At 74.4% G+C, this 115,343-nt stretch carries 104 protein-coding genes and 1 pseudogene (1 of these 105 running past the window's edge); 71 read left to right on the top strand and 34 right to left on the bottom strand.

The features are described 5' to 3' along the window. Window positions 1-593, top strand: the 3' portion of a protein-coding gene (locus tag AB0637_RS00525; RefSeq protein ID WP_366169173.1) for a tyrosine recombinase XerC. 373 nt of this gene lie to the left of the window's left edge; only the last 593 of its 966 coding nucleotides appear in the window; the start codon falls outside the window, past its left edge; the stop codon is at window positions 591-593. Between the two features lie 21 nt (window positions 594-614). Beyond that, a complete protein-coding gene (gene whiG, locus AB0637_RS00520) occupies window positions 615-1,661 on the top strand; it encodes an RNA polymerase sigma factor WhiG (RefSeq protein WP_366169172.1) in 1,047 nt (348 codons plus the stop codon). A gap of 32 nt (window positions 1,662-1,693) precedes the next feature. On the opposite strand, the gene AB0637_RS00515 is transcribed toward whiG, so the two are convergent. The 3 genes from AB0637_RS00515 to AB0637_RS00505 all read right to left on the bottom strand — a co-directional run bounded on the left by AB0637_RS00515 (window position 1,694) and on the right by AB0637_RS00505 (window position 4,023). Then, window positions 1,694-2,227, bottom strand: coding sequence for a M23 family metallopeptidase (locus tag AB0637_RS00515; protein ID WP_366169474.1), 534 nt, complete (start codon window positions 2,225-2,227; stop codon window positions 1,694-1,696). 279 nt (window positions 2,228-2,506) lie between these two features. Next, on the bottom strand, window positions 2,507-2,872 hold the full coding sequence (locus AB0637_RS00510) for a TraR/DksA C4-type zinc finger protein (RefSeq protein WP_366169171.1): 366 nt from the start codon (window positions 2,870-2,872) through the stop codon (window positions 2,507-2,509). Continuing rightward, the gene (locus AB0637_RS00505) at window positions 2,869-4,023 is read right to left on the bottom strand and encodes a pyridoxal phosphate-dependent aminotransferase (RefSeq protein ID WP_366169473.1); all 1,155 of its coding nucleotides are present in this window, start codon (window positions 4,021-4,023) and stop codon (window positions 2,869-2,871) included. Before AB0637_RS00505 ends, AB0637_RS00510 begins: the two co-directional genes overlap by 4 nt. A 318-nt stretch (window positions 4,024-4,341) precedes the next feature. Here AB0637_RS00505 and rpsB point away from each other — a divergent pair, with 318 nt between their 5' ends. The 7 genes from rpsB to AB0637_RS00470 all read left to right on the top strand — a co-directional run bounded on the left by rpsB (window position 4,342) and on the right by AB0637_RS00470 (window position 10,489). After that, window positions 4,342-5,292 carry a 30S ribosomal protein S2 gene (rpsB, locus tag AB0637_RS00500; protein ID WP_366169170.1) on the top strand — a complete coding sequence of 317 codons (951 nt, stop codon included), beginning with the start codon at window positions 4,342-4,344 and terminating at the stop codon, window positions 5,290-5,292. Window positions 5,293-5,405: 113 nt separating this feature from the next. Further along, window positions 5,406-6,233, top strand: a complete 828-nt coding sequence (tsf, locus tag AB0637_RS00495; protein ID WP_366169169.1) for a translation elongation factor Ts — start codon at window positions 5,406-5,408, stop codon at window positions 6,231-6,233. A 186-nt stretch (window positions 6,234-6,419) separates the two neighbouring features. Continuing rightward, complete coding sequence (gene pyrH, locus AB0637_RS00490) at window positions 6,420-7,166, top strand: UMP kinase (protein ID WP_366169472.1); 747 nt, start codon at window positions 6,420-6,422, stop codon at window positions 7,164-7,166. A 76-nt stretch (window positions 7,167-7,242) separates the two neighbouring features. Further along, complete coding sequence (gene frr / locus AB0637_RS00485) at window positions 7,243-7,800, top strand: ribosome recycling factor (protein ID WP_366169168.1); 558 nt, start codon at window positions 7,243-7,245, stop codon at window positions 7,798-7,800. Between the two features lie 9 nt (window positions 7,801-7,809). Beyond that, entirely contained in the window at window positions 7,810-8,676 is an 867-nt protein-coding gene (locus AB0637_RS00480) for a phosphatidate cytidylyltransferase (RefSeq protein ID WP_366169167.1), read from the top strand. Between the two features lie 126 nt (window positions 8,677-8,802). Beyond that, window positions 8,803-9,906, top strand: coding sequence for a 23S rRNA (adenine(2503)-C(2))-methyltransferase RlmN (gene rlmN, locus AB0637_RS00475; protein ID WP_366169471.1), 1,104 nt, complete (start codon window positions 8,803-8,805; stop codon window positions 9,904-9,906). 7 nt (window positions 9,907-9,913) lie between these two features. Then, window positions 9,914-10,489 (top strand): DivIVA domain-containing protein, encoded by a 576-nt coding sequence (locus tag AB0637_RS00470; protein ID WP_366169166.1) that lies wholly within the window; start codon window positions 9,914-9,916, stop codon window positions 10,487-10,489. 66 nt (window positions 10,490-10,555) lie between these two features. On the opposite strand, the gene AB0637_RS00465 is transcribed toward AB0637_RS00470, so the two are convergent. Next, a complete protein-coding gene (locus AB0637_RS00465; protein WP_366169165.1) occupies window positions 10,556-10,957 on the bottom strand; it encodes a PPOX class F420-dependent oxidoreductase in 402 nt (133 codons plus the stop codon). A gap of 12 nt (window positions 10,958-10,969) precedes the next feature. Continuing rightward, on the bottom strand, window positions 10,970-12,370 hold the full coding sequence (locus AB0637_RS00460; protein ID WP_366169164.1) for a helix-turn-helix domain-containing protein: 1,401 nt from the start codon (window positions 12,368-12,370) through the stop codon (window positions 10,970-10,972). 105 nt (window positions 12,371-12,475) lie between these two features. On the opposite strand from AB0637_RS00460, the gene gabT reads away from it, so the two are divergent. Continuing rightward, window positions 12,476-13,858, top strand: coding sequence for a 4-aminobutyrate--2-oxoglutarate transaminase (gene gabT, locus AB0637_RS00455; RefSeq protein WP_366169163.1), 1,383 nt, complete (start codon window positions 12,476-12,478; stop codon window positions 13,856-13,858). 43 nt (window positions 13,859-13,901) lie between these two features. After that, entirely contained in the window at window positions 13,902-15,401 is a 1,500-nt protein-coding gene (locus AB0637_RS00450; protein WP_366169162.1) for an NAD-dependent succinate-semialdehyde dehydrogenase, read from the top strand. An 84-nt stretch (window positions 15,402-15,485) separates the two neighbouring features. On the opposite strand, the gene AB0637_RS00445 is transcribed toward AB0637_RS00450, so the two are convergent. After that, entirely contained in the window at window positions 15,486-16,583 is a 1,098-nt protein-coding gene (locus tag AB0637_RS00445) for a hypothetical protein (protein ID WP_366169161.1), read from the bottom strand. Between the two features lie 190 nt (window positions 16,584-16,773). Between AB0637_RS00445 and dxr the strand changes: the two genes are divergently transcribed. The 5 genes from dxr to AB0637_RS00420 all read left to right on the top strand — a co-directional run bounded on the left by dxr (window position 16,774) and on the right by AB0637_RS00420 (window position 23,278). Beyond that, window positions 16,774-17,958, top strand: a complete 1,185-nt coding sequence (gene dxr / locus AB0637_RS00440; protein WP_366169470.1) for a 1-deoxy-D-xylulose-5-phosphate reductoisomerase — start codon at window positions 16,774-16,776, stop codon at window positions 17,956-17,958. Continuing rightward, on the top strand, window positions 17,955-19,277 hold the full coding sequence (locus AB0637_RS00435) for a site-2 protease family protein (RefSeq protein WP_366169160.1): 1,323 nt from the start codon (window positions 17,955-17,957) through the stop codon (window positions 19,275-19,277). The genes dxr and AB0637_RS00435 overlap by 4 nt, the downstream gene beginning before the upstream one ends. A 64-nt stretch (window positions 19,278-19,341) precedes the next feature. Then, window positions 19,342-20,502, top strand: coding sequence for a flavodoxin-dependent (E)-4-hydroxy-3-methylbut-2-enyl-diphosphate synthase (gene ispG / locus AB0637_RS00430; protein WP_366169159.1), 1,161 nt, complete (start codon window positions 19,342-19,344; stop codon window positions 20,500-20,502). Window positions 20,503-20,569: 67 nt separating this feature from the next. Continuing rightward, window positions 20,570-21,448 (top strand): GNAT family N-acetyltransferase, encoded by an 879-nt coding sequence (locus AB0637_RS00425; protein ID WP_366169469.1) that lies wholly within the window; start codon window positions 20,570-20,572, stop codon window positions 21,446-21,448. Between the two features lie 69 nt (window positions 21,449-21,517). Continuing rightward, window positions 21,518-23,278: a proline--tRNA ligase gene (locus tag AB0637_RS00420; protein WP_366169158.1), complete on the top strand. Its 1,761-nt coding sequence runs from the start codon at window positions 21,518-21,520 to the stop codon at window positions 23,276-23,278. On the opposite strand, the gene AB0637_RS00415 is transcribed toward AB0637_RS00420, so the two are convergent. Both AB0637_RS00415 and AB0637_RS00410 read right to left on the bottom strand, forming a co-directional pair. Further along, window positions 23,247-24,086 carry a tryptophan-rich sensory protein gene (locus AB0637_RS00415; RefSeq protein WP_366169157.1) on the bottom strand — a complete coding sequence of 280 codons (840 nt, stop codon included), beginning with the start codon at window positions 24,084-24,086 and terminating at the stop codon, window positions 23,247-23,249. The two genes, AB0637_RS00420 and AB0637_RS00415, sit on opposite strands and share 32 nt — an antisense overlap. After that, window positions 24,083-24,868, bottom strand: coding sequence for an FCD domain-containing protein (locus AB0637_RS00410; protein ID WP_366169156.1), 786 nt, complete (start codon window positions 24,866-24,868; stop codon window positions 24,083-24,085). Before AB0637_RS00410 ends, AB0637_RS00415 begins: the two co-directional genes overlap by 4 nt. A gap of 84 nt (window positions 24,869-24,952) precedes the next feature. Between AB0637_RS00410 and AB0637_RS00405 the strand changes: the two genes are divergently transcribed. The 8 genes from AB0637_RS00405 (at window position 24,953) to AB0637_RS00370 (ending at window position 35,339) form a co-directional block, all read left to right on the top strand. Then, window positions 24,953-25,888: a proline iminopeptidase-family hydrolase gene (locus AB0637_RS00405; protein ID WP_366169155.1), complete on the top strand. Its 936-nt coding sequence runs from the start codon at window positions 24,953-24,955 to the stop codon at window positions 25,886-25,888. Continuing rightward, complete coding sequence (locus AB0637_RS00400) at window positions 25,885-27,279, top strand: APC family permease (RefSeq protein ID WP_366169154.1); 1,395 nt, start codon at window positions 25,885-25,887, stop codon at window positions 27,277-27,279. Before AB0637_RS00405 ends, AB0637_RS00400 begins: the two co-directional genes overlap by 4 nt. Window positions 27,280-27,420: 141 nt before the next feature. Further along, window positions 27,421-28,782 carry a cytosine permease gene (locus AB0637_RS00395; RefSeq protein WP_366169153.1) on the top strand — a complete coding sequence of 454 codons (1,362 nt, stop codon included), beginning with the start codon at window positions 27,421-27,423 and terminating at the stop codon, window positions 28,780-28,782. A 44-nt stretch (window positions 28,783-28,826) separates the two neighbouring features. Beyond that, the gene (locus AB0637_RS00390) at window positions 28,827-30,404 is read left to right on the top strand and encodes a hydantoinase/oxoprolinase family protein (protein ID WP_366169152.1); all 1,578 of its coding nucleotides are present in this window, start codon (window positions 28,827-28,829) and stop codon (window positions 30,402-30,404) included. Continuing rightward, window positions 30,397-31,542 (top strand): DUF917 domain-containing protein, encoded by a 1,146-nt coding sequence (locus AB0637_RS00385; protein ID WP_366169151.1) that lies wholly within the window; start codon window positions 30,397-30,399, stop codon window positions 31,540-31,542. The genes AB0637_RS00390 and AB0637_RS00385 overlap by 8 nt, the downstream gene beginning before the upstream one ends. Beyond that, window positions 31,539-32,663, top strand: coding sequence for a DUF917 domain-containing protein (locus AB0637_RS00380; protein ID WP_366169150.1), 1,125 nt, complete (start codon window positions 31,539-31,541; stop codon window positions 32,661-32,663). Before AB0637_RS00385 ends, AB0637_RS00380 begins: the two co-directional genes overlap by 4 nt. Before the next feature lie 25 nt (window positions 32,664-32,688). Continuing rightward, a complete protein-coding gene (locus AB0637_RS00375; protein ID WP_366169149.1) occupies window positions 32,689-33,798 on the top strand; it encodes a DUF917 family protein in 1,110 nt (369 codons plus the stop codon). Continuing rightward, window positions 33,795-35,339: a helix-turn-helix domain-containing protein gene (locus tag AB0637_RS00370; protein WP_366169148.1), complete on the top strand. Its 1,545-nt coding sequence runs from the start codon at window positions 33,795-33,797 to the stop codon at window positions 35,337-35,339. The genes AB0637_RS00375 and AB0637_RS00370 overlap by 4 nt, the downstream gene beginning before the upstream one ends. An 11-nt stretch (window positions 35,340-35,350) precedes the next feature. Here the strand turns inward: AB0637_RS00370 and AB0637_RS00365 are convergent, their stop codons facing one another. Together AB0637_RS00365 and AB0637_RS00360 are read right to left on the bottom strand one after the other, a co-directional pair. Then, on the bottom strand, window positions 35,351-36,244 hold the full coding sequence (locus AB0637_RS00365; RefSeq protein WP_366169147.1) for an endonuclease/exonuclease/phosphatase family protein: 894 nt from the start codon (window positions 36,242-36,244) through the stop codon (window positions 35,351-35,353). A 37-nt stretch (window positions 36,245-36,281) separates the two neighbouring features. Next, window positions 36,282-37,460: a DUF4439 domain-containing protein gene (locus AB0637_RS00360; RefSeq protein ID WP_366169146.1), complete on the bottom strand. Its 1,179-nt coding sequence runs from the start codon at window positions 37,458-37,460 to the stop codon at window positions 36,282-36,284. 138 nt (window positions 37,461-37,598) lie between these two features. Between AB0637_RS00360 and AB0637_RS00355 the strand changes: the two genes are divergently transcribed. The 8 genes from AB0637_RS00355 (at window position 37,599) to truB (ending at window position 45,475) form a co-directional block, all read left to right on the top strand. After that, window positions 37,599-38,210 (top strand): ribosome maturation factor RimP, encoded by a 612-nt coding sequence (locus AB0637_RS00355; protein WP_366169145.1) that lies wholly within the window; start codon window positions 37,599-37,601, stop codon window positions 38,208-38,210. Next, window positions 38,207-39,229 (top strand): transcription termination factor NusA, encoded by a 1,023-nt coding sequence (nusA, locus tag AB0637_RS00350; RefSeq protein ID WP_366169144.1) that lies wholly within the window; start codon window positions 38,207-38,209, stop codon window positions 39,227-39,229. Before AB0637_RS00355 ends, nusA begins: the two co-directional genes overlap by 4 nt. A 170-nt stretch (window positions 39,230-39,399) precedes the next feature. After that, on the top strand, window positions 39,400-39,699 hold the full coding sequence (locus AB0637_RS00345; RefSeq protein ID WP_366169143.1) for a YlxR family protein: 300 nt from the start codon (window positions 39,400-39,402) through the stop codon (window positions 39,697-39,699). Between the two features lie 91 nt (window positions 39,700-39,790). After that, entirely contained in the window at window positions 39,791-42,919 is a 3,129-nt protein-coding gene (gene infB / locus AB0637_RS00340; protein WP_366169142.1) for a translation initiation factor IF-2, read from the top strand. Window positions 42,920-42,990: 71 nt separating this feature from the next. Then, complete coding sequence (locus tag AB0637_RS00335) at window positions 42,991-43,287, top strand: DUF503 domain-containing protein (RefSeq protein ID WP_366169141.1); 297 nt, start codon at window positions 42,991-42,993, stop codon at window positions 43,285-43,287. A 49-nt stretch (window positions 43,288-43,336) separates the two neighbouring features. Next, entirely contained in the window at window positions 43,337-43,834 is a 498-nt protein-coding gene (gene rbfA / locus AB0637_RS00330) for a 30S ribosome-binding factor RbfA (RefSeq protein ID WP_366169140.1), read from the top strand. A 23-nt stretch (window positions 43,835-43,857) separates the two neighbouring features. After that, the gene (locus tag AB0637_RS00325) at window positions 43,858-44,391 is read left to right on the top strand and encodes a DUF3592 domain-containing protein (RefSeq protein WP_366169139.1); all 534 of its coding nucleotides are present in this window, start codon (window positions 43,858-43,860) and stop codon (window positions 44,389-44,391) included. A 208-nt stretch (window positions 44,392-44,599) separates the two neighbouring features. Continuing rightward, on the top strand, window positions 44,600-45,475 hold the full coding sequence (gene truB / locus AB0637_RS00320) for a tRNA pseudouridine(55) synthase TruB (RefSeq protein WP_366169468.1): 876 nt from the start codon (window positions 44,600-44,602) through the stop codon (window positions 45,473-45,475). A gap of 57 nt (window positions 45,476-45,532) precedes the next feature. Here the strand turns inward: truB and AB0637_RS00315 are convergent, their stop codons facing one another. The 4 genes from AB0637_RS00315 to AB0637_RS00300 form a co-directional block, all read right to left on the bottom strand. Next, the gene (locus AB0637_RS00315) at window positions 45,533-46,837 is read right to left on the bottom strand and encodes a dicarboxylate/amino acid:cation symporter (RefSeq protein WP_366169138.1); all 1,305 of its coding nucleotides are present in this window, start codon (window positions 46,835-46,837) and stop codon (window positions 45,533-45,535) included. A 256-nt stretch (window positions 46,838-47,093) separates the two neighbouring features. Next, on the bottom strand, window positions 47,094-47,864 hold the full coding sequence (locus tag AB0637_RS00310; protein WP_366169137.1) for a glucose 1-dehydrogenase: 771 nt from the start codon (window positions 47,862-47,864) through the stop codon (window positions 47,094-47,096). 3 nt (window positions 47,865-47,867) lie between these two features. Next, window positions 47,868-48,911, bottom strand: coding sequence for an NAD(P)-dependent alcohol dehydrogenase (locus AB0637_RS00305; protein ID WP_366169136.1), 1,044 nt, complete (start codon window positions 48,909-48,911; stop codon window positions 47,868-47,870). Between the two features lie 64 nt (window positions 48,912-48,975). Next, window positions 48,976-49,719 (bottom strand): GolD/DthD family dehydrogenase, encoded by a 744-nt coding sequence (locus AB0637_RS00300; RefSeq protein WP_366169135.1) that lies wholly within the window; start codon window positions 49,717-49,719, stop codon window positions 48,976-48,978. Window positions 49,720-49,817: 98 nt separating this feature from the next. On the opposite strand from AB0637_RS00300, the gene AB0637_RS00295 reads away from it, so the two are divergent. Both AB0637_RS00295 and AB0637_RS00290 read left to right on the top strand, forming a co-directional pair. Then, the gene (locus tag AB0637_RS00295) at window positions 49,818-50,741 is read left to right on the top strand and encodes a sugar-binding domain-containing protein (protein WP_366169134.1); all 924 of its coding nucleotides are present in this window, start codon (window positions 49,818-49,820) and stop codon (window positions 50,739-50,741) included. A 3-nt stretch (window positions 50,742-50,744) separates the two neighbouring features. Then, window positions 50,745-51,572 carry a phosphotransferase gene (locus AB0637_RS00290; RefSeq protein ID WP_366169133.1) on the top strand — a complete coding sequence of 276 codons (828 nt, stop codon included), beginning with the start codon at window positions 50,745-50,747 and terminating at the stop codon, window positions 51,570-51,572. A gap of 16 nt (window positions 51,573-51,588) precedes the next feature. Here AB0637_RS00290 and AB0637_RS00285 read toward each other — a convergent pair whose 3' ends face one another. Continuing rightward, window positions 51,589-52,404, bottom strand: coding sequence for a nuclear transport factor 2 family protein (locus AB0637_RS00285; RefSeq protein WP_366169132.1), 816 nt, complete (start codon window positions 52,402-52,404; stop codon window positions 51,589-51,591). A gap of 136 nt (window positions 52,405-52,540) precedes the next feature. On the opposite strand from AB0637_RS00285, the gene AB0637_RS00280 reads away from it, so the two are divergent. The 3 genes from AB0637_RS00280 (at window position 52,541) to AB0637_RS00270 (ending at window position 55,796) form a co-directional block, all read left to right on the top strand. Then, window positions 52,541-52,744 carry a hypothetical protein gene (locus AB0637_RS00280; protein WP_366169131.1) on the top strand — a complete coding sequence of 68 codons (204 nt, stop codon included), beginning with the start codon at window positions 52,541-52,543 and terminating at the stop codon, window positions 52,742-52,744. 4 nt (window positions 52,745-52,748) lie between these two features. Next, window positions 52,749-54,662, top strand: a complete 1,914-nt coding sequence (locus tag AB0637_RS00275) for a thioredoxin-like domain-containing protein (protein ID WP_366169130.1) — start codon at window positions 52,749-52,751, stop codon at window positions 54,660-54,662. A gap of 81 nt (window positions 54,663-54,743) precedes the next feature. Beyond that, window positions 54,744-55,796, top strand: coding sequence for an arabinan endo-1,5-alpha-L-arabinosidase (locus AB0637_RS00270; RefSeq protein ID WP_366169129.1), 1,053 nt, complete (start codon window positions 54,744-54,746; stop codon window positions 55,794-55,796). Between the two features lie 58 nt (window positions 55,797-55,854). Here the strand turns inward: AB0637_RS00270 and pgi are convergent, their stop codons facing one another. Beyond that, window positions 55,855-57,549, bottom strand: a complete 1,695-nt coding sequence (gene pgi, locus AB0637_RS00265) for a glucose-6-phosphate isomerase (protein WP_366169128.1) — start codon at window positions 57,547-57,549, stop codon at window positions 55,855-55,857. A 163-nt stretch (window positions 57,550-57,712) separates the two neighbouring features. Here pgi and AB0637_RS00260 point away from each other — a divergent pair, with 163 nt between their 5' ends. The 7 genes from AB0637_RS00260 to AB0637_RS00230 all read left to right on the top strand — a co-directional run bounded on the left by AB0637_RS00260 (window position 57,713) and on the right by AB0637_RS00230 (window position 64,784). Beyond that, a complete protein-coding gene (locus tag AB0637_RS00260) occupies window positions 57,713-58,678 on the top strand; it encodes a bifunctional riboflavin kinase/FAD synthetase (protein ID WP_366169127.1) in 966 nt (321 codons plus the stop codon). 141 nt (window positions 58,679-58,819) lie between these two features. After that, window positions 58,820-59,089, top strand: coding sequence for a 30S ribosomal protein S15 (gene rpsO, locus AB0637_RS00255; RefSeq protein WP_366169126.1), 270 nt, complete (start codon window positions 58,820-58,822; stop codon window positions 59,087-59,089). A 252-nt stretch (window positions 59,090-59,341) separates the two neighbouring features. Continuing rightward, window positions 59,342-61,588: a polyribonucleotide nucleotidyltransferase gene (locus tag AB0637_RS00250; protein WP_366169125.1), complete on the top strand. Its 2,247-nt coding sequence runs from the start codon at window positions 59,342-59,344 to the stop codon at window positions 61,586-61,588. Between the two features lie 34 nt (window positions 61,589-61,622). Beyond that, the gene (locus tag AB0637_RS00245) at window positions 61,623-62,963 is read left to right on the top strand and encodes a pitrilysin family protein (RefSeq protein WP_366169467.1); all 1,341 of its coding nucleotides are present in this window, start codon (window positions 61,623-61,625) and stop codon (window positions 62,961-62,963) included. Further along, the gene (gene dapB, locus AB0637_RS00240) at window positions 62,960-63,718 is read left to right on the top strand and encodes a 4-hydroxy-tetrahydrodipicolinate reductase (protein ID WP_366169124.1); all 759 of its coding nucleotides are present in this window, start codon (window positions 62,960-62,962) and stop codon (window positions 63,716-63,718) included. The genes AB0637_RS00245 and dapB overlap by 4 nt, the downstream gene beginning before the upstream one ends. Window positions 63,719-63,736: 18 nt before the next feature. After that, on the top strand, window positions 63,737-64,177 hold the full coding sequence (locus AB0637_RS00235) for a hypothetical protein (RefSeq protein WP_366169123.1): 441 nt from the start codon (window positions 63,737-63,739) through the stop codon (window positions 64,175-64,177). 139 nt (window positions 64,178-64,316) lie between these two features. After that, window positions 64,317-64,784 carry a hypothetical protein gene (locus tag AB0637_RS00230; protein WP_366169122.1) on the top strand — a complete coding sequence of 156 codons (468 nt, stop codon included), beginning with the start codon at window positions 64,317-64,319 and terminating at the stop codon, window positions 64,782-64,784. Window positions 64,785-64,943: 159 nt separating this feature from the next. On the opposite strand, the gene AB0637_RS00225 is transcribed toward AB0637_RS00230, so the two are convergent. Continuing rightward, the gene (locus AB0637_RS00225) at window positions 64,944-67,298 is read right to left on the bottom strand and encodes a glycoside hydrolase family 65 protein (protein ID WP_366169120.1); all 2,355 of its coding nucleotides are present in this window, start codon (window positions 67,296-67,298) and stop codon (window positions 64,944-64,946) included. Further along, a complete protein-coding gene (locus AB0637_RS00220; RefSeq protein ID WP_366169119.1) occupies window positions 67,295-68,083 on the bottom strand; it encodes a beta-phosphoglucomutase family hydrolase in 789 nt (262 codons plus the stop codon). The genes AB0637_RS00225 and AB0637_RS00220 overlap by 4 nt, the downstream gene beginning before the upstream one ends. Before the next feature lie 92 nt (window positions 68,084-68,175). On the opposite strand from AB0637_RS00220, the gene AB0637_RS00215 reads away from it, so the two are divergent. Together AB0637_RS00215 and AB0637_RS00210 are read left to right on the top strand one after the other, a co-directional pair. Further along, window positions 68,176-69,735: a cation:proton antiporter gene (locus AB0637_RS00215; protein WP_366169118.1), complete on the top strand. Its 1,560-nt coding sequence runs from the start codon at window positions 68,176-68,178 to the stop codon at window positions 69,733-69,735. 176 nt (window positions 69,736-69,911) lie between these two features. After that, entirely contained in the window at window positions 69,912-70,820 is a 909-nt protein-coding gene (locus AB0637_RS00210; protein WP_366169117.1) for an NADP-dependent oxidoreductase, read from the top strand. A 25-nt stretch (window positions 70,821-70,845) separates the two neighbouring features. Here AB0637_RS00210 and AB0637_RS00205 read toward each other — a convergent pair whose 3' ends face one another. After that, window positions 70,846-72,645 carry a TIM barrel protein gene (locus AB0637_RS00205; RefSeq protein WP_366169116.1) on the bottom strand — a complete coding sequence of 600 codons (1,800 nt, stop codon included), beginning with the start codon at window positions 72,643-72,645 and terminating at the stop codon, window positions 70,846-70,848. Between the two features lie 110 nt (window positions 72,646-72,755). Between AB0637_RS00205 and AB0637_RS00200 the strand changes: the two genes are divergently transcribed. The 3 genes from AB0637_RS00200 to AB0637_RS00190 all read left to right on the top strand — a co-directional run bounded on the left by AB0637_RS00200 (window position 72,756) and on the right by AB0637_RS00190 (window position 76,428). Further along, complete coding sequence (locus tag AB0637_RS00200) at window positions 72,756-73,475, top strand: HAD-IA family hydrolase (protein ID WP_366169115.1); 720 nt, start codon at window positions 72,756-72,758, stop codon at window positions 73,473-73,475. Between the two features lie 273 nt (window positions 73,476-73,748). Then, window positions 73,749-74,675, top strand: a complete 927-nt coding sequence (gene dapA, locus AB0637_RS00195; protein ID WP_366169114.1) for a 4-hydroxy-tetrahydrodipicolinate synthase — start codon at window positions 73,749-73,751, stop codon at window positions 74,673-74,675. Between the two features lie 67 nt (window positions 74,676-74,742). Beyond that, entirely contained in the window at window positions 74,743-76,428 is a 1,686-nt protein-coding gene (locus tag AB0637_RS00190; RefSeq protein ID WP_366169113.1) for a ribonuclease J, read from the top strand. Window positions 76,429-76,455: 27 nt separating this feature from the next. Here AB0637_RS00190 and AB0637_RS00185 read toward each other — a convergent pair whose 3' ends face one another. Then, window positions 76,456-77,553 (bottom strand): tetratricopeptide repeat protein, encoded by a 1,098-nt coding sequence (locus AB0637_RS00185; RefSeq protein WP_366169112.1) that lies wholly within the window; start codon window positions 77,551-77,553, stop codon window positions 76,456-76,458. 60 nt (window positions 77,554-77,613) lie between these two features. On the opposite strand from AB0637_RS00185, the gene AB0637_RS00180 reads away from it, so the two are divergent. Continuing rightward, window positions 77,614-78,465, top strand: coding sequence for a hypothetical protein (locus tag AB0637_RS00180; RefSeq protein WP_366169111.1), 852 nt, complete (start codon window positions 77,614-77,616; stop codon window positions 78,463-78,465). Window positions 78,466-78,479: 14 nt separating this feature from the next. Here the strand turns inward: AB0637_RS00180 and AB0637_RS00175 are convergent, their stop codons facing one another. Together AB0637_RS00175 and AB0637_RS00170 are read right to left on the bottom strand one after the other, a co-directional pair. Further along, window positions 78,480-79,766, bottom strand: coding sequence for an ATP-binding protein (locus AB0637_RS00175; RefSeq protein ID WP_366169110.1), 1,287 nt, complete (start codon window positions 79,764-79,766; stop codon window positions 78,480-78,482). Next, window positions 79,763-80,926: a heparan-alpha-glucosaminide N-acetyltransferase domain-containing protein gene (locus AB0637_RS00170; RefSeq protein WP_366169109.1), complete on the bottom strand. Its 1,164-nt coding sequence runs from the start codon at window positions 80,924-80,926 to the stop codon at window positions 79,763-79,765. The genes AB0637_RS00175 and AB0637_RS00170 overlap by 4 nt, the downstream gene beginning before the upstream one ends. Before the next feature lie 439 nt (window positions 80,927-81,365). Between AB0637_RS00170 and AB0637_RS00165 the strand changes: the two genes are divergently transcribed. The 6 genes and pseudogenes from AB0637_RS00165 to AB0637_RS00140 all read left to right on the top strand — a co-directional run. Continuing rightward, window positions 81,366-83,945, top strand: a complete 2,580-nt coding sequence (locus AB0637_RS00165; RefSeq protein WP_366169466.1) for a DNA translocase FtsK — start codon at window positions 81,366-81,368, stop codon at window positions 83,943-83,945. 188 nt (window positions 83,946-84,133) lie between these two features. Further along, on the top strand, window positions 84,134-84,994 hold the full coding sequence (locus AB0637_RS00160; protein ID WP_366169108.1) for an NYN domain-containing protein: 861 nt from the start codon (window positions 84,134-84,136) through the stop codon (window positions 84,992-84,994). Window positions 84,995-85,082: 88 nt separating this feature from the next. Next, complete coding sequence (gene rimO / locus AB0637_RS00155) at window positions 85,083-86,561, top strand: 30S ribosomal protein S12 methylthiotransferase RimO (protein ID WP_366169107.1); 1,479 nt, start codon at window positions 85,083-85,085, stop codon at window positions 86,559-86,561. Continuing rightward, window positions 86,558-87,130 (top strand): CDP-diacylglycerol--glycerol-3-phosphate 3-phosphatidyltransferase, encoded by a 573-nt coding sequence (gene pgsA, locus AB0637_RS00150; RefSeq protein ID WP_366169106.1) that lies wholly within the window; start codon window positions 86,558-86,560, stop codon window positions 87,128-87,130. The genes rimO and pgsA overlap by 4 nt, the downstream gene beginning before the upstream one ends. Next, entirely contained in the window at window positions 87,127-87,675 is a 549-nt protein-coding gene (locus tag AB0637_RS00145; RefSeq protein ID WP_366169105.1) for a CinA family protein, read from the top strand. Before pgsA ends, AB0637_RS00145 begins: the two co-directional genes overlap by 4 nt. Window positions 87,676-87,826: 151 nt before the next feature. Next, window positions 87,827-88,057 (top strand): annotated as a pseudogene (locus AB0637_RS00140) (helix-turn-helix transcriptional regulator); the annotation flags it as partial. A gap of 355 nt (window positions 88,058-88,412) precedes the next feature. Here the strand turns inward: AB0637_RS00140 and AB0637_RS00135 are convergent. Both AB0637_RS00135 and AB0637_RS00130 read right to left on the bottom strand, forming a co-directional pair. Then, complete coding sequence (locus tag AB0637_RS00135; RefSeq protein WP_366169104.1) at window positions 88,413-89,315, bottom strand: DNA-formamidopyrimidine glycosylase family protein; 903 nt, start codon at window positions 89,313-89,315, stop codon at window positions 88,413-88,415. A gap of 4 nt (window positions 89,316-89,319) precedes the next feature. Then, the gene (locus tag AB0637_RS00130) at window positions 89,320-94,041 is read right to left on the bottom strand and encodes an ATP-dependent helicase (protein WP_366169103.1); all 4,722 of its coding nucleotides are present in this window, start codon (window positions 94,039-94,041) and stop codon (window positions 89,320-89,322) included. A gap of 98 nt (window positions 94,042-94,139) precedes the next feature. Between AB0637_RS00130 and AB0637_RS00125 the strand changes: the two genes are divergently transcribed. Continuing rightward, complete coding sequence (locus tag AB0637_RS00125; RefSeq protein ID WP_366169102.1) at window positions 94,140-94,364, top strand: DUF3046 domain-containing protein; 225 nt, start codon at window positions 94,140-94,142, stop codon at window positions 94,362-94,364. A gap of 16 nt (window positions 94,365-94,380) precedes the next feature. On the opposite strand, the gene AB0637_RS00120 is transcribed toward AB0637_RS00125, so the two are convergent. Further along, window positions 94,381-94,908, bottom strand: a complete 528-nt coding sequence (locus AB0637_RS00120; RefSeq protein ID WP_366169101.1) for a DinB family protein — start codon at window positions 94,906-94,908, stop codon at window positions 94,381-94,383. Beyond that, window positions 94,899-95,798, bottom strand: coding sequence for an SMP-30/gluconolactonase/LRE family protein (locus AB0637_RS00115; protein ID WP_366169465.1), 900 nt, complete (start codon window positions 95,796-95,798; stop codon window positions 94,899-94,901). The genes AB0637_RS00120 and AB0637_RS00115 overlap by 10 nt, the downstream gene beginning before the upstream one ends. A 295-nt stretch (window positions 95,799-96,093) precedes the next feature. Between AB0637_RS00115 and recA the strand changes: the two genes are divergently transcribed. The 3 genes from recA to AB0637_RS00100 all read left to right on the top strand — a co-directional run bounded on the left by recA (window position 96,094) and on the right by AB0637_RS00100 (window position 97,950). After that, entirely contained in the window at window positions 96,094-97,134 is a 1,041-nt protein-coding gene (recA, locus tag AB0637_RS00110; protein WP_366169100.1) for a recombinase RecA, read from the top strand. 98 nt (window positions 97,135-97,232) lie between these two features. Next, the gene (locus AB0637_RS00105) at window positions 97,233-97,646 is read left to right on the top strand and encodes a regulatory protein RecX (RefSeq protein ID WP_366169099.1); all 414 of its coding nucleotides are present in this window, start codon (window positions 97,233-97,235) and stop codon (window positions 97,644-97,646) included. A 10-nt stretch (window positions 97,647-97,656) separates the two neighbouring features. Continuing rightward, window positions 97,657-97,950: an antibiotic biosynthesis monooxygenase gene (locus AB0637_RS00100; RefSeq protein WP_366169098.1), complete on the top strand. Its 294-nt coding sequence runs from the start codon at window positions 97,657-97,659 to the stop codon at window positions 97,948-97,950. A gap of 25 nt (window positions 97,951-97,975) precedes the next feature. Here AB0637_RS00100 and AB0637_RS00095 read toward each other — a convergent pair whose 3' ends face one another. The 4 genes from AB0637_RS00095 to AB0637_RS00080 all read right to left on the bottom strand — a co-directional run bounded on the left by AB0637_RS00095 (window position 97,976) and on the right by AB0637_RS00080 (window position 101,356). After that, window positions 97,976-98,863, bottom strand: coding sequence for an amino acid ABC transporter permease (locus tag AB0637_RS00095; protein WP_366169097.1), 888 nt, complete (start codon window positions 98,861-98,863; stop codon window positions 97,976-97,978). Continuing rightward, the gene (locus AB0637_RS00090) at window positions 98,860-99,504 is read right to left on the bottom strand and encodes an amino acid ABC transporter permease (RefSeq protein WP_366169096.1); all 645 of its coding nucleotides are present in this window, start codon (window positions 99,502-99,504) and stop codon (window positions 98,860-98,862) included. Before AB0637_RS00090 ends, AB0637_RS00095 begins: the two co-directional genes overlap by 4 nt. 80 nt (window positions 99,505-99,584) lie before the next feature. Next, the gene (locus tag AB0637_RS00085) at window positions 99,585-100,490 is read right to left on the bottom strand and encodes a glutamate ABC transporter substrate-binding protein (RefSeq protein ID WP_366169095.1); all 906 of its coding nucleotides are present in this window, start codon (window positions 100,488-100,490) and stop codon (window positions 99,585-99,587) included. Window positions 100,491-100,555: 65 nt separating this feature from the next. Continuing rightward, on the bottom strand, window positions 100,556-101,356 hold the full coding sequence (locus AB0637_RS00080; RefSeq protein ID WP_366169094.1) for an amino acid ABC transporter ATP-binding protein: 801 nt from the start codon (window positions 101,354-101,356) through the stop codon (window positions 100,556-100,558). 118 nt (window positions 101,357-101,474) lie between these two features. On the opposite strand from AB0637_RS00080, the gene miaB reads away from it, so the two are divergent. Beyond that, on the top strand, window positions 101,475-102,986 hold the full coding sequence (gene miaB, locus AB0637_RS00075) for a tRNA (N6-isopentenyl adenosine(37)-C2)-methylthiotransferase MiaB (protein WP_366169093.1): 1,512 nt from the start codon (window positions 101,475-101,477) through the stop codon (window positions 102,984-102,986). A gap of 158 nt (window positions 102,987-103,144) precedes the next feature. Here the strand turns inward: miaB and AB0637_RS00070 are convergent, their stop codons facing one another. Further along, a complete protein-coding gene (locus AB0637_RS00070) occupies window positions 103,145-103,489 on the bottom strand; it encodes an antitoxin (RefSeq protein WP_366169092.1) in 345 nt (114 codons plus the stop codon). 110 nt (window positions 103,490-103,599) lie between these two features. On the opposite strand from AB0637_RS00070, the gene miaA reads away from it, so the two are divergent. Both miaA and dapF read left to right on the top strand, forming a co-directional pair. Continuing rightward, on the top strand, window positions 103,600-104,541 hold the full coding sequence (miaA, locus tag AB0637_RS00065) for a tRNA (adenosine(37)-N6)-dimethylallyltransferase MiaA (RefSeq protein WP_366169464.1): 942 nt from the start codon (window positions 103,600-103,602) through the stop codon (window positions 104,539-104,541). Then, complete coding sequence (gene dapF, locus AB0637_RS00060; RefSeq protein ID WP_366169091.1) at window positions 104,538-105,470, top strand: diaminopimelate epimerase; 933 nt, start codon at window positions 104,538-104,540, stop codon at window positions 105,468-105,470. The genes miaA and dapF overlap by 4 nt, the downstream gene beginning before the upstream one ends. Here the strand turns inward: dapF and AB0637_RS00055 are convergent. Continuing rightward, the gene (locus tag AB0637_RS00055) at window positions 105,454-106,107 is read right to left on the bottom strand and encodes a methyltransferase (RefSeq protein ID WP_366169090.1); all 654 of its coding nucleotides are present in this window, start codon (window positions 106,105-106,107) and stop codon (window positions 105,454-105,456) included. The genes dapF and AB0637_RS00055 overlap by 17 nt on opposite strands. Before the next feature lie 151 nt (window positions 106,108-106,258). On the opposite strand from AB0637_RS00055, the gene hflX reads away from it, so the two are divergent. From hflX to AB0637_RS00040, 3 genes are all read left to right on the top strand, one after another. Further along, window positions 106,259-107,878, top strand: coding sequence for a GTPase HflX (gene hflX / locus AB0637_RS00050; RefSeq protein WP_366169089.1), 1,620 nt, complete (start codon window positions 106,259-106,261; stop codon window positions 107,876-107,878). Between the two features lie 253 nt (window positions 107,879-108,131). After that, entirely contained in the window at window positions 108,132-110,087 is a 1,956-nt protein-coding gene (locus AB0637_RS00045) for an ATP-dependent DNA helicase (RefSeq protein WP_366169463.1), read from the top strand. A 53-nt stretch (window positions 110,088-110,140) separates the two neighbouring features. Continuing rightward, window positions 110,141-110,806 carry an aspartate/glutamate racemase family protein gene (locus tag AB0637_RS00040; protein ID WP_366169088.1) on the top strand — a complete coding sequence of 222 codons (666 nt, stop codon included), beginning with the start codon at window positions 110,141-110,143 and terminating at the stop codon, window positions 110,804-110,806. Between the two features lie 51 nt (window positions 110,807-110,857). Here AB0637_RS00040 and lexA read toward each other — a convergent pair whose 3' ends face one another. Continuing rightward, a complete protein-coding gene (gene lexA / locus AB0637_RS00035) occupies window positions 110,858-111,514 on the bottom strand; it encodes a transcriptional repressor LexA (protein ID WP_366169462.1) in 657 nt (218 codons plus the stop codon). 280 nt (window positions 111,515-111,794) lie between these two features. Between lexA and AB0637_RS00030 the strand changes: the two genes are divergently transcribed. The 4 genes from AB0637_RS00030 to AB0637_RS00015 all read left to right on the top strand — a co-directional run bounded on the left by AB0637_RS00030 (window position 111,795) and on the right by AB0637_RS00015 (window position 114,315). After that, window positions 111,795-112,064, top strand: a complete 270-nt coding sequence (locus AB0637_RS00030; RefSeq protein WP_366169086.1) for a DUF2277 domain-containing protein — start codon at window positions 111,795-111,797, stop codon at window positions 112,062-112,064. A gap of 198 nt (window positions 112,065-112,262) precedes the next feature. Further along, on the top strand, window positions 112,263-112,712 hold the full coding sequence (locus AB0637_RS00025) for a LysM peptidoglycan-binding domain-containing protein (protein WP_366169084.1): 450 nt from the start codon (window positions 112,263-112,265) through the stop codon (window positions 112,710-112,712). A 127-nt stretch (window positions 112,713-112,839) separates the two neighbouring features. Next, window positions 112,840-113,343, top strand: coding sequence for a transcriptional regulator NrdR (nrdR, locus tag AB0637_RS00020; protein ID WP_366169083.1), 504 nt, complete (start codon window positions 112,840-112,842; stop codon window positions 113,341-113,343). A gap of 66 nt (window positions 113,344-113,409) precedes the next feature. Continuing rightward, window positions 113,410-114,315, top strand: coding sequence for a PAC2 family protein (locus AB0637_RS00015; protein ID WP_366169081.1), 906 nt, complete (start codon window positions 113,410-113,412; stop codon window positions 114,313-114,315). Window positions 114,316-114,351: 36 nt separating this feature from the next. Here the strand turns inward: AB0637_RS00015 and AB0637_RS00010 are convergent, their stop codons facing one another. Further along, window positions 114,352-114,807, bottom strand: coding sequence for a pilus assembly protein CpaE (locus AB0637_RS00010; protein WP_366169079.1), 456 nt, complete (start codon window positions 114,805-114,807; stop codon window positions 114,352-114,354). A gap of 71 nt (window positions 114,808-114,878) precedes the next feature. Between AB0637_RS00010 and AB0637_RS00005 the strand changes: the two genes are divergently transcribed. Beyond that, window positions 114,879-115,229 (top strand): hypothetical protein, encoded by a 351-nt coding sequence (locus tag AB0637_RS00005; protein WP_366169077.1) that lies wholly within the window; start codon window positions 114,879-114,881, stop codon window positions 115,227-115,229. The last annotated feature ends 114 nt before the right edge of the window (window positions 115,230-115,343 follow it).

Here is a 115,343-nt window from a genome sequence, read left to right as displayed (position 1 = left end):
GGGACCTGCCCCGCGTCCTGGCGCAGAGCCAGGTCCGGGCCGCCCTCGAACCCGCGGTCGCCGCGCGCACGGACGCCTCGTCGGACCCCGTCGCGTTGCGCGACGGCGCGTTGCTCGAGCTGCTCTACGCGACGGGCTGCCGTGTCGGGGAGGTCGTGGGTCTGGACGTCGGTGACGTCGACCTGGGGCACCGGCAGGCCCGGGTGCTGGGCAAGGGGGACCGCGAGCGGGTCGTGCCGTTCGGCGAACCCGCCCAGCGGGCCCTGGAGGCCTGGCTGGAGCGGGGACGGCCGGCTCTGGCCGTGCCCACGTCCGGTGACGCGCTGTTCTTGGGCTCGCGAGGAGGTCGCATCGACCAGCGTCGCGTGCGGACCGTCGTCAACCGGGCCGTCGCCGCGGTTCCCGGTGCGCCGCACACGTCCCCGCACGGCCTGCGGCACGCGGCCGCGACGCACATGTTGGACGGACGAGCTGACCTTCGTAGCGTACAGGAGTTGCTCGGTCACGCTACGCTGTCAACGACTCAGATCTACACACACGTCTCCGTGGAGCGCTTGCGGAGTTCTCATCGTCAGGCCCATCCCCGGGCCTGACGGTCCGGGGGGAGGACCACGGTGGAAGCAGGAGCGGCGCGGGAACGGGCCACCACCGCGCAGTCGGAGCAGGGCTCCGGACTGCGAGTGGTCGACGACGGGATGGAGCGCGGCATCGACACCACGAGCACGGACCAGGCGAGCACGGACCAGGCGAACCCGGTCCAGACGGGCACCGACCAGGCGACCGACGGCGGCGCCGCCGTCGACACCGTCGAGGAGGTGCAGCCCGCGGGACGTCCGCAGGCGAACGCGCGCTTCACGAGCCGCAAGGGCAAGGGTCCGCTCACACCGGAGCAGGAAGCCGCCGAGGCCGCCCTGCGGGCGATGTGGGAGGACTTCAAGGCGAGCGCGGACCCCTACGTCCGCGAGAAGCTGATCATGCACTACTCGCCGCTGGTCAAGTACGTCGCCGGCCGGGTCGGTGTCGGTCTGCCGCCGAACATCGAGCAGGCGGACCTCGTCTCGTACGGCATCTTCGGACTCATCGACGCGATCGAGAAGTTCGACATCGAGCGCGCCATCAAGTTCGAGACCTACGCCATCTCCCGCATCCGCGGCGCCATCATCGACGAGCTGCGCGCCATCGACTGGATCCCGCGTTCGGTGCGCAGCAAGGCGCGCGAGGTGGAGCGGACCTACGCCAGCCTCGAGGGCGAGCTGCACCGGACCCCGACCGAGACCGAGGTCGCCGACCGCATGGGCATCGCCCTGTCGGACCTGCACCACATCTTCAGCCAGGTGTCCTACGTCAACGTCGTGGCGCTCGACGAGCTGCTCAGCGTGTCGGGGGAGAAGGGCGACAAGCTCTCCCTCGTCGACACCCTCGAGGACACCAAGGCCGAGGACCCCGTCGCGGCGTTCGAGAGCGAGGAGACGAAGTTCCTGCTCTCCCGCGCGATCAACCAGCTGCCCGAGCGGGAGAAGATCGTCGTCACCCTCTACTACTACGAGGGCCTCACCCTCGCCGAGATCGGCCGCGTCCTCGGGGTCACCGAGTCGCGCATCTGCCAGATGCACACCAAGGCCGTCCTCCAGCTGCGGGGCAAGCTCTCCGACGCCAGCTGACCCCATCGCCGACGCCGACGTCACGGCCGGCGTCACGGTCGCCCCAGCGGCAGCAGCACCGGTGGGGCGCCGCGCAGCCGGCTGAGCGGGTCGAGGTAGGTCTCACCCGCTCGCAGGCCGAGGTGCAGGCACGACGAGGCGCAGTGCACCGGCTGCGTCGCGACGGTTCCCAGCGGGGCCCCGACCACCACGGGCTGACCCGGGCGCACGGACGCGTCGAGGGGTTCGTACGTCGTGCGCAGCCCGTCCGGGTGGGCGACGACGACCACCCCGCGCCCGGCGACGGGCCCCGCGAACGTGACCTCGCCGTCCGCCACCGCGACGACCGTCGTGCCCGGAGCGGCCGCGAGGTCCACCCCGCGGTGGCCGGCTGCGTACCGGCCGACGTCGTCGAACGTCCGGACGACGCGGTGCGGGTCGACCGGCCATGTCCACGCGCCCACCGCAGTCGTCGCCCCGGCGGGAGGCGTCGGCGGCGGGGACGCGGGGGAGGGTGCGACGACGACGGCCGCCGCGAGGCCCGCGACCGCGACGGACGCCAGCGCGGCGGCGACTCCTGAACCCATCACGACGGCAGCCTGTCCCGGCGTGGTGCCGATGCCGGAACGTCCGCGGTCCGGGTGTGGACGACCTGAGGTCCACCGGGGTTGTGGAGCCCCGGACGACACCGGCCGCCGTCGTCCCCAGGGCCGCGTCGACCGGGACGTGTCACGTGGGTGTCCCGCGGGGGTGTCCCGACGGGACCGGGTGTGGGACCGGGCGTGGGAACGGGACGGCCGTCGCTCTGACGACGTCGGCGCCGTCCCCACACCCGCACCCACGGGGGGCCGGGTGTGGGGCCGGGGCTACCGCCGCACCTGCCCGGCGCACTCGACGCACGTCGTCGCCCACGGCCTCGCGGCGAGGCGACCTGCGGCGATGGCGCGGCCGCACTGCTCGCACAGGCCGAACCCCGGCTCCCCGAGACGCGCCAGGGCTCCGTCCAGCGCGGTCAGCCGCTCGCGCACCTGGTCCAGCACCGCGGCGACCTGCTGCCGTTCGAAGGCCGTCGTCGATCCCTCCGGGTCGTGCTCGTCGTCGGCGGTGCCCTCCGCGGCCGCCTCGAGGGCGCTCGCGAGCTCGCGCTCGAGGGCCGCGACCCGGTCGACGGCGTCCGCCTGCTCGGCCTCCAGCACCCGCCGCAGGTCGCCGTCGTCCGCGGGACCGCTCACCCGCGCAGCGCCTGCAGGCGGTCGCAGGCCTCGTGCAGGACGGCGTCGGACTTGCAGAACGTGAAGCGCACGAGGGCGGTCGTCACCTCCGCGGCCGCGCCGCCCGGGGTGCAGAAGGCGCTGATGGGCACCCCGACGACCCCCGCGAGCTCGGGCAGCCGGCGGCACAGCTCGGTCCCGTCGCCGAAGCCCAGCGGCACCGGGTCGGCGACGACGAAGTAGGTCCCCGCGGGGATGCGGACGCCGAACCCGGCCGAGCGCAGGCCCTCGACCAGCAGGTCCCGCCGGCGCTCGAGGTCGGCGGCCTGCTCGGCGAAGAACGCCTCGGGCAGGTCCAGGGCCTTGGCGACGGCGGGCTGGAACGGCGCGCCGTTGACGTAGGTGAGGAACTGCTTCACGGCGCGCACGGCCGCCACGAGGGGCGCCGGGCCGCTCACCCAGCCGACCTTCCAGCCCGTCACGGAGAACGTCTTGCCCGCCGAGGAGACCGTCAGCGTCCGCTCGGCCATCCCCGGCAGCGTGGCGATCGGCACGTGCCGGTGCTCGTCGAAGACGAGGTGCTCGTAGACCTCGTCGGTGACGACGACGGCGTCGTGCTCCACGGCCAGGCGGGCGACGAGGGCGAGCTCCTCGTCGGTCAGGACCGTCCCCGTCGGGTTGTGCGGGGTGTTGAGCAGGACGAGCCGGGTCCGTTCGGAGAAGGCGGCCGCGAGGGCCGCGCGGTCGAGGGCGAAGCCGTCGGCCGTGGGCAGCAGCGGGACGGAGCGCTGCACGGCGCCGGCGAGGGCGATGAGCGCGGGGTAGGCGTCGTAGGCCGGTTCCAGGACCACGACCTCGTCCCCCGCCTCGCACAGGCCGAGCAGCGCGGCCGCCGTCGCCTCGCTGGCGCCGGCCGTCACGAGCACCTCGGTGTCGGGGTCCGGCCGCAGCCCGTAGAAGCGCTCCTGGTGCCGGCTCACGGCCTGGCGCAGCTCCGGCACGCCGAGGCCGGGCGGGTACTGGTTGGCGCCCGAGCGCAGCGCCGCCACGGCGTCGTCGAGGAGGGAGGGCGGGCCGTCGCTGTCGGGGAAGCCCTGCCCGAGGTTGACCGCCCCCGTCCGCTGGGCCAGCGCCGACATCTCGGCGAAGACCGTCGGCCCGAAGCGGCGCATGCGGGCGACGCCGACGGGCGCCCCCGGGCTCCGGGAGGCGGTGCCGGAAGGGGTGGACGCGCCGCGGTCGAGACCAGTGCTCACGCGTCGTAGACTACGAGGGCACCCGATGCGTCCTGCCCGCTCTCCCGCGGCCGGTGACGTCCAGGTGACATCGCGTTCCCGCTCTCCGCAGCACGCGGAGGGGAGCACCCTCTCGGTCCACCGGGGTCCACCCGGTGGTCGGGTGCGCACGGGGACCAGGCGCGGCAGGCCGACCGGCCCGCTGCGGGACAACCGATCGGCCCCAGCAGGGGGCCGGCACGAGGAGGACCACCCATGGCCGTCGTGACGATGCGCCAGCTGCTCGAGTCCGGTGTGCACTTCGGACACCAGACGCGTCGCTGGAACCCGAAGATGAAGCGCTTCCTGTTCACGGAGCGCAACGGCATCTACATCATCGACCTGCAGCAGTCGCTGTCCTTCATCGACCGCGCGTACGACTTCGTCAAGGAGACCGTCGCCCACGGCGGCACCATCCTGTTCATCGGGACGAAGAAGCAGGCGCAGGAGTCCATCGCCGAGCAGGCCGCTCGCGTGGGCATGCCCTTCGTCAACCAGCGCTGGCTCGGCGGCATGCTGACGAACTTCCAGACCGTCTCCAAGCGCATCTCCCGCATGCGTGAGCTCGAGGAGGTCGACTTCGACGACGTCGCCGCCTCCGGCCTCACCAAGAAGGAGCTGCTCGTCCTCCGTCGCGAGTACGACAAGCTGACGAAGACGCTGGGCGGCATCCGCGACATGACCAAGGTGCCCTCCGCGGTGTGGATCGTCGACACCAACAAGGAGCACCTCGCGGTCGACGAGGCCAAGAAGCTCAACATCCCGGTCGTCGCGATCCTCGACTCCAACTGCGACCCTGACGACGTCGACTACCGGATCCCCGGCAACGACGACGCCATCCGTTCCGTCACGCTGCTGACGCGGGTCATCGCCGACGCTGTCGCCGCGGGCCTGCAGGTGCGTCACGGCGGCAAGTCCGACGCCGACGCCGAGCCGCTGGCCGACTGGGAGCAGGACCTGCTGGCCGGCAACGAGGGCGAGCAGGCCGGCGGCTCCGAGTCGACCGCGACCGCGGAGGGCTCCACCGCCCCCGAGGCCGCCGAGGCGACCGCCGCCGAGGGTCAGCCGGCCGAGGCCGCTGCCGAGGCTTCGACCGAGGCCGAGACCTCCACCGAGGCCGAGACCGCCGTCGAGGCCGAGCCGGCCGAGGCCACCGCGCAGGCCTGACCTCCGTCAGGTACGACACAGGACGCCTGTGGTGACGCCCCGGGCCCATGGCCCGGGGCGTCCGCGCGTCCGCCCCCAGACCAGAAGTTCACGGAACGACGAGAGGACAGACCGTGGCTGCGTACACCGCCGCTGACGTCAAGGCCCTGCGCGAGAAGACCGGCGCCGGCATGCTCGACTGCAAGAACGCGCTCGTGGAGACCGACGGCGACGTCGAGAAGGCCATCGAGCTGCTGCGCATCAAGGGGCAGAAGGGCGTCGCCAAGCGCGCCGACCGCGACGCGTCGAACGGCCTCGTGGCCGTCCACGTCGACGGTGGCCTCGGCGTCATGGTCCAGGTCAACTGCGAGACCGACTTCGTCGCCAAGTCCGAGGGCTTCGTGACCCTGGCCAACCAGGTCCTCGCGCAGGCCGTCGCCGTGGGCGCGACCGACTCCGCCACGCTGCTCGCCTCCGAGATGGACGGCAAGACGGTCCAGGTCGTCCTCGACGAGGCGAACGCGACGATGGGCGAGAAGATCCTCGTCCCCAACGTCGCGCGCATCGAGGGCACGCACGTCTCCGCGTACCTGCACCGCACCGCGACCGACCTGCCGCCGACCATCGGTGTCCTCGTCGCCCTCGACAAGGCCGACGACGCCCTCGGCAAGGACATCGCGATGCACACCGCCGCGATGAGCCCGACCTACCTCAGCCGCGACGAGGTCCCGGCCGAGAAGGTCGAGTCCGAGCGCCGCATCGCCGAGGAGACCGCGCGCGAGGAGAAGAAGCCCGAGGCCGCGCTGCCCAAGATCATCGAGGGCCGCGTCAACAGCTTCTTCAAGGACAACGTCCTGCTCGAGCAGCCGTTCGCCAAGGACCAGAAGGTCACGATCACCAAGCTGCTGGCCGCGGCCGGCGCTCAGGTGACCGCGTTCGCGCGCTTCCGCGCGGGCGTCTGAACGACCCGCTGAACGGGGTGGGGGGACCACGGTCCTCCCACCCCGTTCGCACGTCCGGACCAGTCACGACTCACCGAGCGTGACCTCCGGCACCCGACTGGGGCAGACTGCGTCCGACCTCAGCCGTCCAGACCTGCCCAGATCCCGCACGACCACCCGAGGAGCCACCGCGTGAGCGAGCCGAGCCTGACCGTCGACCTCGAGGCCGGGACGGTGCAGCCGCGCCCCGCGTACCAGCGGGTGCTGCTCAAGCTCTCCGGTGAGTTCTTCGGCAACGGCCAGGTCGGCGTCGACCCGGACGTCATCGCGCAGGTGGCCCGCGAGATCGCCGGTCCCGTCAAGCAGGGCGTGCAGGTCGCCATCGTCGTCGGCGGCGGCAACTTCTTCCGCGGTGCCGAGCTGTCCCAGCGGGGCATGGAGCGCAGCCGCGCCGACTACATGGGCATGCTGGGCACGGTCATGAACGCGCTGGCGCTGCAGGACTTCCTCGAGCAGCAGGACGTCGCCACGCGCGTCCAGACCGCCATCACGATGGGCCAGGTCGCCGAGCCGTACATCCCCCGGCGCGCCATCCGGCACATGGAGAAGGGCCGCGTCGTCATCTTCGGCGCCGGCGCCGGCATGCCGTACTTCTCGACCGACACCGTCGCCGCGCAGCGGGCGCTGGAGGTCCGCGCCGACGCCGTCCTCATGGCCAAGAACGGTGTCGACGGCGTCTACACGGGCGACCCGCGCAAGGACCCCTCCGCCACCAAGATCGAGACGATCAGCTACGCCGAGGCGCTGCAGAAGAACCTGCGCGTCGTCGACACGACCGCCTTCAGCCTGTGCATGGACAACCGGCTGCCGATGATCGTGTTCGGCATGGAGGGCCAGGGCGTGGCCCGCGCCCTGCGGGGTGAGAGGATCGGCACGCAGGTGATCGCGGACTGAGGCTCTCGGGCCCGTCCGCACGCTGCGGGACTGCGGGGGCGCGGCACGCGCCGGGACGAAGGACGAAGGGACCACCGTGATCGACGACACCCTCCTCGAGGCCGAGGAGAAGATGGAAAAGGCGGTCGAGGTCGCCAAGGAGGACTTCGGCGCCATCCGCACGGGGCGGGCCAACGCCGCGATGTTCCACAAGGTCATGGTCGACTACTACGGGGCGCCGACGCCGCTGCAGCAGCTGGCGAGCTTCCAGATCCCCGAGGCGCGCTCCGTCCTCATCACGCCGTTCGACCGCGGGGCCATGAGCGAGATCGAGAAGGCGCTGCGCAACTCCGACCTCGGGGTGAACCCGGGCAACGACGGCAACGTCATCCGCATCGTGCTGCCGCAGCTCACCGAGGAACGGCGCAAGGACTACATCAAGCTGGCCCGCTCCAAGGCCGAGGACGCGCGTGTCTCGCTGCGCAACGTCCGTCGCCGCGCCAAGGAGGAGCTGGACCGCATCGTCAAGGACGGCGAGGCCGGCGAGGACGAGGTCGGGCGCGCGGAGAAGGAGCTGGAGTCGGTGACGAAGAAGCACGTCGACGCCGTCGACGACCTGCTGAAGAACAAGGAAGCCGAACTCCTCGCGGTCTGAGCCCTGCCGGTGACCAGTGACACGACGTCCCCCACCCGCCCGCCGCGGCGGGCGGGCCGCAACCTCCCCGCCGCCATCGGCATGGGCGTGGCGATGGGGGGTGTGCTGGTCGCCAGCCTCTTCGTGCGCCGCGAGGCCTTCGTGGTCCTCGCCTGCGCCGCCATCCTGTACGCGACGGTGGAGATGGTCCGGGCCTTCCGGTCCCGGCACCTGCGCATCGCCGTCCTGCCGCCCGTGGTGGGCACCCTGGCGATGGTGCCGGGCGCCTACCTCGGTGGTGGGGAGACGCTCTTCGCGGCCTACGCGCTCACCGTGGCGGCGGTCGTCGTCTACCGCCTCGTCGACGACGGGGGCGACCACGGCTCACCCGTGCGGGTCCCGCCCGTCCGCGACGTCGCCGGCGGGGTCTTCGTCGTCACGTACGGCCCGTTGCTGGCCGGCTTCGCGATGCTCATGCTCGCGGCGAGCGACGGCCCGTGGCGCGTCCTCGTCTTCGTCCTGCTCGTCGTCGCCAGCGACGTGGGCGGCTACGCGGCGGGCGTCCTCTTCGGCCGGCACCCCATGGCGCCCTCGGTCAGCCCCAAGAAGTCGTGGGAGGGCTCGGCCGGGTCGCTCCTCGTCGGCATGGTCGCCGGCGCGGTCGCCCTGCCGCTCGCCCTGGGCGCCTCGTGGTGGCAGGGCGTCCTGCTGGGTGCCGTGACGGTGGTCGTCGCCATCGGCGGGGACCTGTCGGAGTCCATGCTCAAGCGCGACCTGGGCATCAAGGACATGGGGACGCTGCTGCCCGGGCACGGGGGCGTGATGGACCGGCTCGACTCGATCCTGCCCGCGGCGCCCGTCGTGCACCTGCTCCTCCTGTGGTTCCTCGGGCCCTGACGGCAGCGCCGTACCATGGAGCCGATGTCCACTCCCACCCCCACGTCCTCGGACGCCGCGACGAACCCCGCCCAGCCGACCCGTGAGCCGCTCCCGCTCGCTCCCGCCGGCCCGGGCAAGCTCGTCATGTCCGCCCCGCGCCGGGGCAAGCCGCCGCGCCACTTCGTCGACCTCGAACCGGCCGAGCGCGGCCCGGCGATGGTCGAGCTGGGGGAGAAGGCCTTCCGCGGCAAGCAGCTCGCCACGCAGTGGTTCGAGCGCCTCGAGGACGACCCGGAGAAGATGACGGACCTGCCGGCGGCCAGCCGGTCCCGCATCGCCGACGCGCTGCTGCCGACGCTCCTGACGCCGCTGCGCACCCTCACGGCCGACCAGGGCACGACCGTCAAGACGCTGTACCGCCTGCACGACGGCGCCCTCGTGGAGTCGGTGCTCATGCGCTACAAGAACCGCGACACCCTCTGCATCTCCAGCCAGGCCGGCTGCGGGATGAACTGCCCGTTCTGCGCCACCGGTCAGGCCGGGTTGACGCGCAACCTGTCGACAGCCGAGATCGTCGAGCAGGTCACGGCCGCCTCGCGCGCCCTGGCCCGCGGCGAGGTCCCCGGTGGCGAGGGGCGCGTCGGCAACGTCGTCTTCATGGGCATGGGGGAGGCGCTGGCCAACTACAAGTCCGCCGTCGCCGCCGTGCGCCGGCTGACCCAGCCCGCCCCCGACGGCCTCGGCATCTCCGCGCGCGGGATCACGATGTCGACGGTCGGACTCGTCCCGGCGATCGACAAGTTCGCGGCCGAGGGCATCGCGGCGACGCTGGCGCTGAGCCTGCACGCCCCCGACGACGAACTGCGCAACGACCTCGTGCCGATCAACCAGCGCTGGAACGTGGCGGAGGCGCTGGACGCGGCCCGCCGCTACTTCGAGGCGACCGGCCGCCGCGTGAGCATCGAGTACGCGCTCATCCGCGACATCAACGACCAGGCCTGGCGCGCGGACCGCCTCGGCAAGCTGCTCAACGCCCGCGGCCGCGGCTGGGTGCACGTCAACCCGATCCCGTTGAACCCGACGCCCGGCTCGAAGTGGACGGCGAGCGACCCGGCGGTGGAGAAGGCGTTCGTCGCGGCGCTGGAGGCGCGGGGCATCCCGACGACCGTCCGCGACACCCGCGGCAGCGACATCGACGGCGCCTGCGGGCAGCTCGCGGCCATCGGCCCCGAGCAGCCGACGGCGTGAGCCCCGCGTGAGCACGCAGTCCCTGCCCCTGACCGACCTCGTCCGGGAGCGGCCGGCCCGCGCGACCGGGTTGCGCCGCGGCTACAAGGTCGCCGACGTCGACCTCTTCCTGGACCACCTGGAGACGTCGTTGCCCACGGGCCGGGTGGCCTCGGCGCAGGTGCGCGCCGTCGGCTTCGGCTCCCAGTTCGGCGGGTACGACGTCGCCGACACCGACGCGCTGCTGGCCGAGGTCGAGGACGCCCTCGCCCAGCGCGAGCGGTCGCGCGCGCTGGCCCAGGACGACCAGCGGGCCTGGGCCGACCGGCGCGCGGCCCTGGGGCAGGCCGTCGCGGGCCGCCTCAAGGAGCGGCGCGGTGAGCGGTTCCCCCGCGCGCGCGGGCTGCGCCGCGGTTATCACCCGCGCGACGTCGACGACCTGTGCGAGCTGCTCGTGCAGCACTTCCGGGGCTCGACCACCCTCACCGCCGACGAGGTCCGCGACGCGCTCTTCCGGCCGCGGCGCGGGACGCGCGGCTACCGGGAGGCGCCCGTCGACGCCTTCCTCGACCGGGTCGTCGAGCTGATGGTCAGCTACCGCTGACGCAGGTCCCTGCAACGCCCGTCAGTCCCGGGCCCGTCAGTCCCAGGCCCGTCGGTCCCGTGCCCGTCAGTCCCACGGCGGGACGGACCCCAGCACCCGGTCCACGGTGAAGACCACGACGACGCGGGCCGGGTTCTCCCGGGGCACGCGGTAGCGGCTGGCGTAGCGCTCCTCGGCGTCCCGCACCGACGCGGGGTCCTCCAGCACGCGCCCGGTGCCCTCGAGGGACAGCCAACGGCGGCCGTCGACCTGCGAGACGACGCACCGCGACCCGCGGGCCGCGTGGACGGCCTTGCGCGAGGTGCCGGACGTGATGACCCGCACCTCGCGGGTGCCCGCGTCGAAGGTGAAGCCGACGGGGACGACGTGCGGCGAACCGTCCGCCCGCAGCGTCGTGAGGGTCGCCAGGTGGCGTTCGCTGAGGAACTCCAGGGCGGAGTCGGGCAGGTCGGCGGGGTCCAGGGCCACCCGCGAAGTCTGTCAGGGGGGTCTGCCGGGTGGGGCGGTCAGGGGTTCCCCCGACGCCCGGGTCGTGGCCAGCGCCAGCCACAGTTCCGCCCGGTCCGTCGGGTCCTCCAGCGACACCCCGAGCCGCTGCTCGGCGCGGGAGAGCCGCTGCCGCAGCGTGTTGCGGTGCACGCCGAGGGCGTCGGCCGCCGGCTGCCGCGCCCCGTGGTGGGCGAGGAAGACCTCCAGGGTGGCCCGCAGGGCGTCGTCCAGCCCGGCCAGGCGGGCCGCGGCCCACGCGTCGAGCCCGGCCGGGTCGAGGCGGTCCGCGAGCGTCGAGCCGTCGGCGTGGACGACCGGCCGCTGCGCGCTCGTGCGGGCCCAGGCCGTGTCCGCCGCCCGCCGGGAGGCCTGGGCCAGCGGGACGGGACGGGCGACCCCGGCCCGGCCGCCGTAACCGCGCAGCGCGGCGGCCACCGCGTCGGGGGAGCCGAGCGCGTGCCGCTCCCCGCTCGGCAGGTCGGGGGGCACCGGACCGCTCCAGCGCACGACGACGACCGGGTCGGGCAGCCGCAGCCCGACCGCCGTCGCCAGCCGCCCGGCGACGTCGCCACGACCATCCAGGAGGAGGTCGACGACCTCGGCCGTCACCGCGCGGGCCAGGGCGGCGGCGCCCAGCCCCGGGCCCGCCGTCAGGAGCTCCAGGAGGGCGGCGGCCGTGCCGACGGTGCCCTGGGCGGCGCGCGGGACGTCGGCACCGCCCGCGACGAGCAGCCACCGCGTGCTCCCGCTGGCCCGCAGGGTGAGCGTCCCCGCCGCCGTCACCTCCGTCCAGGCCGCCCGGGCGCCCTGGTCCCGCACCCGCCGCAGCCCCTCGAGGGCGGCCTGCGGCGGCGCCTGCGAGGAGGTGGCCGCCAGCACGGACCCCGCCGCGTCGAGCCACCACGCCGACCCGTGCACGGCCCGCGCCGTGCGGCGCAGCACCGCGAGCGCGCCGTCCGGACCCGCGGCCGCGGCGGCGAGGTCGCGGCCGGCGCGCGCGGCCGCGGCCTCGGCCTCGTTCTCGCTGCGTCGCAGCAGGTCGGCCAGGCGGCGGGAGACCGCGATGAACGGTGTCGGCACGGGCACCTCGACGACGGCGAGACCGGCCGCCGAGGCCGCGGCGACGAGGGTGCGCGGCACGGTCCGGTGCGAGAGCCCCACCCCGAACCCGACACCCGCCGCACCGACCTCGACGAGCCGTCCCACCCAGCGGGCCCACCCGTCGCGGGGTGTGCGCAGCCCCGTCGTCAGCAGCAGCTCCCCGCCCTCGAGGAAGGGGGTCGGGTCGTCGAGCTCGCTGGTGGCCACCCAGCGCACGGGGACGTCCGGGTCGCCCCCGACGAGCCGCAGGTCGAGGGAGGCGGTCGAGAGCAGGTCCGCGAGCAGCACCACGGCGCCATGGTGCCCCCCGAGCTGTCCGGTCTGCACCCCCCGACGCCGGCGCAGATGTGCAGGCCCGACACTGACGTCGGGCCCGCGGAGGCCTACCGTCGAGCCATGACGACGCTCACGCCTGGGCTCAGCCCGCAGGAGACGGCCGCCGCGACCACCCCGCAGGGAGGTCCCGCGCTGCCGCAGGAGATCCGCCTCGTCACCGAGGTGCCCGGCCCCCGCTCGCGCGAGCTGGCCGCCCGCCGGACCGCGGCCGTCTCGGCCGCCGTGGGCTCCTCGATGCCGTTCTTCGCCCAGGCCGCCGGCGGTGGCGTCGTCGTCGACGTCGACGGCAACTCCTTCGCCGACCTCGGGTCCGGCATCGCCGTCACCACGGTCGGCAACGCCGCGCCGGCCGTCGTCGCGGCCGTCACCGAGCAGGTCGCCCGGTTCACCCACACCTGCTTCATGATCACCCCCTACGACTCGTACGTGGAGCTCGCCGAGCGCCTCGCCGAGCTGACCCCCGGCGACTTCGCCAAGAAGAGCGCGTTCTTCACCTCCGGCGCCGAGGCCGTCGAGAACGCCGTCAAGATCGCCCGCGCCCACACCGGTCGCCAGGCCGTCGTCGTCTTCGACCACGCCTACCACGGCCGCACGAACCTCACGATGGCCATGACGGCCAAGAACATGCCGTACAAGAACGGGTTCGGTCCCTTCGCGCCCGAGGTGTACCGCGCGCCGCTGAGCTACCCGTTCCGCGACGGCCTCGACGGGCCGACCGCCGCCGCACGCGCCATCTCCCTCATCGAGAAGCAGGTCGGCGCCGCCAACCTCGCGGCCATCGTCGTCGAACCCGTCCAGGGCGAGGGCGGCTTCATCGTCCCCGCGCCCGGGTTCCTGCCCGCCATCGCGGCCTGGGCCAAGGAGAACGGCGTCGTCTTCGTCGCCGACGAGGTGCAGACCGGTGTGGCGCGCACCGGGGCGTGGTTCGCCAGCGCGCTGGAGGGGATCGAACCCGACCTCGTCACCATCGCCAAGGGCGTCGCCGGCGGGCTGCCGCTGTCCGCCGTCACCGGCCGCGCCGAGATCGTCGACGCCCCCGTCACCGGCGGCCTCGGCGGCACGTACGGCGGGAACCCGCTGGCCACCGCCGCGGCGCTCGCCGTCCTGCGCACCGTCGAGGACGAGGACCTGCTCGCCCGCGCCCGGCAGGTCGAGGACGTCCTGTTCCGCCGGCTGCGCGCCCTCGCCGCCCGCGACCCGCGCGTCGGGGACGTCCGCGGCCGTGGCGCCATGGTCGCCGTCGAGCTCGTCCGCCCCGGCACGACCGAACCGGACGCGGCCCTGGCCAAGAAGGTCGCCACGGAGGCCGCCCAGCGCGGCGTCATCGTCCTGACCTGCGGCACCGACGGGAACGTCCTGCGGTTCCTGCCGCCGCTGAGCATCGGCGACGACCTGCTGGAGCAGGCCTTCGACGTCCTCGACGGCGTCTTCGCCGCCAGCTGACCCGCGCCGACCCGCGCCCGACCACCCCGAGAGGACGGCCCGCATGACCAGCACCACGGAACCCACGACGGCACCCACCACGACGAGCGCCCGCGAGCGGGAACTGCTCGCCCGCGTCCCCACCGGCCTGTTCATCGGCGGCACCTGGCGGGAGGCGAGCGGCGGCGGCCGCATCGCCGTCGAGGACCCGGCCACGGGCCGCACCCTCGTCGAGATCGCCGACGGCACGGTCGAGGACGGGGCGGCCGCGCTCGACGCGGCCGTCGCCGCGCAGGCCGCGTGGGCGCGCACGCCGACCCGGCAGCGCGGGGAGGTCCTGCGCCGGGCGTTCGACCTCATCGCCGCGCGGGCCGAGGACTTCGCCCTTTTGATGACCCTGGAGATGGGCAAACCCCTGGCCGAGGCCCGGGGCGAGGTCGCCTACGGGAACGAGTTCTTCCGCTGGTTCTCCGAGGAGGCTCCCCGCATCGCCGGTCGCTACGCGCAGAACCCCGCCGGCGGGTCCCGCCTGCTGACCCTGAAGCAGCCCGTCGGCCCCGTCCTGGCGATCCTGCCGTGGAACTTCCCCCTCGCGATGGGCACGCGCAAGATCGCGCCGGCGCTCGCGGCGGGCTGCACCATCGTCGTGAAACCCGCGACGCAGACGCCGCTCACGACCCTCCTGCTGGCGCAGGTCCTCGCCGAGGCCGGGGTGCCCGACGGCGTCGTCAACGTCGTGACCACCTCCACCACGGGCAAGGTCACGGCCCCGCTCATCGCCGACCCGCGGCTGCGCAAGCTGACGTTCACGGGCTCGACCCCCGTCGGCAAGAAGCTCGTCGAGCAGTCCGCGGAGCAGCTGCTGCGCATCTCGATGGAACTCGGCGGCAACGCGCCGTTCCTCGTCTTCGACGACGCCGACCTGGACAAGGCCGTCGACGGCGCGATGGCCGCCAAGATGCGCAACCAGGGCGAGGCGTGCACCGCCGCGAACCGGTTCTACGTCCAGCGCGGCGTCGCCGAGGAGTTCTCCCGCCGGTTCGCCGAGCGCATGGGCTCGCTCGTCGTGGGCCGCGGCACCGAGGACGGCGCCCAGGTCGGTCCCCTCATCGACGCCCGCGCCCGCGACGACGTCGCCCAGCGCGTCACCGAGGCCGTCGACGGCGGCGCCCGGGTGCTCACCGGCGGCGGTCCCGTCGGCGACGCGGGGTACTTCTACGCCCCGACCGTCGTCGTCGACGTCCCGGCCGACGCACGGCTGCTCACCGAGGAGACGTTCGGGCCCGTCGCGCCCGTCGTGGTCTTCGACACCGAGGAGGAGGGGATCGCCCTCGCCAACGACACCGAGTACGGGCTCATCGCCTACGCCTTCACCCAGGGCCTGGAGCGGGGGATGCGGGTGGCCGAGGCGCTGGAGACGGGCATGGTCGGCCTCAACGCCGGCGTCGTGTCCAACGCCGCCGCCCCGTTCGGCGGCGTCAAGGCCAGCGGTTTCGGCCGCGAGGGCGGCCTGGAGGGCATCGAGGAGTACCTCGAGACGAAGTACGTGAACTTCCCGCTCTGACGCGGCGACACGACGAGGGCCCCGCCGGAGTTCCGGCGGGGCCCTCGTCGTGTCGATGTGCGGGAGAATGTGCGGGAGAGGCGGTCAGGCGTTCGCGGCCCGCGTGTAGACGTCGCGGACGACGCTGCCGAACCTCGGCCCGTAGAGCACCGAGGCGTTGTCGTCGTAGCTGAAGCTCACGACGGACGTCAGCGTCCCGCTGCCCGTGGCGGGGTCGACGTCGCGCAGCCACGGACCGCCGCTGGAACCCCCGCCGAGGTCGCACAGGGTGGCGACGTCGCTGGTCCCGCCGGCGCCGTTGTCGGTGAACTCCGTGCCCGTGCAGAACTGCAGCGTGAACCCGTCGGCGGTGCGGCTGCGGCCCGGGTAGCCGAGGACCGTGACGCGCGAGAGCGGGCTGTCGAACGCGATGGGGTAGGCGCCCACGGTGTCCTTGAGCGACTTGCCCGCCCGGGGGGAGACGAGGGCGAAACCGACGTCGTAGTTCAGCGCCGCCGCCGACTGCTGGTCGCCCGTGCGCCACTGCGTCGTCGTGAACGTCTGGCCCACGGCGAACTGGCCCTGCGGTTGGCTCGTCCCGGCCAGGCCGGGGACGAAGACGAGGTTCTTGGAGTCCAGCCCGCCCTCGGTCACGCAGTGGCCGGCCGTGGCGATGACGTTGCCCTTGGGGCTGTCGACGCTGCTCGCGGTGCACTCGAACTGGCCGGCGCCCTGCGTGAAGTAGAGACGGCCGACGGTCGGCAGGGCCGGGCCGGTCCAGTTCCGGGCGGTGCTGACGGCGTCGCCCGTCACCACGCCCGCGGTGGCGCGCGGCCCCCGGGGCAGCACGGGGGCGTCACCGGTCGTGGCCGAGGTCGAGCGGGGCTGCGCCGCCGGGGCGGACGGTGCCGCGGGGGCCGGGGTGCCCAGCGTCGCGGCCGTGCCGGGAGCGCCGGCGCCGCGGCCGGTGACGACGCGGTCGACCGGGACGGCCTGCGCGAGCCGCTCGGGCGTCCAGTAGGCGAGGGCGGCCTGCTGGCCGGCCGCGTCGACCCTGGAGAGCAGGGACACCCCCGCGCCCGCCCCGGTCGACCCCGAGGGGGCGGCGGTGGCCGTCGTCGCGGCGAAGGTCGCCGCGCCACCGAGGGTGACGACGACGGCCGAGGACGCGGCGATGAGCCTCCGCGTGAGGTGCGTGCGCATGGCGGGTGTCCCTCCCGAGTGGTCGTGCTGCCGGGGTCATCCTTGCCGATCCCGTGCAGATCCGCTGCAGCGTGCCCGTCACGGCGCGTGGCGGGTCGCGTCGTCAGGCCATGATGGGCGCGTGAGTTCCGTCCGCCCGCCCCGTCACGCCGCGACCCCCACCGAGAGCCCGGGTGGCACCGTCCGCGAGGTGGTCCTGCTGGGCAGCACCGGCTCGATCGGCACCCAGGCGCTCGACGTCGTGCGGGCGGCCGAGGGGGCGGCCGACGCGGGGGGCCCCGGCTTCCGGATCGTCGCGCTCGCCGCGGGTGGCGCCGACGTCGCGACCCTCGCGCGCCAGGCCCTCGACCACGGGGTCGCGCTCGTCGGGGTGGCCCGCGAGGACGCCCGCGGACCCCTGGAGGACGCGCTGCGCGCCCAGGCCGCCGGGCGGCCGCTGCCCCGGGTCGTCGCCGGGCCGGACGCCGCCACCGAGGTCGCCGCCCACCCCTGCGACGTCGTGCTCAACGGCATGACGGGATCGGTGGGCCTGCGCCCGACGCTCGCCGCGCTCGCGGCGGGCCGGACGCTGGCGCTGGCCAACAAGGAGTCCCTCGTCGCCGGCGGCCCCCTCGTGACGCGGGCGGCGGCGCCGGGGCAGGTCGTGCCCGTCGACTCCGAGCACTCCGCCCTCGCGCAGTGCCTGCGCGGCGGGACCGAGCAGGAGGTCGCCCGCCTCGTCCTCACCGCCAGCGGTGGCCCGTTCCGCGGCCGCACGCGCGCCGAGCTCGCGGACGTCACGCCCGAGCAGGCCCTGGCGCACCCCACCTGGTCGATGGGGCCGGTCGTCACGACGAACTCCGCCACCCTCGTCAACAAGGGGCTGGAGGTCATCGAGGCCTCCCTGCTCTTCGGCATCGGCTACGACCGCATCGACGTCGTCGTCCACCCGCAGTCGGTCGTGCACTCGATGGTGGAGTTCACCGACGGCTCGACCCTGGCGCAGTGCTCCCCGCCGGACATGCGGCTGCCCATCGCCCTCGGGTTGTCCTGGCCGGACCGGGTGCCGGGCGCGGCCGCCGGCGTCGACTGGACGCAGGCCGCGAGCTGGACCTTCGAACCCGTCGACGCGCAGGCCTTCCCGGCCCTCGACCTCGCCCGCGAGGCCGGCCGTCGCGGCGCCACCGTCCCCGCCGTGTTCAACGCGGCCAACGAGGAGTGCGTCGCCGCCTTCCACGCCGGCCGGCTGCCGTTCCTCGGGATCGTCGACACCCTCGCCCGGGTCGTGGGCGAGCACGAACCGTCGGGGGAGCCCCGCGACGTCGAGGACGTCCTGGCCGCCGAGGACTGGGCCCGCGCCCGGGCCCGCGAGCTGACCGGGCTGGCCGGACGGTGAACGAGGTCCTGCTCTGGGTCGTCGGCATCCTCGCCGCGGCCGTCGGCGTCGCGGTCTCCATCGCGCTGCACGAGGTCGGTCACCTGCTGCCCGCCAAGCGGTTCGGCATCAAGGTCACCCAGTACATGGTCGGTTTCGGCCCGACGGTGTTCTCCCGCCGCCGCGGGGAGACCGAGTACGGGGTCAAGGCGATCCCGCTCGGCGGCTACATCCGCATGATCGGGATGTTCCCGCCCGGTCCGGACGGGAAGGTCCGGGCCTCGACGACGGGTCGCTGGGCGCTCATGGCTGAGGAGGCCCGGCAGGCCAGCTTCGTCGAGGTGCAGCCGGGGGAGGAGCACCGCACCTTCACCGCCAAACCCGTCTGGCAGCGCATCGTCGTGATGTTCGGCGGCCCCTTCGTCAACCTCCTGCTCGCGCTCGTGCTGACGGCGATCGCCGCCAGCGCCATCGGCCAGCCCGGCTACGTCCCGCGCCTGTCGGCGGTCTCGCAGTGCGTGCTGCCCGCGGGCAGCACGGCCACGACGTGCTCGGCCGGGGATCCCGCCGCCCCCGGGGCCGCCGCGGGCCTGCGCCCGGGCGACGAGGTCGTGGAGTTCGACGGGACCCCCGTGCAGAGCTGGGACCAGCTGTCGGCCGCCATCCGCCACCACGGCGGCCGCGCCGTCGAGCTCGTCGTCCTGCGCGACGGTCAGCGGGTACCGCTCACGGTCACCCCCGTCAGCACCCAGCGCGAGGTGCTCAGCGCCACCGGCCGCCCGACGGGCCGCACCGAGGAGGTCGGCTTCCTCGGGGTCTCCCCGTCCATCGCCGTCGTGCGGATCGGCCTCGACGAGGTGCCGGGCGTCGTCGGGCAGCAGATCGAGGGCGTCGCCGCCATCGTCGTGCGGCTGCCGCAGCGGTTGTACGACGTGGCCCAGGCGGCGTTCGGGTCCGCCCCGCGCGACCCGAACGGTCCCATCGGCGTCGTCGGCATCGGCCGGCTCGCCGGGGAGATCAACGCGCTGCCCGCCGTCATCCCCGGCGACGAGGTCGCCGAGCGGACGTCGCGCCTCGTCTCGCTGCTCGCCGGGCTCAACGTCGCGCTCTTCGTCTTCAACCTCATCCCGTTGCTGCCCTTCGACGGCGGCCACATCGCCGGGGGCCTGTGGGAGCTCCTCAAGAAGGGGATCTACCGGCTGCGGCGGCGTCCGGACCCCGGACCGGTCGACGTCGCGAAGGCGATGCCGGTGGCCTACGGCGTCTCGATCCTGCTCGTGGGGATGAGCGTCCTGCTGCTGTACGCGGACATCGTGCGACCGGTGACGCTGAACCAGTGAGGGTCCCGAGGGGGAGGGGAGGCTGGATTCGTCCTCGCCGCGGTACGGGTTGATACTGAGGCCCGTGAGCGTCAGCCTCGGTCTCCCCGCCCTCCCCCCGCCCGTCCTGTCCCCGCGTCGCAAGACCCGGCAGATCCAGGTCGGCAAGGTCGGGGTCGGCAGCGACTCGCCCGTGTCGGTGCAGTCGATGACCACCACGCCGACGACGAACATCAACGCCACGCTGCAGCAGATCGCCGAGCTGACCGCGTCCGGCTGCGACATCGTCCGCGTGGCGTGCCCGACGAACGACGACGCCGAGGCGCTGCCGATCATCGCGAAGAAGTCGCAGATCCCGGTCATCGCCGACATCCACTTCCAGCCGAAGTACGTCTTCGCGGCCATCGAGGCCGGCTGCGGTGCGGTGCGCGTGAACCCCGGCAACATCCGCAAGTTCGACGACCAGGTCAAGGACATCGCCCAGGCGGCCAAGGACGCGGGCGTCTCGATCCGCATCGGCGTCAACGCGGGCTCCCTCGACCCGCGCCTGCTGGAGAAGTACGGGAAGGCGACGCCGGAGGCCCTCGTCGAGTCGGCCGTCTGGGAGGCCTCGCTCTTCGAGGAGCACGACTTCCACGACTTCAAGATCTCGGTCAAGCACAACGACCCCGTCATCATGGTCCGCGCCTACGAGCTCCTCGCCGAGCGCGGCGACTGGCCGTTGCACCTCGGCGTCACCGAGGCCGGACCGGCGTTCCAGGGGACGATCAAGTCCGCGACCGCGTTCGGCGCGCTGCTGAGCAAGGGCATCGGCGACACCATCCGCGTGTCGCTGTCCGCGCCACCGGTCGAGGAGGTCAAGGTCGGCATCCAGATCCTGCAGTCGCTCAACCTGCGTCCGCGCAAGCTGGAGATCGTGTCCTGCCCGTCCTGCGGGCGCGCGCAGGTCGACGTCTACTCCCTCGCCGACGCCGTCACCGAGGGCCTGGAGGGTCTGACCGTCCCGCTGCGCGTCGCGGTCATGGGCTGCGTCGTCAACGGTCCGGGGGAGGCCCGCGAGGCCGACCTCGGTGTCGCCAGCGGCAACGGCAAGGGCCAGATCTTCGTCAAGGGCGAGGTCATCAAGACCGTCCCCGAGCACGCGATCGTCGAGACGCTCATCGAGGAGGCCAACCGCCTGGCCGCCGAGATGGGCGAGCCAGAGGACGACAGCACCGCGGGCGCGCCGACCGTGACGGTCGGCTGACGGGACGCTCCGGGGTGTCCGCCTCGACCGGGACGGTCGGAGCGGGCAGGATGCGGGAGTGTCCCTGATGAACTCGGCCGCTCCCGGCTCCGCCGCGTCGGGGACCCTGCGCGTGCTCGGCGGCGCCGACGCCCCGGCCCTGTTGCGGCTGTGCGACCGCGATCCCGTCGCGAACCTCTTCGTCTCGGCCCGCCTGCTGGGGCTGCTCGCCCGTCCCGGCACCGACCTCGGCGGTCAGGTGTGGGGCTGGTTCGAGGACGGTGTGCTCGTCTCGGCGTGCTGGGCGGGCGCCAACCTCGTCCCCGTCGAGGCGACGCCCGCGGCCCTCGACGCGTTCGCCGCCACGGCCCGTGCCGAAGGCCGTCGCTGCTCCTCCCTCGTCGGTCCCGCCGAGCAGGTGCTCGCGCTGTGGCGCCGGCTGGAGCCGACCTGGCGGGGCGCGCGCGAGGTGCGCGCCCACCAGCCGCTCATGGTGTGCGACACCGAACCGTCCGTGCGTCCCGACCCCGCCGTGCGGCGCGCGACGCTGCGTGAGCTCGACCTCGTCGTCCCCGCCTGCGTCGCGATGTTCACCGAGGAGATCGGCTATGCGCCCGCCCCGCCGGACGGCGGTGGCGCCTACCGCGCCCGCATCGCCGAGCTCGTCTCCACCGGCCGGTCCTTCGTGCGGATCGACGCCGGCCGCTCCGGTCCCGAGGTCGTCTTCAAGGCCGAGCTCGGCGCCGTCTCGCCGAAGGTCGTGCAGGTGCAGGGCGTGTGGGTCCCGCCGCACCGTCGCGGGGAGGGCCTGTCCGAACCCGGGATGGCCGCCGTCGTCGAGGCCGCCCGCGCCGACGGCGTGCAGCAGGTGTCGTTGTACGTCAACGACTACAACGCCCGCGCCCTCGCCGCCTACCGCCGCGTCGGGTTCCGCGAGGTCGGGTCGTTCGCGACCGTCCTGTTCTGACCCCAACCCCCCGGCCGGTGCGGGCGAGCGCGGTGAGGACGGTCCGGGGGCGCCGGTAGCCTGTCGGGCGTGCTGATGCGGATGTCGACGCTGTTCCTGCGGACCCTGCGGGAGGACCCGGTCGAGGCCGAGGTCGCCAGCCACAAGCTCCTCGTGCGGGCCGGGTACGTCCGCCGCGCCGCGCCGGGGATCTACACGTGGCTGCCGCTGGGACTGAGGGTCCTGCGCAAGGTCGAGGACGTCGTCCGCGAGGAGATGGACGCGGCGGGCGCGCAGGAGGTCCACTTCCCGGCGCTGCTGCCCCGCGAACCGTACGAGGCGACGAACCGCTGGAGCGACTACGGCGACGGCATCTTCAAGCTGCGCGACCGCAAGGGCGCCGACTACCTCCTCGCGCCCACGCACGAGGAGATGTTCACGCTGCTGGTCAAGGACCTGTACTCCTCGTACAAGGACCTGCCGCTGTCGCTCTACCAGATCCAGACGAAGTACCGCGACGAGGCGCGTCCGCGCGCGGGCATCCTGCGTGGGCGCGAGTTCACGATGAAGGACTCGTACAGCTTCGACGTCGACGACGCCGGGTTGGAGAAGTCCTACGACCTGCACCGCGAGGCGTACATCAAGATCTTCGCCCGCCTCGGCCTGGACTTCGTCATCGTCTCGGCGGTGTCGGGCGCCATGGGCGGCTCGCGCAGCGAGGAGTTCCTGCACCCCACCGCGATCGGGGAGGACACGTTCGTCCGCTCACCCGGTGGGTACGCCGCGAACGTCGAGGCCGTCACGACGCTGGCGCCCCCGGCGGTCCCGTTCGACGGCCTGCCCGCCGCGCACGTCGAGGACACCCCCGACACCCCGACCATCGACACGCTCGTCGCCGTCAGCAACGAGAAGCACCCGCGCGCCGACCGTCCCTGGACGGCCGCGGACACCCTGAAGAACGTCATCGTCGTCCTCAAGCACCCGGACGGGACCCGCGAACCGCTGGCCGTCGGCGTGCCCGGGGACCGCGAGGTCGACCTCAAGCGCCTCGAGGCGGCCGTCTCGCCGGCCGAGGTGGAACCCTTCGAGGCGGCGGAGTTCGCCAAGCACCCCTCGCTCGTCAAGGGCTACATCGGCCCCGGGGTCCTGGGTGCGGAGAACGCCTCCGGCATCCGCTACCTCGTCGACCCCCGCGTCGTCGACGGGTCGGCGTGGGTGACGGGCGCCGACGCCCTGGGCCGGCACGTCTACGACCTCGTCGCCGGTCGTGACTTCACGCCCGACGGTGTCGTGGAGGCCGCCGAGGTCAAGGCCGGGGACGAGGCACCCGACGGTTCGGGTCCCCTGGAGATCGCCCGCGGGATCGAGATCGCGCACATCTTCGCCCTCGGCCGCCGCTTCGCGCAGGCGCTCGACCTCAAGGTCCTCGACGAGAACGGCAAGCAGATCGTCGTGACGATGGGCTCGTACGGCATCGGCGTCACGCGGGCCATGGCCTGCGTCGCCGAAGGCAACCACGACGAGAAGGGCCTCGTGTGGCCGCGCGCGCTCGCGCCGGCCGACGTGCACGTCGTCGCCACCGGCAAGGACGCGGCCGTGTTCGAGGAGGCCGAGCGGATCGCCGGTGAGCTCGTGGCGCAGGGGATCGACGTCCTCTACGACGACCGCCCGAAGGTCTCGCCCGGGGTGAAGTTCAAGGACGCCGAACTCGTGGGCGTCCCGACGATCCTCGTCGTCGGCAAGGGCCTCGTCGAGGGCACCGTCGAGCTCAAGGACCGCCGCAGCGGCGACTCCGAGCAGGTGCCGGTCGCGGACGCGGTCAGCCGCGTCGCAGCCGTCGTCCGCGGCTGAGCAGGCGCGCCGCCACGGTGGTCCCGGCGACCACCGCGGCGGCGATCCCCGCGCTCACGGCCACCGTGGTCGAGGTGTTCTGCTCCACCCCGCCGCGGGCGGCCGCGACCCACCCCAGCCCCCAGGCCAGCCCGGCGCCGTAGGCGAGGCGGCCGCGGCTGCGCACGGCCGTGAACACCCCGACACCGCTCGCCACGGCGAGGACACCGACGGCCCAGCCCGTCTCCCCGCTCGTCAGCCCACTGCTGCGCAGGGCCGCGGCGACGTTCGCGACCGTCGCGATGGAGACCCAGCCGAGGTACAGCCCGATGCTGCCGTCGACGAGGACGGCCTCGACGCGGGTGCGGGGACGGTCGGCGAGCAGCGTCCCGAACGTCTTCACGAGCACGAGCAGCAGCACGGTGATGACGACGACGGACAGCCACACCGACCCCAGCTGCACGCTGCCGATCCAGACGGCGTTGAGGACGAGCGATGCCGCCGTCCACCAGCCCGTCGCGCGCTGGCGCCGGTCCTCGCGCTGCGCCGGGAGTGCCTGCCAGACGGCCAGTCCCGCGAGCCCGGTGTAGATCACGGACCAGATCGCGAACGCGGGCCCGCCCGGGGCGACGAGCGTGGAGTCCGCGCTGAGCGCACCCCCGGCCGCCGAGGCGATGGGCGTCCCGCCGAACGCGCCCGAGCCGACGGTGGCGCCGACGATCCCGAGGACGGCGCTGGCCGCGACCACGCCCTGCCGGAGGGTGTCGGACGTGCCGTGGCCGGTCAGGGCGCCGCTGCGGCGGGGGGTCGGGGACGCGTCGCTGCTCACGCGAGCATGGTCGCGCTCCCGGTCCCGTCCTGCACGTCGTCGGGACCCTCGACCGGGGACGGGCCCACGGCGGCCCGGATCCGGTCCTCGGTGATGCCGAAGTGCTCGTGCGCCACGGCACCCGCGCGTTCCGCGTCCCGGGCCAGGACGGCCTCGACGAGCGCGGCGTGCTCGGGGAGCGCGCGCTCGTAGTCGGCGCGCGTGAACGGTTCCCAGACGAGGCCGAGGTTCACGCGGGCGAGCAGCTCGCGGCTGAGCCGGGCGAGCTGCGAGTTGTGCGCGGCGGCGCACACGGCGTCGTGCAGGGCCGCGTCGGTGCGCCGGGAGGTGTCGGGGTCGCCCGCGGCGTCGACGTAGGCGGCCAGGGCCGCGCGCAGCCGCTCGGCGTCGTGGGCGGTGTGCCGCTGCGCGGCCGTGCGGGCGATGGTCGCCTCGACGAGGCGGCGCAGGTCGAAGGACTCCTCGAGCTCGGACCAGCTCGGCCGCAGCGTCCGTGCGACGGCCCCGGCGGTCCGCTCGTCGCTGCCCTCCAGCACCCAGGTGCCGCCCGCGCGGCCCCGGCTCGTGGCGACGAAGCCGGCGCGGGTCAGCTCGTCGAGGGCGGCGCGCAGGGTGGGACGGCTGACGCCGAGCAGTTCCGCGAGCTCGCGCTGGGCGGGCAGCCGTTCCCCGGGGGCGAAGTCGCGGACCGCGATGGCGGTGATGAGGCGGTCGACGACGGCCTCGACGCTCGTGCGCGGCCGGGCCGGGGCGAGGACGGGTCCTCCTCGGTCGCTCGGCATGGGCCGATCATCGCAGGCTCGCCTCGCGTTACGTTCTGGTTAATGGTCTTGTCCATTGACCATTCAGTCGGCACGCTCGTCGCCATGCCCTCCACGACCAGCTCTGCCCCCGTGCGCGAGCTCACGCTCCCGTTCGGTGAGCACTCGACCGCCGTCCGCGTCACCGGCGACCTCCGCGCTGCCACCCGCCGCCCGCTCGTCGTCCTGCACGGCGGCCCCGGCTGCACCATGGACTACCTGCTGGCGCTCGCGGACCTCGCCGAGCGCGGGATCCCCGTCGTCCACTACGACCAGCTCGGCAACGGCCGCTCGACGCACCTGCCCGACGCCGACCCCGCGTCCTGGACCCCGCAGCTCTTCCTCGCGCAGCTGGACTCCGTCCTGGCCGGGCTCGGCATCGCCGACGAGTACGACCTCCTCGGACAGTCCTGGGGCGGCATGCTCGCGGCCGAGCACGCCGTCCTGCGACCGGCCGGGCTGCGCTCCCTCGTCATCGCGAACTCGCCGGCCTCGATGGACACCTGGTCCCGCGCCGCCCTGGCCCTGCGCGCCGACCTGCCCGCCGACGTCCGCACCGCCCTGGACCTCCACGAGGCCGACGGCACTCTCGACCACCCCGACTACCAGGCCGCGACCGCGCAGTTCTACGCCCGGCACGTCTGCCGCGTGCAGCCGATGCCCGCGGACGTGGCGCGGACGTTCGCCTGGATCGACGAGGACCCGACCGTCTACCACACCATGAACGGCCCCACGGAGTTCCACGTCACCGGCACCAACACCGGCTGGACGATCGAGGACCGGCTGCCGCGGGTGCAGGCCCGCACCCTCGTCCTCAACGGCCGGTACGACGAGGCGACCGACGAGTGCGTCGCCCCGTACGTCGAGCGCGTCCCGGGGGCCACCTGGGTCCGGTTCGAGGAGTCCAGCCACATGCCCCACGTCGAGGAACCGCAGCTGTACCTCGACGTCGTCGACGCCTTCCTGGCCGGCGCCCCCCTCCCCGCAGGAGTCGTCCGATGAGCACACCGTCCGGTGCGGCCGAGCTGTCCGAGTTCGGCTACGCGCAGGAGCTCAAGCGCGGGCTGAAGCTGCGCCACCTCGTCGTCTACGGCATGGTCTTCATGGTCCCGATCGCGCCGTTCTCGATCTTCGGTGGGGTGTTCGACGCCTCCCACGGCATGGTGCCGCTGACGTACCTCATCGGGTTCGTGGCCATGGTGTTCACGGCCGTCAGCTACCAGCAGATGTCCCGCGCGTTCCCCGTCGCCGGGTCGGTCTACGCCTACGCCGGCCGCGGCATCGCCCCGCCGGTCGGGTTCCTCGCCGGCTGGGCGATCCTGCTCGACTACCTGCTCGTCCCGACGCTGCTCTACGTCATCGGCGCCAACGCCATGGCCTCGGTCGTCCCCGGCGTCCCGCAGCAGGTCTGGATCGTCGGGTTCGTCCTGCTCAACACCGTCGTGAACCTGCGCGGCGTCGAGACGACGAACCGCGCCAACATGGTGTTCCTCGTGGCGCAGCTCGCCGTCCTCGTGGTGTTCGTCGTCCTCGCCGTGTCGGCGATCTCCCGCGGGGTGGGCGGGGCGCACTGGTCGACGTTGCCCTTCTACAACCCCGCGGAGTTCTCCACCCCGTTGGTGTTCACGGCGCTCAGCGTCGCGGTGCTGTCGTTCCTGGGGTTCGACGCGATCTCCACCATGTCGGAGGAGACGACGGGTGGGAACCGCGTCGTGGGCCGGGCCACCCTGCTCGCCCTCGTCGTCGTCGCGTTCCTCTTCGTGCTCCAGACGTGGCTCGCCTCGCTGCTGGTCCCCGGGATCACGGCGTTCCCGGACGCGGACGCCTCGAACAACGCCTTCTACGACATCGCCCGGACCATCGCGGGCCCGTGGCTGCAGGTCGTCATCGCGATCTCCGTCGCCGTGGGGGCGGCCATCGCGAACTCCCTGGTGGCCCAGGCCGCCACGTCCCGGCTGCTGTTCTCGATGGCCCGCGACCGCCAGCTGCCCCAGTTCCTGCGTCGCGTCGACCCCGTCCGGCAGGTGCCGCAGCGCGCCATCCTGCTCGTGGCCGGGCTCAGCCTCGTCCTCGGTCTGTTCTTCGTCGGGCAGATCAACCTGCTCGCCTCGCTCTGCAACTTCGGGGCGCTGACGTCGTTCCTGCTCCTGCACGTCTCGGTCGTCTCGCACCACCTGCTGAAGCGGCGGCAGAAGACCTACGGCGTCCACCTCGTCGTGCCGCTCGTCGGGTTCGCGATCATCGGGTACGTGCTGTGGAACGCCGACGTGCACGCCAAGGTCGGCGGTCTCGTGTGGCTCGCCGTCGGCGGCGTCGTGCTGCTGTTCCTGCACCGCGCGGGACGCTCGGTCTCCTTCGAGGCCACGGACGCCGCCGTGGGGGAACGGGTCTGATCCCGCCCGCCGTCGGGGTGTGCGATGCGCACACCCCGGCGGCTCCACCTGGGCCGTCCGCCCCGTGACGGCCCGGGGGCGACGCGCCTAGCGTCCCTCCCAACCCGCCCTCCCCGCCCCTCCGGACCTCGGGAGCCCCCCATGTCAGGTGCAGCAGGACACACCGCCGACGACCACGCGCTCGGTCGCGTGCCCCAGACCGCCCGGTACACGTGGTGGTCGGTCGCCATCCAGCGCTTCGGCCAGGTCTCGGCCCTCAGCCAGTTCCTCCTCGGCGCCACGCTCGGGTTCGGCATGAGCTTCTGGACCGCGTTCTGGGCCTTCACCTTCGGCGCCGTCATCCTCGAGGTCGTCTCGATCTTCGTCGGCATCATCGGCGCCCGCGAAGGCATGTCCACCTCGATGGTGGCGCGCTGGCTCGGCTTCGGCCGCGGCGGCTCCGCCCTCATCGGCCTGGCCATCGGCATCAGCCTCATCGGCTGGTTCGGCATCCAGTCCGCCGTCTCCGCCCAGGGGCTGGCCAGCAGCCTCGGCGGCCTGCCCGCGTGGGGCTGGTCGATCCTCTTCGGCCTCGTCGTGACCGCCATCTGCATCTTCGGGTTCGGGTCGATGGCCTGGACCGCGTACGTCACGGTCCCGGCGTTCCTCGTCCTCGTCGGCTGGGCGATCATCGCCGAGCTGTCCAAGAGCGACGTCGGCGCGCTCATGTCCACCCCGCCGCCGGGGGAACCCATCAGCCTGGCCACCGGGACCACGCTCGTGGCCGGCGGGTTCATCGTCGGCGCCGTCATCACCCCCGACATGACGCGCTTCAACCGGACCAGCGCGGACGTCGTCAAGCAGACCGTCGTCGGCTTCACGCTGGGGGAGTACGTCATCGGGATGTCCGGGGTGCTGCTCGCGCACGCCGTCGGCTCGAGCGAGATCACGACGATCCTCACGTCCTCCGTGGGCTGGGTCGCCGTCCTCGTCGTCCTGCTCGGCACCGTGAAGATCAACGACTGGAACCTCTACTCCTCCGGCCTCGGCGTCGTGAACTTCATCGGCACCGTCACCGGCCGCCGCGTCAACCGGGCCGTCACCACCGCCGTCATCGGCGTCGTCGGCAGCCTGCTCGCCGCCTTCGGCATCCTCGGCCAGCTCACCGGGTTCCTCATCGTCCTGGGCGTCGTCTTCCCGCCCATCGCCGGGATCATGGTCGCCGAGTACTTCGTCGTGAAGAAGTGGCGCGGGGTCCTGGAGTCCTCGCGCGCCGACGCCGACGCCGTGCCGGAGAGCTCCCCGACGTGGGTCCCCGCGACGCTCCTCGTGTGGGCCGTGGCCTCGCTGTTCGGGTACTTCGTGCACGTCGGCCTCGGTTCGGTGAACTCCCTCGTCATCGCCTTCGTCCTCTACGTCGTCGCCGGCCGCACGGGCCTGCTGCGCGAGGTGGGGACGAGTCGCACCACCGACGGCGAGGTCGTGGAACCGGCCCCCGCCACCACCACCCCCGCGACCGCCTGACCGACACCCCGCAGCACCCCCGCAGCACCGAGAGGAAACCCCCCATGCGCATCGGCATCGACGTCGGCGGCACCAACACGGACGCGGTCCTGCTCGACGACGACGGTTCGGTCCTCGCGGCCGTGAAGTGCTCGACGAGCGCGGACGTCTCGGGCGGGATCGTCGCGGCCCTGTCCGGTCTGCAGGCCCAGCGGGCCTTCGACCCCGCCGGGGTGCGGGCCGTGATGATCGGCACGACGCACTTCATCAACGCCCTCGTCGAGGCCCGCCGGCTCGCCCCGACCGCGGCCCTGCGCCTCGGCCTGCCCGCCACGGCCTCGCTGCCGCCCATGGTGGACTGGCCCGAACGCCTCGTGCAGGCCGTCTCCGGGCGCGCCTACCTCGCCCACGGCGGGCACGAGTTCGACGGCCGGACGATCTCCGACCTCGACGAGGACGAACTGCGCCGGCACGCGGCGGACATGGCCGCGCACGGGGTCCGCAGCGTCGCCATCACCTCGGTGTTCTCGCCCGTCAACACCGAGTTCGAGCTCCGCGCGGCCGAGGTCCTGGCCGCCGAACTGCCCCACGTCGCGATCTCGCTGTCGCACGAGATCGGGCGGATCGGGTTGCTGGAGCGGGAGAACGCCACCGTCGTCAACGCGGCCCTGCGCGAACTCGCGAGCGGGATCGTCGACGGGTTGCGGGCCTCGGTCGCCGGGGCCGGGATCGACGCCCCGATCTACCTCAGCTCCAACGACGGCACCCTCCTCGACGTCGAGCACGCCCGCCGCTACCCGGTGTCGACGTTCGCGTCGGGACCGACGAACTCCATGCGCGGGGCGGCCGTCCTGTCCGGTGTGCACACGTGCGCGGTCGTGGACGTCGGCGGGACGACGTCCGACGTCGGCGTCCTGCAGCGGGGTTTCCCGCGCGAGGCCACGACCGAGGTGAGCGTGGCCGGGATCCGCACCAACTTCCGGATGCCCGACGTGCTGTCCATCGGCATCGGCGGCGGGTCGCTCGTCCGTGGCGGCGGGTCCGACGTCCGGGTGGGGCCGGACTCGGTGGGGTTCCGGCTCGTCGAGCAGGCCCTCGTGTTCGGCGGGTCGACGCTGACGGCCACCGACATCGCCGTCGCGGCGGGACGCGCCGACATCGGCGACGCCTCCCTCGTCGCGCACCTCGACCCAGCCCTCGTCCGCGCGGCCCTGGACCGCATCGCGGTCGACGTCGCCGACGCGGTGGACCGCATGCGCACCTCCGCGCAGCCGCTGCCCGTCGTCGCCGTCGGCGGCGGTTCGGTCCTGCTGCCCGACCGCCTCGCCGGCGCCGGGGAGGTGCTGCGGCCGGAGAACTTCGCCGTCGCCAACGCCATCGGCGCCGCCATCGCCCAGGTCGGCGGCGAGGTCGACCGGGTGTTCTCCATCGAACCCGGCAAGCGCACCGAGGTGCTCGACACCGCCCGCGCCGAGGCCGCCGAACGCGCCGTCGCCGCCGGTGCGGACCCCCGCACGGTCGAGGTGCTCGAGGTCGACGAGGTGCCGCTGCCGTACCTGCCCGGGGGCGCGACGCGCATCCGCGTCAAGGCCGTCGGGGACCTGCAGCTCGCGCCGGCCCGCCGGGAGGCCGTGCATGCCTGACGCGCTCGGTGGCACCGCCACCAGGACCCGGGTCGGGATCGAGGACCTCGCCGACATCGGCCGGGGCGCAGCGGTCCTCGGCACCGGGGGCGGCGGCGACCCGCACATCGGCGGGCTGCTCGCCGGGGCGGCGGTGCGCGCGCACGGACCCGTCGAGCTGGCCCCCCTGGCGGACCTGCCCGACGACGCGGTCGTCCTGCCCGTCGCGATGATGGGCGCACCGACCGTCATGGTCGAGAAGCTGCCGTCGGCCGACCAGGTCGGTCGGGCGATCCGCGTCCTCACCGACCACCTCGGGCTCGAGGTGACGCACCTGGCCTGCATCGAGGCCGGGGGCGTGAACTCCCTCATCCCGTTCGTCGCGGCCGCCGAACTCGGGCTGCCGCTGCTGGACGCCGACGGCATGGGCCGGGCGTTCCCGGAACTGCAGATGGTCCTGCCGACCGTCTACGGCATCCGCGGCACGCCCATGTCCATCGTCGACGAGAAGGGGAACTCCGGGGTCCTGGACACCGTCGACAACCGCTGGGCTGAACGCTTCGCGCGGTCGGTGACCATCGACATGGGCTGCTCGGCGATGATCAGCAACTACTGGATGACCGGTGCGCAGGCCCGGCGGTCCCTCGTCCCGGGGACCCTGTCGCTGGCCGCCCGCATCGGTCGCACGCTCACGCAGGCGCGCACCAGCGGTGCCCCGGCCGAGGCCGTCGCCGACCTGCTCGGCGGGACGGTCCTGTTCACCGGCAAGGTGACCGACGTGGCCCGCCGCACGACGACGGGTTTCGCCCGCGGTGAGGCGCGCCTCGACGGCACCGGTGCGGACGCCGGGTCCGACCTGCTGCTGGAGTTCCAGAACGAGTTCCTCGTCGCCGTCCGCGACGGTCGCACGGTCTCGACCGTCCCGGACCTCATCTGCGCCCTCGACACCCAGACCGGGGAGGCCGTGCGCACCGAGGGGCTGCGGTTCGGCCACCGGGTCACGGTGGTCGCGGCGCCGTGCGACGAGCGCTGGCACAGCCCGGCCGGACTGGCCCTGGCCGGTCCCCGGGTCTTCGGCTACGAGGGCGACCCCGTCCGCGTGAGCCCCGAACCCCCCGACCCCGGACCGCTGCTGACCCCGACGGAGGCGCACCCGTGAGCTGGATCCTCGACGAGACCCTGCTGCCCGACCTCGCGCGGGGCGCCGCCCTGCTCGGCACCGGCGGTGGCGGCGACCCGTACATCGGCCGGTTGCTGGTCCAGCAGGCGATCCGGGAGAACGGCCCGATCACCGTGCTCGACCCCCAGGACGAGGCGGAACTGCCCGACGAGGCGTTCGTCGTGCCGACCGCCATGATGGGTGCGCCCACCGTCATGGTCGAGAAGATCCCGCGCGGCACCGAGGCCGTCGTGGCGCTGCGGCGCCTGGAGTCCCACCTCGGCCGCCGCGCCGAGGCGACGATGCCCATCGAGTGCGGCGGCATCAACTCGATGATGCCGCTGCTCGTCGGCGCCCGGACGGGGTTGCCCGTCGTCGACGCCGACGGCATGGGCCGGGCGTTCCCGGAACTGCAGATGGAGACGTTCAGCGTCTACGGCGTGTCCGGTTCCCCCATGGTCGTGGCCAGCGACCGCGAGGAGACGGTGCTCATCGACACCGGGACGGACGACGTCCGGATGGAACGCTGCTCGCGCGCCATCGCGATCCAGTTCGGCGGGGCCGCCCTCATCGCGGAGTACTCCATGACGGGTGCCGACGTCCGCCGCACCGCGATCCCGCACACGATGTCGATGTCGCTGGGCGCCGGTCGAGCGATCCGCGAGGCCCGCGAGAGCCACAGCGCCCCCGTCGACGCCCTCGCGGAGTTCTTCGCCACGACCGTCTACGAGAACGTCCGGACGCTGTTCACCGGGAAGGTCGGCGACGTCGAACGCCGCACGACGGGCGGTTTCGCCCGTGGGCACGCCGACCTGCGCGGGCACGACGGTTCGCACCTGCGGTTGTCGTTCCAGAACGAGCACCTCGTCGCGGTGCTCGACGGCGAGGTCGTGTGCGTCGTGCCCGACCTCATCTGCGTCCTGGACGAGCAGACGGGAGAACCCATCACGACCGAGGGGATGCGCTGGGGCCAGCGGGTCGTCGTCGTCGCCATCTCGACGCCCCCGATCATGCGCACCCCCGAGGCCCTCGCGGTGTTCGGGCCGCGCGCGTTCGGTCTGGACCGCGACTTCACGCCCGTGGAGCAGCTCGTGCCGGGCCCCTCGCTCGCACCTGCCTGAGCGCGGGTGCGGCAGGATCGCCGCCGTGGAGCTCACCGCCGCCGACGTCCCCGCCCTCGTGCGGGGCGCCGAGGTGCTGGGTTCCGGGGGCGGGGGTGACGCGCGCGCCGGCGGCGTCCTCGTCTCCCGGCTCCTGCGCGGCGGGGCCGTGGACCTCCTCGACCCGGCCGCCGTCGACCCCGACCTCCTCGTGGCCGCCGTCGGGATGGTCGGGGCGACGGTCGTCTTCACCGAGCAGCTGCCCGGCGGCGGGGAGTTCGCCCGCGCCCTGGCGGCCGCCGAGCGCTGGACGGGCCTGCGGGCCGGGGCGCTGGCGAGCATCGAGGCGGCCGGGCTCAACGCGGCCACGGCGCTCGTGACGGCGCTGGCCGGTGCCGGACCGGACGGCGCCCTCCCGGTCGTCGACCTCGACCTGTGCGGCCGCGCGCTGCCCCGGCTGGACCAGTTCTCCCTCGCCGTCGCCGGCTCCGACATCACCCCTCTCGCCCTCGCGCTGCCCGGGGGGCAGGTCGTCGTCGTCGACGGTGGGGACGCCGTGACGACCGAGCGCAGCGTCCGCAGCGTCCTGGCCGGCGGCGGTGGGTGGGCCGCGCTGGCGGTCGCGCCGCGGCCCGTGCGCGAGCTGCTCGAGCACGCGCTGGCGGGCACGACCCGCCGGGTCCTCGACGTCGGCCGCCGGCTGCTGGCCCTGCCCGACGCCCCCGCACCGGCGGCCCTGGCCCGGGCCGCGGACGGGGAGGTGCTCGCGGCGGGGCGCGTCCTGGAGGTCGTCCGGCACCGCGGGGCCGGCGGCGGGTTCGGTGGGGGGTTCGGCCGCGGGAGCCTCGTCGTGCGCGACCGGGGGACGAGCACGCTGCTGCGGCTGGAGATGGAGAACGAGTACCTCCTCGCCCTGGCCGACGGCGACCTCGTGGCCACGACGCCCGACGTCCTCGCCGTCCTGGACCGCCGGGCCGCGCGGCCGGTCTCCTGCGACCGCGTCCGGCGCGGGGACGACGTCGTGGTCCTGCGCCTGGACGCCCCCGCGTTCTGGCGCGACCCCGCGCGGCTGTGCGCCGTCGGGCCCCGCGCCTTCGGCTACGACGTCGACCCCGTCCTCGTCGACCCCGTCTCGGCCGCCGAGGCCCACCCGTGAGCGCACCGGGTCTGCCCGCCCTGCTGCACCTGCCGGGCTGGCGCGACGGCGTGCGGCACGTCGCCGGGCCCCTGGACGGCCCGGCCCCCACGTCCGTGGTCCTCGCCGACGGCGCGGGCGCCACCGTCGTCCCCGACGCCGGCCCGGGCACGCTGCTGTGCCTGACGGGGTCGGTGGGGATCGCGGCCGCCGACGCCTGGCGGCTGGAGGCGCAGCTGCGCCGCGCGGCGGACGCGGGGGTCGTCGCCGTGCTCCTGCCCGCGACCGCCCAGCCCTCGGGGGCGACCCGGTTGCTGTGCTCGCGGCTGGGGGTGGCGCTCCTGCTGGCCGACGAACCCGTCCTGCAACGGGCGCTGGAGGCGGCCGTCGTCCTCGCCGCGCCCGACGTCGAACGCGCCCGGGCGACGCGCGCCGTCTCCGCCGCCGTCGCCGCGGGCAGCGGGGTCGACGGACGCGGGCTCGTGCGCCTGCTCGGCCGCCTCCTCGACGTGCCCGTGGCCCTGCTCGACGGCCGGGGCGCCGTCCTGCACGCGGGGTCCGTCGCGGTCCCGGCCGCAGGCCTGCGCACCGGCGAGCCGGTTCCCCAGCGCGTCCCGGTGGCGGCCGCCGAGGGGGGCGGCACGCTCGTGGCCCACCCCGTGCTCCTGCCCGGCGTGCGGGCCGCGCAGCGCTGGTTCGCCGGGGCCGCCCCCGCGTGGGCGGACGTGGACGCGGTGGCCGACTGCCTGGCCGTGGCGGCCGCCGGCCTCGCCGGCCGCCTCGGTGTCGACCGGTTGGGGCTGGAGCGGGACGCCCGGGCCCGGGCGGCGCTGCTGACCGACGTCCTCGCCGCGGGCGAGGGACCGGACGCCGAGCTGCGCCGCCGCGCCGCGGGGGCCGGGTGGGCGTTGGACGGCTGGCACGTCGGCGTGCGCATCGGCACCCCGGCCACGACCGACACCGCCGGGTCGCGCGACGAGGTGGCGGCCGTCTTCGCCGACGGCGGCCTCGCGCCCGTCGTCGTGGAGCACGGGGACGGCTGGAGCGCCTGGATCACCCTGCCGCGCCCGCCCGGCGCGGAGACCGTCCGGGCCCTGGCCGAGGACCTGCGGCAGGTGCACCGGACGCTGCGCCGGCACCTGCGCTGCTGGACGGGGGTCGGGCGCCCGCACGCCGGCCCCGGGGGTGTGGCCCGGTCGCTCGCCGAGGCCACGGACGCGGCGGGTCTGGCGGCCGGTCGCACCGAGCAGGGCTGCTTCCTGCACGTCGACCAGCTCGGGGTCGCGCAGACGCTGCTGGCGTGGACCCGCACGGGCACGTTCCCGCCGGCCGCGCGCAGCCTGCTCGAACCGCTCGGCCCGCCCGAGTCCGACCTCGTGACGACGCTGACGGCCTACCTGGACCAGGAGAGCTCGCTCGTGCAGACGGCCGCCGTCCTGGGGGTGCACCGCAACACCGTCGCGGCGCGGATCGCGCGCGTGCAGCAGCTGCTCGAGGTGGACCTCACCGACCGCGACCAGCGGCTCGCGCTGCACCTGGCCTGCCGCGCGGTCGCCGGCTGAGGGCCAGGGCCTCAGGCCTGCAGGTCCACGAGGACGGCCGTGTGGTCGCTGGCCCACACCCCGTCGACGGGGTCGACGGCGACGCGCCGCACGTCGAGGACGGACCCCTCACCCGTGAACGGCGCCAGCCCCACGAGGACGTGGTCGATCCGGGCGTCGGGCTGGTGGATGCGCGCCACGAACGGGTTGCGCCGGTCCCACGTGAACCCGGGGTCGGCCGGGTCGGCGAAGCGCCAGGAGTCGACGAGGACGAACCCCGGGACGGGGCCGGCCGTGAGGTAGCCGTGGCACAGCCGCAGCTCGTCGGACTCGGCCACCGCGTTGAAGTCGCCCGTCAGCACGGGCGGGTAGTGGGTGCCCTTGGCCCGCGTCCGCGCGACGAAGGGGACCAGCTCGCGCACCTGCGCCACCCGGACGGCCGACTCGGCCGGCGAGGAGTTCAGGTGCGTCGTCGTGAACGGCAGCGGCCGGCGCGGTGCGTCCACGAGCACCTGCAACGCCGTGCGGCCCTCGTCCTCGTGCCCGCCCGCGGGCAGTTCGAGGACGTCGGTGCGAAGGAACGGCCAGCGGCTCAGGACGGCGTTGCCGAACTGCAGGGACTCGGCCGACTCGTCCCCGTGCTGGCGCAACCGGCGCCGCCAGCGGTCGGGGGCGGGGGAGGGGGACCACGCGGCGTGGAACCCCAGGCGTTCGGCGAGCCACTCGGCGAGGTTCTCGTCGTCGTCGGCCCAGACCTCCTGCAGGCCCACGACGTCCGGCTGCTCCGCGCGCAGGACCGCGAGCACCGCCTCCCGGCGGGCGCGCCAGTCCCCGAACCGCCACCACACGTTCCACGTCATGATCCGCAGCGGCGCGTCGGTCGCGCGGGGGCGCCGGTCGGCCGGGGGCGGGGGTGCGCTGCTCATCTCGCGCGCAGTCTCCCAGCCGCGCGCGGGAGGGCGGTCAGGGGGTCGCGGACGGGGTGGGGCTGCTCGTCGCGAGGGGGCGGCCGTCCTCGCCGAGCCACGGGGCGCCCGGGAACGCGACGACCGTCGACCCCCACCGGTGCGCCGACCGGGCCGCGGTGACCGCGCGCCGCGCCGTGGCCGCCCGGTCGGTCCCGGCGGTCGGGACGAGGTCCACGCGCAGCGTCGTCGTGCGGTCCTCGACGGCGGCCGCGAGCGCGAGGGCCGCCTGCGCCGTGGGGGCGGCGACGTCGTACCCCGCCAGCGCTTCCACGGGGGTGACGCGCAGCGCCGTGAGCTCGTCGACGAGGTCGTCCCGGGCGACGCGGTGCGCGGCGAGGTCGCCGAGCGCCTCCTCCCGGCGCGGGGACGTGAGCCGGGCCACGACGAGGCCGTAGGCGTAGACCGTGGCGTGCTCACCGGCGAGGGCGGCCTGCAAGGCCTGGACCCGGGCCGAGGAGCCGCTGGCCGTGGCGGTGTCCGTAGGGGTGTCCGTGGGAGTGGCGGTGGCGGAGGGGGTGGGGCCGACGTCCGGGGTGGCCCCCGCGTCCCCGCCGGCGCTCGTCGTGTCCTCGGGCCGCACGACCGCGCCCGTCGCCACGGCGACCGTGTCGGCGAGCACCGCCCGGGACGCCGCGAGCGCGGTGAGCAGGCGGGCCGTGCCGGCGCCCGGCGCCCGCCCGGTCGCGGGGGTGAGCTCGGCGACGGCCGCGGCGCTGGCCTGCGTCAGCCGGTCCGTCACCTCCTGCGCCGTGCCCGGGCCTGACGGGGGGCTCACCGAGGGGCTCACCGAGGGGCTCACCGAGGGGCTCACCGAGGGGCTCACCGAGGGGCTCACCGAGGGGCTGGCCGAGGGGCCGGCCCCCAGGGCGAGGAGGTGGGCGCGGCAGACCTGCGCCGCGTGGGCGGCGACGGCCTGCAGGGGGGCGGGACCCGTCGCCGCCGGGTCGAGGACCGCCAGCAGCGCGAGGGCGTCCGCGACGGCGGCCTCGCGCGCCACGTCGTCCGGACCGCGCTCGGGCGTGGGGGTCGGTTCGTCCCCGACCACCCAGCGGACCCCGCACGCGCCGAGCACCGGTGCCAGTCCCAGGGCGGCCAGCGACCCCAGCACCGCACGGCGCATCGGCCGCGGCGAGCGGCCGGGGGCGGTGGCGGGCGGGCGGGGCTCGGGCGGCACGGTCGACGATCGTGCCAGGTGGGGCGGCGTCCGCCGCGCGGCGGGAGGGGGGTCCGTCAGCGTCTAAGCTGTCCCGTCGTGCCCGCGCCGGGATCCGGTGCGGCCGTCAGGACAACTCGAGAGCAGGGAGGGGCGGTCGTGGCGACGCTGGAGGAGACCGTCCGGAGGGCCCTGGCTCCCGTCTTCGCCCCCGGCTCGGAGGTGGGTGAGGCTCTCGTCCTCGACGACGTCGACGTGAGCACCGCCGGCCGGCGCCACGTCGTGCGCGTCGTCGTCGACGGCGCCGGGGACGAACCCGGCGACCTCGACCTCGACCTCGTCGCCACCGCGTCCACCGCCGTCTCGCAGGCCCTCGACGACGCCGGGGTGCTGGGGCAGACCCCGTACACGCTCGAGGTGACCTCGCCGGGTGTCGACCGTCCGCTGACCACCCGGCGGCACTGGGCCCGGGCCCGCGGCCGCCTCGTGCGGGCCGTGCTGGCCGACTCCTCCTCCGTGCTCGTCCGCGTCGTCGCCGTCGACGACGAGGGCGTCCACGGGACGGGGGAGCCGCAGATGGTCAAGGGCCGGCCGCCGCGGGCCAAGGACGTGGGCGCACCGCACGACCTCGCCTGGGCCGACCTGGTGCGCGGTGAGGTGCAGGTGGAGTTCCGGCGCGCGGACGAGCTGGACGACCCGGACGACCTGACCGCGGACGACCTGGACGACCTGGACGACGACGAGCTGGACGAGGACGAGGACGAGCAGTGAACATCGACATGGCCGCCCTGCGGATGCTGGAGCGGGACCGCGAGATCCCCTTCGAGACGCTCGTGCGGGCGATCGAGCAGGCGCTGCTCGTGGCCTACCACCGCACCGAGCACACCGACCACAAGGCGCACCCCGACGCGCGCATCGAGCTCGACCGCGGCACCGGTGAGGTGCGGGTCCTGGCCAAGGAGCGCGACGAGGAGGGGACCGTCGTCGGGGAGTTCGACGACACCCCGACCGGTTTCGGTCGCATCGCGGCGACCACCGCGCGCCAGGTCATCCTGCAGCGCCTGCGTGACGCCGAGGACGACGCCGTGCTCGGCGAGTACGCCGGCACCGAGGGCGAGATCGTCTCCGGCGTCGTCCAGCAGGGCCGGGACCCGCGCATCGTGCAGGTCGACCTCGGCGCCCTGGAGGGCATCCTGCCCCCCGCCGAGCAGGTGCCGGGGGAGAAGTACGAGCACGGGTCGCGGCTGCGCTGCTTCGTCGTGAGCGTCAAGAAGGGCCCCAAGGGTCCCCAGGTCGTGCTGAGCCGCTCGCACCCGCAGCTGGTGCGCAAGCTCTTCGCGCTGGAGGTCCCCGAGATCGCCGACGGCACCGTGCAGATCAACGCGCTGTCCCGCGAGGCCGGCCACCGCTCGAAGATGGCCGTGCACGCCACGCGCTCCGGGATCAACGCCAAGGGCGCGTGCATCGGTCCGATGGGCCAGCGCGTGCGTGCCGTCATGGCCGAGCTGCGGGGGGAGAAGATCGACATCGTCGACTTCAGCGAGGACCCCGCCCGCTTCGTGGCCAACGCCCTCTCGCCGGCCCGGGTCACGTCGGTGGAGGTCGTCGACCTCGCCGCGCGCTCGGCCCGCGTCGTCGTGCCGGACTACCAGCTGTCGCTGGCCATCGGCAAGGAGGGCCAGAACGCCCGGCTCGCAGCGAAGCTCACGGGCTGGCGCATCGACATCCGGCCCGACACGCAGGCGGACGCCGAGCCCGACGCCCAGCCCGACGCCCAGCCGGACGCGTAGTCCCGGGACCGGCCCCGCGGCCCGGCGGGACCAGGGCCGCGCGGCCCGCCCGTTGGAGGGTCGCGCCGACCCTGCGCGGGAAGGGCTAGACTGTCCCCATCGTTACACTGCCTGCGACCGGTCCTACCGACCGGCGGTCCGACCACGCCCCGCGTCCACCAGCTGGACCGGTGCGCACGTGCGTCGGGTGCCGCCGCCGGGGTGACCGGTCGTCGCTGCTGAGAGTCGTCGTCGCACAGGACGAGGCGGGAGTCCTCCTCGTCGACGTGCGGCGCCGGCTCCCCGGCAGGGGCGCGTGGCTGCACGACAGCAGCGCGTGCCTGGAGCTGGCGGACAAGCGCCGGGCCTGGTCCCGTGCGTTGCGCCGTCCGGCTCCCCTCGACGCCTCGGGAGTACGGTCCTTCCTGGACTCGTCCCCGTCCGGGGCCGTCGTGTCCACCACCACCGATGAGAGCGGGTCGAACAGCTGATGAGCACCCGATGAGTCTCCAGCGATGAATCCCCCCCACTGATGACGGTCCGCGCCCGGTAGAGACGAGCCCGGACCGAGACAGGAGAGATGTGGCGAAGGTCCGGGTCTACGAGCTCGCCAAGGAGTTCGGAGTCGAGAGCAAGGTCGTGCTGGCCACGCTCAAGGAGATGGGTGAGTTCGTGCGTTCCGCGAGCTCGACCGTCGAACCGCCGGTCATCCGGCGGCTGAAGGACAAGTTCCCCAACGAGGGCGGCGCGAGCGCTGCCGCCCGACCGGGTCCGGCGGTGAAGCCGGGTCCGCGCGTCCCGAGCGGTGCCCGTCCGGGTCCCGCCCCCGCGCCGCGTCCGGCGGCGACCCCGGCCCCCGCTCCGGCGCCCTCGCGCCCGGAGCCCTCGGCCGGTGCCCCGTCCGGTGCACCCGCCCCGTCGGCGCCCGCGCCGTCGCAGGCTCCCGCCCCGTCGGCTCCGGCTGCCCCCGCTCCCGCGGCGGCCTCCGGTCCGGCGTTCCAGGCGCCCCCGAGCGCTCCGGCCGAGCGTCCCGCCGCCCAGCGGCCGGCCGCGCCCGGTCAGCGCCCGACGCCCGGTGCGCGTCCGTCCACCCCGCCGTCCTCCGGCGGTCCCGGTCAGGGTGCCCGTCCGGGTGCCCGTCCCAGCCCCGCTGGTCCGGGTGCCCGTCCGGGTGGTCCCGGCGCCGGTGGTCCCGGTCAGGGTGGTCCCGGTGGCCCGGGTGCGCGGGGTCCGCGCCCCGAGCGCGGTGACCGTCCCGAGCGTCCGGGTGGCGACCGTCCCGAGCGTCCCCGCGGCGACCGCCCGCAGGGCGACCGTCCCCAGGGCGACCGTCCGGGCCGTCCCGGTGCCGGTGCCGGTGCCCCCGGTGGTGCCGGCCGTCCCGGTGGCGGCTCGCCGCGTCCGGGCAACAACCCCTTCGCGACGAGCCAGGGGATGCCCCGTCCCCAGGGTGGTCCCCGTCCGGGCAACAACCCGTTCGCGGCCAACCAGGGCATGCCGCGTCCCCAGGGCGGTCCCCGTCCGGGCGGTGCGCCCGGTCCCGGTGGTCCCCGTCCCGGTGGTCCGCGTCCGAACCCCGGCATGATGCCGGCGCGCCCGACGGTCGGCCGTCCGGGTGCGGGTGCCGGTCGTCCCGGCGCTCCGGGCCGTGGTGGCCCCGGTGGCGCTCGTGGTGGCGGCGGCGGTTTCGCCGGTCGCCCGGGTGGTCCCGGTGGCGGCGGCGGCGGTTTCGCCGGTCGTCCCGGTGGTGGTGGTCGTCCGGGCAACCGCGGCGGCACCCAGGGTGCGTTCGGTCGCGCCGGCGGCAAGCCGGCCAAGGGCCGCAAGTCCAAGCGCGCCAAGCGCCAGGAGTTCGAAGCGATGGCGGCGCCGTCCGTCGGCGGTGTCTCGGTCCGGCGCGGTGACGGCTCGACCGTCATCCGCATCCGCCGCGGCGCGTCCGTCAGCGACTTCGCCGAGCGCATCGACGCCGACCCCGCGGCGCTGGTGACGATCCTCTTCCACCTGGGAGAGATGGTCACCGCGACGGCCTCGCTGGACGAGGACACCTTCCAGGTGCTCGGCCAGGAGCTCGGGTACGTCATCGAGGTCGTCTCGCCCGAGGACGAGGAGCGCGAGCTGCTCGCGGGCTTCTCCATCGACCTCGACGCCGAACTCGAGGCGGAGGGCGACGAGGAGCTCGTCGCTCGTCCCCCGGTCGTCACCGTCATGGGTCACGTCGACCACGGGAAGACGAAGCTGCTCGACGCCATCCGCTCCACCGACGTCGTGGCGAAGGAGGCCGGTGGCATCACGCAGCACATCGGCGCCTACCAGGTCGTCAAGGAGCACGAGGGCATCGACCGGCCGATCACCTTCATCGACACCCCGGGTCACGAGGCCTTCACGGCCATGCGTGCCCGTGGTGCCAAGGTCACCGACATCGCGATCCTCGTGGTGGCGGCCGACGACGGTGTGATGCCCCAGACCATCGAGGCGCTCAACCACGCCCAGGCGGCCGACGTCCCGATCGTCGTCGCGGTCAACAAGGTCGACAAGGAGGGCGCGAACCCGGACAAGGTCCGGCAGCAGCTCACCGAGTACAACCTCGTGGCCGAGGAGTACGGCGGCGACACGATGTTCGTCAACGTGTCCGCGAAGCAGGGCATGGGCCTGGACGACCTCCTCGAGGCCGTCCTGCTCACCGCCGACGCCTCGCTGGACCTGCGGGCGAACCCGGACAAGGACGCTCGCGGTGTGGCCATCGAGGCCAACCTCGACAAGGGTCGCGGCCCCGTCGCCACGGTCCTGGTGCAGTCCGGGACGCTGCGCGTCGGCGACGCGATCGTCGCGGGCACCGGCTACGGCCGCGTCCGCGCGATGATCGACGAGAACGGCGACACGGTCCAGGAGGCCACGCCGTCCCGTCCGGTCCAGGTCCTGGGTCTGACGTCGGTGCCGGGTGCGGGGGACACGTTCCTCGCGGCGCCCGACGACCGCACCGCCCGTCAGATCGCGGAGAAGCGCGAGGCGCAGGAGCGCAACGCGGCTCTGGCGAAGGCGCGCAAGCGCATCTCGCTGGAGGACTTCACCGCCGCGCTGCAGAAGGGCAAGGTCGAGAGCCTCAACCTCATCCTCAAGGGTGACGGTGCGGGTTCGGTCGAGGCCCTCGAGGACGCGCTGTACAAGATCGACGTCGGTGAGGAAGTCGAACTGCGGGTGATCGACCGCGGTGTCGGTGCGGTGACGAAGAACAACGTCAACCTCGCCGTCGCCTCGAACGCGATCATCATCGGGTTCAACGTCCGGCCGGAGCAGCAGACCAAGGAGTTCGCCGACCGCGAGGGCGTCGACATCCGCTTCTACTCGGTCATCTACGCGGCCATCGAGGACGTCGAGGCGTCCCTGAAGGGCATGCTCAAGCCCGAGTACGAAGAGGTCCAGCTCGGCACGGCGGAGATCCGCGAGATCTTCCGCTCGTCGAAGTTCGGCAACATCGCCGGCTGCCTCGTCCGGTCGGGTCTCATCCGCCGCAACACCAAGGCGCGCGTGCTGCGCCGCGGTGTCGTGCACGGGGACAACCTCACCATCGAGTCGCTGCGACGGTTCAAGGACGACGCCACCGAGGTCCGCGAGGGCTACGAGTGCGGTATCGGCCTCGGCTCGTACAACGACCTCCAGATCGACGACGTCATCGAGACGTACGAGATGCAGGAGAAGGCGCGGGGCTGACCCGCCCTCGACCCGGTGGCCGGGGCGGGACCGACGAGGTCCCGCCCCGGCTGTCACCCCCCAGGTAGCTGATGTTCACCGCAACGCTCACCGTCGACCTGCTGCTCGGCGACGTCCACTCCCTCAAGGGCAAGCGCAGCCTCGTGCGACCGCTGGTCGCCGACCTGCGCCGGTCCTTCGAGGTCGCCGCCGCCGAGACCGGCCACCTCGACCTGCACCGCCGGGCCGAGGTGGCGGTCGCCGTGGTGGCCCCGGACGCCGCCCGCTGCACCGACGTGCTCGACCGGTGCGAACGCCTCGTGGCCTCGCACCCCGAGTTCCAGATCCTCTCCGCCCGGCGCCAGTTCCTGTCCTCCGACGACGACTGAGGACGGCCCTGACCCCGGACGCTCGATCCCGACCCAGCAGGAGTTCCCCGTGGCGGATCCCACCCGTGCCCGCAAGCTCGCCGACCGCATCAAGGTCATCGTCGCCGACGCCCTCGAGAAGCGCGTCAAGGATCCCCGCCTGGGGTTCGTGACGATCACCGACGCCCGGGTGACGAACGACCTGCAGCACGCGACGCTGTACTACACCGTCTTCGGCAGCGACGAGGAGAAGCTCGGCACCAAGATCGCGCTGGAGTCGGCCAAGGGCGTGCTGCGCGCGGAGGTCGGCAAGCGGACCGGCATCCGGCTCACCCCCACGCTGACGTTCACGGCCGACGAGGTGCCGGAGACGGCGCAGCAGATCGCCGACCTGCTGGCCAAGGCCGCCGAGGAGGACGCCCGCGTGGCCGCCCTCGCCGCCGGCGCGAAGCCCGCGGGCGACCCCGACCCGTACAAGAAGCCCGTCGACCCCGACGAGGAGTGGGACGAGGATCCCGACGCCGCAGCCGAGGTGGAGCCCGCCGACGGGAACGCCCCCCGCGGCTGACGTCCCGGTGGCACGCTGGCCCCATGGATCCGCAGTTCCCCGGCCTCGACGTCGGCACTGACCTCAGCGCCGACGTCGGGGGTGGCTCCGGCGTGCCCTCGTTCTTCGTCGTGGTCTTCGTGGTCATGGCCCTCGTCGGGCTGGCCGTCGTCCTCGGCGGGGTCCGCAGCTCGGTGCGGGCCCGTCAGCGGTCCCAGGACGCCTCCCGGCTCACCACCGAAGGGGTGTCGACGACGGGCACCGTCGTCGACAACCGCATCACGAGCCACCACGAGCACCGCATGACCTTCTCGCCGATCGTGCGCTTCGAGGCGGACGGCCGTGAGGTGACGGTCGTCGGTGAGCAGGTGTGGAACAAGTCGTTCGTCACCGGCCGTCCCGCGAAGGTCGTCTACGACCCCGCCGACCCCGACCGCGCGCACGTGCGCGCCGAGGGCGGGTCCCTGTTGGGCAACGGGCCCACGGGCGTCGTGGTCGCGGTCGTCGGCGTGGCCTTCCTCGTCGTGGTCGTCGTGATGTTCGGCTTCGCGCGGTCGGTGTTCGAGCAGTTCCCCTGACCGGGTCGCCGTCCGCGCACGGCACACTGCTCCCTGTGCCGATCCCCCCTCCCACCGCCCCCACCCCGCGCGGAAAACACTCTTTCCGCCCTTCGCAGGCCGCTTCGGGGGGCGGAAAGAGTGTTTTCCGCCCTCGGGGGGCGGCCGGCGAGGGCGGAAGGAGTGCTCTCCGCCGGGGCCTCGAGGTCGGGGGGGCCGCGTGAGCGGGGTGGGTGACGGCATCCTCGTCGTCGACAAACCCGTGGGCTGGACGAGCCACGACGTCGTGGGTCGTTGCCGGCGGCTGCTGTCCACCCGGCGCGTCGGGCACGCCGGCACGCTGGACCCGGCGGCGACGGGTGTCCTCGTCCTCGGCGCCAACCGCGGCACGAAGTTCCTCACCCACCTCGTCGCCCACGACAAGGCGTACGCGGCGACGGTGCGGCTCGGTGTCGCGACGGTCACCGACGACGCCGAGGGGGAACCCGTCGGCGACCCGGTCGACGCGACGGGGGTGGCGGACGACGCGCTGGCCGCGGCCGTGGCCGCGCTGACGGGCCCGATCCAGCAGGTCCCGAGCTCGGTGAGCGCCATCAAGGTCGACGGGCAGCGCAGCTACGCGCGGGTGCGGGGTGGGCAGGACGTCGAGCTGCCGCCGCGGCCGGTCACGGTGTCCCGCTTCGACGTCCTCGACCGCCGTGTCGAGGGCCCCTTCCTCGACCTCGACGTCGTCGTCGAGGTCTCCAGCGGCACCTACGTCCGCGCCTTGGCCCGCGACCTCGGCCGGGCGCTCGGCGTCGGCGGACACCTGACGGCGTTGCGCCGCACCCGGTCCGGCCCCTTCACCCTGCAGGAGGCGTCGACCCTGGAGCAGGTGGAGGCCGACCCGCGGGTCGAACCGCTCGCCGCCGTCGCGCGGCGGCTGTTCCCCGTGCGGGAGGTCGACGAGCGCGAGGCGGCGAACCTCGCGCACGGGGGGTTCCTGTCCGCGACGGGACAGGACGGGCCCGTCGGCGCGTTCGCGCCCGACGGCACGCTGGTGGCGCTCGTGGGCGACACCGCGCGGGGTGCCAAACCCCTGCTGGTCCTCACGTCCGCCGGGTGAGCGACGGGCCCGGCCCGGGGACGACGTGCGTCCTCGGACCGGGCCCGTGGTGGGGGATCAGACGGCGACGGTCTCCCGCACACCCTTGCGGTCGTGGAAGCGGGCCAGGTCCAGCAGCCCCTCGCGCCGGGCGACGATCGTCGGGACGAGCGCCTGGCCAGTCACGTTGAGCGCGGTGCGGCCCATGTCGAGGATCGGGTCGATGGCCAGCAGCAGCCCGACCCCGGCCAGCGGCAGACCGAGGGTCGACAGCGTCAGGGTCAGCATGACGGTGGCGCCGGTGAGCCCGGCCGTCGCGGCGGACCCGACGACGGACACGAACGCGATGAGCAGGTAGTCCGTGATGGACAGGTGGATCCCGAAGAACCCGGCCACGAAGATCGCGGACAGCGCCGGGTAGATCGCCGCGCAGCCGTCCATCTTCGTCGTGGCGCCCAGCGGGACCGCGAAGGAGGCGTAGGACTGCGGGACCCCGAGGTCCTCGGTGACGCGCTGCGTCACGGGCAGCGTGCCGATGGAGGAGCGGGACACGAACCCGAGCTGGGTCGCGGGCCACACCCCGGCGGCGAAGCTGCGCACGCTCAGGCCGTGGGCCTTGAGCAGCACGGGGTAGACGACGAGCAGGACGAGCGCGAGACCGGCGTAGACGTCGACGACGAAGACGGCCAGGGGGCTGAGCGCGTCCCAGCCGTAGGTCGCGACGGCCTTGCCGAGCAGGCCGACGGTCCCGATGGGCGCCAGGCGGATGACCCACCACAGGACGGTCTGGACCACGGTCAGCGCCGAGCGGGCGAACGTCAGGACGGGTTCGGCCCTGTCGCCGACCTTGAGGACGGCCACCCCCAGCACGACGGCGATGACGAGCAGCTGCAGCACGTTGAAGTTCAGCGAGATGCTGCCGTCCTTCGCCGCGGACGCCTCGAGGCCGAACGTGTTGCCCGGGACGATGCCCTGCAGGAAGTCCAGCCACGAACCCGTCGACGACGGGTCCTTCGCCGCGCTCGCCGCGACGGAGGAGCGGGCGCCGGGGTCGGTGAGGACCCCGATGGCGATGCCGATGCCGACGGCGATGAGCGCCGTGATCGCGAACCACAGCAGGGTCTGCCAGGCCAGGCGGGCCGCGTTCGTCACCTGGCGCAGGTTCGCGATGGAGGTGAGGACGGCGAGGACGACGAGCGGCGGCACGAGGACGCGCAGCATCGTGACGAACGTCGACCCGACGGTGGTCAGGGTCGTCGTGAGCCAGTTCGGGTCCTCCTCGGTGCCGCCCATCGAGCGGGCGAGGGCGCCGAGCGCGATGCCGAGGACGAGACCGATGAGGACCTGCACGCCGAAGGGCGTGCGGCGCAGGCGGGTGAGCAAGGGGGACTCCTGGGACGACGGGACGGGCGGTGACGGCGAAGTGCCGTCCCGCTACCTGGCGCTCTGCGCCCGTCCGAGGTCGATGTGGAGCCGCTCGGTGAAGTCCTGTGCCATGTCCATGCCGAGTACCGGAACCGTGTCCCCGGCGCACTTGTTCCCGCCGCCCCGCTCCGCTCGGGGACGGATCGTCGGCCCCGCGCTCCCGTCCACCGGGAGCGAGGGGCCGACGAGGCGGACCCCGGCGGCGCGCGGAGGGTCAGAAGACGGTGTAGCCCCCGTCGGTGACGACGACCGCTCCCGTCGAGAAGCTGGAGGCCTCCGAGGCCAGGTACACGACGGTCGAGGCGATCTCCTCGGGGCTCGCGTAGCGCTGCATGGGCGCGTCCTCGATCCACATCCGGCGGAACTCGGGCCGGTCCACGGGCGCCATCTCCGTCTTGACGTACCCCGGCGCGACGGCGTTGACGCGGATGCCCAGCGGCGCCCACTCCGCCGCGAGCGACTTCGTCAGCTGGTGCACCGCGGCCTTGGAGGCGTTGTAGACCGGCTGCCACTGCGGCCGGTTGACGATCGAGCCGCTGATGGAGCCGATGTTGACGATGCTCCCGCCGCCGTGCTCGGCCATCCAGCGCGCCGCGACGGTGCTCGGCAGCCAGACGCCCTTGAGGTTGGTGGTGATGACGTCGTCGTACTCCTCGTCGGTCACCTCCAGCGCGGGACGGTGCACGCAGGTGCCGGCGTTGTTGACGAGGACGTCGAGGGTGCCGAACTCCTCGGTGGTGCGGGCGACGGCCGCCTCCACCTCGGCGCGGGACGTCACGTCGAGGCGGAGCCCGAGCGCGCGGCGGCCGGTGCTCGCGGCGATCTCCGCGGCGGCGGCCACCGAGGCCTCCTCGTTGCGGGCGGCGACGACGACGTCGGCACCGGCCTGGGCGAGGGCCTGCGCGAACGCCCGGCCCAGCCCCTTGTAGCCGCCGCTGACGAGCGCGACCTTGCCCGACAGCGAGAACTTCTCCAGAACGGTCATCTCTCAGTTCCCCTCGGGTGCGTTGACGACGACGACGGCCTTCATGCTCAGCGGGTCGGAGTCGGCGTTGAGCGCGTCCTCCACCTGCTCCAGCGGGTACCGCGCGGTGACCATGTCGTCGAGGTGCACGGCGCCGGACGTGGTGAGTTCGATGCCGCGCGGCCAGGTGTCGACGTACCGGAACACCCCGGTGACGGTGATCTCGCGGGTCGCGATGAGCTGCACGGGCAGCGGCATCTCCTCCGCCCCGAGGCCGACGAGGACGACGGTCCCGCCGCCGCGGGTCGAGGCGATCCCCGACAGCACGGCCGGCGTCGCGCCCGAGCAGTCGATGAACGCGTCGGCGCGCAGCGCGGCGATCTCCTCGGCGTCGGCGACCGGGTGCAGCGCACGGGATCCCCCGAACGACGTGATCCGCTCGCGGCGGGACTCGACGAAGTCGGTGACGACGACGTCGGTCGCGCCCCGGGCGCGGACGGCCTGCGCGCACATCGCCCCGATGGGCCCGGCGCCGGCGATGAGCACCTGGTCGCCCGGGCCGACGGCGGCCTTGTGGGCGGCCCACAACCCGACGCTGAGGGGTTCGAGCAGCGCGGCGGACTCGTCGGACAGGCTGTCCGGCACGGTGTACGCCTGGTCGGCGGGTGCGGTGACGTAGTCGCAGAACGTCCCGTCGAACGGCGGCGTGGCGTAGAACTCCATGAACGGGCAGAGGTTCGAGCGGCCCGTCTTGCACTGCCGGCACTGCCGGCACGGGACCTGCGGGTCGATGGCCACCCGGTCGCCGACGCGGGACTCCGGAACTCCGCGGCCGACGGACACGACGGTGCCGGACACCTCGTGCCCCAGCACGAGCGGCGCGGTGACGACCATGTCGCCGATGCGGCCGTGCTTGTAGTAGTGGACGTCGGAACCGCAGACGCCGACGGACCCGACGCGGACGAGGACCTCGCCGTCCCCGGGGGTCGGCACGGGCCGTTCCTGCATCTCGATGACGCCCTGCTCCAGCAGGACGCTCGCCCTCATCGTGGTGGGGAGGCTGGTCATGGTTCTTCTCCTCGTCGAGGTTCGGGCTGGTGGTGGGCCGGGGGAGGGTTTCCGGTCGTGCGGGTCAGCGGACGGTGTACCCGCCGTCGACGACGAGGTCGTGGCCGTTCACCATCGCCGCGCCCGGTCCGGTCAGGTAGAGCACGGCGGCCGCGACCTCGTCGGGTTCGGCGAACCGGCCCACGGGGATCTGCGCGCGCAGTGCGTCGCCCGCCGCGTTCTCCCAGTTCGGCCGGGCCAGGGCGGTGAGGACGACGGTGGGGGAGACGGTGTTCACGGTGACGCCCAGCGGCCCCCACTCCAGGGCGAGGGTGCGGGTCATCCCGAGCAGGCCGGCCTTCGACGCCGCGTAGGCGACGTGCCCCTCGAGCCCGACGGTCGCGGCCTGGGAGGCGATCGTCACGATCCGGCCGCCGCCGTGGGCGACGAGGTGCCGGGCCACGGCGCGGGCCACGACGAACGTCTCGGTGAGGTTCACCTCGACCGTGCGGGCCCACCCGGCGAGGTCGATGTCGAGCGCGGGCGCGATCGTCGCGGTCCCCGCGCAGCCGACGAGGACGTCGAGCCGGCCGGCCTGCCGCACGACGGTGGCGACGGCCTCCTCGACGGCCGCGGGATCGGTGACGTCCGCGCTGACGTGGAGGTCACCGTCGGCCCCGGCGAGCGCGCGCTCGTCGCGGTCGAGGACGGCGACGCGGGTGCCCTGCGCCGCGTAGGCCGCGACGACGGCCGCGCCGATGCCGCCGGCACCCCCGGTGACGAGGGCGACGCGCGGTCCCGCGGCGGCGCGGGAGTCCTTCGGGCTCACAGGACCGAATGCTGGGCACGGGCGAACGGTGGGTCAACCGCTCTGCTCACGTGAGCAGAGGCCTGCGCGTCCGAGCCGTCGTCGGCGACGATGGGCGCGTGGGTCCGGAGGAGCTGACCGAGGTGGTGGCCATCGCGCGCCGGCACTACGTCGACGGCGTCTCCCGCGTCGACATCGCCGCCGAACGCGGGCTGTCCCGCTTCAAGGTCGGGCGCGTCCTGCAGGCCGCGCGGGCCGCGGGCATCGTCCGCATCGAGGTCCGGGCCCCCGCGGGCATCGACTACGCGGTCTCCGACGAGTTGCGCGCCCGCTACGGCCTGCGGCGGGCGCTCGCGGTCCAGACCCCCGACGAGGACCGCGTCCGCGAACCGCTGGGGCAGGTCGCCGCCGACCTCCTGCGCGAGGTCGTCACGGCCGACGACGTCCTGGGCATCGACTGCGGCCGGACGCTGCGCGCCATGACGGGCCACCTCGACGGCATCGCGAGCTGCGACGTGGTGCAGGTCGCCGGGATCGTCGGGCAGCTCGGCGACACGGCCACCGACATCACGCGCGTCGTCAGCGAGGCCTCCGGCGGCCGCGTCTTCTCCCTCTTCGCCCCGCTCGTCGTCGGTGACGAGCGCACCGCAGCGACGCTGCGCGCCCACCGCGCCCTGCGACCGACCCTGGCCGCGCACGCCCGGGTGACCCGGGCCGTGGTGGCGCTCGGGGCCTGGTCGGGTGAGCACTCCCAGGTCCCGGCACTGCTCGGGGAGGACGAGGTGGCCCGGTTCGCGGCCGCGGGGGTGGTCGCCGAGACCTGTGCGCTCCTGCTGGACGCCGAGGGGCGGCGGGTGCCGGGGCTGGACGACCGGCGCCTGGGGATCTCCGAGCGGGACCTGCGCGCCGTGCCGGACGTCATCGGGGTCGGCGGCGGGCGCGGGAAGACCGACGCCGTCCACGCGCTGCTGCGCTCGGGGCTGCTCACCTCCCTCGTCACCGACGTGCACCTCGCCCGCCGGCTGCTGCGCCGGGAGGACTGAACCGTGGACCCCGACCCGCACCCCGACCCGCACCCCGACGACGACGAGGTGCCCTTGACCGGTGGCGGACGGACGGTGGTCTCCCGGCGGGGTGACGTCGTCCTGCGACCCGCCACGCCGTGGTCGGCGGCCGTGCTCGCGCTGCTGCGGCACCTCGCCGACCGCGGGGTCGCCGGGGCGCCACGGCCCGTCGGGACGGGGTTCGCGGCCGACGGCCGGGAGGCCCTGGAGTTCGTGGCCGGTGAGGTGCTGGCCCCGGCCCCGTGGAGCGAGGAGGCCGTCGGCGGTGTGGGCGTCGTTCTGCGCGACCTGCACGAGGCCGTCGCCGGCTTCGTCCCGCCGGCCGGGGCGCGGTGGCAGCCGTGGTTCGTCCGCGGGCTCGGCCGCGGCCCGCGGATCGTCGGGCACGGCGACACCGGCCCGTGGAACTGGGTCTCCCGCGGCGGCCGTCCCGTCGCCCTCGTGGACTGGGAGGCGGCCGGTCCGGTGGACCCGCTCGTCGAGCTCGCGCAGGCGGGCTGGCTCAACGCCCAGCTGGTCGGCGACGTCGTCGCCCAGCGGCAGGGCCTCGGGACCCCGCGGGAGCGGGCCCGGCAGCTGCGGCTGCTGCTCGACGGGTACGCGCTGCCCCTGGCCCGCCGCGAGGAGCTCGTCGACCTGCTCGTCGAGGTGGCCGTGGCCGACGCGGCCGCGCAGGCCGACGAGGCCCACGTCCGGCCCGGGAGCACCGACCCCGAACCGTTGTGGGCGATGGCCTGGCGCACCGACAGCGCGCGGTGGATCCTGCGCCACCGCGCGCTGCTCGTGCGGGAGGCGTTGCGGCCCTGGTGATCCGGGCCGCTCCGGGTCAGCTGCCGGTCGGCCCCACCGCGGCGCCCGGGACGACGTCCCAGTGCTCGACGACCTTTCCGTCCACCACGCGGAACAGGTCGGCGGCCGTGAACTGCTCCGCCGGGCCGCCGACGGGACGGGAGAACGTCCACACGACGTCCCCGTCGGCCAACGACAGCGCGGACTCCTGGGGTGGGAACGACGAACCGGCGAAGAACTGCTTCAGCGGCGCGGTCCCGTCCGGGACCAGGGGGTTGTGCTGGCGGTAGGCGGGGTCGAAGGACCGGTCGAGGACGGTGGCGTCCCGGTCGCGGAACAGCGTGTCGTACGCGCCGACCGCGAACTGCCGCTGCTGCTCCTCCTGCGCCTCGGTGAGGGCCACGGGGGCCCCGGTCCAGGCGTCGTCGAACATCGTGTGGCCGCTCGCGCCGGCGGCCGGGACGGCCTGCGCCAGCGCCCAGTGCTGCACGACGGCACCGGCCTGCAGGCGGAAGAGGTCCACGCGCGCCGTCCCGTTCCAGGGGTGAGCGGGGTCCGGCGTGTCGTGCCAGTGCACGGCGACGTAGGGGCCGTCGGCGGCGGTCCGGGCCACGACGGCGCGGTTCCCCGGCGTCAGCCCGGGCGGGGTGGTCGCGAAGAGCCGGTCGACGACGGCGAGGTTCGCCTGCTCGGCCGCGCGGTCGAGGCGGTCCCGGCCGGAGGCGGACGGGGAGGCCGAGACGGCGGCGGACGAGGACGCGGGGGCCGGGCCCGCCACGGACGAACCGCTGCACCCGGCGAGGAGCGCGGTCGCGAGCCCGGTGGCGGCGAGGGCGAGGAGTCGGGTTCTCACGTCCCGGACACGGCGACCGGCCCCGTGACGTTCAGGTTTCCTGACGTGATGCCCGTCACGCGGAGGGGTGGCCGGGCTGTACGAGGGGTGCCACAGTGGGATCAGCGGACCGGAGGCCCGGGTGGAGGAGGAGCAGGTGGACCAGGTGCAGGTGGACCAGGCGCAGGTGGACCGGACGACCGGGGCCCTCGACCCGCGGGCCCGGTGGCGCACGCTGCCGCCGCGCACCCGGCTGGAGGACACCGTCGCCGAGCTCGACGTCGGCCCCGTCCCCGAGCTCGGGCCCACGGAGGACCCGAACCGGGCCGCGGTGCTGCGCTTCCCGTTCCCCGGCGTCTGACCCGGTGCGGCCGACCCGGGGCCCGCGCGTCCGGTCGCCCCGGCTCGTCGGCCGCCGCTGGCTCGGCTCCGCGCCGCTCGCGGCGGAGGACCTGCGGGGGCACGTGGTGCTGCTGGACTTCTGGACGAGTTCCTGCGTGAACTGCGTGCACGTGCTCGACGAACTGCGGCCCCTGCAGGAGGAGTTCGCGGACGTGCTCGTGACCGTCGGCGTGCACTCCCCGAAGTTCCCGCACGAGGCGGAGCCGGCCGCGCTGGACGCGGCCGTGGCCCGGCTGGGGGTGGACCACCCCGTCCTCGACGACGCGGACCTGCACACGTGGCGGGCCTTCGCCGCCCGCGCCTGGCCCACCCTCGTGCTCGTCGACCCCGAGGGGTACGTCGTGGCCACGCTGTCGGGGGAGGGGTACGCCGCGGAACTGCGGGTGCTCGTGGCCGACCTCGTCGCCGAGCACGGGCGACGGGGAACCCTGCGCCGCAACGGGTCTCCGACCCCCCGGCCGGCCCCGGCGGCGTCGGCCCTGCGGTTCCCCGCCCGCGCCCTGGCGCTGCCGGGCGGGACCGTCCTCGTCGCCGACACCGGGCACCACCGGCTCGTCGAGCTCGACGGGGACCTGGGCGCCGGACTCCGGCACATGGGCACGGGGGAACCCGGCCTCGTCGACGGGACCGGTGCGCGGTTCACGACGCCGCAGGGGCTGGCGCTGCTGCCCGGTCCCGTCGCGGCCCGCGTGGGCTACGACGTCGTCGTCGCCGACACCGGGAACCACGCGCTGCGCGGCGTGCGGCTCGCCGACGGAGCCGTCCGCACGGTGGCTGGGACCGGCCGGCCCCTGCGACGTCGCGAAGGGGGCGGACCCGCGCTCGCGCAGGACCTCTCCAGCCCGTGGGACGTGACGTGGTTCGACGGTCAGGTCGTCGTCGCCATGGCCGGGGTCCACCAGTTGTGGGCGTTCGACCCCGTGCCCGGTGTGGTGCGCGTCCTGGCCGGCACCACCGCCGAGGGGCTGCGCGACGGCCCCGCCGAGAGCGCCTGGTGCGCACAACCCTCGGCGCTCGCGGTCGGCCCCGACGGGGACGTCCTGTGGTTCGTCGACGCCGAGACCTCCTCGCTGCGCAGCCTGCGCCGCACCGGGTCCGGTGGGGAACCGGACCGGTCCGTGCCGGTGGTCACCGACCACCGGTTCGCGAACGTCGACCCCGTCGCCCGCCCCGGCCACACGGTCCGGACCCACGTGGGGACGGGGTTGTTCGACTTCGGGTTCCGCGACGGACCGGCCGGTCGGGCCCTGTTCCAGCACCCGCTCGGCGTCGCCGTGGACGCCGACGGGACGGTGCTCGTGGCCGACACGTTCAACGGCGCCGTCCGCCGCTACGACCCGGTCGCGGACGAGGTGAGCACCGTCCTCGCCGGTCTGGCCGAACCCGTCGACGTGCTGCCCGGCGCGGGGGTGCTGACGACCGTCGAGAGCGCCGCCCACCGGCTGGTCCGGGACGTCGCCCCCGCCCGCGACGTGCGGACCGCGGTGCCGCCGCACGACCTGCGGGCGGGGGAGCTCCGGGTGGACGTGACGTTCACCTCGCCCCCCGGGGCCCGGCTGGACGACCGCGGGGACGGCGGGACCCACGTCGAGGTCACCGCGACGCCGAGCGCCCTCCTGGTGGAGGGACCGCTTGCGGGACACGGGCTCTCCCGCCGGGTCGTCCTGGGGGACGGCGCGGCCGGGGGAGTGCTGCACGTGGTCGCCCGGGCGGCCACGTGCGACGCGGTCGGGGATCCGGGGGCGGTGTGCCGGCTGCACCGCGCGGCGTGGGACGTGCCCGTGCGGGTCGTCCCGGGCGGTGGCGACCGCCTCTCGCTCGACCTCCCGGCCACGGGAGGCACCCCTTCACATCGTTGGACGGACGAGGCAGGGTGAGGGCCGACCCGACCTCGACGACGAGAGCGAGACGACGCCGTGGACGCCTCCACCCCCCGCACCGCCCGACCCCGTCGCCCTGTGAGGCGCCGCCGCACGAGCGCCGCGGCCCTCGCGGTGCTGGCGCTGTCCGTCCCGGCCGCGACGGCCACGGCGGCGCCGCACCAGGGCCCACCGCCCACCGGCAAGCTCGTCATGACCGGCGCCGTCGGCGACTACGTGCCCGGTGTCGTCGACGACCCCGTGCACGACCCGACGTTGTTCTCCGACCGCGGCACGTACTACGTGGCCTCCACGGGGATCGCGAACCCCGACGACCCCGGCGGGATCTTCCTGCGCCGGTCCGACCGTTCGCTCGGCGGCCCGTGGGTCTCGCTCGGCGCGATCGCCCTGCCGGCGTGGACGCGCGACTACGGCGTCGCCCACCTGTGGGCCCCGCACGTCGTCGAACGCGGCGGGACGTTCCACCTCTACTACGCCGCCAGCAGCTTCGGCACGAACCGGTCCGCCATCGGGCTCGCCACGACGCGCACGCCCGGCGACCTGCGCAGCTGGGTCGACCACGGTCCCGTGCTGACCTCGGACGCCGGCGACGACTGGAACGCGATCGACCCCGACGTGTACCAGGCCGGCGGGAGGTGGTGGATCGCCTTCGGTTCGTTCTGGAGCGGGATCCAGGTGCAGGAACTGCGGCACATGGACACCCCCGTCGGCCCGGTCCGGCACCTGGCGAGCAACCCGCAGGTCCCGCCGAACGCCATCGAGAACCCGCAGGTGTTCCGGCACGGCGGGTACTGGTACCTCACCGCCAGTTGGGGCTTCTGCTGCCGCGGGGTCGACAGCACGTACGAGACCGTCGTGGGCCGGTCCGCGAACCCGACCGGCCCCTTCGTCGACCGCACCGGACGCCCCCTGGCCGACGGCGGCGGGACGTCGCTGCTGCGCACCCGCGGGAACGAGGTCGGACCCGGCGCCCTCGACGTGCTCGAGGACCGCGGCCGGACCTACGCCGTCCACCACTACTACGACGCGCGCACGGGCGGGACGATCCGCATGCAGGTGCGCGAGGTCGAGTGGGCCGACGGGTGGCCGGAGTTCTCCTACGGTCCGGGCGACGGGCAGCCGCCCGCCTGAGGTGCACCGCCGCTGCGGGGTCCCGGTGGGACCCCGCAGCGGCGACGTCACCCGCCCGTCAGTTGCTGCGGTGCTCCAGGTAGTAGCGGATGAGCGACCCCGTCGAGGGGTCCTGCGCGTCGAGGGCAGCGGTGTCCCCGGTGAGCGCGGGGGCGATCTCCATCGCGAGCTTCTTGCCGAGTTCCACCCCCCACTGGTCGAAGCTGTCGATGCCCCACACGGCACCTTCGACGAACGTGATGTGCTCGTACAGCGCGATGAGCTGGCCGAGCACCGACGGCGTGAGGGACGGCGCCATGATCGACGTCGTCGGCCGGTTCCCGGAGAACACCCGGGCCGCGACGACGTCCTCGGCCGTCCCCTCCGCGCGGACCTCCTCGGCGGACTTGCCGAACGCCAGGGCCTTGGTCTGGGCGAAGAAGTTCGCCATGAACAGGGCGTGCACGTCGGCGTCGCCGGCGTCGTGGTCGACCAACGGGTGCGCCGGGGTGGCGAACGCGATGAAGTCGGCCGGAATGACCCGGGTGCCCTGGTGGATGAGCTGGTAGAACGCGTGCTGGCCGTTGGTGCCGGGTTCGCCCCAGAACACCTCGCCGGTGTCGGTCGTGACGGGTTCGCCGTCGTAGCGGACGGACTTCCCGTTCGACTCCATCGTCAGCTGCTGCAGGTAGGCCGCGAACCGGTGCAGGTACTGCGAGTACGGCAGCACGGCGTGCGTGTGCGCGCCGAGGAAGTTCACGTACCAGACGTTCAGCAGACCCATGAGCAGCGGGACGTTCCGGGCCGGTTCGGCCGTGCGGAAGTGCTCGTCGACGGCGTGGAACCCGGCGAGGAACTCGCGGAAGTTCTCCGGGCCGACCGCCACGGCGAGGGAGGTGCCGATCGCGGAGTCGACGGAGTACCGGCCCCCGACCCAGTCCCAGAACCCGAACGCGTTGGCCGGGTCGATCCCGAACGCCGCGACCTTGTCCAGCGCGGTGGAGACCGCGACGAAGTGCTTGGCCACGGCGTCCTTGCGGGCCTCGTCGGAGTCGGCCAGGACACCCGCACCCGACAGCCCGCGCCACAGCCAGGCCCGGGCCAGCCGCGCGTTGGTGAGCGTCTCCAGGGTCCCGAACGTCTTGGACGCGACGATGAACAGCGTCGTCTCGGGGTCGAGGTCCTTCGTCGTCTCGGCGACGTCGGTCGGGTCGATGTTCGAGACGAACCGGCACTCCAGCCCCGCCTGCGCGTAGGGCTTGAGGGCCTCGTAGGCCATGACCGGGCCGAGGTCGGACCCGCCGATGCCGATGTTGACGACGTGCGTGATGGTCTTGCCGGTCACGCCCTTCCACTGCCCGCCGCGGACGGCGTCGGCGAAGGCGAACACCTTGGTCAGCTCGGCCTGGACGTCGGTGTCGACGTCCTGCCCGTCCACGACGAGGGCGGGGGAGGCGCCCGCGGGCCGGCGCAGCGCGGTGTGCAGGACGGCGCGGTCCTCGGTGACGTTGATGTGCTCACCGGCGAACATCGCGTCGCGCCGGGCCAGCACCCCCGTCTGCTCGGCGAGCTGCAGGAGCGTCTCGACGGTCTCGCTCGTCACGAGGTTCTTCGAGAGGTCGACGAAGAGGTCGGCGACCTCCAGGCTCAGCCGCTGCGCCCGCTCGGGGTCGGCCGCGAACCAACCGGCGAGGTCCGGCGTCGTGGCCTCCCGGTGGGCGCTCAGCGCGGACCAGGCCGCCGTGGTGGTCGGGTCGACGGGTCCGGTGCTCATCTGCGTCCTCCTGGGCTGCGGCCCGTGGGCCGCTCGTGTGGATCGGTCATCGGTCGGTCGGTCGTGCGAGTTGCGTTGCGTCGGTCCGCGGCGGTGGGTCCCGACCCCGACGCTAGCCAGCCCGCGTTCGGGGTGCGCGACCGGCTGCTGGCACAGTGTCTGCGTGCAGCGGTGGGAAGACCTGTCAGACGTCGAGCCGGGGTTCGGCCGGTCGGTCGTCACCATCGGCAACTTCGACGGGGTCCACCGGGGTCACGCCGCCGTCCTGCGCCGGGTCGTGGACCTGGCCCGCGGCCGGGGGCTCGGATCGGTCGCCGTGACGTTCGACCCCCACCCGCTGCAGGTCCTCGACCCCGACCGCGCCCCCGGGCTCCTCACCGGCCTGGACCACCGCCTCGACCTGCTGGAGAGCACGGGGCTGGACGCCGTCCTCGTCATGCGCTTCACGCGCGAGCTCGCCGGCTGGAGCCCCGAACGCTTCGTCGAGGACGTGTTCGTCGGGGCCCTGCGCGCCCAGGTGGTCGTCGTGGGTCACGACGTGCGCTTCGGCAAGGCCAACACGGGCGACCTGGCGACCATGCAGGAGCTGGGGCGCCGCCACGGCTTCGAGGTCGTCGTCCTCGACGACCTGGGCGACCCGGGCACGGGCGAGCACCGCGTCAGCTCGACGGCCGTCCGCGAGGCCCTGGCCGCCGGGGAGGTCGAGCGCGCCGCGCAGATGCTGGGCCACCCGCACCGCATCAGCTCCACGATCGTGCACGGCGACCACCGCGGCCGGGAGCTCGGCTACCCCACCGCGAACCTCGACACCGACGCGTCGCTCGGGCTCGTGCCGGCCGACGGCGTCTACGCGGGCTGGCTGACGCGGCCCTCGGGGGTGCGGCTGGCCGCGGCCATCTCCATCGGGACCAACCCGACGTTCGACGGCGTCCGCCGCCAGGTCGAGGCGTTCTGCCTGCCCGGCCAGCCCGGCGCCGGGCCCGACGACGCCCTGGACCTGTACGGCGAGCTCGTCGACCTCGACTTCGTCGCCCACCTGCGCCAGACGCTGCGCTTCGAGGGCGTCGGCCCGCTCGTGGAGCAGATGGAGCGCGACGTCGCGCGGTGCCGGGCCCTGCTCCTCGGCTGAGGGGCTGGCGGGCTGAGGGGCCTGGTCGGGGCCTCGACGGGCCGCTGGTAGCCTGGGCACTGCCGTTCGATCGGCCGCGGACCCAGAGCGCCCGGGTGGATCAGCCCCGAGGCACCGCGCAACGAGTGCAAGGAGAGACGAGTGCCCCTCGACGCCGCCACGAAGCAGAAGATCATGGCCGAGTACGCCACCAGCGAGGGCGACACCGGCTCGCCCGAGGTCCAGGTCGCGATGCTGACCCAGCGCATCCGCGACCTGACGGAGCACTTGAAGATGCACCAGCACGACCACCACAGCCGCCGTGGGCTGCTGCTGCTGGTCGGCCAGCGTCGCAACCTCCTGAAGTACATGGCCAAGAAGGACATCAACCGCTACCGCTCGATCATCGAGCGACTGGGCATCCGTCGCTGACCCACCGGTCAGGGACCTGACGCGACAGGGGTGGTCCCGCTACTGCGGACCACCCCTGTTGCGCGTCCGTGCCGCACGCGCGGCAGACTCGCTGGTGCACCACCTGCGAGCAGCACACCCAGCGGTACCGCGCAGCGTCGCACCGGTCCTCGGTAGTGGCCTCCGGACGTCCCAGGAACTCCTGGGCCCTCCGTGGGTCTCGATCGAAGGCCGGGGCGCGCGGGTACCGCGAGAACCCGGAGGAGGAACCCCTTGGAGGGTCCTGAGATCACCGCCGCCGAAGCCGTCATCGACAACGGCTCGTTCGGCACCCGCACCGTCCGCTTCGAGACCGGCCGCCTCGCCAAGCAGGCCGCCGGCTCCGCGAGCGTCTACCTCGACGGCGAGACGTTCCTGCTGAGCGCCACGACCGCCGGCAAGTCGCCGAAGGAGCAGTTCGACTTCTTCCCCTTGACGATCGACGTCGAGGAGCGCAGCTACGCCGCCGGGAAGATCCCCGGCTCGTTCTTCCGCCGCGAGGGTCGCCCCTCGACCGAGGCGATCCTGGCCTGCCGCCTCATCGACCGCCCGCTGCGTCCGAGCTTCGTCAAGGGCCTGCGCAACGAGGTCCAGGTCGTGGTGTCCGTCATGGCGATCCACCCCGACGACGCCTACGACGTCGTGGCCATCAACGCCGCGTCGCTGTCCACCCAGCTCTCGGGCCTGCCGTTCTCCGGCCCGGTCGGTGGCGTGCGCGTCGCGCTCATCGATGGCCAGTGGGTCGCGTTCCCGCGCCACTCCGAGCTCGAGCGCGCCGTCTTCGACATGGTCGTCGCCGGCCGCGTCGTGACCGCCGCGGACGGGTCGCAGGACGTCGCGATCATGATGGTCGAGGCCGAGGCGACCGAGGGTTCCTGGAACCTCATCAAGGACCAGGGCGCCACCGCCCCGACCGAGGAGGTCGTGGCCTCCGGTCTCGAGGCGGCCAAGCCGTTCATCGCCGAGCTGGTCCGCGCGCAGGCCGAGGTGGCCGCCACGGCCGCCAAGCCGACCGCGGCCTTCCCGACGTTCCCGGACTACGCCGACGACACCTACCAGGCCGTCTTCGACGCGTCCGCGACCGAGCTGGCCGCCGCGCTGACCATCGCCGGCAAGCAGGAGCGCGAGACCCGGATCGACGAGATCAAGGACCGCGTCAAGGGCGAGCTCGCCGAGGCCTACGCGGGCCGCGAGAAGGAGATCTCCGCCGCGTACCGCTCGGTGCAGAAGTCGCTGATCCGCCAGCGCGTCCTCAAGGACGGCGTGCGCATCGACGGCCGCGGCCTGGCCGACATCCGGACGCTGTCCGCCGAGGTCGAGGTCCTGCCCCGCGTGCACGGTTCGGCGCTGTTCGAGCGCGGCGAGACCCAGATCCTCGGGGTCACGACGCTGAACATGCTCCGCATGGAGCAGCAGCTCGACACGCTCTCGCCCGTGACGCGCAAGCGCTACATGCACAACTACAACTTCCCGCCGTACTCGACCGGTGAGACCGGTCGCGTGGGCTCGCCCAAGCGTCGCGAGATCGGGCACGGCGCCCTCGCCGAGCGCGCCCTCGTCCCCGTCCTGCCGGCCCGCGAGGAGTTCCCCTACGCGATCCGTCAGGTCTCCGAGGCACTGGGCTCCAACGGCTCCACCTCGATGGGCTCGGTCTGCGCCTCGACGCTGTCCCTGCTCAACGCGGGTGTCCCGCTGCGCGCGGCCGTCGCCGGCATCGCCATGGGCCTCATCTCCGACACCGTCGACGGTGAGACCCGCTACGCGGCGCTCACCGACATCCTCGGTGCGGAGGACGCGTTCGGGGACATGGACTTCAAGGTCGCCGGGACGAAGGAGTTCGTCACCGCGATCCAGCTCGACACCAAGCTCGACGGGATTCCCGCCTCGGTCCTGGCCGGGGCGCTGACCCAGGCCCGCGACGCGCGCCTCTACATCCTGGACGTCATGGCCGAGGCCATCGACACCCCGGACGAGATGTCGCCGACCGCGCCGCGGATCATCACCGTCAAGGTCCCCGTGGACAAGATCGGCGAGGTCATCGGGCCCAAGGGCAAGATGATCAACCAGATCCAGGAGGACACCGGCGCCGACATCTCCATCGAGGACGACGGCACGGTGTTCATCGGGGCCGTCGACGGTCCCTCGGCGGAGGCGGCCCGCGCAGCGGTCAACGCCATCGCCAACCCGACGATGCCCGAGGTCGGCGAGCGCTACCTCGGCACCGTCGTCAAGACGACGACCTTCGGCGCGTTCGTCTCGCTCATGCCCGGCAAGGACGGCCTGCTGCACATCTCGCAGCTGCGCAAGCTGTCCGGTGGCAAGCGCGTGGACAACGTCGAGGACGTCGTCTCGGTGGGCCAGAAGGTCCAGGTGGAGATCGCCGAGATCGACCCGCGCGGCAAGCTGTCGCTCGTGCCGGTCGTCGCCGAGGACGCCGCGGCCGAGGGTTCCGCCGACGCCGCCGAGACGGCCGACGCCTGACGTGACGTCGAACCCGACCGGGAACCCCGTCGAGCTGCCCACCGTGGCGGCCGGCGGGGTTCCCGCTACCACCGTCCTGTCGGACTCCGGCGGGGCCCTCGTGACGCGCACCGTGCTGCCCTGCGGGGCGCGCGTGCTCACCGAGGCGATGCCGGGCCAGCGCTCGGCGAGCATCGGTTGCTGGGTCGGTGTCGGTTCGCGCGACGAGACGAAGGGCCACTTCGGCTCGACGCACTTCCTCGAGCACCTGCTCTTCAAGGGCACCGAACGGCGCGACGCGATGGACATCGCCTCCGCCTTCGACGCCGTCGGCGGTGAGGCGAACGCGGCCACCGGCAAGGAGCACACGACGTACTACGCGCGCGTGCTCGACACCGACCTGCCGATGGCCATCGACGTCGTGACCGACATGGTCACCTCCGCCGTCCTGGACGACGACGACTTCACCAGCGAACGCGAGGTCATCCTCGAGGAGCTGGCGATGAACGACGACGACCCGGGTGACGTGGCGCACGAGCGCTTCGCCGAGCTCGTCCTCGGCGAGCACCCGCTGGCCCGGCCCATCGGGGGCACCCCCGACACCATCCGGGCCGTGGGCCGCGACGACGTGTGGGCGCACTACCGCGAGCACTACCAGCCCTCGACGCTCGTCTTCACCGCCGCCGGTGGGCTCGACCACGACGAGGTCGTCGCGACGGTGCAGCGCGAGCTGGACCGGGCCGCCGGCGACCTCGGGCAGGCCGCGCCGCGTGCGCGCCGGGTCTCGGGGGAGGTGGCCGGCGGTCTGGACCGCGGGCGCGCCCTCGTGGTCGACCGGCAGACCGAGCAGGCGCACGTCCTGCTGGGGATGACCGGCATCACCGCCACGGACCCGCGCCGGTTCACGCTGTCGGTGCTCAACGCCGTGCTCGGGGGCGGGATGAGCTCCCGGTTGTTCCAGGAGGTGCGCGAGAAGCGCGGCCTGGCCTACTCGGTGTACTCGTTCAACGCGAACTACGCCGACTCCGGCTACGTCGGCCTCTACGCCGGGTGCTCCCCGGCGAAGGCGGCCCAGGTCAGCGACCTCATGCTCGCCGAGCTCGTGAAGCTCGGCGAGGCGCCGCTGGAGGCCGAGGAGCTGGCCCGCGGCATCGGTCAGCTCACGGGTGGTCTCGTGCTGGGCCTGGAGGACTCCGGGTCGCGCATGAACCGCCTCGGCAAGTCCGAGCTGACCCACGGGCAGTTCCTCGACGTCGACGCCGTCCTGGCCCGCATCCGGTCCGTGAGCGCCGAGGAGGTCCAGGCCATGGCCGCGGACCTGCTGGCGCGTCCGCGGTCGGTCACCGTCGTCGGCCCGTTCGGCGACGACACGGGCTTCACCGGGGTCGTCCAGTGACGAGCCCGGCGCCGGTCCCGGTGAAGGTGTCGGTGGCGGGGGCGCGCGGGCGGATGGGTTCGCTCGCCGCCGCCGCCGTCGAGGCCGCGCCGGACCTCGAGCTCGTCGCCGCCCTCGGCCGGGGCGACGACCTCGCCGCCGCGGCCGGCAGCGACGTGTTCGTCGACCTCACCGTGCCCGACCAGGTCATGGCCAACGTCGAGTGGGCGCTCGGGCAGGGGATGCACGTCGTCACGGGCACGACGGGGTTCACCCCCGAACGCGTCGAGCAGGTGACCGCCTGGGCGGACGCCGCGCAGCGCAACGTCCTGGTGGCGACGAACTTCGGCATCGGTGCCGTCCTCGTCATGCAGCTGGCGGCCAAGGCCGCCCGGTTCTTCGAGTCCGTCGAGGTCGTCGAGCTGCACCACCCGGACAAGGTCGACGCCCCGAGCGGGTCGGCGATCCGCACGGCCCGGCTCATCGCCGCCGCCCGCGCCGACGCCGGACTCGGCGACGTGCCCGACGCCACGACGAGCGAGCTGCCCGGGGCGCGCGGGGCCGTCGTCGACGGCATCCACGTGCACGCCGTCCGGATGCGGGGGATGACCGCGCACCAGGAGGTCGTCCTCGGCGGTCCGGGGGAGACCCTGACCCTGCGCGACGACACCTACGACCGGGCCGCGTACATGCCCGGTCTGCTCGTCGGCGTGCGTCAGGTGGCCTCCCGTCCCGGTGTCACCGTCGGCCTCGAGCACTACCTCGACCTGGACTGAGGCGGAGCAGTGGCAGGCGTGCGCACCAAGGTCGTCATCGCGGTCAGCGTGGCGGCGCTGCTGTTCTACTTCGTCTTCCTCGGCCGGCTCGGCTACGAGCTGATCCGCACCGGGGAGTGGGCCGGGATCGCCCTGGGCGTCGCCCTCTTCCTGCTGCCGGTCGTCGGGTTGTGGGCCGTCGTGCGCGAGCTGATGTTCGGGCTGGCCACCGAACGGCTCGGCCGGGAGCTCGCCGAGCGCGGTGAGCTGCCCACCGACGACCTCGAACGCACCGCGGCCGGACGCATCGACCGGGCCGCCGGGGCCCGGGAGTGGGAGCAGGCGAAGGCCGAGGTCGAGGTCTCCCCGCAGGACGCGGGCGCCTGGTACCGCCTCGCGATCGCCTACGACGCGGCCGGCGACCGCCGGCGCGGTCGCGCCGCCGCCCGGCACGCCGTGAAGCTGCACCGCACCCCCTGACCACACCCCCACCCACCCCCTCGCCCACCCCGACCTCGCGCGGAAAACACTCTTCCCGCCCTGTGCAGGGCGTTCTGAGGGCGGAAATAGTGTTTTCCGCGCGGGACGCGGACGCTGAGTTGTGGCTACGCTACGGAGCGTGGTCTCCTCCGCAGAGCCGACCGGCGCCTGGACCGGCGAGAACGCGTTCCGCCTGCTGCCCGAGGACCCGCCGCACGCGGCCTCCGCGACCGCGGCGGTCCAGGTGAGCGGCACGATGACGACCGTCGGCTACACCTGGGAGCACCCCGCCGACGGACCCCAGGTCGGGCTGCTGACGCTCGGCCCCGGGCCGGCCGACGAGGCCGCGACCGGCGCACCCGTCGTCGCGTTGTGGGGCGACTCCTGGCACCAGGCACCCGAGGCCCGCGTCCTCACCGGACGCGTCGTGGACGACGGGTCCGGGCGGCGCGAGGTCACCGTCGGGTACGAGTACGCCGAGCGGGAGTGGCGCTGGGAGGTCGTGCTCACGACGGCCCCCGACACGCTCGAGCTGCGGATGGACAACGTCCCGCTCACCGACGGCGAGCGCTACGCCGCCATGACGGCCACCTTCGCCCGCCCCTGACCCACCCCTGCGCGGAAAAAACTCTTTCCGCCCTTCAGGCCGCTCTTGAAGGGCGGAAAGAGTGTTTTCCGCGCGGCCCTGGCGCCGCGGGGTGGCGCTGGGTAGCGGGGCGGGGTGCGCGGGTGGGGTGCGCGGGTGGGGTGCCTCAGGTGAGGTGCCTCAGGCGGGGTGGTCGCGGTGGTGGGGGGCGCGGCCGGGGGGCTGGACGGGCCGGGGCAGCAGCGGGGTCAGCGTCGTCAGCGGCCGGGTCACCGGCTCCCCGGAACGGATCGTCAGTTCTTCGTCGCCGTGGCGCAGCTCGACGCTCGAGCCGTGGTCGCGGACGGTGTACGTCACGGCGTCGGGGTGGACGTCGACGCAGAGCTTGGCCTCGCGCCAGCGCAGCGTGAACCGCAGCCGCGTCACCCCGGACGGCAGGTGCGGGTCGAACCGCAGGGTGCCACCGGTGTCCCGCATCCCGCCGAGGCCGTGCACGAGCGCGAGCCACGTCCCGGCGAGGGACGCCATGTGCAACCCGTCCCCGGTGTTGTGGTGCAGGTCCCGCAGGTCGACCGTCGCGGCCTCGTAGACGTAGTCGTGGGCCAGTTCCAGGTGCCCGACCTCCGCCGCCGTGATCGCCTGCACCGCAGCGGACAACGAGGAGTCCCGGACGGTCCGGCGCTCGTAGTAGTCGACGGCGCGCGCCTTCTCCTCGAGCGTGAAGGCGTCCGGGAACCAGAACAGCGCCATCTGCAGGTCGGCCTGTTTGACGACCTGCCGCCGGTAGAGGTCGAAGTAGGGGGAGTGCAGGAGCAGGGGGTACTCCTGGTGCGCCGCGAAGTCCCACTCCGGACGCTGCGTGAACCCCTCGCACTGCTGGTGGACGCGCAGGTCCTCGTCGTAGGGGAGGACGACCGCGCCGGCCGCGTCCCGCCAGCTCGCCTGCTCCTCCAGGTCCACCCCGAGGGACCGCGCGAGGTCCGGCTGCCGCCCGCACGCCTCGGCGGCGGCGTGCAGGTTCTGCGCCGCCGCGAGGTTGGTGAAGACGTTGTCGACGACGACGGCCGTGTACTCGTCGGGTCCCGTCACCCCCGCCAGGTGCCAGCCGCCGCGGGTGTCGTGGTGCCCCAGCGACATCCACAGCCGGGCTGTCTCGACGAGGACGAGCAGCCCGCCGTCCACCTCGAGGTCCTCGCTGCCGGTGGCCACCCGGTACCGCTCGACCGCGGCGGCGATGTCGGCGTTGACGTGGAACGCGGCGGTGCCCGCGGGCCAGTACCCGCTGGACTCCTGCCCGCGGATCGTGCGCCACGGGAACGCCGCCCCGCGCAAGCCCAGTTCCGCGGCCCGCTGCCGGGCCGCCTCGACCGTGCGGGCACGCCAGCGCAGCGCGTCCGCGGCGGCCTGCGGCGCGGTGTACGTCAGCACCGGCAGCACGTAGGCCTCGGTGTCCCAGAAGACGTGCCCGTCGTACCCGGGTCCCGTCAGCCCCTTGGCCGCGATCCCGCGCTGCTCGGCGCGGGCACCGGCCTGCAGGACGTGGAACAGCGCGAACCGCACGGCCTGCTGGACCTCGGCGTCGCCCTCGACCTCGACGTCGGCCGCGTCCCAGAACTCGTCGAGGTACTCGTGCTGCTCGGCGAGCATGCCGGCGAAACCGGTGAACCGGGCCCCCGACAGCGCCCCCGCCACCTGGTCGCGCAGGGCGGGGGTGGAGCGCCACGCCGACCAGCCGTACGCGAGGAACTTCGTCAGTCGCAGTTCCTGCCCGGGCTCCAGGGCCGACACCACGGTCGTGCGCGCCCAGTCGGGGGCGTCGTGCGTCTCGACCTCCGTGCGCCCGGGGGCCTGGACGTGGTTCTCCATGCCCGCCGCCATCTGCAGCCCGCTGACGCGGGTGCGGTGCACCAGCGTCGCCCCGGCCGTGCCGGAGTCGCTCTCGACGGCCTCCAGGGGGGAGCTCAGGACGGCCGCGACCCGCGGGTCCTCGGACTGCTCGGGCATCGCGGCGTTGGCGACGAGTTCGGACTGCAGGGTCACGCGGATCGGCTGGTCGACGGCCTCGACGACGTACTCCAGCGCGGCGCACGCTCGCTGCACGAACGACACCAACCGCGTCGAGCGCACCCGGATCCGCTTGCCCGCCGGGGACGTCCACTCGGCCGTGCGCACGAGCGTCCCGGCCCGCAGGTCCAGGACGCGCTCGTGGGAGTGCAGCGTGCCGTAGCGGACGTCGAACGGTTCGTCGTCGACGAACAACCGCACGAGCTTGCCGTCGGTGACGTTGACGACCGTCTGACCGACCTCGGGGTAGCCGTACCCGGCCTCGGCGTACGGCAGCGGGCGCTCCTCGTGGAAGGAGTTCAGGTAGGTGCCCGGCAGACCGTGCGGTTCCCCCTCGTCGAGGTTCCCGCGGAACCCGATGTGCCCGTTGGACAGGGCGAACACGGACTCCGACGACCCGAGCAGGTCCAGCACGAGCTGCGTCTCCCGGACCTGCCACGGTTCGACGGGGAAGGTGTCCTGGGCGATCACGACGTCGCCCCGAGCAGTTCGGCGAGGTCGGTCACGACGACGGTGGCGCCGTGCTCGCGCAGCGCCGCCGCGTGCTCCGAGCCCGACCCCCGGCCCGACCCCCGGCCCGACCGGTCCACCCCCACGACGGCCCCGAACCCGCCGGCCCGGCCCGCGGCGACCCCGGACAACGCGTCCTCGAACACCGCCGCCGCCCCGGGGTCGACCCCGAGCGCGCGGGCCCCGGCGAGGTAGCTGTCGGGGGCGGGTTTGCCGGCGATGTGCTCCTCGGCCAGCGTCACCCCGTCCACGCGTTCCTCCACGAGCTCGGCCAGCCCCGTCACCTCCAGCACCTGCCGGGTGTTCGCGCTGGAGGACACGACGGCCCGGCGCAGCCCTGCGTCCCGGGCGGCCTGCAGGTACCGGCGCGACCCCTCGAACACCTCGACGCCGTCGGTCTCGATGCGCCGCAGCAGGTCCTCGTTCTTGCGGTTCCCCAGCCCCGCGACCGTGGTGTCCGCGTAGGCCTGGTCGACCGGGTCGTCGGGCGCACCCTCCGGCAGCGAGATCCCGCGCGAGGCGAGGAAGTCTCGCACGCCGTCGGCGCGGGGTTTGCCGTCGACGAACGTCGCGTAGTCCTCGTCGGGGTCGAAGGCGCGGAACTCCTCCCCGGTGTGCTCGGCGTGCGCCCGCAGGAACGCGTCGAACGTCGCCGTCCAGGCCCGGTCGTGGACGGCGGCCGTGTCGGTGAGCACGCCGTCGAGGTCGAACAGGAGCGCGGTCACGTGGTCAGGCAGTCCCAGCACGCCCCGACCCTAGGAGCGCCGGTCCGGCCCCGCAGGTCGGCGGGGCGTGCTCCACCCGGCGCACGTCCGGGACCCGGGTGAGGATCAGGCCCGTGGATGTCGTCGTTCTGCTCGGCCTGCTCCTGCTGGGGATCGTGGTCCTCACCCCGCTGGCCGGCCGGGTGGGCGTCCCGCAACCGATCGCGCTGACCCTGTTCGGCCTGCTGCTGGCCCTCGTGCCCGCCGTCCCGACCCCGCAGGTGCCGCCGGAGGTGATCCTGCCGCTCGTCCTGCCGCCGCTGCTCTTCGCGCAGACCCTGCGCGGGTCGGTGCGGGACCTGCGCGCCGACGCGCGCGCCGTGACGGTCCTCGCCGTCGTCCTCACCGCCCTCAGCGCCGCGGCCGTCGCGGGGACGGCCCACCTGTTCGGCCTGCCGTGGGCGGTCGCCGTCGTGCTGGGCGCCGTCGTCGCGCCCCCCGACCCGGTGGCGGCGACGGCCGTGGCCCGCAAGCTCCGGCTGCCCCCGCGGCTGGTCACCGTGCTGGAGGGCGAGGGGCAGTTCAACGACGCGACCGCGCTGACGACCTACCAGGTGGCGCTCATCGCCGTCGTGGCCGGCGGGATCGGGGTGACGGAGGTCGGGTGGCGGTTCGCGCTGCAGGTCCTCGGGGGGACGGCCGTGGGCCTCGCCGGGGGGATCGCGGCCCGGGCCGGGCTGTCCCGGCTCTCCGACGCCTCCGTCGAGACGACGATCACGCTGGCGCTGCCCTTCGGGGTCTACCTCGTCGCCGACGCCCTGGAGTCCTCCGGCGTGCTGGCGGTGCTGGCGGCCGGGTACTTCCTGCGCTCGCGCGGTCAGGGCGCCACGACGTCGGCGGGCTGGGTGCTGGGCCGGTCCGTCTGGCGCTACGTCGACTTCCTCGTCACCGGGCTGCTCTTCGGGTTCCTCGGCCTGGAGCTGACGACCGCCCTGGAGGACACGTCCCAGCTCGGCAACGGGCACGCGCTGGTCCTCGCGGTGGCGGTCGTGGGCGTGCTCGTCGTCGTCCGCGCGCTCGTCGTGCACGGCGCCTCGGCGCTCGCCGGCCGGCAGGCGCGGCGCCGGGGGTCGGCCACGCCCGCGGGCTGGCGGGAGGCCACGGTGGCGTCCTGGGCGGGCATGCGGGGCGTCGTCACCGTCGCGACAGCGCTCGCCCTGCCCCTGACCGGGGCGGACGGGCCCTTCCCGTACCGCTCGGAGGTGGTGCTCGTCGCGCTCGTCACCGTGCTCCTGACGCTCGTCGTGCAGGGCCTGACGCTGGCACCCCTCGTCCGGCTGCTGGGCGTGGGAGCACCGGGGTCCGCCGACGAGGACACCCGCCGGCTGCGGCGCGACGCCACGCAGGCGGCGCTGCGGGCCGTCCAGGACGCGGCGGGGGTGGGGGAGCGGGCCCGGAGCACGGCGACGACGCGGTACCGCGCCCGGCTGGCGCACCAGAACCGGATCGTCGGCCTGTTCGACGAGGGGGAGGACGAACCGGAGGCCGTCGAGGAGCTCGGCCGGCTCATGGTGGCCGCGACCGACGCCGAACGGGACGTCGTCCAGCGGGCCCGCCAGGCCGGCGAGGTCAGCCCCGCCGTCGCCGACAGCGTCCTGCTCGACGTCGAGGCGCGGGCCGCGCGCTACGAGTGAGGGACCGCGGACGACCAGCCGGCGCCCGGCGGTCCAGCGCCACGACAGCGTGCAGTGCCCGTCGCCGCACGCTGCGGTCGGCTCCGGGGTGCGGACGGCCCACGACGACGTCGCGGACCACCCGCCCAGCACAGCACAGGCTTGCCCCGCTCCCTCCCTTCGGACAGGCTGCGCGCGTGAGCAGAGTCGTCCGCTTCGAGCGGTGGGGTGGTCCGGACGTCCTGCGGGTCGTCGACGTCCCCGCCCGTCGTCCCGGCCCGGACGAGGTCCAGGTGACCGTCCGCGCCTCCGGGGTGACGGCGGGGGAGTCCGCCGCCCGCGAGGGGGCCCTCGCCGAGCTGTACCCCCGGGCGTTCCCCGCGAGCACGGGGTCGGAGTTCGCGGGTGTCGTCACGGACGTCGGTGCGCGCGTGCGCCGGTTCACCGTCGGTGACGAGGTGCTCGGCTGGAGCCCGGACCAGGGCGGGCACGCCGACGTCGTCGTGGTCCCGGAGGGCTCGCTGGTGACCAAGCCCGCGGCCGTGTCGTGGGAGGTCGCGGGCGCCCTCTACGTCGCCGGGGTGACCGCCTGGACGTGCGTGGAGTCGACCGGGGTGCGCGACGGCGACGTCGTCCTCGTCGTCGGTGCGGCCTCCGACGTCGGCACGCTCGCGGTGCAGCTGGCCCGGTTGTGCGGGGCCGGGGTCGTCGGGGTGGCCGAGGAGGTCCACCACGAGTGGCTGCACGCCCACGGCGCCGACGCCGTCGCCCCCGCCGACGCGGGCGCGCTGGCCCGGGCCGTGCACGGGCGCGCCGGGCGCGTCGACGTCGTCCTGGACACCACGGGGGCCGACGTCGAGCACCTCGCCGAGGCGCTCGGGGTGTCCGCGCAGCGGTGCGTCGCGACGCTGCCGCTCGAGGCCGACCTGGAGTTCGGGCAGGGCGCCCCGAGCCGGGGCGAGGTCCTGACCGAACTGGTGGAGCTCGTCGCCACGGGCCGGCTGCACGTGCCCATCGCCGGGTCCTTCCCGCTCGACGCCGTCGTCGAGGCGTTCGCGACGGCCGAACGCCCGCACCGGCAGGGCCGGATCGTGCTGCTGCCCTGACAGCCCGCGACCGTCCTGTCGCGGGTCAGTCCCCCCCGGGCAGGGCGCGCTGGGCGGCGAGACGCACGGACGTGTTCGACGCCCCGAACCCCGCGTAGCCACCGCGGCGTTCGACGACCTCGACGAAGAACTCCCGGCTCACCGACCGCGCGAAGAACTGCAGGAACTCCCCGCCGGCGGCGTCCCGGTCGTAGAGGATCCCGTTGCGGCGCAAGGCTGCGGCGAACTCCGGGTCGAGGTCGAAACGGGCCTCGACGTCGTCGTGGTAGTTCTCCGGCACGGGCAGCGCCCGCCCGCCGGCGGCGAGGAACCCCTCGACGACGGCGAACAGGTCCTCGGTCGCGAAGGCCACGTGGGCCGCCGCCAGGGGGCGTCCGCGCAACGTCGCCGAGGTCGGCCCGACGTTGAGCGCGATGCGCACGGGGGAGGCCGGGGACGTGTGCGCCCGCGAGCGCACGAGACCGTCCGGGGCCGCGATCTCCGACAGCTCGCCCGCTTCCAGGCCCAGCACGGCCGTGAGGAACAGCCCGGCCGCGTCGAACCCGGCGAACGGCTGGGTGAGCGTCACGTGGTCGATCCCCGTGAACGCGCCCGGGCCCGGCGGGGAGTCCGCGGGCGCCGGGACGGGCAGGAAGTCGTCCTGCCAGTCCGGGGACGTGCCGCAGAACTGCACCCACGTGCCGTCGGGGGCGACGAGGGAGGGGATCTCCGCCTCGCCCGGGCCCACGGGCCGGTGCACGAGGGGTGCCAGCAGGTCGCGGGCGCGCTCGGCCAGGACGTGCGGCTGGTCCACCTCCAGCCCCAGGGAGGACAACCGCGCCCGGTCCTGCGCCGAGCGCCGGTTCACCACGACGCGGACCGGCCCCCGCGTCCACAGGTCCACCTCGCCGCGACGGTGCGTCCCGCTGCGCCGCAACCCGAACGCCGCCAGCAGCGCTTCCAGGTCGGGCACCCCGGCCCCGGTCGCGGCGACCTCCACGAAGGCCCAGTCGCGCGGGACGGGCGCCGCCGGCAGCGTGCCGGGCACCGTGCGGTCGGCGAGGTAGCGCAGCGAGCGCAGGGCGTCGACGGCGGTGCGGCCCGGGTCGGCCTGCCGGTACAGGTCGTTGAAGACCTCCAGCGAGACGGGTCCGTCGTACCCCGAGGCCGCCACGGCCCGCTGGAACCGCGCGAGGTCGAAACCGCCCTGGCCCGGGAACAGGCGGTGGTGCCGGGACCACGGCAGGACGTCCATGCCGAGCAGCGGCGCGTCGGCGACCTGGCAGAAGAACAGGCGGTCGAGGTGGGCGATGTCGTCCGGGTCGTCACCGCGGGAGAGCACGTGGAAGGAGTCGACGCACGTGCCCAGCGCGGGGTGGTCGGCGAGCGCCACGACGCGGGCGCCGTGCCGGTAGTCGGACACGTGGGCGCCCCACGCGAGCGCCTCGTACGCCAGCCGCACGCCCGCGGCGGCCGCGTCGTCGGCCAGCGCGCTCAGCTGGGCGGCCAGCTCGTCGTCGTCGCGGACGGCCCCGGCGTGCACCGAGGAGCACACGAGCACGAGGTCGCAGCCGAGGTCGCGCACGACGGACAGCTTGCGGCGCAGGCGCTCGCGGACGCGGGTGGCGCGGGTGGGGTCGACGTCGTCGGGGTCGCGGAACGGCTGGTAGAGCGCGATGCGCACCCCGAGGTCGGCGGCCAGGGCCCGGACCTGCGCGGGTCGCAGGGGGCTCGTGACGAGGTCGGGTTCGAACACCTCGACGGCGTCGAACCCGGCCGCGGCGGCGGCCCGCAGCTTCTCCGGCAGGGTCCCGGCGAGGCTGACGGTCGCGATGGAGGTCCGCACGCCCCCACCCTGCCACTGTGCCCCGCCCCCGGTCTCGTCCCCGTTCTCGTCCCCGTTCTCGTCCCGGGCGGGCCCCGGGTGGTCTTCGGGGAGGGTCGTAGGGTGCGGCGGTGGAACCCCGTCCCCCCGCCACCCCGTCCTCGCCCTCGTCCTCTGCGCCCGAGGGCGCCGCCCCGGCCGCCGTCCTGGACCGCACCTTCGCCGCCGTGCTGTTCGACATGGACGGCACGCTCGTGGACTCCACGGCCGCCGTGGAGCGGTCCTGGACGACGTGGGCGGTCGAGCACGGGGTGAGCGGGGAGCAGCTGCTGGCGGCGAACGGGCACGGCCGTCCCGCGCCCGAGATCGTCGCCGACCTCGTCGGCGCCGAGGCCTACCCGGCGGCCGCGGCCCGCATCACCGAGCTGGAGGTGACCGACGTCGCCGACATCGTCCAGCTGCCGGGCGTGGCGGAGGTGCTCTCGGGCCTGCCGTCGGCGCGCTGGGCCGTGGTCACGTCGTGCTCGGCGCCGCTGGCCGACGCCCGCCGGCACGCCGCGGGTCTGCCCGACCCGTCCGTGCTCGTCACCTTCGACGACGTGGCGCAGGGCAAACCGGCGCCCGACTGCTTCCTGCTGGGCGCGGCCCGGCTCGGCGTCGACCCGGCCGACTGCCTCGTGGTGGAGGACGCCCCCGCGGGGCTGGCCGCCGCGCGGGGCGCCGGCTGCGCCACCCTCGCGGTCCGCACGACCCACCCGCAGGGGCCCCTCGACGGCGACCTCGTGGTCCCGCTGCTCTCGGCCGTGCGCCTGGACGCCGGTCCCGACGGGGTCCGCGTCGTCCTGCGCTGAGCCGTTCCGGGCCCGCCGCGGCGCGCGGAGGTGTAACGCGGGCGGCCCCGGGCTCGATGACCACCCCGGAACCCGGTCGCTGCCCGGACCCCCGAGCGGGCAGCGACCGGGTCTCCCCACGTCCGGCCCTGCGCGGCTGACCACCGCCGCCCCCTCCCACGGCCCGCTCCGCGGCCCACCAGCACCGCCCACCAGCACGGTGACGTCGCACGACGCGGCACGGTGGCGCGAGCGGTGAGCAGGTGCGCAGCCCCGTCGCGGTAACCTCGGCCCATGCCCACCGCCACCGCTGCAGTGCCTCCCCGTCCGTTCGGGACGGTGCTGAGCGCGATGGTCACCCCCTTCCGCCCGGACGGGTCCCTGGACCTGGCCGCCGCGGGCGCGCTGGCCGAGCACCTCGTCGCCACCGGCCACGACGGTCTCGTCGTCAGCGGGACGACGGGGGAGTCGCCCACCACGTCGGACGAGGAGAAGTACGCGCTGCTGCGCACCGTCCTCGACGCGGTCGGCGAGCGGGCCACTGTCCTCGCCGGGGTGGGCACCAATGACACGCGGCACACGGTCGAGCTGGCCCGCGCCGCCGAGAAGGCGGGGGCGCACGGCCTCCTCGTCGTCACGCCGTACTACAACAAGCCCCCGCAGGCCGCCGTGCTCGCGCACTTCACGACGGTCGCGGACGCCACGGGCCTGCCCGTGATGCTCTACGACATCCCCGCCCGCTCGGGCGTGCCCATCGAGACCGAGACGCTCGTCCGGGCCGCCGAGCACGAGCGGATCGTCGCGGTGAAGGACGCCAAGAGCGACCTGTACTCCACGTCCCAGGTCCTGGCCCGCACCGACCTGGCCTACTACTCCGGCGAGGACGCCCTCAACCTGCCCCTGCTGACCCTCGGCGGGTCCGGGATCGTCTCCGTCGTGAGCCACGTCGCCGGCCGCGAGTACGCACGCATGGTGGCCGCCGTCGACGCCGGGGACCTCCGGACCGCGCGGACCGTCAACGCCCAGCTGCTGCCCGCCGTCCGCGGGATCATGACGCGCACCCAGGGCGCCGTGGCCGTCAAGGCCGCCCTGGAGCTCACCGGTGTCCTGTCCGGTCGCACGGTGCGCCAGCCCCTGCTGCCCGCGTCGTCCGACGAGGTCGAGGCCATCGCCGCCGACCTCGCCCTGGCCGGTCTCGTCCCGGGTCGCCCGGACGCCTGACCGGACCCCACCAGACCTCAGCCCCACCCGATCGACCGTCGCGGCCCCCGGCCGCAGGAGGAGCCGCATGAGCCACCCCCACCCCGAACTGACGTCCCCGCCGCCGCTGCCGAAGGGCGCCCTGCGCGTCTACGGCCTCGGTGGCCTGGGCGAGGTCGGGCGCAACATGACCGTGTTCGAGCACGAGGGCAAGCTCCTCGTCGTCGACTGCGGCGTCCTGTTCCCCGAGGACCACCAGCCCGGTGTCGACCTCATCCTCCCCGACTTCGGGCCCATCGCCGACCGTCTCGACGACATCGTCGCCCTGGTCCTGACGCACGGGCACGAGGACCACATCGGGGCCGTGCCGTACCTGCTGAAGCTGCGGCCGGACATCCCCCTGCTCGGGTCCCAGCTGACGCTGGCGCTCATCGAGGCCAAGCTCAAGGAACACCGCATCCGGCCCTACACGCACGGGGTGCGCGAGGGGCAGAAGGAGCAGCTCGGCCCGTTCGAGTGCGAGTTCATCGCCGTGAACCACTCCATCCCGGACGCCCTGGCCGTGGCCATCCGCACGAGCGCGGGCCTCGTCCTGCACACGGGCGACTTCAAGATGGACCAGCTGCCGCTGGACAACCGGATCACCGACCTCAACGCGTTCGCGCGGCTCGGCGACGAGGGCGTGGACCTGTTCTGCGTCGACTCGACCAACGCGGAGGTGCCGGGGTTCACGGCCCCGGAGCGGGACATCGGCCCGGTGCTCGAGCAGTTGTTCGGGCGCGCCGAGAAGCGCATCATCGTCGCCTCCTTCGCCTCCCACGTGCACCGCGTGCAGCAGGTCCTGAACGCCGCCGACGCGCACGGCCGCAAGGTCGCCCTCGTCGGCCGCTCGATGGTCCGGAACATGGGCATCGCGGCGGACCTGGGGTACCTGCAGGTCCCCAAGAACCTGCTCATCGACCTCAAGCAGGTCGAGGACCTGCCCGACGACCGCGTCGTCCTCATGTGCACGGGGTCGCAGGGTGAACCCATGGCGGCCCTGTCGCGCATGGCCAACCGCGACCACCGCATCGCGATCGACGCGGGCGACACCGTCATCCTCGCCAGCTCGCTCATCCCGGGCAACGAGAACTCGGTGTACCGCGTCGTCAACGGCCTGGCCCGCCTCGGTGCGACGGTCGTGCACCAGCAGAGCGCGAAGATCCACGTCTCCGGGCACGCCAGCGCCGGGGAACTCCTCTACTGCTACAACATCCTCAAACCCCGCAACGTCATGCCCGTGCACGGGGAGATCCGGCACCTGCTGGCGAACGCCGAACTGGCCGTCAAGACGGGCGTCCCGCGTGAACGCGTCGTCATCGCCGAGGACGGGGTGGTCGTGGACCTCGTGGACGGCAAGGCGGGCATCGTCGGGGCCGTCCCCGTGGGGTACGTCTACGTCGACGGTTCCAGCGTCGGGGAGATCACCGAGGCCGACCTCAAGGACCGCCGGATCCTCGGCGAGGAGGGGTTCATCTCCATCTTCGTCGCCGTCGACTCCGTCACCGGCAAGGTCGTCTCGGGACCGGAGTTCAACGCCCGCGGGTTCATCGGCGACGGTGACGAGCGCTTCAACGCCATCCGCAAGCGCGTCGAGAACGCGCTCAACGAGGCGTCCACGGGCCCGGTGGACACCTACCAGCTGCAGCAGATCGTCCGGCGCACGGTGGGCACCTGGGTCTCCCAGACGCACCGCCGCCGGCCGATGATCGTCCCGGTCGTCGTCACCGCCTGAGACGGGGACGACCCGGCGCGGCCGCCCTCACTCACGGGGGCGGCCCCGCCGCACCGCGATCCACACGCCGAGGTTGACGAGCAGCACCACGCGCGCCGCCGCGAGGGTCGCCTCGAGCGAGACCGCCGACCGTGGCAGCGCCGCCACGACGATCGAGCCGACCAGCAGCAGCCCCGCCACCCCCCAGGCCACGACGAGCAGGGGGCGTCGGCGCACCCGCTCGCGCACCGCGTGCCGCAGGGCGGGCGGCGTCGCCCGCCACGTCGGGACGCACCACGCGGCCAGCAGACCCCACCCGAGGACCAGGGCGATCCAGCGCCACGGCACCGCCGAGCCGCCGTGCTCGACGGCCCCCGCCACGCCCACGGCCAGCGCCGTGAGGAGGGCCGCGACCCACACCCGCCGCGCGAGTCCGAGGGCGAGGACGTCGACGTTGTGCCGGGCGACGGCGCTCTGCGGGTCGGCCGCCAGGGAGTCGCCGAGCAGGCGGGCGCCCCGGCCGAGCCGGTGGGAGTTCAACGCGAGCGCCCCGAGGTTGTTGAGGGCCTCGGCGTGGCCGGGCTCCAGGCGCAGCACGGCCTCGTAGGCCGCGCGGGCGGCGCCCCGGCGACCACGCCGGTGCTGGACGAGCCCGAGGACGAACAGCGGCTGCGCCAGTCCGGGTCCGGCCTCGACGGCGGCCCGCGCCGCCCGGACGGCCTCCCGCCGACCCCCGCGGCGGGCGGAGAGGACGGTCGCCAGCCGGGACAGCGCGTACGGCTCGGAGGCGTCGCAGCGCACCGCCTCCCTCGCCGCGCGCACGGCGTCGGCGTGCCGGCCGAGGTGCTCGAGCGCGATGCTCGCGAGGCGGTGGCCGTGCTCGGCGTCGGGCTGCACGGCGACCGCCGCCTCGGCGGCCTGCAACGCCTGCGCGTACCGGCCGAGCTGGATCTCGGCGACGGCGGCCAGGCGCAGCGCGACCGGGTTCCAGGGGTCGGTGGCCAGGACCTCGTGCACCGCGCGCAGGGCCTGCTCCCAGCGGCCCGTCGCCCCCAGGGCCTCGGCCCGGCGCAGGGCGAGCTCGGCGCCGGACGGGGAGTCCGCGGCGGGACGGCCCGGGGCCGGGCGGTCGGGCGGGCTCGTCATCGACTCTCCTGCGCGTGGCTGAAGGACTACGGAGTGCGACCAGGGTGCTAGGTTCACGCCGTGCAGACGCCTCGCCGCACCCGGTCGGAGGCTACCTACTCCCCGCGGCACTCCACGGGCGGTTTCCTCGGGTCCCGCCCCGCCCGTGTCGTCGCCGCCGGGTTGACCGTCTCCCTCGGCGTCGTCGGCGGGGCCGTCCTCGTGGACCGGGCCGACGAGGTCCCGGGGTCCCGGCTGCTGCCGCCGACCGTCACCTCGGCCCCGGCCGCCGTCCCCGCGCCGCTCGCGTCCACCACCACGTCGCCGGCCGCGACCACGACCGCTTCCGCGCCGGCGACCGCGCAACCCCTGGCGGCCGCGTCGTCCGCGATCCCGTCCACCGGGAGCACCGGCAGTGCGGCCGCGGCCGCGCCCTCGGCCCCCGCGGAACCCGCGTCCCCGCAACCGTCTGCGTCGCAACCCGTCCCGTCGCAACCCGTCCCGTCGCAACCCGTCCCGTCGCAACCCGTCCCGTCGCAACCTGCCCCGTCGCAACCCGCGCCGTCACCCGCGCCGCAGCCGGCGGACCCCGTGACCCCGGCGCCCGCTCCCGCGCAGCCTGCGGCCGGCGGGCGGGACCTGCTGTCGGCGGCCGTCGACCTCCCCTCCCGGATCCAGCTCCCGACCGGTTCGGTGAGCGTCCAGGTGCCGTTGCCCGACCCCGTGACGGTGACGGGGGAGGTCTCCACCCCGGCGCCCGGCGAGGTGCGGATCGAGGTGCGCGTCACCGCGCCCGACGTTCCGGCGGGACGTCACGTCGCCGACTCCGCCACCGTCACGGCGCAGGACCCGGCCGGGACGTCGACTCCGGTGGACGCGGTCGACGGTCTGCTGGACCGCGTGGCGCGGCACCGGGTGCCCTCGGCCCCCTGACGATCCCGGTCCGCTCAGCGCTTGCGGCGACGCAGGTGCTGCACGAGGTCGTCCCAGGACCCGTCGCCGTTGGCGTAGGTCGCGACGTTGCGGGCCGTGTCGAACCACGCGCCCGTCGACGGCTTCACCTGCCGCCAGGCGGCGTGCAGGTCGTGGTCGGTGAGGGGCCGGGCGCGCCCGGTGCGCACCGCGTCCCGCAGGGCGAGTTCCGCGGCGGTGTCGACGACGTGGGCGAGGTCCGCGCCGGAGAACCCTTCCGTGCGGGCCACGAGCGGTGCGAGGTCCACCCCGTCGGTCGGACGGTCGCGCAGGTGGTGCTCCAGCACGGCGCGCCGGGCGGGGGCGTCCGGGGGCAGCACGAGCACGGTGCGGTCCAGCCGGCCCGGCCGCCGCAGCGCCGGGTCGACGTCCCACGGGGCGTTCGTCGCGGCGAGCACGAAGACGCCCTCGTTCCCGCCCGCGCCCGGCGAGCCCGAGGCGATGCCGTCGAGCTCGGCCAGCAGTTGCTGGACCGTCGTGCGCATCCCCGAGGACCGGGTCTGGCTGCGGGACATGCCGAGACCGTCGACCTCGTCGAAGAACAGGACGCACGGGGCGTTGCGCCGGGCCTGCTCGAAGAGGGCGTGCAGGTTCTTCTCGCTGCCGCCGATCCACATGTCCAGCACGTCGGACAGGCCCACCGACAGGAACTGGGCGCCGACCTCCCCGGCGAGCGCGCGGGCCAGGAACGTCTTGCCGCACCCGGGCGGGCCGTAGAGCAGGAGGCCACCGCGCAGGCTCTTGCCGTACAGGCGGCGCAGTTCGGGGTTGCGCAGCGGGCCGAGGAAGGCGAGTTCGAGCCGTTCCTTGACGTCGTCCATGCCGGCGACGTCGGCGAGCGTCGTCCGCGGTCGGGTCAGGTCCGCCGTCGTGGCGTCCGGGTCGGGACCGTCCTCGACGTCGTGCGCCGCGAGCCGGCTCGCGTCCAACGGTCCCAGGTCGGCCTCGGCGCGGTCCCAGTCGAAGGCGGGTGGCGTCGCGGCGCCCCCGGGTCCGGGGTCGGGTTCCGGTCGCGGGGACGGCGGGGGAGCGGGGGCGAGCGCGCGCTGGACGAGGTCGCGCGCCGGCGCGGACGCCGGGTCCAGCGCGAGGACCTGCGCGGCGTGCGCGAGCGCGGCCTGCGCGTCGCCGGCCGCCAGCAGCAACTCCGCCACGTGCAGGCGCAGGGGGACGTCGGCGGGGGTGGCGTCGAGGGCGGCGAGGAGGCTGCGCAGCAGCGGGTCCTGCGGGGCGGAGGACGGCGGGGTCGGCGACGTGCTCACGGCGTCAGCGTAGGCGGGTCGCCGACCGGGTGGCGGCCCGATCGCCGCCGCAGGGGCGCACCGGCGGCCGAGGCCACCGTCCCGACGACCAGCTCGAGCGGTCCGCGCCCCACGAGCAGCCGCCACCCGGTCGCGGCGACGAGGGCGACGACGACGTGCAGTCCCAGCAGCCGCAGCGAGTGGTCGTCCGTGCCGGCCAGGGCGAGGACGTGCCCCGTGTAGACGGTGAGCGGCATGCTCCCCAGGGCGGCCACGGGGACGAGGAACCGCGTCACGGCGGCGGGCAGGAGGCAGGCCGCGCCGACGACGGCGAGCGCCGTGCCCGCCGTGTGCAGCAGGTCGAACGGCGTCCCCGAGTGCGGGGCGACGACCGCCAGCCACCACCGCGAGTCGGTCGGGACGGTCCCGTAGAAGTCGGTGCCGTCGGGGCCGAGGGGACCCGCGACGGTGCGCAGGGCGGCGAGACCGCCGCCCGGTCCGAGGAGCAGCCCGCTGACCAGCCAGGCCGCGGCGGCCAGCACGGCACCCGCCCCGAGGACGCGCAGGGCACCCGTCGTCGAGCGCAGGTCGGCCCGCGAGACGGCCAGCCCGAGCACGAGGTACCCCGCCCACCCGACGACGGGGTAGTAGCCGGTGAGGGCGAGCGTCTCCAGCAGCTGCCCGGGGCGGGCCAGCGAACTCAGCGTCGGCTGCTCGTACTGCGGGGTCAGGTCCGCCGCGCGGCGGACCGCGAACGACAGCAGCGGGGCCAGCGCCAGCCAGGCCACCCCGAGGACGGCCAGCCGGCGGGCGGGCCACCACAGGAACGGCAGCACGACGACGAACGCGACGCCGTAGTAGGCCAGGATCACCGCGACCCGGCTGTCCGCCTCCACGAGGAGCAGGCCGACGAGCGCGACGAGCAGCCCCCGGACGACGACGGACCCGCGGGCCGCGGCGCGGTCCTGCGCGTCGCGACGCGTGACGAGCCCCAGGGACAGGCCGGCGAGGACGGCGAAGAGACCCGACGCCCGGCCGTGGGCGAGGGAGTACAGCGTGCCCGCCGCCCCGGGGGCGTCGTCCCCCGGCAGCACGTGCACGGCCATCATCCCGACGACCGCGACGGCCCGGGCCAGGTCGACGCCGACGAGGCGGCCGGGGCCGGTGGGGAGCAGGGGCACGGGGCCAGTCTGCGGGGTGCCGTGCCCCACCCGTCGAACCCACTCGTCGAACCCACCCGCGGCGACGGTCGCGGCGTGTCGGCGACGGTCCCGCGGCCCGCCGGGGGAGGCTGGCACCCGGCTGGGCGCTCGCCCGGTCGGAGCAGTCGTGCCCCGGTACCGTGATCACATGGCCACCCGGGGGACGACCCAGCGCACGACTGAGCGCAGCAGCAGGGGAGGGGCCTCGACAGTGGCGACCGGTTCGCGAGGTGGCACCAAGTCCGGGTCGGCCGGGGGCAGGACGCCCGCGCGCCCGTCCAGCTCCCGCGGTGCCCGTCCCGCGGCCAACCGGTCCGCGGCCAAGGCGCCCGCCCGGTCGGCGGCCAAGGCACCCGCCCGGGGCGTCCCCGTCCGCACCGGTCCGTCGTGGCCCGTGCGGGCCGTGACCGCCGTGTGGATGGGGATGGCCCACCTCGTCGGCGGCGCCGCGCGCCGCATCGGCACCGGAGCCCGTGACCTCGACCCGGAACTGCGCCGCGACGGGGCCGGGTTCTTCCTGCTCGCGCTGGCCATCGTCGTCGCCGCCCGGGAGTGGTGGGGGCTGCCCGGCCGGGCCGGGGCCGTCATCCACACCGTCGTGGCGGGCACGTTCGGCGAGGTCGGCCTCGCGCTGCCCGTCGTGCTCGTGGGCCTGTCGGTGCACCTGCTGCGCCACCCCGACCACACCCAGACGACGACGCGCGCCGTCGTCGGCTCGACCGCGCTGACGCTGGCCACGGCCGGTCTGGTCCACCTCGCCACCGGGGCTCCCTCACCCACGGGACCCGCCGGCGTCGGGGTCGTCACCGACTCCGGCGGGATGCTCGGGTTCCTCGTGGCCGGGCCCCTGACGACCGCGCTCACCGCCTGGGTGGTCGTCCCGATCCTCGTGCTGCTCGGCTTCTTCGGCGTCCTCGTGCTCACCGCCACCCCCGTGCACGCCATCCCCTCGCGCCTGCGCGAGGCGTACGAGCGGCTGACGCACCACCCGCACCGGCCGGAGCCGGCGGAGCGCCCGTCCCGCGGGGACCTGCCCGCGAACGCCCTGGCGCGCCAGCGGGCCGCCCGGGCCCTGGGGCCCGGGCCGGGGGAGACCGACGAGGACACGGGCGAGGACGCCGCGCCGTCGCGCCGGCGCGGTCGCAAGGCGCAGGAGGCCCGCGAGGCCGCCGAGGCCGCGGCCCGCGTCGGGGACGAGGCGTTCGAGCAGGCCGCCATCACCGACGCCGCCGTCGAGGAGGCCACCCGGGGAACCGGTCGTCGGCCCCGTCCGGGGGAGCGTCGCGTCGTCCCCTCCGACGTGCCGTCCGTGCGGGACGCCCTGACCGCGGACGCCGCCCCCGTCGTGGACGGGGCGTCGGTGCCCGCCAGCAAGCCCAAGGACCTGGCGCCCCCGCCGGCGACCCCGCTGCCGCCGCGGATCGAGCAGCTCACGCTCGCGCCCGACGTGACCTACACGCTGCCCGAGGCGGGAGCCCTCACCCCGGGGACGCCGCCGAAGGAGCGCAGCGCCGCCAACGACCGCGTCGTCGAGGCGCTGTCCGGGGTGCTCGACCAGTTCGACATCGACGCCCGGGTGACGGGGTTCTCCCGCGGTCCGACGGTCACGCGCTACGAGGTCGAGCTCGGCCCGGGCACGAAGGTCGAGCGCGTCACCCAGTTGTCCAAGAACATCGCCTACGCCGTCGCCAGCGCGGACGTCCGGATCCTGTCGCCCATCCCCGGCAAGTCCGCGATCGGCATCGAGATCCCGAACAGCGACCGCGAGACGGTGTCGCTGGGCGACGTCCTGCGCTCGCACGCGGCGACCTCGACCGAGCACCCCATGGTCATGGGCGTCGGCAAGGACGTCGAGGGCGGGTTCGTCGTCGCGAACCTGGCGAAGATGCCGCACCTGCTCGTCGCGGGGGCCACCGGCGCCGGCAAGTCGAGCTTCGTGAACTCGATGATCACGTCGATCCTCATGCGCTCCACGCCAGACGAGGTGCGCATGGTGCTCGTCGACCCCAAGCGCGTCGAGCTGACGATCTACGAGGGCATCCCGCACCTCATCACGCCGATCATCACGAACCCCAAGAAGGCCGCCGAGGCCCTGGAGTGGGTCGTGCGGGAGATGGACGTCCGCTACGACGACCTCGCCGCGTTCGGGTTCAAGCACGTCGACGACTTCAACCGCGCCGTGAAGGCCGGCAAGGTGAAGGTGCCGGAGGGTTCGCAGCGCGTGCTGCACCCGTACCCGTACCTGCTGGTGATCGTCGACGAGCTCGCCGACCTCATGATGGTCGCCCCGCGCGACGTCGAGGCGTCCATCCAGCGCATCACGCAGCTGGCCCGCGCCGCCGGGATCCACCTCGTCCTCGCGACGCAGCGCCCCTCGGTCGACGTCGTCACCGGGATCATCAAGGCCAACGTCCCGTCGCGGCTGGCGTTCGCGACGAGCTCGCTCGCCGACTCCCGCGTCGTCCTCGACCAGCCCGGCGCCGAGAAGCTCGTCGGGCAGGGTGACGCGCTCTTCCTGCCGATGGGTGCGTCCAAGCCCATGCGCGTGCAGGGGGCGTGGGTCACCGAGAGCGAGGTCGAGGCCGTCGTCTCGCACGTGAAGTCGCAGCTGCGGCCCGTGTACCGCGACGACGTCGTCGTCGCGACGCAGAAGAAGCAGGTCGACGAGGAGATCGGCGACGACCTCGAGGTGCTGCTGCAGGCCACCGAACTCGTCGTCACGACGCAGTTCGGGTCGACGTCGATGCTGCAGCGCAAGCTGCGCGTCGGGTTCGCCAAGGCCGGCCGGCTCATGGACCTGCTGGAGTCGCGCGGGGTCGTCGGCCCCAGCGAGGGGTCCAAGGCCCGCGACGTGCTGATCCGCCCCGACGACCTGCCCGGCACCCTCGCCCTCATGCGGGGCGAGGACCCGCCCACCGCGATGGAACCGACGGGCGAGCCCGAGGTCATCGACGTCGACGGGACCGAGGACGCCTGGGAGCTGCTCGACCGGCGCTGACCCCGTCACCCTCCGCGTCCACCGGCCTCCGGCTCGAGGTCCAAGGCCTCCCGCGGAGGGGGGATCGTTGGAGCGGAGCGCCGCCAGGTTCGGCGCAACGCTCCGACGACCCGGGACGTCGCGCACGACACGTCACGGAGAGCGAGCAAGGCGTCGCCGATCGGTGACTCTCCGTGTAACTTTGAACCATGGACGCGCCGCGACCCCCCGAGCCCGTCCGGCAGTCCGCCGACCGGCCCGGCGACCGGAGTGAACGCCGCGAGACGGAGCGACGGGACCTGGACCTCCTCGTCTGGGACGCACCGAACATCGACATGACGCTGTCCTCGATCCTCGGTTCGCGGCCGGCGTCCTCGGACCGTCCGCGGTTCGACGCCATCGCCCGCTGGTTCCTCGCCGAGGCCGCCGACCACGAGGTCGAGGGCTGCGTGTTCACCAACGTCCACCCCACGAGCGCGGTCTCGTTGCGCGGGTGGATCGAGGCGTTGCGCAGCTTCGGGTACGCGGTCTTCGCCCGGCCCAAGGTCCACCCCGAGGACGACGTCGACGACGCGATGCTGCAGCACATCGCCTCCCGGCAGGCCAGCCACCGGTTGCGCCGCGTCGTCGTGGCCAGCGGCGACGGCCGGAACTTCCTCCTCCCCCTGGAGGAGCTGCACCGCGCCGGGGTGCGCGTGGTCGTCCTCTCCTTCGCCGAGGTCGCCGGCTACGCACAGGAGTCCCCGCTCATCGAGTTCGTCGACCTCGAGGACGTTCCCGGCGCGTTCCAGGTCTCCCTCGGTCGCACCCGCCTGACGGCGCTGCCCCCCGACGGTGGCTGGTTCCGGCCCACCCGGCCCATGCGCGCCCTCCTGGAGGAGGGGACGGCCCTGGACCACCCGCACCCGCACCCCCCGGCCGCCGACCACGGCCGCGACGGCGACCCGGTGCGCGCCGGCGGTTCCGGGCCCGCCCCCCACCCGGAGGACGCCCCCGCCCCCGCCGCGCCGGAGGTGGGGGAGGTGGGCCGGGTGCCCGCCCCGCACGCCCCCCGGGCCCGCACGGCCTGAGCCGGTCCCACCTGCCTCCCGCCCCGCGGGAGGTCGCGGGGGGTCGCGGAGGGCCGGACGGGGTCCCCGGGCCACGTACCCTGGGGCCGTGCCCACCCCCACCCGTTCCGTCGCCCTCGTGACCCTCGGCTGCGCCCGCAACGACGTCGACTCCGAGGAGCTCGCGGGTCGGCTGGCCGACGCGGGGTGGACCCTCGTCGACGACGCGGACGGCGCCGACGTGGCCGTCGTCAACACGTGCGGTTTCGTGGAGCAGGCCAAGAAGGACTCCATCGACACGGTCCTGGCCGCGGCCGACCTCAAGGAGGCGGGCCGGACGAAGGCCGTCGTCGCCGTCGGGTGCATGGCCGAGCGCTACGGCAAGGACCTCGCCGAGTCGCTGCCGGAGGCCGACGCCGTCCTCGGGTTCGACTCCTACGCCGACCTGTCCAGCCACCTCGAGGCGATCCTGCACGGGGAGAAGCGCGAGTCGCACGTCCCGCGCGACCGCCGCACGCTCCTGCCGCTGGCGCCCGCCGAACGCCAGGCCGCGCGAGCTGTCAGCATCGCCGAACCCGACCTGCCCGAGGGGCTGGCCCCGGCCAGTGGTCCGCGCGTCGTGCGCCGCCGTCTCGGGTCCGGCCCGTGGGCCCCGGTCAAGATCGCCGCCGGCTGCGACCGCCGCTGCTCGTTCTGCGCCATCCCCGCCTTCCGCGGCTCCTTCGTGTCCCGGCCCGCCGACGAGGTGCTCGCCGAGACGCGCTGGCTGGCCGAGCAGGGCGTCAAGGAGGTGTTCCTCGTCAGCGAGAACACGACCTCCTACGGCAAGGACCTCGGGGACCTGCGCGCGCTGGAGGCCCTGCTGCCGCAGGTGGCGGCCGTCGAGGGCATCGAGCGGGTCCGCGTCTCCTACCTGCAGCCCGCCGAGGTCCGCCCGGGACTGCTCGACGCGCTCACCGCCACCCCCGGGGTCGTCCCCTACTTCGACCTCTCGTTCCAGCACTCCGCGCCGAACGTGCTGCGCCGCATGCGCCGCTTCGGCAGCACCGACGCCTTCCTCGCGCTGCTGGAGCAGGTGCGGGAGCGGTTCCCGACCGCCGGCGTCCGCTCCAACGTCATCGTCGGGTTCCCCGGCGAGACCGAGGACGACGTCGAGGAGCTGTGCTCCTTCCTCGAACGCGCCCGCCTCGACGTCGTCGGCGTCTTCGGGTACTCCGACGAGGACGGCACGGAGGCGGCGACCCTGGACGGCAAGCTGCCCGACGACGTCGTCGCCGCGCGCCTGGACCGCGTCAGCCGGCTCGTCGAGGAGCTCGTGGCCCAGCGCGCCGAGGAGCGGCTCGGCGAGGTCGTCGAGGTCCTCGTGGAGTCGGTCGTCGACGAGGACGGCGACCCGCACGTCGTCGGCCGCGCCGCCCACCAGGGACCCGACGTCGACGGCGAGACCGAACTGGAGCTGCCCCCGGGTGTCGACGTCGCCGTGGGCGACCTCGTGCGGGCCCGCGTCACGGGTGTCGCCGGCGCCGACCTGCTCGCCGCACCGCTGGTCGAGACCGAGCCGCGGACGAGGACTACGGTCGGGGCATGAGCACCAAGGCGGGTCTGCACTGGAACACGCACAGGGTGCACCTGCCGAACGCGCTCACCGTCCTGCGCATCGTCTTCGTCCCGGTCTTCGTCTGGTTCCTCGCCGAGAACTCCGGGACGGACTGGCGCTGGCGCCTGGCCGCCTCCGTCGTCTTCATCGGGGCCAGCATCACCGACCGCTACGACGGACACCTCGCCCGTCGCTGGGAGGTCGTCTCCGACTTCGGCAAGATCGCCGACCCCATCGCCGACAAGGCCCTCATCGGGGCGGGTCTCGTCGTGCTGTCCCTGCAGGGCCGGCTGTGGTGGTGGATGACCGTGGTCATCCTGGTCCGGGAGCTGCTCGTCACGCTCCTGCGCTTCATCGTCATCCGCCGCGGGGTCATCCCCGCCGCCAAGGGCGGGAAGATCAAGACGGTCGTCCAGACGGTCGCCGTGGGGCTGTTCGTGCTGCCGCTCCCCGCCGCGCTGGACCCCGTGTGCCTGGCCGTCATGGCCGTGGCCGTCGTCCTGACCATCTGGAGCGCCTGGGCGTACTTCGTGGCCGGCGCCAAGCTCCTGCGTCCGTGACCGGCGACGGGCCGGCCGGGCTCGCGCAGGCCGTCGTCGCCGGGCTCGTCACGGCGGGCCGCACCGTCGCCACCGCCGAGTCCCTCACCGGCGGCCTGCTCTGCGCGACGCTCGTCGACGTGCCGGGGGCCTCGGCCGTCGTCCGCGGCGGGGTCGTCGCGTACGCGACGGAGCTCAAGGCGAGCGTCCTGGGGGTCGACGTGGGCGCCCTGGACCGGACGGGCCCGGTGGACGGCGTGGTCGCCGAGCAGATGGCGAGGGGCGCCCGGCGCGTCCTGCGGGCGGACGTCGGCCTGGCCACCACGGGGGTCGCCGGTCCGGGACCGGCCGACGGGTTCCCCGCCGGGACCGTCTTCGTGGCGATCGCCGCCGACGAGCTGCCCGGTGGGGCGCGGCACGTGCGGTTGGACGTCCCGGGGGACCGGCCCTCCGTACGGCGCGAGACCGTGCGGGCGGTCCTCGCCGAGCTGCTGCCGCTGCTGCCGGCCACCGGGTGGGGGGCCGCGGGGGAGGGCGAGGAACAGGAGCCGTCGCCCGGGAGTTGAGCCAGACGTGCGCAACCCTGCTCCCACCCCCACCTCCGTGCCGCGCTCGGGGTACGGTGGTGGCTCCACTACAGGCAGCCACCGAACAGCGCCGGACGGACGACCGGTACTGCGAGGACTGCCTCCTCGACTCCCTGAGGGAGGCCGCCGCATGGTCGTGCTCCGCCGGACGATCGGTGACGTGCTGCGTGACGAACGCCGCGGGCAGCAACGCACCTTGCGCGAGGTCTCCTCGACGGCCCGGGTGTCCCTCGGGTACCTCAGCGAGGTGGAACGCGGCCAGAAGGAAGCCTCGAGCGAGCTGCTCGCCTCCATCTGCACCGCGCTCGACGTCCCCCTGTCCGAGGTCCTCGGCGAGGTGACCCGCCGCATCGCGGACGAGGAGGGTGTCGGCACCCGCCGCCGCTACGCCGCCGAGGGCATCGTCCCCACGCCCGCTCCCCGGCCCACGGCACCCGAGGTCGTCGATCCCGCCGGGCCGGTCGCGGACCTGCCCGCGGTGGACGGAGCCGCCGACCTGGACGTCGAGATCGACACCGACCTGGACGCGCTCGTCGAGCAGGCCGTCGACTCCGTCGTCGACCACGCGATCGGCTCGGCCCTCGGTGAGGTCCCGAGCCGGGAGTACTCGGTCGAACTCGAGGGCCTGCCCGCCGAGCTCGAGCTCATCGTGCGCCGTCGCCTCATCCCGGCGGCCTGAGCCCCAACCTCGACCAGCCCCACCTCGACCAGCGCCTTCACTTCCGCGTGCGGTACGTGCGCGCGGTCTGCGGCCGACCGGAGCTGCCCAACGGGCGCTGCGGTCGGCCGTCGTCCGTCGGGGCCGGCCCGCGTTGGCAGCCGGGGCAGTAGAACGCCGTCCGGTCCTGCGGCGGGTCCCCGATCATCGCGACGCGGACGGTCCCTCCGCAGCGCAGGCACGGCAGCCCGGACCGCGCGTGCGCGTAGTTCTGCCGACCCCGCCGCAGGTCGCCCGTCGTCACCTGGTCCACGCGGTCCTTGTTCACGTCGAGCAGCCGGTGCACGAGCGCCACGAACGCCGTCGGGTCCTCGACGTCGCGGACGGCCGACCACGGGGTGAGCCGGGCCAGGAAGCACGCCTCGGCCATGTAGAACGTCCCGACGCCGGCGAGCACGCGCTGGTCGAGCAGTGCCGCTCCCACCTGCCGGTCGGGGTCCTCCAGCAGCAGGCGTTCGGCCTCGGCCGGGTCCCAGCCCGGACCCAGCAGGTCCGGGCCGAGGTGACCGACGAGCTCGCCCTCGCGGTCGGTCGTGACGAGGTCGAGCATGCCGAGCTTGTGCCCGACCGCGGTCCAGACGTCGGTGCCCAGCACGGCCCGCACCCCCGACGCCGACCGCCGGCCCCGCGGGTCCCCGGTGCGCTCGACGTACCAGGAGCCCTCCATCCGCAGGTGGCTGTGCAGTGTCACGGCGGGGTCCGCTGCCCCGTCCACGACGGGACCGGGGGCGAGGCGCGTCAGGACGTGCTTGCCCGCGCTGACCACCTCCACGACCTCCCGGCCGGTGAGGTCGACGGTCGCCAGGCTGGGCCACCGCAGGTCGCTCTCGGTGAGCTCACGCCCGGCGAGCGCCTTGTGCAGGCGCTGCGCCGTGCGCCACACCACGTCCCCCTCGGGCACCGCCTCAGCTCCGGATCCGCAGGCCGCGCGGCGTCGCGTGGAAGCCGGCCCCTTCCAGGGCCCGCCCCAGCGGCGAGTCCGCGGCGAGCACTCCGCTGCCGTCGGCCTTCTCGACCGTGAGCTTGCCGAGCACCCCCTCGCGCACCGCGAGGGCCAGCACGTCGGCCGCCGGTTGCAGCACGGCCTCCTCCGCCGTCCACGACAGGACCGACCGCCCGCCGCGCTCGACGTAGAGCGCGAGCTCGCCGTCGACGAGGGCCACCAGCGCCCCCGCCTTGCGTCCGGGACGGTGCCCGGTCGCGCCGGCACTGCCCTCGGGACGTTCGGGCCACGGCAGCGCCGCACCGTAGGGGTTGGCCGGGTCGGTCGCGGCGAGCACGAGCGCGCCGGGCCCGGCGTCGGGCGCTCCGCGCCGCTGCGACGGGCTCGCCCCGCCGACGGGTTTCGCCGTGTCCCGCAGCCGGTCCACGGCCCCCGTCGTGGCGAACTGCGACGCGCCGAGCCCTTCGACGAAGTACCCGCGGCGGGCGCGGCCCGCGTCCTCGAAGGCGGACAGGACCTTGTAGACCGCGGCGAACCCGCCGGGCACGCGTTCGCTGCCGACCGCGCCGCGGGTCAGGACCCCGTGGCGGTCGAGCAGGACCTCGGCGCTGGCGTGCGCGCGCACCGTCGCGTCGGTCTCCACCTCCGGCAGCAGCGACCACCGGCCCGCCGCCGAGGGCGGGCCGCCACGGGAGGGCAGTTCCAGTCGCCGCGTCCCGCGGGGAGCCCGTCCGGGCCGGGTGTACCGCGTCCGCGGCGCCGCCGCCCGCGGTTTGTGGGCGCCCCGGCCGCCGAGGCGGTTGCGCAGGGGGGCGAGGGTGTCGTTGGTCAACCGCCCCGCCCACACGAGGTCCCACAGGACGGCCGTCAGCCCCGGGTCGTCGGTCGACCCGACGGCGTCGGCCAGCGCCCGGAAGAAGTAGGCGCCCCCGCCCCCGAGGGCGTCGAGGACCGCCCGGTGCAGCTCGGTGTCCACCTCGACGTCGGCCTCGGCCGGGTCGGGCAGCGTGAGGGGGGCGAGGTCGGCCGGGTGCAGCGAGACCCACCCGTCGTCACCGGGCAGGCTGCCGTGACCGGACCAGACCACCTCGCCCGCCGCGGTGAGCTCGTCGAGCATCGAGGGGAGGTACCCCTCGACGCGGGAGGCCAGCACGAGGGGTTCCAGGGCGCTGGCCGGCACCACCGCCCCGGCGAGCTGCTCGACGGCGCGCAGGACGCCGTCGACGCCGCGCATCCGTTGCCGCAGACCGGTGCTGACGCCCTGCCAGGCCGGCAGGAACCGGGCCAGGTCGCGGGGCGGGACGGGCTCGACGTCGGCGCGCAGCGCGGCCAGGGACCGGCGGCGCAGGATCCGCAGGACGTCGGCGTCGCAGAACTCCAGCCCCGTCCCGCCCGGGCGCAGCTCGCCCTCGACGAGTCGGCCGGAGGCCTGCAGCCGTCGCAGCGCGTCGTGCGCGACGGCGCGGCCGACGCCGAAGCGGGCCGCGGCCTCGGTCACCGTGAACGGCCCGTGGGTGCGGGCGTAGCGCCCGAACAGTTCCGCGAGCGGGTCGGCCACCGGTTCGGTGAACGCCTCCGGGATCCCGACGGGCAGCGGTGTCCCCAGGCCGTCGCGCAACCGCCCGGCGTCCTCGATGACGGCCCAGTGCTCCTCGCCCGCGATCCGCACCCGGATGAGCCGGCGCGCGTCCTCCAGCCCTGCGAGCCAGCGGGCCGCTTCGCCGTCGCTGCGCGTGGCGACCTCCACCGTCGTCAGCGGGCCCAGGACGCGCAGGAGGTCCGCGACGTCCTCGGCGTCGGTGGACTTGCGCTCCGGGACGAGGCGTTGCAACTCGTCCTCGGTGCGCTGCACCGCTTCGGGGTCCAGCAGGTCCCGCAGCGCGGCCCCCTCGCCCCGGCCGAGGAGTTCGGCGAGCAGGCTCGGGTCGAGGGCCAGGGCCGCGGCCCGCCGCTCGGCCAGCGGGGAGTCGCCCTCGTAGAGGAACTGCGCGACGTACCCGAACATCAGGCCCCGGGCGAACGGCGAGGGTTGGGCGGACTCGACCTCGACGATCCGGACCTTGCGTGCGGCCAGGTCGCCCATGAGCTGTTCCAGCCCCGTCACGTCGAAGACGTCGGACAGGCACTCGCGCACCGTCTCCAGGACGATCGGGAAGCTCGCGAACCGGCTGGCCACCTGCAGCAGCGACGCGGCGCGCTGGCGCTGCTGCCACAGCGGCTGCCGTCGACCGGGCTGGCGGCGGGGGAGCAGGAGGGCCCGGGACGCGCACTCGCGGAACCGGGACGCGAACAACGCCGACCCGCCGATCTCGGCGGTCACGAGTTCGGCGACCTCGTTCGCCTCGAGCGCGACGAGGTCGGCGACGTCCGGGGCCTGCCCCTGCGGCAGGTCGAGGTCGGGCAGCCGCAGGACGATCCCGTCGTCGGCGGGCATGGCCTGGACGTCGACGCCGAACCGTTCCCGCATGCGGGCGCCGAGGGCCAGGGCCCACGGCGAGTGGACCTGACCGCCGAAGGGGGAGTGGATGCAGATGCGCCAGTCCCCGAGCTCGTCGCGGAACCGCTCGACGACGATCGTGCGGTCGTCCGGGACGTGCCGCGTCGCCTCCTGCTGCTCGGTGAGGTAGGCGAGCAGGTTGCCCGTGGCCCAGTCGTCGAGGCCCGCGGCCAGCACCCGCTCGCGCGCGGCGCCACCGCCGAAACCCCCGTCGAGGGCCCCCAGTTCGCGGACGAACTCCCCCAGGGCGCGGCCGAGTTCGGCGGGCCGGCCGAGCGCCTCCCCGTGCCAGAACGGCAACCGCCCCGGCTGACCCGGCGCGGGTGTGACGAGGACCCGGTCGTGGGTGATGTCCTCCACCCGCCAGGCGGAGGAACCCAGCGTGATGACGTCGCCGACGCGGGACTCGTAGACCATCTCCTCGTCGAGTTCGCCGACGCGCCGGCCCGGCCCCTCGCCCGAGGCCAGGAACACGCCGAACAACCCGCGGTCGGGGATCGTCCCCCCGCTGGTCACCGCGAGCCGTTGCGCGCCGGGGCGTCCGGTGAGGGTGTCGGTGACGCGGTCCCACACCAGGCGCGGGCGCAGCTCGGCGAACTCGTCGCTGGGGTAGCGCCCCGAGAGCATGTCGAGGACGGCGTCGAGCACGGCGCGGGACAGCGTCGCGAACGGGGCCGCGCGCTGGGCCAGCGCCAGCAGGTCCGGCACCGTCCACTCGTCCATGGCGACCATCGCGACGATCTGCTGGGCCAGGACGTCGAGCGGGTTGGCCGGGACGTGCAGCTCCTCGATCCGCCCGTCCCGCATGCGCTCGACGACGACGGCCGTCTGCAGCAGGTCACCGCGGAACTTGGGGAACAGCACACCGCGGGAGACCGCCCCGACCTGGTGGCCAGCGCGGCCGACGCGCTGCAGACCGCTGGCCACGCTGGGCGGGGACTCGACCTGGACGACGAGGTCGACCGCGCCCATGTCGATGCCGAGCTCCAGGCTGGACGTGGCGACCACGGCGGGGAGGCGGCCGGCCTTGAGGTCCTCCTCGATGAGCGAACGCTGCTCCTTCGAGACCGACCCGTGGTGGGCGCGGGCCAGGAGGGGCGGGCGGTTCTGCGCGTGCCCCGCGGCGCCCATCACCTCGGCGGGTGGGGCGGCCGGCGTCTCGGCGTCCCCTTCCTCCTCCGGGTTCAGCCGTTCGTCCCAGATCTCGTTGAGGCGCGCGGTGAGGCGTTCGGACAACCGGCGCGAGTTCGAGAACACGAGCGTCGAGCGGTGCTCGGCGACGAGGTCGACGATGCGTTCCTCGACGTGCGGCCAGATGCTCGCCCGGCGCGGGTTGCCCGCCGCCTGGCCGGTGAGGTCGTCCGGGTCCTCCGCGCCCCGGCCGGAGGCGTCGAGCTGGCTCATGTCCTCGACGGGGACGACGACCTTCAGGTCGAACTCCTTCGTCGAGGGCGGCTGCACGACCGTGACGGGGCGGCCGCCGGAGACCCACTCGGCGACCGTCTGGACCGGCCGCACCGTCGCCGACAACCCGACGCGCTGCGTCGGTCCGCCGCCCGCCGCGGCGACGAGCGCGTCGAGGCGTTCCAGGGACACCGCCAGGTGCGCGCCGCGCTTGGACCCGGCCATGGCGTGGACCTCGTCGAGCACGACCGTCCGGACCCCGCGCAGCTGCTCGCGCGCCTTGGACGTCAGGAGCAGGAACAGCGACTCCGGCGTCGTGATGAGCACGTCCGGCGGGGTGCGCGTGAATCCGCGCCGCTCCTCGGCCGGGGTGTCGCCCGAGCGCACGCCGACGCGCACGTCCGGGACCGGCAGGCCCAGGCGCTGCGCGGCCTGCCGGATGCCCGTCAGCGGGGAGCGCAGGTTGCGCTCGACGTCCACGGCGAGCGCCTTGAGGGGGGAGACGTACAGGACGCGGCAGCGGTGGTCCTTGTCCTCCGGCGTCGGTTCGGCCGCCAGGCCGTCGAGCGCCCACAGGAAGGCCGACAGCGTCTTGCCCGACCCCGTCGGGGCCACGACGAGCGCGTGCTGCCCGCGGCTGACGGCGTCCCACGCCCCGAGCTGGGCGGGGGTCGGGGCGGCGAACGCCCCCGTGAACCACGCCCGCGTGGCCTCGGAGAACCGCCCCAGGACGTCGTCCGACGCCGGCGCGGCGGGAGGCTGGGACGAGCGTGGCGAGGTCACCCGGTCATGACACCACCCGCCTCCGACACGTGCGCCCCGTGAGAGCTGCGTCCGCGCCTGGTGCCGGGGCGTCCGCGCCGCGTGGCACCCTGGCGCCCATGCGCGTCAGCGAGTTCTGGACCTTGGTCACCGACGAGTTCGGGGACGCCTACGGGCGGTCGCTGGCCGCCGACCAGCACCTGCTGGCCCTCGACGACCGGACGGCGCGCGAGGCCCTCGACGCGGGGGTGGAGCCGAAGGCGATCTGGCTGGCCCTGTGCGAGGCCATGGACGTCCCCGAGGCGCGGCGCCTGGGCAGGGACCCCCGGCCCCGGCGCCGCTGACCGGTCGGTTCGCCCGTCACTCCCCGGTGGCGCCGTCGATCCGCTCGCGCAGCAGGTCGGCGTGACCGTTGTGCCGGGCGTACTCCTCGACGAGGTGCACGAGCACCCAGCGCACGCTCGTCGTCCCCTGCCGGGGGTGCTCGAAGACCTCGTCGAGGTCGTGCGCGGCGAGGACCCGCCGGGCCTCGTCCTGCTCGCGGGCCAGCCAGGCCAGCGCCTCGTGCGGGTCGGCGTCGTCGACGTCGTCGAAGTCGCCGTCGGGGTTGTCCGGCGAGTACGTGACCGGGGGAGCGTCCTGGCCGTCGACCCGGGTCCGCCACCAGCTGCGCTCGACGTCGGCGAGGTGCCGCACGAGGCCCAGCAGCGACATCGACGACGGTTCGGCCGACCGGCGCCGCAGCTGCTCCGCGTCCAGCCCCGCGACCTTCCACGCGAAGGTGGCGCGGTGGAAGTCGAGGAAGCCGGCCAGCGTCTCGCGTTCGCCGGCTCGCTGCGGCGGTTCGGGGCGCCCGGGCTCGGCGGCGACGTCCTGGTTCACCGCCACGTCAGGTCCGCCCCGACCGCCGTCGTGCGCAACCGGTACAGGCTCGTCGAGGCGGCGACGAACAGGTCGGTGCCGTCGGCCCCGCCGAAGCAGACGTTGGCGACGACCTCGCCGACGACGACCTCGAGCAGGCGGGTCCCGTCGGGCGCGAAGACCGTCACCGCGTCGCCGTTGCTCGTCCAGACGTTGCCGGCCGTGTCGACGCGGAAGCCGTCGGCCAGGCCGCGGTCGACCTCGACGAAGACCCGTCCGTTCTTGACGACGGGTCCGGACGGGACGGCCTCGGCGCCGCGACCCCCGCGCACGCCCGTGAGGACGTCGTAGACGCGGATGAGGCGGTGGGTGCCGTTGCCGGGGGTGGGGGCGGCCGACGTGTCCGCGACGTAGAGCAGGGACTCGTCGGGGGAGAAGGCGAGCCCGTTGGGCTCCTCGACGTCGGTGACGACGACGCGCAGCTCACCCGTGGCCGGGTCGAGGCGGAAGACGAAGTTGTCGCCGTACTCGCGGAACCCCTCGTGGCCCTCGACCTCGACCGTGATGCCGTAGGGCGGGTCGGTGAACCAGATCGCGCCGTCGCGGGCGACGACGACGTCGTTGGGGGAGTTGAACCTCTTGTCGCCGAACCGGTCGACGAGGACGTGGGTGCTGCCGTCGGCCTCCGTGCGCTCGACGGCGCGCCGGCCGTGCGAGCACGCGACGACGCGGCCCTGCCCGTCCAGGGTGCGGCCGTTGGTGAACTCGACCCCGTCGGCGTGCACCGTCAGGCCCTCGGTGCCCTCGTCCCAGCGCAGGATCCGGTTCCCGGGGATGTCGCTGAAGATGCAGGCGCGTTCGGTCGGCAGCCAGACCGGGCCCTCGGCCCACGTGCTGCCGGTGCCGAGGCGTTCCAGGACGGCACCCGCGGGGACGAGGGCGGCACCGCGCGGGTCGAGGACCTGCGGGACGGGCCGGGGGCTGGGCTGAGGGGTGGGGGAGGACTCCTGTGTCACGGCGCCGAGCCTAGCCACGGGCCGACACGCCGGGCAGCGGTGGCTTGGGATCGAACACGTGTACGGATAGCATCGCCGTGTCCACAGGGGGCTCGCCGGGCCGTTCGTCCACAGCTCCCCGCTCGTGCGGGGGTCGTGTCGGAGGTCCGTCCTAGCGTGACCCGCATCAGTTGGAACCACGACCAGAGGTGAGGACATGCCCGCTCCTGCGGACCGCGAGAAGGCCCTCGACGCCGCGCTCGCCGCGATCGACAAGAACTTCGGCAAGGGCTCGGTCATGCGGCTGGGCGACGACGTCCGCCCCCCGATCGAGGTCATCCCCACCGGCTCGATCGCGCTCGACGTGGCGCTCGGCATCGGTGGTCTCCCGCGCGGTCGCGTGGTCGAGATCTACGGGCCGGAGTCCTCGGGGAAGACGACGGTCGCCCTGCACGCGGTGGCCAGCGCCCAGCGCAAGGGCGGCATCGCCGCCTTCATCGACGCCGAGCACGCGCTCGACCCCGACTACGCCGCCAAGCTCGGTGTCGACACCGACGCCCTGCTCGTCTCCCAGCCGGACACGGGGGAGCAGGCGCTCGAGATCGCCGACATGCTGATCCGCTCCGGCGCCCTCGACATCATCGTCATCGACTCCGTCGCGGCCCTCGTGCCGAAGGCCGAGATCGAGGGCGAGATGGGCGACAGCCACGTGGGTCTGCAGGCGCGGCTCATGTCGCAGGCCCTGCGCAAGATCACCGGCGCGCTGAACCACTCGGGCACGACGGCCATCTTCATCAACCAGCTGCGCGAGAAGATCGGCGTCATGTTCGGCTCGCCCGAGACGACGACGGGCGGGAAGGCGCTGAAGTTCTACGCCTCCGTGCGCCTGGACGTCCGCCGGATCGAGACGCTCAAGGACGGGACGAACCCCGTCGGCAACCGCACCCGCGTCAAGGTCGTCAAGAACAAGGTCTCCCCGCCGTTCAAGCAGGCGGAGTTCGACATCATCTACGGCCAGGGCATCTCCCGCGAGGGTGGGCTCATCGACCTCGGCGTCGAGCACGGCTTCGTCCGCAAGTCCGGCGCCTGGTACACGTACGAGGGTGACCAGCTCGGTCAGGGCAAGGAGAACGCCCGCGCCTTCCTGCGCGACAACCCCGACCTCGGTGACGAGATCGAGAAGCGCATCAAGGAGAAGCTCGGCATCGGGCCGCGGATGGACGCCCCGGCCGAGGTCGAGACGAAGGTCGAGTTCTGAGTCGTCGTGACCAGACGCCTCCCGGTCCGGACGAGAACCCGGACCGGGAGGCCGATCCGCACGAGGTCGCCCGCGCGATCGCGTTGCGGCAGTTGACGATGGCTCCACGCTCCCGCGCGCAGTTGGCCGAGAAGATGGCTGCGCGCGAGGTGCCGTCGGACGTCGCGGTCGAGGTCCTCGACCGGTTCGAGGAGGTCGGTCTCGTCGACGACCGCGCGTTCGCCGCCGGCTGGGTGCGGTCGCGCAGCAGCGGTCGCGGACGCCGCGCCCTGGCCCAGGAACTGCGCCGCAAGGGTGTGGACGACGAGACCGCCGCCGAGGCGCTGGAGGTCGTGGACCACGACAGCCAGCTCGACGCGGCCCGCGACCTCGTGGACCGCAAGCTGCGGTCGGTGGCCGGGCTCGAACGGGCCGTCGCCGAGCGGCGGCTCTTCGGGATGCTGGCGCGTCGGGGGTTCCCCACCGACGTCGTGATCCGGGTCGTGCGCGAGGCGCTCGACGGGCTGGCGTAACGTCCCGTCGGTGACCGTCATCGCGATCCTGGAACTCACCCTCAAGCCCGAGTGCGTCACCGACGCCCCGGCGATCATCACCGAGACCCTCGAGGCCACCCGCGCCTTCGAGGGCTGCCTGGGCTGTGAGGTGACCGTCGACAACGCCGACGAGACCCACGTCGCCATCGTCGAGCGGTGGACGTCGGCCGAGGCCGACGCCGCCTACCGCGCGTTCCGCGCCACCCCCGAGGGCGCCAGCCGCCTCGGGGAGGTCATCGCGGACCGCAAGCTCACCGTCTACACGGTCCGCGAGGACATCTGAGCGACAGGTCCTGCAGGGCCGGCGGTCAGGCCAGACCGCCGGTCACCTGCGACCCCTTGTCCACCGAGACCGTGGCGGTGGTCCGCCGCCCGGTCGACAGCCGGCGCTGCACCCACCGGGCCAGCAGTTCGAGCAGCAGGTTGATGACCACGAAGATCAGGCCCACGACGAGGTAGGTCTGCAACGAGTTGTCGAGCACCTGGCGCAGCCGGTTCGCGATCTCGCCGAGGTCTCCGAGCGAGACGAGCACGACGCTGCCGAGGGCCGTGTCCTTGAGGACGACGACGAGCTGGCTGATGAGCGCCGGCAGCATCGCCCGCACGGCCTGCGGCAGCTGGACCTGCTGCATGACCTGCACCGGCGTCAGTCCGATGGCGAGCCCGGCTTCCACCTGACCCCGGGGCAGGGACTGGATCCCGGCCCGGACGATCTCGGAGATGATCACGCAGTTGTAGAGCGTGAGCCCGACGACCAGCACCCACATCGACCCGGGGTGGATCCCCAGCGTCCGCAGCAGCACGTCGACGAAGAGGATCGTCACGACGACGGGCAGGCCGCGCAGGAGCTCGACCAGGGCGATGAGCGGCACCCGGGCGGGGGTCGGCAGCAGGACGCGCAGGGCGCCGATGACCAGCCCGAGGACCACGGAGGCGATGACGGCGAAGAACGCCACGCGCAGGGTGACGGACAGGCCCTGCAGCAGCAGGCGCCACACGGGGGAGAAGTCGGAGTTCGTGGGGTCGAGGAGTGGCCCCCACTTCTGCGCGCTCAGCTGCCCCTGGGCCTGCAGGCGCAGGAGGACGACGACGACCACGGCGGCGAGGACCACCGCGGCCACGATGCTGCCGATGCGGGTGCGCCGGCGGGCCACGGGCCCGGGGGCGTCGAAGAGGACGGCCGTGGGTGCGCTCACCGGACCACCGCCAGCTTGCGCTCGGTCAGCGCGAGGAGCAGCGCCGCCGACAGGGTGAGGACGAGGTACCCGAGGGCCATGCCGGTGATGACGGGCAGCCGTGGCAGCCCCTGGGCACTGGCCAGCCGGGCGTAGACGCTGAACAGGTCGCCGCCCACGCCCATCGCCCCAGCGACGGCGGAGTTCTTGATCATGGCGATGAGGACGTTGCCCACGGGCGGCACGACGGCGCGCAGCGCCTGCGGCAGGACCACCTCGGTGAGCGTGAGGCGGAACGGCAGGCCGATGGCCCGCGCCGCCTCGGCCTGGCCGGAGGGCACCGTGGCGATGCCGGACCGCACGGCCTCGCAGACGAAGGCCGCGGTGTAGACGACGAGCCCGCAGACCGCGAGCGTGTAGTTCGAGGCCCGCAGGCCGAAGGCGGCCGGGACGGCGAAGACGAAGAAGAACAGCACGATGACGAGCGGGGTGTTGCGCAGGAGCGTCACGTAGACGGTGCCGACGCCCCGCAGGACGGGGACGGGGCTGACGCGGAAGACCGCCAGCACCGTGCCCAGCACCAGGCAGCCGACCGCGGCCCACGCCGCCAGGCCCAACGACCGCAGGAACCCCGCGGCGAACAGGTCGATGTTGTCGATCACGGGATCCAGGGGGATCGCCTCCAGGAGTGCGGACGGCGGGGTGGGCGGTCACACGGTGACCGCCCACCCCGGGCGACGGGTCAGGCGCAGGCGTCCGCGGTCGGCAGCGTCGGCAGTTCGGTGCCCTCGTACTTGCCGGCCGTGGCCTTCCACGCCTTCTCGTACGAGCCGTCGTCGGACATCTCCTTCAGGGTCGAGTTGATGAACTCGCAGAACTTCGTGTCGCCCTTGGTGATGCCGATGCCGTAGGGCTCCTCGGTGAACTGCTCACCGACGAGCTTGAAGGCGTCGTTCGACTTCGCCACGAGCCCGGTGAGGATGACGTTGTCGGTCGTCACCGCGGCGACCTGGCCGCTCTGCAGCTGGGCGGCGCAGTCGCTGTACCCGGCGAACTCCACGAGCTGGCTCGGGTCGGCCAGGTACTGGCGGATGTTCTCGGCCGGCGTCGACCCGGTGACCGAGCAGATCTTCTGGTCCGGGTTCGCCTTGAGGCTGTCCGGGCCGGTGATCGTCGTGTTGTCCTTGGCCACCATGATCTGCTGACCCGCCACGTAGTACGGGCCTGCGAACGTGATGCGTTCCTTGCGCTTGTCGTTGATCGTGTACGTCGCCACGACCATGTCGACGTCCCCGTTGGCGATGAGGTCCTCGCGCTGGGCGCTGGGGGCCGGGACCCACGAGATGGCGTCGGGGGCGACGCCCAGCTTGGCGGCGACGTACTCGGCCACGTCGACGTCGAAGCCCTCGGGCTTGTTCTCCAGGTTGGCCTCGCCGAACCCGGGCTGGTCGAACTTCGTGCCGATCGTGATCTTCTTCGCCGAGGAGATGTCGGCCATCTTCGTGCCGGCCTCGAAGGACGCGCTGGCCGCGGCCGTCGGCTGGTCGGCGGCGTCCCCACCGGACAGTTCGCCGCCGCCGCCGCAGGCGGTGAGGGCGAGCAGGGCGGCGGCCGTGCCGGCCAGGGTGAGCGATCGCAAGGACCTCATGGGGTGGATTCCTCCGGGGGTGGGGTGCGGTCGGGCTCGGTGGGTGCGAGGGGTCTCGCGGTCGGTCAGTGGGTGAGGATCTTCGAGAGGAAGTCCTTGGCCCGGGCGTGCCGGGGCGCGGTGAAGAACGTCTCGGGGTCGGTGTCCTCGAGGATCCGGCCGTCGGCCATGAACACGACCCGGTCGGCCGCGCGGCGGGCGAACCCCATCTCGTGGGTGACGACGACCATCGTCATGCCCTCCTTGGCCAGGGCGGTCATGACGTCGAGGACCTCGTTGATCATCTCCGGGTCCAGGGCCGAGGTCGGCTCGTCGAAGAGCATGACCTTGGGGTCCATGGCCAGGGCCCGCGCGATGGCGACGCGCTGCTGCTGACCGCCGGAGAGCTGGGCCGGGTACTTCGCGCCCTGGTCGGCGAGGCCGACCCGCGCCAGGAGCTCGTCGGCGCGACGGCCGGCGTCGGCGGCGGAGACCCCGCGGACCTTCGTCGGCCCGAGGGTCACGTTCTCCCGGACCGTCTTGTGCGCGAAGAGGTTGAACGACTGGAAGACCATCCCGACGTCGGCGCGCAGCTGGGCCAGGGCCTTGCCCTCGGCGGGCAGGTCCTTGCCGTCGATCGTGATGCGGCCCTCGTCGATCGTCTCGAGCCGGTTGACGGTCCGGCACAGCGTCGACTTGCCCGACCCCGAGGGCCCGATGACGACGACGACCTCGCCCTCGGCGATCGTCAGGTCGACGTCGCGCAGCACGTGCAGGGCGCCGAAGTGCTTCTGCACGCCCTCCAGGCGCACGAGGGGGCGCCGCTCGGGCCGTGCGGACGATCCCGGGGCGGGTGACGGCTGAGGGGCCCGTGCCTGGTCACTCATGCGGCTGGACCGTACAGGAGCTGCTCAGCCTGTCCATGGAAACGCCACGCGGGTGGTGGGATCGTGACGAGAAGGTGACTCCCGGGGCCTGGCCCGCGGTCACCTAGACTGACGGGTGATGAGCACGTCGACCGCCCCCGCCCAGCCGGACCCGCGACGCACCTACCAGGTGCGCACGTTCGGCTGCCAGATGAACGTCCACGACTCCGAGCGGCTCTCGGGCCTGCTCGAGGACGCCGGGTACGTGCGCTTCGACGAGGCGGGGGGCGAGGGGCCGGTCGAGCCGGACGTCGTCGTCTTCAACACCTGCGCGGTGCGTGAGAACGCCGACAACAAGCTCTACGGCAACCTCGGCCACCTCGCTCCGGTCAAGGAGCGCCGTCCCGGCATGCAGATCGCCGTCGGCGGGTGCCTGGCGCAGAAGGACCGCGGAGAGATCGTCCGCAAGGCCCCGTGGGTCGACGTCGTCTTCGGCACCCACAACGTCGGCTCGCTGCCGGTGCTGCTCGAACGAGCCCGGCACAACGCCGAGGCCCAGGTCGAGATCCTCGAGTCCCTCGAGACCTTCCCCTCCACGCTGCCCACGCGCCGGGAGTCGCCCTACGCGGCCTGGGTCAGCATCTCGGTGGGCTGCAACAACACCTGCACGTTCTGCATCGTCCCCGCCCTGCGCGGCAAGGAGAAGGACCGTCGCCCAGGCGACATCCTCGCCGAGGTGGAGGCGCTCGTCGGCGAGGGCGTCCTCGAGGTGACGCTGCTGGGGCAGAACGTCAACACGTACGGCGTCGAGTTCGGCGACAAGCTCGCCTTCGGCAAGCTGCTGCGCGCCACGGGGGGCATCGCGGGCCTGGAACGCGTCCGCTTCACGAGCCCGCACCCCTCCAGCTTCACCGACGACGTCATCGACGCCATGGCCGAGACGCCGAACGTCATGCCGAGCCTGCACATGCCGCTGCAGTCCGGGTCCGACCGCGTCCTGAAGGCCATGCGCCGCTCCTACCGGCAGTCGCGGTTCCTCGGGATCATCGACGGGGTGCGCGACCGGATCCCCGACGCAGCGATCACGACGGACATCATCGTCGGCTTCCCCGGGGAGACCGAGGAGGATTTCGAGCAGACGCTGCACGTCGTCGAGCAGGCGCGGTTCTCCAGCGCCTTCACGTTCCAGTACTCCCCGCGCCCGGGGACGCCGGCCGCGACGATGGGCGACCAGGTGCCGAAGGCGGTCGTGCAGGAGCGGTACGTGCGCCTGACGGAGCTGCAGGACCGCATCACGTACGAGGAGAACGTCGCCCAGACCGGCCGCACCCTCGAGGTCCTCGTCGCGGAGGGCGAGGGGCGCAAGGATGCTGCCACGCAACGCCTGTCGGGCCGTGCGCCCGACAACCGGCTCGTGCACTTCGCGGTCCCGGCGGGCACGACGCTGCGACCGGGTGATGTCGCCACGGTGACCGTCACGCGCGGCGCGCCGCACTACCTCGAGGCCGACGACCTGTCGTCCTTCTCCGTGCGCCGCACCCGCGCCGGCGACGCGTGGGAGGCCCGGCAGGCCCGGCCCGAACCCGAACCCGAGGTCGAGTCCGGACCGCGCCCGGTCGGGCTGGGGATGCCCGCCCTGCGTCCCGCCTGAGCCACCCCGCCCGAGCTACTTCGAGGGCGGGACCGACGGGTCCGGGACGGGGTCCGGTCCGGGCGTCGGACCCGGGTCCGGCATCGGCGGCGACCCCGGCTGGCCGGGCGTGGGGACCGGGCTCGGCGGCGTCGGGACGGGCGGAGGGGTGGGGATCGTCACCGGTGGGCTCCTGTCGTGCGGGGCCCGCTCATCGGCGTGCCGTCCCAGCTGACCCCGCCGCGCATGGCCGAACCGCCGCCGGCGACGGTGGCGGCCGGTGCCTGCTCGGCGGCCAGGTCGACGCCCTTGCGGGCGAGGTCGCTGACCTTGGAGACCTGGTCGGCGAACTTGCCGTCGGTGCGGGCGTTGAGGAACTCACCGGCCTTGCCGATCGCGCCGTCGGCGCGGTCGGAGTGCTCGGCGGCGAAGGTGCCGGCCTTGACGCGGGCCTGGTCGGCCAGGTGCAGGGCCTGGTCGGCGGCCTCGCCGATCTTGACCTTGAGGAAGTCGATGGTGCCCACGGGTCTCCTCCTGCGTGCTGCGAGCGTTCCTGCGGGTGGACGGACGTCCTCCGATGCTCTGCCACGATGACGCCGTGGGCCAGTCGAACGTTCCCGTGATCGCCCCCGTGGTGGCCCCCGTGGTTGCAGTCGTGGGCCCGACGGCGTCCGGCAAGTCCGACGTCGGCGTCGCGATCGCCCGTCTGCTGTCCGCACGGGCGGGCACGCCGGGGGAGGTCGTCAACGCCGACGCCCTGCAGTTCTACCGGGGCATGGACGTCGGCACGGCGAAGATCACCGTCGCCGAGCGCCGGGGCGTCCCGCACCACCTCCTCGACGTCCTCGACGTCACGCAGACCGCCGAGGTCGCCACCTTCCAGGGGTGGGCCCACGACGCCTTCGACGACGTCACGCGGCGGGGCGGGGTGCCCGTCCTCGTCGGCGGGTCCGGCCTCTACGTCCGGGCCGCCCTCGACGACCTGCGCTTCCCGGGCAAGGACGCCGAGGTCCGGGCCCGCTGGGAGGCGGAGCTGGACCGGCTCGGTCCCCCGGCGCTGCACGCCGTGCTCGTGGAGCGGGACCCCGCGGCGGCGGCCGCGATCCTGCCCTCGAACGGGCGGCGCATCGTCCGGGCCCTGGAGGTCGGGGAGATCACCGGCGCCCCGTTCGCGGCCTCCCTGCCCGAGCAGACGTACCGGCGCCCCACCGTCCAGGTCGGGTTGGCTGTGCCGCGCGAGGAGCTCGTCGCCCGCATCGACGCCCGCGTCGACCGCATGTGGGCCGCGGGGCTCGTCGAGGAGGTCCGCGCCCTGGAGACGCAGGGGCTGCGCGAGGGGCGCACCGCGGGCCGCGCGCTCGGTTACGCGCAGGTGCTCGACGCCCTCGACGGTCGCACGACCCTGGAGGAGGCCCGGGAGCTCACCGCCCGCCTCACCCGGCGCTTCGCCCGCAAGCAGGACGCCTGGTTCCGCCGCGACCCCCGGGTGCACTGGCTGTCCGCGCCGGACGGGACCGACCCCGAGGACCTGGCGCGCCGGGCGCTGGACCTGCTGCCCGTAGCATCGCCCGCGTGACCAGCGAGATCAGCTTCACCAAGGGCCACGGCACCGAGAACGACTTCGTGCTGGTCGCCGACGCGGACGGGGCCTGGAACCCCGGCGCGGACGTCGTGGCGTGGCTGTGCGACCGCCGCGCCGGGCTCGGCGCCGACGGGCTCGTGCGCGCCGTGCGCACGGCGGCCGACCCCGCCGCGGCGCAGTGGGCCGGCGAGGCCGAGTGGTTCATGGACTACCGCAACGCCGACGGCTCGATCGCCGAGATGTGCGGCAACGGCGTGCGCGTCTTCGCCGAGTTCCTCCTGCAGCAGGGGCTGCTGCCCGAGGCCGCCGTCGCCGGGGAGTGGTTCCCCGTCGCGACCCGCGCCGGTGTCAAGCGGCTGCGGCGCGAGGGTGAGGGCAGCTGGACCGCCGACATGGGCCCCTGGCGCCTCAGCGGCGGTCGGCGGGCGCTCACCGACGGCTCCGACGCGCTCGTGCACGTGGACGGGCTCGACGGGGTGGCCCGGCCCGCCCTGTCCGTCGACCTCGGCAACCCGCACACCGTCGTGGCCCTGCCAGACCGCGGCGAGCTCGCCGCCGCCGACCTGACCCGCGCCCCGCGCGTGGAACCGGTCCCGCCGCACGGCACGAACGTCGAGCTCGTGGTCCCCGTCGACGCCATCGACCTCGACGGCGACGGCGGCGCGGACATCGGCGACGTCTCGATGCGCGTGCACGAGCGCGGGTCCGGCGAGACGCGGTCGTGCGGCACCGGGGCCTGCGCCGCGGCGCTCGCGACCCGCGCCTGGGCCGGCGAGGGCGCGCCCGGGGTGTGGCGGGTCCGCGTGCCCGGTGGTCGCCTCGTCGTGACGGTCGGCGCCGGTTCCACCCTCACCGAGGGCACCGTCTGGCTGTCCGGGCCGGCGCGGCTCGTCGCGTCGGGCACCGTCAGTCTTCCCGGCTGACCGTCAGGACGCGGAACCCCTTCGAGGTCTTCGTCCGCTCGGTGCGCGTGCCGGGCAGGACGCCGGAGGCCAGCCAGGTCTGCAGCGAGTCCGCGCCCAGGTTCTTCTGGACCACCAGGTGCGCCCGGCCGCCGGGCGCCAGGCGGGGCAGCCACTGCAGCAGGAGCTCGTGCAGCGCCTCCTTGCCGATGCGGATGGGCGGGTTCGACCACACCTCGGCGAAGCGCAACGCGGGGTCCACGGCCTCGGGCAGGCTCGCCCGCACCTCGACGCCGAGCCGTTCGGCGTTGCGCCGCACCAGGTCCAGGGCCCGCTCGTTGACGTCGACGGCGTGCACGACCTGCCGCGGCCGCAGCAGCGCCAGGCTGAGCGCGACGGGGCCCCAGCCGCAGCCGAGGTCCAGCACGTCGCCCGCCCGGTCCGCCGCGCCCGGGTCCTCCTCCAGGACGGGCAGCAGGACGGCGGTGCCCTTGTCGAGCCGGTCGCCGCTGAAGACCCCGCGGGCCGTCGTCACCGTCACGTCGCGGCCCGCGAGGCGGACCGTCAGCTCGCGGCGCTCGTCGGCACTGGCGGGCTGGGCGGTGAAGTAGTGCTGGGGGTCGGGCTGAGCGTCGGGCTGGGGGTCTGGCGCGGGCACGACGGGCAAGCGTAGGGCCGCCGGGGGGCGCCACCTGCCCGGAGCCGGGACACGACGACGAAATAGCGTCGCCGTCCCGACCGTTGACTGAGACGCTTGGTGCAGCCCCGAACAGCAGCGGGGAGCACCAGCAGGCCGACCGAGGAGGTCCATGAACCAGCGCCACGATTCCGCGACGGAGCAGTCGACGGAACCCACGACGAGCCCCACCCACGAGGAGCGCGACCAGGAGTTCGACCGGGCCATCGCCCGCATCCTGCGCGGCCACGGGGACTCGCAGACAGGGGTGGCGCAGGAGGGCCCGGACGACCAGCGCGACCCCGACGGACACACCACCACCGGGCGCTCGGACGGGCACTCGGACGGGCACACCGCCTGGGACGGGGACCAGCTCGACCTCGCCGACCGCCGCGCGCTGCGCCGCGCGGCCGGCCTGTCCACCGAGCTCGCCGACGTCACCGAGGTCGAGTACCGGCAGCTGCGCCTCGAGCGCGTCGTCCTGGCGGGGGTCTGGTCCAGCGCCGACTCCAACCGGGCCGAGGCCGAGGTCTCGCTGCAGGAGCTGTCCGCCCTGGCGGCCACCGCGGGCTCGGACGTCCTCGCCGGCGTCCTGCAGCGCCGCACCACCCCGGACGTCGCGACCTACCTGGGCTCCGGCAAGGCCGAGGCGCTCGCCGAGCTCGTCGCGGCCGAGGGCGCCGACACCGTGGTCTGCGACGGGGAGCTGTCCGCGTCCCAGCGCCGCGGACTGGAGGACATCGTCAAGGTGAAGGTCGTCGACCGGACGGCCGTCATCCTCGACATCTTCGCCCAGCACGCCAAGAGCCGGGAGGGCAAGGCGCAGGTCGAGCTCGCCCAGCTCGAGTACCTGCTCCCGCGCCTGCGCGGGTGGGGTGAGTCGATGTCCCGGCAGGCCGGTGGCCGGGTCGCCGGCGGTGCGGGGATCGGGTCCCGCGGTCCCGGTGAGACGAAGATCGAGCTGGACCGCCGCCGCATCCGCAGCCGGATGGCCAAGCTGCGCCGCGAGATCAAGGGCATGGGCACCGCCCGCGTCGAGAAGCGGTCGCTCCGGCACGCCCGGGCCGTCCCGTCCGTCTCGATCGCCGGGTACACCAACGCGGGCAAGAGCTCGCTGCTCAACCGGCTCACCGGGGCCGGTGTCCTCGTCGAGAACGCGTTGTTCGCGACGCTGGACCCGACGGTCCGGCGCGCCGAGACCCCCGAGGGCCGGCCGTACACCCTGGCCGACACCGTGGGGTTCGTCCGTTCGCTGCCGCACCAGCTCGTCGAGGCCTTCCGTTCGACGCTGGAGGAGGTGGCCGAGTCCGACCTCGTCGTGCACGTGGTCGACGGCTCGCACGCCGACCCCGAGGGGCAGCTCGCGGCCGTGCGCGGGGTCCTCGCGGACCTCTACACCGAGCGCGGCACGACCCCGGTCGCGGAGCTGGTGGCGGTCAACAAGGCGGACGTCGCGGACCCCGAGGTCCTCGACCGCCTGCTGCGCCGGGAGAAGAACGCCGTGGCCGTCTCGGCGCGGACCGGCGCGGGGATCGAGGAGCTGCTGGCGCGCATCGCCGAGCAGCTCCCCGTCCCCGACGTCGAGCTGGAGGTGTGCGTGCCCTACGACCGGGGTGACCTGGTCCACCGGGTGCACACGACCGGACAGGTCCTCGACGAGGAGCACACGGCCGACGGCACGCGGCTGCTGGCCCGCGTCCGTCCGCGGCTGGCGGCCGAGCTCGAGCGGTACCGGCTGTCCCGGACCGCCTGACCCCGCGCCGACGTGACGACGCCGTCCCCACAGCCGTGGGGGCGGCGTCGTGCTGTGGACGGTGGTCGGTCGTGTCGGTCCCGCGGGGGAGGATGAGCCGGTGAGCACGACAGCCGGACCCCCCAGCGCCGACCCCGAGGACACGACCCGGGACCTCGACCGGGAGGCCCCGGACGGGACGGCGGGCGACGCGTCCGACGTCGACGACGTCGACGGCCCGGAGGCGGCCGCGCTCCTGGACCAGGTCGTCACGGTGCTCGGCGGGCAGCGCCGCGAGGGCCAGGTGCGGATGGCCGAGGCCGTCACCGACGCCATCCGCACACGGCGGCACCTGCTCGTCCAGGCCGGCACGGGCACGGGCAAGTCGATGGCCTACCTCGTGCCCGCCGTCGCGCACGCCGTGCACACCGACCGCCGGGTCGTCGTCACCACCGCCACCCTGGCCCTGCAGGCCCAGGTCGTCGAACGCGACCTGCCGCGGCTGGCGCAGGCCATCGCCCCGGCGCTGCACCGCGCGCCGACGTGGGAGCTGCTCAAGGGCCGGGCGAACTACCTGTGCCGCAACAAGCTCGACGGCGGCTTCCCCAGCGACGAGGGGGCCCTGTTCGACGTGGCCGCCCCGACGGGGGAGGGTCCCGCCGACACGGGCCGGCTCGGCCGCGAGGTGGTGCGCCTGCGCGAGTGGGCGGCCACCACCTCGACGGGGGACCGGGACGACCTCGACCCCGGGGTGAGCGACCGCGCCTGGCGGCAGGTGTCCGTCTCCGCCCGCGAGTGCCTGGGCGCCCAACGCTGCCCGGTGGCCGCGGAGTGCTTCTCCGAGCAGGTGCGGGCCCGCGCCCGGCAGGTCGACGTCGTCGTCACCAACCACGCCATGACGGCCATCGACGCCATGGAGAACGGCGGGCAGCTGCTGCCCGAGCACGACGTCCTCGTCGTCGACGAGGCGCACGAGCTCGCCGACCGGGTCACGGCCGTCGCCACGGCCGAGCTGTCCGCCTCGGTCCTGCACGCGGCCTCCCGCCGGCTGCGCCGCAGCGCCGGCATCGTCTCCGAGGCCCTCGACGACGCCTCCGTGGCCCTCGAGGCCGCCCTCGACGACGCGGCCCCGGGGCGCATCGACCGGTGGCCGGACGCGCTGGCCGACGCCGTCGTCGCCGTCCGCGACGCCGCCCGGCAGGCCCTGACCGACCTCAAGGACGCCTCCGAGGGGGCGGCGAAGGAGGACGACCCGGAGTCCCGCGGGGCCCGTCACCTGGCCCGTGCCGCGGTCCAGGAGGTCTTCTCGGTGGCCGAGCGGCTCGCGGCCGACGTCGGCCGCGGCGCGCAGGACAGCTTCGACGTCGCCTGGGTCACGGCCGGTTTCGGACCGGCGTCGCGGGCCCCCTCGCTCCACATCGCGCCGCTGTCGGTGGCGGGGCTGCTGCGCGAGCGGCTCTTCACCGAGCGCACCGTCGTCGCCACGTCGGCCACCCTCACGCTGGGCGGGTCCTTCGACCCCGTCGCGGGGGCCTTCGGGTTGAAGAGCCCCAAGGGGTCGGGGACGCCGTGGACGGGGGTCGACGTCGGCAGCCCGTTCGACTACCCCCGGCAGGGGATCCTCTACGTCGCCCGGCACCTGCCGCCGCCGGGCCGGGCCGGGGCCGGGGAGGCCGTCCTCGACGAGCTCGCGGCCCTCGTGGAGGCCGCCGGCGGCCGCACGCTGGGCCTGTTCTCCTCCCGCCGTGCCGCCGAGGAGGCGGCCGAGGCGCTGCGCGACCGGGTCGCCACGCCCGTGCTGTGCCAGGGCGAGGACCGCCTGCCCAAGCTGGTCCGCGACTTCACCGAGAACCCCGCCACCTCGCTGTTCGGGACGCTCTCGCTCTGGCAGGGCGTGGACGTGCCGGGCGACAGCTGCTCCCTCGTCGTCATCGACCGCATCCCCTTCCCCCGTCCCGACGACCCGCTGATGTCGGCGCGGTCCCGCGCCGTGGACGCGGCGGGCGGCAACGGCTTCCTCTCGGTCTCGGTCGCGCACGCGGCCGTGCGGCTGGCCCAGGGGGCCGGCCGGCTCATCCGGGCCACGGGGGACAAGGGGGTCGTGGCCGTGCTGGACTCCCGGCTCGCGACGGCGCGCTACGGCGGTTTCCTGCGCGAGTCCCTGCCGGACTTCTGGTCCACGACGTCGACGGACACCGTCCTGTCGGCTCTGCGGCGGCTGAGCGGGTGACGAGCACCGTGACCCCTGGCGCCGAGACGGTCGCGGCGTGTCATGCTCGGAACGTGGCCACCGTCGGCTTCCTCCACTCCGCGCACGCGCACGTGCGCACCTTCAGCGACCTCCTCGCCGCCCGCGACGACACCGTGCAGGCGCGGCACCTGGTCGACACCGGACTGCTGGCCGCCGCCCGCGCGCACGGTCTCGACAGCGTGCGGGCCGCGCTGGGCGACCGGCTGCGGCGCCTGGTCGCCGAGGGTGCCGACGTCGTCGTCTGCACGTGCTCGACGCTGGGCCCGACGGCCAAGCAGGTCGGTGCCGAGATGGGGCTGCGCGTCGTGCGCGTGGACCGGCCGATGGCCGAGGCCGCGGTGCTCGCCGGCCGGCGGGTGGCGGTCGTCGCCTCCCTCGACGAGGCGCTCGCGACCGCGATGCCCCTGCTGCACGAGTGCGCCGACACGACCGGTCGCACGGTGGAGTTCGTGGAGGTGCGCTGCACGGACACCTGGCAGGCGTTCGAGGCGGGGGACCTGCTGACGTACACGACGGGCGTGGCCGACGCCGTGCGCCGGGCCGTGCGGAGCCTGGACCCGCCGGTGGACGTCGTCGTCCTGGCGCAGGCCAGCATGCTCGACGCGGCCCCGCTGCTGCGGGACCTGCACGTGCCGGTCCTCACCTCGCCCCGCCTGGCGGTCGAGGCCGCGGTCGAGCTGGTCCAGCCGGTCCGCTGACCCGGCGCCCGTGCGGGCGGCGGGGTCAGCGGTGCGGGCTGCGGGTGCGGCTCAGAGGCTGCGCAGGACGGCCGTGACCTTGCCCAGGACGGTCGCCTCGTCGCCGTCGATCGGCTCGAAGAGCGGGTTGCGCGGCAGCAGCTTGACGTGACCGTCCTTGCGCTGCAGCACCTTCACGGTCGCCTCGCCGTCGATCATGGCGGCCACGACGTCGCCGTTCTCGGCGGTCGGCTGCTGGCGGACGACGACCCAGTCGCCGTCGCAGATCGCGGCGTCGACCATCGACTCGCCCACGACGCGCAGCATGAAGTGCTCACCCGTGCCGATGAGCTGCGAGGGCAGGGGGAACACCTCCTCGACGAGCTCCTCGGCGAGGATCGGGCCACCGGCGGCGATGCGACCGACGAGCGGCACGTAGACCGGCGTGGGCCGGCCGTCCTCGGCGGACGCCTCGACGCCGGAGATGAGGCCCCAGCCGAACTGCGGGGCGGGGCTCACGACCTCGAGGGTGCGCGGACGACGCGGGTCCTTGCGCAGGTACCCCATCTTCTCCAGCGTCTTGACCTGGTGGGCCACGCTGCTCGGGCTGGTCAGCCCGACGGCCTGCCCGATCTCGCGCATGCTCGGCGGGTACCCGCGCTGCTCGACGCACTCCTTGATCGCGTGCAGCACGCGCCGCTGGCGGTTCGTGAGGCCGTCGCGCACCACGGGGACGTCCGGGAACTCGTGGACCGTCCCGAGGGGGCCGGCGTCCTCGCCCGCTCCGTCCGTCGTTCCGTCCAGCGCGTCGGTCACGTCCTTCTCCTGTCTGCGGTGTCGCCCGGGTCGGGAGGTCCTCCGGTGCCGCCACGGTAGCCAGCGGGCCGGTGATGATCAAACAGGTGTTCGAACCGGCGTGTCGCCGGGAGGTGTCGGCGAGGGGCCTCGGCCCGTCGCGCCGGCCGCGCGCGACCTTCCCGGGGCGGGGGTCCGTGCCTAGGGTCGGAGCATGTGCCGGAACATCCGCCAGCTCCACAACTTCGCCCCTCCCGCGACGTCGGAGGAGGTGCAGGCCGCCGCGCTGCAGTACGTGCGCAAGGTCGCGGGGACGACGCGCCCGTCGGCGCGCAACCAGGAGGCCTTCGACCGCGCCGTGGCCGCCGTCGCCCACGCGACGGCCCACCTCCTCGACGACCTCGTGACCGCTGCGCCGCCCAAGGACCGCGACGTCGAGGCGGCCAAGGCGCGTGAGAGGGCGGCGAAGCGCTACGCCTCCTGACGGGCCGCCCGCGCCATGCGCGAGCGTCGTCGCAGGTCAGGCCGTCTGTCGGAGGTCGGTGGCAGCGTCTGTCCGCGTCGCCCCCCGGTCCCTCGCGGGTCCCAGGGGTTGCGCTCCACCGTTCGAACGGTGGTAGAACAGACGAGTCGGGTCGAACACCCGTTCGACCCGGCGTCACCGAGATGGAGGTCCACGCTCGTGAGCACCACCGCCCTCGCCCCGTCCTTCGCGGCCCCCGCGCCGTTCACCACCCCCTCGCCGTTCTCCGGCCCGCGCGCCGGCCGTCGCGCCCGTCGGTGCGCGCGACCCGCCGCCGTCCGCCGGGTCCGCGCCGACCGCCGACCGCTGCGGCTCACCCGCCGCGGCCGCCTCCTCGTCACGTGCACCGCCGCGACGGCCCTCACGGGTGCCGTGGTCGCCGTGACCGGCGCGTTCACCGGCGCGTCGGCCGGTGCCGACCGCGCGCCCGCGCCGGTCGTCCTCACCGTCGTCCCCGGCCAGACGCTGTCGGCGATCGCCGCGCAGTGGGCGCCCCAGCAGGACTGGCGCGAGGTCGCGGGCGAGATCGTGCAGCTCAACGACCTGCCGTCGATGACGGTGCAGGCCGGCCAGCAGCTGACGATGCCCGACCTGCCCGACCGGCACTGACGTGGTCCCGGTGCCGTCGCCCCGTCCGGCGGGTCCGGGCACGGGGTCAGTTGCTGTGCACACGTCCCGCGACGTACGGTCGAGCCTGCGCCAGAGGTTCCGTACGGTCGCGGGGGAGGAAGTCGGGGTGCACTGCCCGTTCTGTCGGCACGAGGACTCCCGTGTCGTGGACTCCCGCACGACCGACGACGGCAGCTCCATCCGTCGCCGTCGTCAGTGCCCGAACTGCTCCAAGCGGTTCACGACCGTCGAGACGGCGAGCCTGACCGTGGTCAAGCGGTCCGGGGCACCCGAGCCGTTCAGCCGCGCGAAGATCGCGTCCGGTGTGCGCAAGGCGTGCCAGGGGCGTCCCGTCAGCGAGGACGACATCGCCCTGCTCGCCCACCGCGTCGAGGAGGCCGTCCGCGCCCAGGGTGCCGCCGAGATCGACGCCCACCAGGTCGGGTTGGCCACGCTGCCCTTCCTGCAGGAGCTCGACGAGGTCGCCTACCTGCGCTTCGCCTCGGTCTACCAAGCGTTCGACTCCCTGGCCGACTTCGAGAAGGCGATCGACCGGCTGCGCACCGAGCGCGAGGCCGGCCTCGCCGCGGTGACCGCCCCCGCGGGGCGTCCCGTCCCGACGGCAGGCTGACGCGGGGGAGCCCCCTGCCTGGACCCTGCCCGTCCAGGCGGCGCGTCCCCCGGCGATGATGGGCGGATGCTGGATCCGTCCTCGCTCTACTCCTACGAGGGTGAACGGCCCGCCCTCGTGGAACCGCCCCTGGTGGTCGCGCTCTCCGGGTTCGTCGACGCCGGGGGTGCCGTCCGCCAGACGGTCGAGCACCTGCTCGCCGTGTGCCGCCACGAGGTGGTCGCCACCTTCGACGTCGACCAGCTCCACGACTACCGCGCGCGCCGTCCGACGATGACCTTCGGCGGCCAGAACTGGCTCGAGGTGCAACCGCCGCGCCTGCGGCTGCTGCGGGTCTTCGACGAGGAGGGCTCCTCCCTGCTCCTCCTCTCCGGTCCCGAGCCGGACGTGCAGTGGGAACGCTTCTGCGCCGCCGTGTGGCGCATCGTCGACGAGCTCGGCGTGGGCCTCGTGACGGTCCTGTCGGCCGCTCCGACCGCGGTGCCGCACACGCGGCCCTCGGGGGTCACCGCCAGCGCGAGCCGGCCGGAGCTGCTCGAGGGCTACCGGACGTGGGACGTCGAGGCCCAGGTCCCCGGGCACGCGTCCGCCCTCCTGCACCTGCGGGGGTCGCAGGCCGGCCGGGACGTCATCTCGGTGCTCGCCCACGTCCCGCACTACCTCGCCGGCAGCGACTACCCCGACGCCGCGGCCGTGCTCGTGCGGACGATCTCGGGGGCCACGGGCGTGGCGATCGACGTCGAGACGCTGCAGGAGGCCGCCGCGGCCACCCGCGTCGAGGTGGACCGGCAGGTGGCCGAGTCCGCGGAGGCGGCGGGCGTCGTGACGGCCCTCGAGGAGCAGTACGACGCCTCCGGCGACGAGGGTCGCGGCACCAGCGCCGCGAGCGCCTTCCTGCCCACGGCCGACGAGATCGCCGAGGAGTTCGAGCGGTTCCTCGCCAAGCGCGAGGAGGACCCCGGTCCCGAGTGAGGACCGGGCGTCAGGACCGGGCGTCAGGACCGGGGGTCAGGACCGGGCGGTGGCCCCGCCGGTCCCGACGCTCCCGCCGGCGGCGCCGGACACGTGGTGCAGCAGGGCCTGGCCGTACGCCTCGGAGGCGTCCCGGGCCTCGAAGGCGTCCGCGCCGTCCTCGTCCAGCAACAGCACCCGGTACAGCGGCCCCTCGGCGTCCGCGCGCCGTTCCAGGCGGGTGAAGCGGTCGCCGAGGAGCTCGCGCAGCTGGTGCTCCGACGGCAGCCAGCACGCCTCGGGCTGGTCCACGGAGTCCAGGGCCCACTCGGTGGTGCCGTTGAACCCGATGACGCGGCCCGTCGGGTGGTCGTGGACCTCGACGGTCATGTCCGACAGCGTGAAGACGTCGGCGTCCATGTCGCGGTGGGGGATGACGAAGCGGTCGCCGGAGGTGGGGTGCCACTGCAGGCCGGCGTCCTTGAGGCGCAGGGCGAGGTCGACGGAGATCACGGTCCCATCATGGGCCCGGGGTGCGGGCCCCGTCGTGCCGGAACGGACCGGGCACGGTAGGAACGTCCACCATGGACGCCAGCTCCCTCGACCTCGACGCCGCCCGCGAGCGGCTCCTCACCATGCAGGCCGACCTGCAGACCACGATCGACGACCTCGTCGCCCGGTTGGAGTCCGGCAGCACTCCGGACGCCGCCGAAGGCGGCCAGGACGCGGGCGACATGGGCGCCCACGAACAGCAGGCCGCCGAGAACGAAGGCCTGCTGGAGGGGGCCCGTCGGCGCCTGGACAGCGTGCAGGACGCCCTCAAGCGCCTCGACGCCGGCACGTACGGCACCTCGGTCGTCTCCGGCAAGCCCATCCCGCCCGAGCGCCTCGAGGCGCTGCCGGACGCGGCGACCCTCGCGGGCGAGAAGCTCTAGGCCTCGCACCCACCGGGGCCGCCGCCCTCAGCGCAGGGTCCCGCGCCTGGAGAAGGAGGTCAAGGGCAAGAAGGCCGACCCGGCCGTGCTCAAGGCCGCCGTCGCCGCGCAGGC

Source organism: Kineococcus sp. NPDC059986 (genome assembly GCF_040702905.1).
Classification (GTDB): domain Bacteria; phylum Actinomycetota; class Actinomycetes; order Actinomycetales; family Kineococcaceae; genus Kineococcus.
Note: the sequence above shows the minus strand (reverse complement) of the source record. Positions and strands in the feature narration are given on the sequence as shown.

Coding starts and splice junctions, on each gene's coding strand:
- recA (WP_366169100.1), top strand. CDS start 96,094: ATGCCCGCTCCTGCGGACCGCGAGAAGGCCCTCGACGCCGCGCTCGCC.
- rlmN (WP_366169471.1), top strand. CDS start 8,803: ATGTCCGCCCCGCGCCGGGGCAAGCCGCCGCGCCACTTCGTCGACCTC.
- AB0637_RS00505 (WP_366169473.1), bottom strand. CDS start 4,023: ATGCGCCGCTTCGGGCCGACGGTCTTCGCCGAGATGTCGGCGCTGGCC.
- pgi (WP_366169128.1), bottom strand. CDS start 57,549: ATGAGCACCGGACCCGTCGACCCGACCACCACGGCGGCCTGGTCCGCG.
- AB0637_RS00450 (WP_366169162.1), top strand. CDS start 13,902: ATGACCAGCACCACGGAACCCACGACGGCACCCACCACGACGAGCGCC.
- AB0637_RS00005 (WP_366169077.1), top strand. CDS start 114,879: ATGGACGCCAGCTCCCTCGACCTCGACGCCGCCCGCGAGCGGCTCCTC.
- AB0637_RS00125 (WP_366169102.1), top strand. CDS start 94,140: ATGCGCGTCAGCGAGTTCTGGACCTTGGTCACCGACGAGTTCGGGGAC.
- AB0637_RS00080 (WP_366169094.1), bottom strand. CDS start 101,356: ATGAGTGACCAGGCACGGGCCCCTCAGCCGTCACCCGCCCCGGGATCG.
- AB0637_RS00515 (WP_366169474.1), bottom strand. CDS start 2,227: ATGGGTTCAGGAGTCGCCGCCGCGCTGGCGTCCGTCGCGGTCGCGGGC.
- AB0637_RS00400 (WP_366169154.1), top strand. CDS start 25,885: ATGAGCACACCGTCCGGTGCGGCCGAGCTGTCCGAGTTCGGCTACGCG.
- AB0637_RS00405 (WP_366169155.1), top strand. CDS start 24,953: ATGCCCTCCACGACCAGCTCTGCCCCCGTGCGCGAGCTCACGCTCCCG.
- rpsB (WP_366169170.1), top strand. CDS start 4,342: ATGGCCGTCGTGACGATGCGCCAGCTGCTCGAGTCCGGTGTGCACTTC.
- AB0637_RS00425 (WP_366169469.1), top strand. CDS start 20,570: ATGAACTCGGCCGCTCCCGGCTCCGCCGCGTCGGGGACCCTGCGCGTG.
- hflX (WP_366169089.1), top strand. CDS start 106,259: ATGAACCAGCGCCACGATTCCGCGACGGAGCAGTCGACGGAACCCACG.
- AB0637_RS00310 (WP_366169137.1), bottom strand. CDS start 47,864: ATGACCGTTCTGGAGAAGTTCTCGCTGTCGGGCAAGGTCGCGCTCGTC.
- AB0637_RS00085 (WP_366169095.1), bottom strand. CDS start 100,490: ATGAGGTCCTTGCGATCGCTCACCCTGGCCGGCACGGCCGCCGCCCTG.
- AB0637_RS00160 (WP_366169108.1), top strand. CDS start 84,134: ATGGACGCGCCGCGACCCCCCGAGCCCGTCCGGCAGTCCGCCGACCGG.
- AB0637_RS00395 (WP_366169153.1), top strand. CDS start 27,421: ATGTCAGGTGCAGCAGGACACACCGCCGACGACCACGCGCTCGGTCGC.
- miaB (WP_366169093.1), top strand. CDS start 101,475: ATGAGCACGTCGACCGCCCCCGCCCAGCCGGACCCGCGACGCACCTAC.
- AB0637_RS00390 (WP_366169152.1), top strand. CDS start 28,827: ATGCGCATCGGCATCGACGTCGGCGGCACCAACACGGACGCGGTCCTG.
- AB0637_RS00015 (WP_366169081.1), top strand. CDS start 113,410: ATGCTGGATCCGTCCTCGCTCTACTCCTACGAGGGTGAACGGCCCGCC.
- AB0637_RS00305 (WP_366169136.1), bottom strand. CDS start 48,911: ATGACCAGCCTCCCCACCACGATGAGGGCGAGCGTCCTGCTGGAGCAG.
- AB0637_RS00105 (WP_366169099.1), top strand. CDS start 97,233: ATGGCTCCACGCTCCCGCGCGCAGTTGGCCGAGAAGATGGCTGCGCGC.
- AB0637_RS00385 (WP_366169151.1), top strand. CDS start 30,397: ATGCCTGACGCGCTCGGTGGCACCGCCACCAGGACCCGGGTCGGGATC.
- AB0637_RS00185 (WP_366169112.1), bottom strand. CDS start 77,553: ATGACGAGCCCGCCCGACCGCCCGGCCCCGGGCCGTCCCGCCGCGGAC.
- pgsA (WP_366169106.1), top strand. CDS start 86,558: ATGAGCACCAAGGCGGGTCTGCACTGGAACACGCACAGGGTGCACCTG.
- dapA (WP_366169114.1), top strand. CDS start 73,749: ATGCCCACCGCCACCGCTGCAGTGCCTCCCCGTCCGTTCGGGACGGTG.
- AB0637_RS00325 (WP_366169139.1), top strand. CDS start 43,858: ATGGATCCGCAGTTCCCCGGCCTCGACGTCGGCACTGACCTCAGCGCC.
- gabT (WP_366169163.1), top strand. CDS start 12,476: ATGACGACGCTCACGCCTGGGCTCAGCCCGCAGGAGACGGCCGCCGCG.
- AB0637_RS00410 (WP_366169156.1), bottom strand. CDS start 24,868: ATGCCGAGCGACCGAGGAGGACCCGTCCTCGCCCCGGCCCGGCCGCGC.
- AB0637_RS00030 (WP_366169086.1), top strand. CDS start 111,795: ATGTGCCGGAACATCCGCCAGCTCCACAACTTCGCCCCTCCCGCGACG.
- AB0637_RS00445 (WP_366169161.1), bottom strand. CDS start 16,583: ATGCGCACGCACCTCACGCGGAGGCTCATCGCCGCGTCCTCGGCCGTC.
- AB0637_RS00190 (WP_366169113.1), top strand. CDS start 74,743: ATGAGCCACCCCCACCCCGAACTGACGTCCCCGCCGCCGCTGCCGAAG.
- AB0637_RS00365 (WP_366169147.1), bottom strand. CDS start 36,244: ATGAGCAGCGCACCCCCGCCCCCGGCCGACCGGCGCCCCCGCGCGACC.
- AB0637_RS00165 (WP_366169466.1), top strand. CDS start 81,366: ATGGGGATGGCCCACCTCGTCGGCGGCGCCGCGCGCCGCATCGGCACC.
- AB0637_RS00335 (WP_366169141.1), top strand. CDS start 42,991: ATGTTCACCGCAACGCTCACCGTCGACCTGCTGCTCGGCGACGTCCAC.